Annotated in this window: 101 protein-coding genes and 5 tRNA genes (1 of these 106 running past the window's edge); 53 read left to right on the top strand and 53 right to left on the bottom strand. The window is 65.7% G+C overall.

All coding sequences use genetic code 11. From position 1 onward, the window contains the following. Positions 1-879, top strand: the end of a protein-coding gene (locus tag VF716_RS03545; protein WP_049339502.1) for a TonB-dependent copper receptor. It extends 1,305 nt beyond the left edge of the window; the window shows 879 of its 2,184 coding nt (coding positions 1,306-2,184); the start codon falls outside the window, past its left edge; the stop codon is at positions 877-879. Positions 880-1,046: 167 nt separating this feature from the next. Here VF716_RS03545 and VF716_RS03540 read toward each other — a convergent pair whose 3' ends face one another. The 4 genes from VF716_RS03540 to xseA all read right to left on the bottom strand — a co-directional run bounded on the left by VF716_RS03540 (position 1,047) and on the right by xseA (position 5,284). Next, complete coding sequence (locus tag VF716_RS03540; RefSeq protein WP_440551799.1) at positions 1,047-2,348, bottom strand: mechanosensitive ion channel family protein; 1,302 nt, start codon at positions 2,346-2,348, stop codon at positions 1,047-1,049. Positions 2,349-2,427: 79 nt separating this feature from the next. Further along, positions 2,428-2,970, bottom strand: coding sequence for a hydrolase (locus tag VF716_RS03535; protein ID WP_014597381.1), 543 nt, complete (start codon positions 2,968-2,970; stop codon positions 2,428-2,430). A 19-nt stretch (positions 2,971-2,989) separates the two neighbouring features. Next, positions 2,990-3,814 (bottom strand): M23 family metallopeptidase, encoded by an 825-nt coding sequence (locus VF716_RS03530; RefSeq protein WP_125856588.1) that lies wholly within the window; start codon positions 3,812-3,814, stop codon positions 2,990-2,992. A gap of 93 nt (positions 3,815-3,907) precedes the next feature. After that, the gene (gene xseA / locus VF716_RS03525) at positions 3,908-5,284 is read right to left on the bottom strand and encodes an exodeoxyribonuclease VII large subunit (protein ID WP_011914105.1); all 1,377 of its coding nucleotides are present in this window, start codon (positions 5,282-5,284) and stop codon (positions 3,908-3,910) included. Positions 5,285-5,414: 130 nt separating this feature from the next. Between xseA and VF716_RS03520 the strand changes: the two genes are divergently transcribed. The 5 genes from VF716_RS03520 (at position 5,415) to tadA (ending at position 11,242) form a co-directional block, all read left to right on the top strand. Further along, the gene (locus VF716_RS03520; RefSeq protein ID WP_106442164.1) at positions 5,415-5,966 is read left to right on the top strand and encodes a sugar ABC transporter ATPase; all 552 of its coding nucleotides are present in this window, start codon (positions 5,415-5,417) and stop codon (positions 5,964-5,966) included. Between the two features lie 126 nt (positions 5,967-6,092). Continuing rightward, positions 6,093-7,562, top strand: a complete 1,470-nt coding sequence (gene guaB, locus VF716_RS03515; RefSeq protein ID WP_013983621.1) for an IMP dehydrogenase — start codon at positions 6,093-6,095, stop codon at positions 7,560-7,562. A gap of 116 nt (positions 7,563-7,678) precedes the next feature. Continuing rightward, entirely contained in the window at positions 7,679-9,259 is a 1,581-nt protein-coding gene (gene guaA / locus VF716_RS03510; RefSeq protein WP_011914102.1) for a glutamine-hydrolyzing GMP synthase, read from the top strand. Positions 9,260-9,369: 110 nt separating this feature from the next. Further along, entirely contained in the window at positions 9,370-10,740 is a 1,371-nt protein-coding gene (locus VF716_RS03505; protein WP_011914101.1) for a multicopper oxidase family protein, read from the top strand. 19 nt (positions 10,741-10,759) lie between these two features. After that, positions 10,760-11,242 carry a tRNA adenosine(34) deaminase TadA gene (tadA, locus tag VF716_RS03500; protein WP_049325165.1) on the top strand — a complete coding sequence of 161 codons (483 nt, stop codon included), beginning with the start codon at positions 10,760-10,762 and terminating at the stop codon, positions 11,240-11,242. Here tadA and VF716_RS03495 read toward each other — a convergent pair. Continuing rightward, a complete protein-coding gene (locus VF716_RS03495) occupies positions 11,239-12,336 on the bottom strand; it encodes an ABC transporter ATP-binding protein (protein ID WP_041755634.1) in 1,098 nt (365 codons plus the stop codon). The two genes, tadA and VF716_RS03495, sit on opposite strands and share 4 nt — an antisense overlap. After that, complete coding sequence (argF, locus tag VF716_RS03490) at positions 12,333-13,253, bottom strand: ornithine carbamoyltransferase (RefSeq protein WP_013983610.1); 921 nt, start codon at positions 13,251-13,253, stop codon at positions 12,333-12,335. Before argF ends, VF716_RS03495 begins: the two co-directional genes overlap by 4 nt. Positions 13,254-13,527: 274 nt before the next feature. Here argF and grxD point away from each other — a divergent pair, with 274 nt between their 5' ends. Next, positions 13,528-13,854 (top strand): Grx4 family monothiol glutaredoxin, encoded by a 327-nt coding sequence (gene grxD, locus VF716_RS03485; RefSeq protein WP_011914097.1) that lies wholly within the window; start codon positions 13,528-13,530, stop codon positions 13,852-13,854. Positions 13,855-14,046: 192 nt separating this feature from the next. Continuing rightward, entirely contained in the window at positions 14,047-14,409 is a 363-nt protein-coding gene (locus tag VF716_RS03480; RefSeq protein ID WP_020306992.1) for a VanZ family protein, read from the top strand. Between the two features lie 107 nt (positions 14,410-14,516). On the opposite strand, the gene VF716_RS03475 is transcribed toward VF716_RS03480, so the two are convergent. Both VF716_RS03475 and VF716_RS03470 read right to left on the bottom strand, forming a co-directional pair. After that, positions 14,517-14,592: transfer RNA gene (locus VF716_RS03475), tRNA-Asn, on the bottom strand. Between the two features lie 99 nt (positions 14,593-14,691). Beyond that, the gene (locus VF716_RS03470) at positions 14,692-15,888 is read right to left on the bottom strand and encodes an amino acid aminotransferase (protein ID WP_019406720.1); all 1,197 of its coding nucleotides are present in this window, start codon (positions 15,886-15,888) and stop codon (positions 14,692-14,694) included. A gap of 297 nt (positions 15,889-16,185) precedes the next feature. Here VF716_RS03470 and uvrB point away from each other — a divergent pair, with 297 nt between their 5' ends. From uvrB to VF716_RS03435, 7 genes are all read left to right on the top strand, one after another. Then, positions 16,186-18,201 (top strand): excinuclease ABC subunit UvrB, encoded by a 2,016-nt coding sequence (gene uvrB / locus VF716_RS03465; protein WP_045158941.1) that lies wholly within the window; start codon positions 16,186-16,188, stop codon positions 18,199-18,201. 158 nt (positions 18,202-18,359) lie between these two features. Then, complete coding sequence (gltX, locus tag VF716_RS03460) at positions 18,360-19,841, top strand: glutamate--tRNA ligase (RefSeq protein ID WP_020306989.1); 1,482 nt, start codon at positions 18,360-18,362, stop codon at positions 19,839-19,841. 167 nt (positions 19,842-20,008) lie between these two features. Next, positions 20,009-20,084: transfer RNA gene (locus VF716_RS03455), tRNA-Ala, on the top strand. Between the two features lie 65 nt (positions 20,085-20,149). Next, a tRNA-Glu gene (locus tag VF716_RS03450) sits at positions 20,150-20,225 on the top strand. 43 nt (positions 20,226-20,268) lie between these two features. Then, positions 20,269-20,344 (top strand) — tRNA-Ala (locus VF716_RS03445). Positions 20,345-20,386: 42 nt separating this feature from the next. After that, positions 20,387-20,462, top strand: a tRNA-Glu gene (locus VF716_RS03440). A gap of 192 nt (positions 20,463-20,654) precedes the next feature. Continuing rightward, positions 20,655-21,104, top strand: coding sequence for an acyl-CoA thioesterase (locus tag VF716_RS03435; protein ID WP_106442160.1), 450 nt, complete (start codon positions 20,655-20,657; stop codon positions 21,102-21,104). A gap of 10 nt (positions 21,105-21,114) precedes the next feature. On the opposite strand, the gene VF716_RS03430 is transcribed toward VF716_RS03435, so the two are convergent. Beyond that, on the bottom strand, positions 21,115-21,366 hold the full coding sequence (locus VF716_RS03430; protein ID WP_013983603.1) for a hypothetical protein: 252 nt from the start codon (positions 21,364-21,366) through the stop codon (positions 21,115-21,117). Positions 21,367-21,463: 97 nt separating this feature from the next. Between VF716_RS03430 and dinB the strand changes: the two genes are divergently transcribed. Further along, on the top strand, positions 21,464-22,528 hold the full coding sequence (dinB, locus tag VF716_RS03425) for a DNA polymerase IV (protein ID WP_440551785.1): 1,065 nt from the start codon (positions 21,464-21,466) through the stop codon (positions 22,526-22,528). Positions 22,529-22,854: 326 nt separating this feature from the next. Here dinB and VF716_RS03420 read toward each other — a convergent pair whose 3' ends face one another. The 8 genes from VF716_RS03420 to VF716_RS03385 all read right to left on the bottom strand — a co-directional run bounded on the left by VF716_RS03420 (position 22,855) and on the right by VF716_RS03385 (position 29,779). Next, positions 22,855-23,256: an META domain-containing protein gene (locus tag VF716_RS03420; RefSeq protein ID WP_013983601.1), complete on the bottom strand. Its 402-nt coding sequence runs from the start codon at positions 23,254-23,256 to the stop codon at positions 22,855-22,857. Beyond that, positions 23,253-23,693, bottom strand: a complete 441-nt coding sequence (locus tag VF716_RS03415) for a hypothetical protein (protein WP_017246314.1) — start codon at positions 23,691-23,693, stop codon at positions 23,253-23,255. Before VF716_RS03415 ends, VF716_RS03420 begins: the two co-directional genes overlap by 4 nt. A 96-nt stretch (positions 23,694-23,789) precedes the next feature. After that, positions 23,790-24,596: a dienelactone hydrolase family protein gene (locus tag VF716_RS03410; protein WP_434757789.1), complete on the bottom strand. Its 807-nt coding sequence runs from the start codon at positions 24,594-24,596 to the stop codon at positions 23,790-23,792. A gap of 164 nt (positions 24,597-24,760) precedes the next feature. Further along, on the bottom strand, positions 24,761-25,462 hold the full coding sequence (locus VF716_RS03405) for an ABC transporter ATP-binding protein (RefSeq protein WP_013983598.1): 702 nt from the start codon (positions 25,460-25,462) through the stop codon (positions 24,761-24,763). Positions 25,463-25,464: 2 nt separating this feature from the next. Beyond that, positions 25,465-26,232 carry a high-affinity branched-chain amino acid ABC transporter ATP-binding protein LivG gene (gene livG / locus VF716_RS03400; protein ID WP_011914086.1) on the bottom strand — a complete coding sequence of 256 codons (768 nt, stop codon included), beginning with the start codon at positions 26,230-26,232 and terminating at the stop codon, positions 25,465-25,467. Further along, complete coding sequence (locus VF716_RS03395; protein ID WP_011914085.1) at positions 26,229-27,485, bottom strand: high-affinity branched-chain amino acid ABC transporter permease LivM; 1,257 nt, start codon at positions 27,483-27,485, stop codon at positions 26,229-26,231. Before VF716_RS03395 ends, livG begins: the two co-directional genes overlap by 4 nt. Beyond that, positions 27,482-28,405, bottom strand: a complete 924-nt coding sequence (gene livH / locus VF716_RS03390) for a high-affinity branched-chain amino acid ABC transporter permease LivH (protein WP_011914084.1) — start codon at positions 28,403-28,405, stop codon at positions 27,482-27,484. The genes VF716_RS03395 and livH overlap by 4 nt, the downstream gene beginning before the upstream one ends. A 255-nt stretch (positions 28,406-28,660) precedes the next feature. Next, positions 28,661-29,779 carry a branched-chain amino acid ABC transporter substrate-binding protein gene (locus VF716_RS03385; protein ID WP_011914083.1) on the bottom strand — a complete coding sequence of 373 codons (1,119 nt, stop codon included), beginning with the start codon at positions 29,777-29,779 and terminating at the stop codon, positions 28,661-28,663. Between the two features lie 199 nt (positions 29,780-29,978). Here VF716_RS03385 and VF716_RS03380 point away from each other — a divergent pair, with 199 nt between their 5' ends. After that, positions 29,979-30,296 carry a DUF2288 domain-containing protein gene (locus VF716_RS03380; RefSeq protein WP_013983597.1) on the top strand — a complete coding sequence of 106 codons (318 nt, stop codon included), beginning with the start codon at positions 29,979-29,981 and terminating at the stop codon, positions 30,294-30,296. A gap of 30 nt (positions 30,297-30,326) precedes the next feature. Here the strand turns inward: VF716_RS03380 and phnE are convergent, their stop codons facing one another. The 4 genes from phnE to VF716_RS03360 are packed head-to-tail and all read right to left on the bottom strand — an operon-like array spanning position 30,327 to position 33,643. Next, a complete protein-coding gene (gene phnE, locus VF716_RS03375; RefSeq protein WP_011914081.1) occupies positions 30,327-31,094 on the bottom strand; it encodes a phosphonate ABC transporter, permease protein PhnE in 768 nt (255 codons plus the stop codon). Continuing rightward, complete coding sequence (locus tag VF716_RS03370; protein WP_013983595.1) at positions 31,091-31,924, bottom strand: PhnE/PtxC family ABC transporter permease; 834 nt, start codon at positions 31,922-31,924, stop codon at positions 31,091-31,093. Before VF716_RS03370 ends, phnE begins: the two co-directional genes overlap by 4 nt. Beyond that, positions 31,918-32,772, bottom strand: a complete 855-nt coding sequence (locus VF716_RS03365) for a phosphonate ABC transporter ATP-binding protein (RefSeq protein ID WP_053527498.1) — start codon at positions 32,770-32,772, stop codon at positions 31,918-31,920. Before VF716_RS03365 ends, VF716_RS03370 begins: the two co-directional genes overlap by 7 nt. 19 nt (positions 32,773-32,791) lie before the next feature. Then, complete coding sequence (locus tag VF716_RS03360; protein WP_013983593.1) at positions 32,792-33,643, bottom strand: putative selenate ABC transporter substrate-binding protein; 852 nt, start codon at positions 33,641-33,643, stop codon at positions 32,792-32,794. A 230-nt stretch (positions 33,644-33,873) separates the two neighbouring features. On the opposite strand from VF716_RS03360, the gene VF716_RS03355 reads away from it, so the two are divergent. Beyond that, on the top strand, positions 33,874-34,068 hold the full coding sequence (locus tag VF716_RS03355) for a hypothetical protein (protein ID WP_013983592.1): 195 nt from the start codon (positions 33,874-33,876) through the stop codon (positions 34,066-34,068). Positions 34,069-34,133: 65 nt separating this feature from the next. Here the strand turns inward: VF716_RS03355 and VF716_RS03350 are convergent, their stop codons facing one another. Then, positions 34,134-34,946, bottom strand: coding sequence for an undecaprenyl-diphosphate phosphatase (locus tag VF716_RS03350; protein ID WP_011914076.1), 813 nt, complete (start codon positions 34,944-34,946; stop codon positions 34,134-34,136). 261 nt (positions 34,947-35,207) lie between these two features. On the opposite strand from VF716_RS03350, the gene VF716_RS03345 reads away from it, so the two are divergent. The 5 genes from VF716_RS03345 to VF716_RS03325 all read left to right on the top strand — a co-directional run bounded on the left by VF716_RS03345 (position 35,208) and on the right by VF716_RS03325 (position 40,792). Continuing rightward, positions 35,208-36,095, top strand: coding sequence for an NAD(P)-dependent oxidoreductase (locus VF716_RS03345; RefSeq protein WP_053527497.1), 888 nt, complete (start codon positions 35,208-35,210; stop codon positions 36,093-36,095). After that, on the top strand, positions 36,092-36,874 hold the full coding sequence (locus VF716_RS03340; protein ID WP_053527496.1) for a hydroxypyruvate isomerase family protein: 783 nt from the start codon (positions 36,092-36,094) through the stop codon (positions 36,872-36,874). Before VF716_RS03345 ends, VF716_RS03340 begins: the two co-directional genes overlap by 4 nt. A gap of 120 nt (positions 36,875-36,994) precedes the next feature. Further along, positions 36,995-38,341, top strand: coding sequence for a spinster family MFS transporter (locus tag VF716_RS03335; RefSeq protein WP_049326167.1), 1,347 nt, complete (start codon positions 36,995-36,997; stop codon positions 38,339-38,341). A gap of 157 nt (positions 38,342-38,498) precedes the next feature. Beyond that, entirely contained in the window at positions 38,499-39,764 is a 1,266-nt protein-coding gene (locus tag VF716_RS03330) for an Hsp70 family protein (protein ID WP_213918123.1), read from the top strand. 104 nt (positions 39,765-39,868) lie between these two features. Beyond that, entirely contained in the window at positions 39,869-40,792 is a 924-nt protein-coding gene (locus VF716_RS03325; RefSeq protein ID WP_081002380.1) for a CHAD domain-containing protein, read from the top strand. 60 nt (positions 40,793-40,852) lie between these two features. Here the strand turns inward: VF716_RS03325 and rapA are convergent, their stop codons facing one another. Then, positions 40,853-43,702 carry an RNA polymerase-associated protein RapA gene (gene rapA, locus VF716_RS03320; protein WP_011914070.1) on the bottom strand — a complete coding sequence of 950 codons (2,850 nt, stop codon included), beginning with the start codon at positions 43,700-43,702 and terminating at the stop codon, positions 40,853-40,855. A gap of 149 nt (positions 43,703-43,851) precedes the next feature. Here rapA and VF716_RS03315 point away from each other — a divergent pair, with 149 nt between their 5' ends. From VF716_RS03315 to ccoM, 4 genes are all read left to right on the top strand, one after another. Then, positions 43,852-44,148 (top strand): hypothetical protein, encoded by a 297-nt coding sequence (locus VF716_RS03315; protein ID WP_011914069.1) that lies wholly within the window; start codon positions 43,852-43,854, stop codon positions 44,146-44,148. A 1-nt stretch (position 44,149) separates the two neighbouring features. After that, on the top strand, positions 44,150-44,773 hold the full coding sequence (locus VF716_RS03310) for an alpha-ketoglutarate-dependent dioxygenase AlkB family protein (protein WP_013983584.1): 624 nt from the start codon (positions 44,150-44,152) through the stop codon (positions 44,771-44,773). After that, positions 44,763-44,924 carry a hypothetical protein gene (locus tag VF716_RS03305; protein WP_011914067.1) on the top strand — a complete coding sequence of 54 codons (162 nt, stop codon included), beginning with the start codon at positions 44,763-44,765 and terminating at the stop codon, positions 44,922-44,924. The genes VF716_RS03310 and VF716_RS03305 overlap by 11 nt, the downstream gene beginning before the upstream one ends. A 257-nt stretch (positions 44,925-45,181) precedes the next feature. Then, positions 45,182-45,292, top strand: coding sequence for a cytochrome c oxidase subunit CcoM (gene ccoM / locus VF716_RS03300; protein WP_011914065.1), 111 nt, complete (start codon positions 45,182-45,184; stop codon positions 45,290-45,292). 69 nt (positions 45,293-45,361) lie between these two features. On the opposite strand, the gene pulA is transcribed toward ccoM, so the two are convergent. Together pulA and VF716_RS03290 are read right to left on the bottom strand one after the other, a co-directional pair. Continuing rightward, positions 45,362-48,481 (bottom strand): pullulanase-type alpha-1,6-glucosidase, encoded by a 3,120-nt coding sequence (pulA, locus tag VF716_RS03295; protein WP_041755632.1) that lies wholly within the window; start codon positions 48,479-48,481, stop codon positions 45,362-45,364. Positions 48,482-48,717: 236 nt separating this feature from the next. Then, complete coding sequence (locus tag VF716_RS03290; RefSeq protein ID WP_011914063.1) at positions 48,718-49,188, bottom strand: MaoC family dehydratase; 471 nt, start codon at positions 49,186-49,188, stop codon at positions 48,718-48,720. Between the two features lie 273 nt (positions 49,189-49,461). Here VF716_RS03290 and fadD2 point away from each other — a divergent pair, with 273 nt between their 5' ends. The 7 genes from fadD2 to rarD all read left to right on the top strand — a co-directional run bounded on the left by fadD2 (position 49,462) and on the right by rarD (position 63,757). After that, on the top strand, positions 49,462-51,150 hold the full coding sequence (gene fadD2 / locus VF716_RS03285) for a long-chain-fatty-acid--CoA ligase FadD2 (protein ID WP_011914062.1): 1,689 nt from the start codon (positions 49,462-49,464) through the stop codon (positions 51,148-51,150). A gap of 223 nt (positions 51,151-51,373) precedes the next feature. Continuing rightward, on the top strand, positions 51,374-53,065 hold the full coding sequence (gene fadD1 / locus VF716_RS03280) for a long-chain-fatty-acid--CoA ligase FadD1 (RefSeq protein ID WP_011914061.1): 1,692 nt from the start codon (positions 51,374-51,376) through the stop codon (positions 53,063-53,065). A gap of 176 nt (positions 53,066-53,241) precedes the next feature. Continuing rightward, the gene (locus VF716_RS03275; RefSeq protein ID WP_434757793.1) at positions 53,242-54,927 is read left to right on the top strand and encodes a methyl-accepting chemotaxis protein; all 1,686 of its coding nucleotides are present in this window, start codon (positions 53,242-53,244) and stop codon (positions 54,925-54,927) included. Between the two features lie 187 nt (positions 54,928-55,114). Then, complete coding sequence (locus VF716_RS03270; protein ID WP_106442147.1) at positions 55,115-56,800, top strand: methyl-accepting chemotaxis protein; 1,686 nt, start codon at positions 55,115-55,117, stop codon at positions 56,798-56,800. Between the two features lie 244 nt (positions 56,801-57,044). Then, a complete protein-coding gene (locus tag VF716_RS03265) occupies positions 57,045-58,649 on the top strand; it encodes a M28 family metallopeptidase (RefSeq protein WP_014597352.1) in 1,605 nt (534 codons plus the stop codon). Between the two features lie 106 nt (positions 58,650-58,755). Next, positions 58,756-62,832 carry an ATP-dependent RNA helicase HrpA gene (gene hrpA, locus VF716_RS03260; RefSeq protein ID WP_440551765.1) on the top strand — a complete coding sequence of 1,359 codons (4,077 nt, stop codon included), beginning with the start codon at positions 58,756-58,758 and terminating at the stop codon, positions 62,830-62,832. 31 nt (positions 62,833-62,863) lie between these two features. Beyond that, on the top strand, positions 62,864-63,757 hold the full coding sequence (rarD, locus tag VF716_RS03255) for an EamA family transporter RarD (RefSeq protein WP_045158603.1): 894 nt from the start codon (positions 62,864-62,866) through the stop codon (positions 63,755-63,757). Between the two features lie 105 nt (positions 63,758-63,862). Here rarD and VF716_RS03250 read toward each other — a convergent pair whose 3' ends face one another. From VF716_RS03250 to VF716_RS03230, 5 genes are all read right to left on the bottom strand, one after another. Beyond that, on the bottom strand, positions 63,863-64,702 hold the full coding sequence (locus VF716_RS03250; RefSeq protein WP_256043805.1) for an FHA domain-containing protein: 840 nt from the start codon (positions 64,700-64,702) through the stop codon (positions 63,863-63,865). Positions 64,703-64,759: 57 nt separating this feature from the next. Continuing rightward, positions 64,760-66,316, bottom strand: a complete 1,557-nt coding sequence (locus VF716_RS03245; RefSeq protein WP_279641224.1) for a serine/threonine-protein kinase — start codon at positions 66,314-66,316, stop codon at positions 64,760-64,762. Between the two features lie 18 nt (positions 66,317-66,334). Further along, positions 66,335-67,111 (bottom strand): PP2C family protein-serine/threonine phosphatase, encoded by a 777-nt coding sequence (locus tag VF716_RS03240; protein WP_014597348.1) that lies wholly within the window; start codon positions 67,109-67,111, stop codon positions 66,335-66,337. Between the two features lie 205 nt (positions 67,112-67,316). Further along, positions 67,317-68,042, bottom strand: coding sequence for a TrmH family RNA methyltransferase (locus VF716_RS03235; protein WP_151321100.1), 726 nt, complete (start codon positions 68,040-68,042; stop codon positions 67,317-67,319). Positions 68,043-68,053: 11 nt separating this feature from the next. Next, complete coding sequence (locus VF716_RS03230; protein ID WP_440551759.1) at positions 68,054-69,691, bottom strand: NAD(P)/FAD-dependent oxidoreductase; 1,638 nt, start codon at positions 69,689-69,691, stop codon at positions 68,054-68,056. Positions 69,692-69,936: 245 nt separating this feature from the next. Between VF716_RS03230 and rlmE the strand changes: the two genes are divergently transcribed. Both rlmE and VF716_RS03220 read left to right on the top strand, forming a co-directional pair. Next, entirely contained in the window at positions 69,937-70,557 is a 621-nt protein-coding gene (gene rlmE, locus VF716_RS03225; protein WP_013983571.1) for a 23S rRNA (uridine(2552)-2'-O)-methyltransferase RlmE, read from the top strand. 431 nt (positions 70,558-70,988) lie between these two features. Further along, the gene (locus tag VF716_RS03220; protein WP_013983570.1) at positions 70,989-71,828 is read left to right on the top strand and encodes a bifunctional allantoicase/(S)-ureidoglycine aminohydrolase; all 840 of its coding nucleotides are present in this window, start codon (positions 70,989-70,991) and stop codon (positions 71,826-71,828) included. A gap of 83 nt (positions 71,829-71,911) precedes the next feature. Here the strand turns inward: VF716_RS03220 and VF716_RS03215 are convergent, their stop codons facing one another. The 4 genes from VF716_RS03215 to VF716_RS03200 all read right to left on the bottom strand — a co-directional run bounded on the left by VF716_RS03215 (position 71,912) and on the right by VF716_RS03200 (position 76,499). Next, complete coding sequence (locus tag VF716_RS03215) at positions 71,912-72,727, bottom strand: alpha/beta fold hydrolase (protein WP_440551754.1); 816 nt, start codon at positions 72,725-72,727, stop codon at positions 71,912-71,914. A gap of 147 nt (positions 72,728-72,874) precedes the next feature. Continuing rightward, positions 72,875-73,762 carry a YghX family hydrolase gene (gene yghX / locus VF716_RS03210; protein WP_440551751.1) on the bottom strand — a complete coding sequence of 296 codons (888 nt, stop codon included), beginning with the start codon at positions 73,760-73,762 and terminating at the stop codon, positions 72,875-72,877. A 109-nt stretch (positions 73,763-73,871) separates the two neighbouring features. Next, positions 73,872-74,879 (bottom strand): ribonuclease Z, encoded by a 1,008-nt coding sequence (locus VF716_RS03205; RefSeq protein WP_185745009.1) that lies wholly within the window; start codon positions 74,877-74,879, stop codon positions 73,872-73,874. 69 nt (positions 74,880-74,948) lie between these two features. After that, entirely contained in the window at positions 74,949-76,499 is a 1,551-nt protein-coding gene (locus VF716_RS03200) for a type IV pilus assembly protein FimV (protein ID WP_440551748.1), read from the bottom strand. Positions 76,500-76,803: 304 nt separating this feature from the next. On the opposite strand from VF716_RS03200, the gene VF716_RS03195 reads away from it, so the two are divergent. After that, positions 76,804-78,117 (top strand): CitMHS family transporter, encoded by a 1,314-nt coding sequence (locus tag VF716_RS03195; protein WP_095460536.1) that lies wholly within the window; start codon positions 76,804-76,806, stop codon positions 78,115-78,117. Positions 78,118-78,199: 82 nt separating this feature from the next. On the opposite strand, the gene VF716_RS03190 is transcribed toward VF716_RS03195, so the two are convergent. From VF716_RS03190 to VF716_RS03160, 7 genes are all read right to left on the bottom strand, one after another. Then, positions 78,200-79,363: a DUF1624 domain-containing protein gene (locus VF716_RS03190; protein WP_020306961.1), complete on the bottom strand. Its 1,164-nt coding sequence runs from the start codon at positions 79,361-79,363 to the stop codon at positions 78,200-78,202. A gap of 194 nt (positions 79,364-79,557) precedes the next feature. Continuing rightward, positions 79,558-79,974, bottom strand: a complete 417-nt coding sequence (locus VF716_RS03185; RefSeq protein WP_011914041.1) for a VOC family protein — start codon at positions 79,972-79,974, stop codon at positions 79,558-79,560. A gap of 17 nt (positions 79,975-79,991) precedes the next feature. Next, a complete protein-coding gene (locus VF716_RS03180; RefSeq protein ID WP_061374244.1) occupies positions 79,992-80,411 on the bottom strand; it encodes a YciI family protein in 420 nt (139 codons plus the stop codon). A 120-nt stretch (positions 80,412-80,531) separates the two neighbouring features. Next, complete coding sequence (locus tag VF716_RS03175; protein ID WP_045633814.1) at positions 80,532-81,311, bottom strand: CPBP family intramembrane glutamic endopeptidase; 780 nt, start codon at positions 81,309-81,311, stop codon at positions 80,532-80,534. Beyond that, on the bottom strand, positions 81,283-81,837 hold the full coding sequence (locus VF716_RS03170; protein ID WP_048329652.1) for a periplasmic-like protein: 555 nt from the start codon (positions 81,835-81,837) through the stop codon (positions 81,283-81,285). The genes VF716_RS03175 and VF716_RS03170 overlap by 29 nt, the downstream gene beginning before the upstream one ends. 77 nt (positions 81,838-81,914) lie before the next feature. Continuing rightward, positions 81,915-82,622 carry an MOSC domain-containing protein gene (locus tag VF716_RS03165; RefSeq protein WP_125850199.1) on the bottom strand — a complete coding sequence of 236 codons (708 nt, stop codon included), beginning with the start codon at positions 82,620-82,622 and terminating at the stop codon, positions 81,915-81,917. A gap of 118 nt (positions 82,623-82,740) precedes the next feature. Beyond that, positions 82,741-83,985, bottom strand: coding sequence for a M20/M25/M40 family metallo-hydrolase (locus tag VF716_RS03160; protein ID WP_013983561.1), 1,245 nt, complete (start codon positions 83,983-83,985; stop codon positions 82,741-82,743). 124 nt (positions 83,986-84,109) lie between these two features. Between VF716_RS03160 and VF716_RS03155 the strand changes: the two genes are divergently transcribed. From VF716_RS03155 to VF716_RS03140, 4 genes are all read left to right on the top strand, one after another. Then, positions 84,110-84,553 (top strand): HIT family protein, encoded by a 444-nt coding sequence (locus VF716_RS03155; RefSeq protein ID WP_013983560.1) that lies wholly within the window; start codon positions 84,110-84,112, stop codon positions 84,551-84,553. 108 nt (positions 84,554-84,661) lie between these two features. Further along, entirely contained in the window at positions 84,662-85,669 is a 1,008-nt protein-coding gene (locus VF716_RS03150; protein ID WP_172399886.1) for an ABC transporter substrate-binding protein, read from the top strand. Further along, positions 85,666-86,427, top strand: a complete 762-nt coding sequence (locus VF716_RS03145; protein WP_011914033.1) for an ABC transporter permease — start codon at positions 85,666-85,668, stop codon at positions 86,425-86,427. The genes VF716_RS03150 and VF716_RS03145 overlap by 4 nt, the downstream gene beginning before the upstream one ends. Beyond that, positions 86,420-87,064 (top strand): ABC transporter ATP-binding protein, encoded by a 645-nt coding sequence (locus VF716_RS03140; RefSeq protein ID WP_011914032.1) that lies wholly within the window; start codon positions 86,420-86,422, stop codon positions 87,062-87,064. The genes VF716_RS03145 and VF716_RS03140 overlap by 8 nt, the downstream gene beginning before the upstream one ends. A gap of 5 nt (positions 87,065-87,069) precedes the next feature. On the opposite strand, the gene VF716_RS03135 is transcribed toward VF716_RS03140, so the two are convergent. The 3 genes from VF716_RS03135 to VF716_RS03125 form a co-directional block, all read right to left on the bottom strand. Continuing rightward, the gene (locus VF716_RS03135) at positions 87,070-88,335 is read right to left on the bottom strand and encodes a DUF445 domain-containing protein (RefSeq protein ID WP_011914031.1); all 1,266 of its coding nucleotides are present in this window, start codon (positions 88,333-88,335) and stop codon (positions 87,070-87,072) included. A 170-nt stretch (positions 88,336-88,505) separates the two neighbouring features. Next, entirely contained in the window at positions 88,506-88,904 is a 399-nt protein-coding gene (locus VF716_RS03130; protein WP_011914030.1) for a hypothetical protein, read from the bottom strand. 127 nt (positions 88,905-89,031) lie between these two features. Beyond that, complete coding sequence (locus VF716_RS03125) at positions 89,032-91,047, bottom strand: methyl-accepting chemotaxis protein (protein ID WP_394391216.1); 2,016 nt, start codon at positions 91,045-91,047, stop codon at positions 89,032-89,034. 171 nt (positions 91,048-91,218) lie between these two features. On the opposite strand from VF716_RS03125, the gene VF716_RS03120 reads away from it, so the two are divergent. The 3 genes from VF716_RS03120 (at position 91,219) to VF716_RS03110 (ending at position 92,340) form a co-directional block, all read left to right on the top strand. Further along, positions 91,219-91,407 (top strand): hypothetical protein, encoded by a 189-nt coding sequence (locus VF716_RS03120; protein WP_017246272.1) that lies wholly within the window; start codon positions 91,219-91,221, stop codon positions 91,405-91,407. 50 nt (positions 91,408-91,457) lie between these two features. After that, on the top strand, positions 91,458-91,667 hold the full coding sequence (locus VF716_RS03115) for a hypothetical protein (RefSeq protein WP_014597330.1): 210 nt from the start codon (positions 91,458-91,460) through the stop codon (positions 91,665-91,667). A gap of 85 nt (positions 91,668-91,752) precedes the next feature. Next, complete coding sequence (locus VF716_RS03110; protein WP_014597329.1) at positions 91,753-92,340, top strand: LysE family translocator; 588 nt, start codon at positions 91,753-91,755, stop codon at positions 92,338-92,340. Here the strand turns inward: VF716_RS03110 and VF716_RS03105 are convergent. Next, on the bottom strand, positions 92,337-93,185 hold the full coding sequence (locus VF716_RS03105; protein ID WP_011914026.1) for an AraC family transcriptional regulator: 849 nt from the start codon (positions 93,183-93,185) through the stop codon (positions 92,337-92,339). The two genes, VF716_RS03110 and VF716_RS03105, sit on opposite strands and share 4 nt — an antisense overlap. Positions 93,186-93,298: 113 nt before the next feature. Between VF716_RS03105 and VF716_RS03100 the strand changes: the two genes are divergently transcribed. Next, positions 93,299-93,724 carry a hypothetical protein gene (locus tag VF716_RS03100; protein WP_011914025.1) on the top strand — a complete coding sequence of 142 codons (426 nt, stop codon included), beginning with the start codon at positions 93,299-93,301 and terminating at the stop codon, positions 93,722-93,724. A 9-nt stretch (positions 93,725-93,733) separates the two neighbouring features. Here the strand turns inward: VF716_RS03100 and VF716_RS03095 are convergent, their stop codons facing one another. After that, positions 93,734-94,084 carry a DUF6746 family protein gene (locus VF716_RS03095; RefSeq protein WP_013983550.1) on the bottom strand — a complete coding sequence of 117 codons (351 nt, stop codon included), beginning with the start codon at positions 94,082-94,084 and terminating at the stop codon, positions 93,734-93,736. A 450-nt stretch (positions 94,085-94,534) separates the two neighbouring features. On the opposite strand from VF716_RS03095, the gene VF716_RS03090 reads away from it, so the two are divergent. After that, positions 94,535-96,154, top strand: coding sequence for a methyl-accepting chemotaxis protein (locus VF716_RS03090; protein WP_014597328.1), 1,620 nt, complete (start codon positions 94,535-94,537; stop codon positions 96,152-96,154). A gap of 115 nt (positions 96,155-96,269) precedes the next feature. Continuing rightward, positions 96,270-97,277 carry an alpha/beta fold hydrolase gene (locus VF716_RS03085; protein WP_041755627.1) on the top strand — a complete coding sequence of 336 codons (1,008 nt, stop codon included), beginning with the start codon at positions 96,270-96,272 and terminating at the stop codon, positions 97,275-97,277. A 26-nt stretch (positions 97,278-97,303) separates the two neighbouring features. On the opposite strand, the gene chrA is transcribed toward VF716_RS03085, so the two are convergent. From chrA to VF716_RS03065, 4 genes are all read right to left on the bottom strand, one after another. Next, complete coding sequence (chrA, locus tag VF716_RS03080; RefSeq protein WP_020306948.1) at positions 97,304-98,662, bottom strand: chromate efflux transporter; 1,359 nt, start codon at positions 98,660-98,662, stop codon at positions 97,304-97,306. After that, positions 98,655-99,599 carry a chromate resistance protein ChrB domain-containing protein gene (locus tag VF716_RS03075; protein ID WP_011914021.1) on the bottom strand — a complete coding sequence of 315 codons (945 nt, stop codon included), beginning with the start codon at positions 99,597-99,599 and terminating at the stop codon, positions 98,655-98,657. The genes chrA and VF716_RS03075 overlap by 8 nt, the downstream gene beginning before the upstream one ends. A gap of 73 nt (positions 99,600-99,672) precedes the next feature. Next, positions 99,673-100,599 carry an alpha/beta hydrolase gene (locus VF716_RS03070; RefSeq protein ID WP_011914020.1) on the bottom strand — a complete coding sequence of 309 codons (927 nt, stop codon included), beginning with the start codon at positions 100,597-100,599 and terminating at the stop codon, positions 99,673-99,675. A 135-nt stretch (positions 100,600-100,734) separates the two neighbouring features. Continuing rightward, positions 100,735-101,961 (bottom strand): MFS transporter, encoded by a 1,227-nt coding sequence (locus VF716_RS03065; RefSeq protein WP_048329641.1) that lies wholly within the window; start codon positions 101,959-101,961, stop codon positions 100,735-100,737. Between the two features lie 351 nt (positions 101,962-102,312). Between VF716_RS03065 and VF716_RS03060 the strand changes: the two genes are divergently transcribed. Further along, entirely contained in the window at positions 102,313-104,334 is a 2,022-nt protein-coding gene (locus VF716_RS03060) for a methyl-accepting chemotaxis protein (protein ID WP_440551697.1), read from the top strand. A gap of 42 nt (positions 104,335-104,376) precedes the next feature. On the opposite strand, the gene VF716_RS03055 is transcribed toward VF716_RS03060, so the two are convergent. Continuing rightward, complete coding sequence (locus tag VF716_RS03055; RefSeq protein WP_045632403.1) at positions 104,377-106,224, bottom strand: SLC13 family permease; 1,848 nt, start codon at positions 106,222-106,224, stop codon at positions 104,377-104,379. 235 nt (positions 106,225-106,459) lie between these two features. On the opposite strand from VF716_RS03055, the gene VF716_RS03050 reads away from it, so the two are divergent. Together VF716_RS03050 and VF716_RS03045 are read left to right on the top strand one after the other, a co-directional pair. After that, the gene (locus VF716_RS03050; RefSeq protein ID WP_041755625.1) at positions 106,460-107,416 is read left to right on the top strand and encodes an alpha/beta hydrolase family protein; all 957 of its coding nucleotides are present in this window, start codon (positions 106,460-106,462) and stop codon (positions 107,414-107,416) included. Next, positions 107,413-107,889 (top strand): GreA/GreB family elongation factor, encoded by a 477-nt coding sequence (locus VF716_RS03045; protein ID WP_011914015.1) that lies wholly within the window; start codon positions 107,413-107,415, stop codon positions 107,887-107,889. Before VF716_RS03050 ends, VF716_RS03045 begins: the two co-directional genes overlap by 4 nt. An 82-nt stretch (positions 107,890-107,971) precedes the next feature. On the opposite strand, the gene VF716_RS03040 is transcribed toward VF716_RS03045, so the two are convergent. Further along, positions 107,972-109,918, bottom strand: coding sequence for a DNA topoisomerase III (locus tag VF716_RS03040; protein ID WP_041755624.1), 1,947 nt, complete (start codon positions 109,916-109,918; stop codon positions 107,972-107,974). 187 nt (positions 109,919-110,105) lie between these two features. On the opposite strand from VF716_RS03040, the gene VF716_RS03035 reads away from it, so the two are divergent. Then, positions 110,106-110,318, top strand: coding sequence for a DUF3079 domain-containing protein (locus tag VF716_RS03035; RefSeq protein WP_026012414.1), 213 nt, complete (start codon positions 110,106-110,108; stop codon positions 110,316-110,318). A 31-nt stretch (positions 110,319-110,349) separates the two neighbouring features. Here the strand turns inward: VF716_RS03035 and VF716_RS03030 are convergent, their stop codons facing one another. After that, positions 110,350-111,579, bottom strand: a complete 1,230-nt coding sequence (locus tag VF716_RS03030) for a dicarboxylate/amino acid:cation symporter (RefSeq protein ID WP_011914013.1) — start codon at positions 111,577-111,579, stop codon at positions 110,350-110,352. A gap of 198 nt (positions 111,580-111,777) precedes the next feature. Between VF716_RS03030 and VF716_RS03025 the strand changes: the two genes are divergently transcribed. Next, entirely contained in the window at positions 111,778-112,101 is a 324-nt protein-coding gene (locus VF716_RS03025) for a hypothetical protein (protein WP_041755623.1), read from the top strand. 72 nt (positions 112,102-112,173) lie between these two features. Then, positions 112,174-112,899 carry an SIMPL domain-containing protein gene (locus VF716_RS03020; RefSeq protein ID WP_011914011.1) on the top strand — a complete coding sequence of 242 codons (726 nt, stop codon included), beginning with the start codon at positions 112,174-112,176 and terminating at the stop codon, positions 112,897-112,899. Positions 112,900-113,305 lie beyond the last annotated feature (406 nt).

The following is a 113,305-nucleotide window of genomic DNA, read 5'->3' as shown; positions in this document are numbered from 1 at the left end:
CGTTTGTTCAACAGCCACAACGCTTCCACTATGAAGAAGGAGGATTGGGACAACCCCACCGCCGGCGATACCCGCCGCGACACGCTCTATAGCGGCTTCGTACGCTACGAGGAAGAGTTGGTCAGCCTGCCGGCGACCTGGTATGCCGGCCTCGGTCATGCGCAGCGCTTCCCCGACTACTGGGAGCTGTTCGTCTCCAATCCCGGCCCGGTGGGCACGGTGCAGCCGTTCGACTCGGTGCGGCCGGAGAAGACCACGCAGCTGGACGTCGGCCTGCAGTACGCCAGGGGGTCGCTGGAGGCCTGGGTTTCCGCCTATGCCGGCGTGGTCGAAGACTACATCCTGTTCAGCTATGTGCCAGGCGTGATGCCCGGTATGCTCCGCGCCGAAGTCAGCAATATCGACGCCACCATCGCCGGTGCCGAGATGGGTGCGAGCTACCGTTTCACCAGCAACTGGAAGGGAGACGCGAGCCTGGCCTACGCCTGGGGCAAGAACCGCAGCGATGACCGCGCAATGCCGCAGATTCCGCCATTGGAAGGGCGTCTTGGCCTGACCTACGAGCGCGACAACTGGAGCACCAGCGGCCTCTGGCGAGTCGTCGCTGCACAGAACCGTGTTGCCGAGAACCAGGGCACCGTGGTCGGCAAGGACTTCGACGAGAGCGCTGGCTTTGGTGTACTGGCGGTCAATGGCGCCTACCGGCTGAACAAGAACTTCAAGCTCAGCGCCGGCGTCGACAACCTGCTGGACAAGGCCTACAGCGAGCACCTCAATCTCGCCGGTAGCGCGGGTTTTGCCGATTACGGACTCGAACCCACCAGTCGTGTCAACGAGCCGGGCCGCACCTATTGGGCGCGGGTCGACATGAGCTTCTGAAGGAACTGACGACGGTAAAGGAGCGGGGCGTTCCCTCGCTCCGGACGTAGGTTGGCGCTGAGGCGCGGGGTTTGAAGGCGTGGCCCGCGGCGCTGGCGTCAGGGAGGACGCAATGGGCAGTGCTCAAGGCTGCGCCATCTGCTTCGTGCCTCAGCGCCAACCTACGATTAGCCGGTTCGATCGGCACCTGCGTCGAACGAAGGCGTTTGTGCCTCGGGCAATGCCGGCGTGCCGCGTTGCGTCAGCGATTCGCCCCAATTGCGCATGTCCGCACCGCTCGGGTGCTGGAACACGCGCAGGCCGAATTCCGGCAGGATCGCCAGCAGGTGATCGAAGATGTCCGACTGGATCGCCTCGTACTGCGTCCATGCCACCGTATTGGTGAAGCAGTAGACCTCCAGCGGCAGTCCGTCCGCGGTCGGGCTCAGCTGCCGCACGATCAGCGTCATGTTCTGATGGATCCCGCCGTGGCTGCGCAGGTAGCGTTCGACGTACGCGCGGAAGCTGCCGATATTGGTGATGCGGCGCGTGTTCACCGGCTCCTTGCCACGCTCGGCGAGCTTGGCGTTCCACTCCTCGATTTCCTTGGTCTTCTCGGTCAGGTACTCGTCCAGCAGGTTGAAGCGATGCAGGCGCTCGCATTCGTCGCGGCTGAGAAAATGCACGCTCTGCTGATCCAGATAGAGGCTGCGCTTGATGCGCCGTCCTCCGGATTCCTGCATGCCGCGCCAGTTCTTGAACGAGTCGGAAATGAAGCGCTTGGTGGGAATACTGGTGATGGTCTTGTCCCAGTTCTGCACCTTGACGGTGTGCAGGGCGATGTCGATCACGTCGCCGTCGGCATTGAGCTGCGGCATTTCCACCCAGTCGCCGACGCGGATCAGGTCGTTGGACGTGATCTGCACGCTGGCCACCAGCGACAGCAGGGTGTCCTGGAAGATCAGCATCAGCACCGCGGCCATGGCACCCAGACCGGAGAGCAGGATCAGCGGCGAGCGGTCGATCAGCGTGGCGATGATCAGGATCGTCGCGATGGCATAGACGACGATCTTTACCACCTGCAGGTAGCCCTTGATCGGGTGCAGGCGCGCATCCGGACGGCGCTGATAGATCAGGTTGATGATGTCCAGCACCGCGCCCAGGGCCAGTGCGATGGTCAGCACGATGAAGCCACCGCAGACGTTGCGCACCACGGTCACGGCGCCTTCCGGCAGGCCGGGGACCGTCGTGACGCCGATCGACAGCACCAGTGCCGGGACGATGTTCGACAGCCGTTTGATGACGCCGAAGTCCTGCAGCTTGTTCTCGCGGGTGTGCTGCAACAGGTGGTACAGGCCGCGGACGAGGATGCGCTTGACGATCCAGTTGGACAGCCAGGCGGCGAAGATCAGCGTGGCGCTGGCGAGCAGCGTCTGCAGTTCGGGGTGGGCTCTTAGCCAGTCCAGCCAGCCGGCCAGGTCGTGGGACATGGGGTTCTCCATCACAGAAGGTCGGGCGCGACCTCAGCAACGCACGGTGGTCGCGGCCCGTCGGTTCGCAGCGTCCGGCTCAGCGGATGAACTCGCGGCTGATGCTCTTGAACAGCTCGGTGCCGGCGCGTTCCATCCACTCGAAGGCGACCATCTCCCGCGAGACGATCTGCGCACCGGCCTGGCGCATGCGTTCCAGGGCCAGGGCCTTGTCGCTGGCGCGGCGTGAGCTGACGCCTTCTTCGACGACGAACACCTCGTTGCCGCGGGCACGCAGGTCGAGCACCGTCTGCAGCACGCAGACGTGGGTCTCGCAGCCGCAGACGACGAACTGGCGACGTTCACCACCGGGGCGCTTGAACAGCTCACCGTCGCCAGCGGCGGAGAAGTCCAGCTTCTCGAGGATCGCACTGTCTTCCACGCCGTCGCGCAGCGCGGCGATGGTCTGGCCGAGGCCCTTGCTGTACTGCTCGGTCAGCAGTACCGGTACGCCGACCCGCTTGGCCACCTGTTGCAGCCAGGCGGTGTGTTCGGCCATCGCGGCGGCGTCCAGGATCACCGGAAACAGGCGCTCCTGGATGTCGACGATCAACAGGGTGGAATCCGTTGCCTTGATGCGCATCGCTGTGCTTCCTCGTGGTTCAGGGTTTGTAGGCACCGATGAAGATCGCCGGATCGACACGGGCGTCGTTCAGGCTGACGTTCCAGTGCAGGTGCGGGCCGGTGGCACGGCCGGTCGCGCCGACCTTGCCTAGAACCTGGCCGCGCGCCAGCTGATCGCCGACCTTCACGCCGATTTCGGACAGGTGACAGAACATGCTGATCAGCCCCTGACCGTGGTCGACGAACACGGTCTTGCCGTTGAAGAAATAGTCGCCGGTGAGTATGACCTGGCCGGCCGCCGGCGCCTTGATCGGCGTGCCGGTCTTGGCGGCGAAATCCAGGCCCGAGTGCGGGTTGCGCTCCTCGCCGTTGAAGAAACGGCGCAGGCCGAACGGCGAGGACAGCGGGCCGTCCACCGGGCGGTCGAACAACAGATTGCTCGGCTGGCGGGTGCTGAACTGCCGGTAGGCGCGGTTCTGCTCATCCAGTTCACGCTCGATGCGCTTGAGGTCTGCGGGGTTCGGGTTGACCTGACGCTGGTTCTTCAGGGTGATGTGCTGCGCGCGATAGTCGCGGTTGCCAACCTGGAAGCTGGTGCTGCGGCCATCGATCTCCAGCTGCTGGGGGCCGGCCTTTGCCGACAGCGGGATGCCGACGATGGCGATCCAGCGCTCGCCATCCTCGCGCACCACCAGGGTCGGCTTGCCCTGATAGCGGGCCTGCGGTGCGCTGGGGCCGTTGCCGAGTTCGATCACGGCGACGCCGCCGGGCACCGGTTTGTTCAGCAGGCGGGTGATGAAGCCTTCGGCGTGGGCAGGCAATGCGAGGGAGAGGGCGAACAGCAGGGCGAAGACGCGAGACATGGATGGGTCCGTTGCAGGAAACGGCCCATCCTCGCGTAAACCTCCGGCAAGAGAAAGGGCCAAGAATGTCAGGAGATTGCCGGCTCGGCTTGCTTAGAGCAGCGGCAGGGTGACCGGTTGCAGATGATTGTCCTCCACGCGTACGTCGAGCTCGCCGTCGCCGAGCCTGGCCTTGAGGCGCTGGCCGGGTTGCGTCTGGCTGGCGCTGCGGATCGCTTGGCCGCGGTCGTCGAGCAGGATGCTGTAGCCGCGGCTGAGCGTGGCCAGCGGGCTGACCACGTTGAGCGTCTGGGCCAGGCCCTGCAGCTGCTGGCGGCGGCCTTTAATATTGGCCTGCATCGCCCGCGGCAGGCGCGAGGACAGATGGTCGAGGCGCTGGCGCAGCAGATTCAGCGTGCGCCCCGGATGCTGCGCGGCCAGGCGTGTTTCCAGTCGGGCCAGGCGCTCCTGGCCACTGCACAGGCGGCGGTCCAGGGCCCGCAGCAGGCGCTGCTCCAGGTCATCGATACGCTGGGCCTGCTGCTGCAGACGCTCGCCGGGATGGCGCAGGCGGCGGGTCAGGCCGTCCAGGCGCATGGCGTCGCGGTGCAGGCGATCACGCATGCGCAGTACCAGCCGTTGCTGCAGGCCGTTCAGCCGCTGCTGCAGATCGGCACTGCTAGGCGCCAGCAGCTCTGCCGCCGCGGACGGCGTCGGGGCGCGCACATCGGCGACGAAGTCGGCGATGGACACATCGGTCTCATGGCCAACCGCGCAGACGATCGGCGTGACGCAGGCATCCACCGCACGCGCCACGGCTTCCTCGTTGAAGCACCAGAGATCTTCCAGCGAGCCGCCGCCGCGGGCGAGGATCAGGGCGTCGAAGCCCTGGGCGTCCGCCAGCTGCAGCGCACGGACGATCTGCCCTGTGGCTTCGCGGCCCTGCACGGCGGTGGGGATCAGCGTCAGCTCCACCTGCGGTGCGCGGCGGCGGAACACCGAGATGATGTCGCGGATCACTGCGCCGGTCGGTGAGCTGACGATGCCGATGCGCCGCGGATGAGCGGGCAGGGCGGCCTTGCGCTCGGCGGAGAACAGGCCTTCGGCGGCGAGCTTTTCCTTCAGCGCTTCGAAGGCCAGGCGCAGTGCGCCGTCGCCGGCCGGCTCCAGCATGTCGAGGATCAGCTGATAGTCGCCACGGCCTTCGAACAGCGAGACCTTGCCACGCACCCGCACCGCCAGGCCGTCGCGCAGTGCCTGACGTACCCGCGCGGCATTCTGGCGGAACAGGGCGCAACGCACCTGGGCGTTCCTGTCCTTGAGGGTGAAATAGACGTGGCCGGAGGCGGGGCGGGCGAGGTTGGAAATCTCGCCTTCGACCCAGACCTGGGCGAACACGTCCTCGAGCAACAGGCGGGCGCGACCGTTGAGCTGACTGACGGTCAGCACTTCGCGATCGAGATTGAGGCGCTGGAAGGGATCTTTGAGCATGGCGGCGATGATAAGCCGCGCGCGGCCAAGCGGAAACCGAATCTGCTTGGCGTCCGTCCAGCGGGCCTTGACCAGCCAACGGGCGGCGCTAAGCTGCGCGGCCTTTCCCCATCTCCGGTTCCGAGCCGTCATGAGCCACAGTCAAGCCATCATCGTGCCGCGCATTTCCACGTTCCCAGCGCACGAAGCCAAGGCGCGGATGATCCTGCGCTGGCTGGCCGAGCGGCGCATCGTCGAGTCGCTGCCGACCACCTGTGGCCGCGGTGTTGGCGGCATGGGCTACGCCATCGCTTCCGGCGCGCGCAGCGTCGTGCAGCATCCGGAGCGCTTGCCCTTTGGCGAGGCCATCAACGGCCTTGAGGTGGTCACCAAGCGCTGCATTTATACCCCGACGCAGGGCTTCGCCGAGGAAGCCGGTTGCCCCGAGTGCCGGCGTGAAATCGGCGAGGCGCTGTTCGAAAGCCTGGACGAGTGGATGCCGCGGCAGACCGAAAATTTCACCTGCCCGGAATGCGGCCACGAGGACGACATCAACGGCTTCCTGTTCATCCCGGCGTGTGCCTTCTCCAACCTGGGCTTCATCTTCAATGGCTGGGGCGAGGCCGGTTTCACTCAGGCGTTTCTCGACGAGTTCGCCGAGCGCCTGGGGTTTGCCGTGGCGCTGGTGATCGATCGGCCGTGACCGGTCGGTCACTCCGGCGAGGCTGTGCCTGCCGCCGTTCGTGCCGTCGCTCACATCCGCATTGAGCGCAAGGGGGTGCGTGGGTATAATGCCGCGCTTCCTTTTTCCCGCCTGGGAGCCCCCGCCATGCTGCGTATCAGCCAAGAAGCCCTGACTTTCGATGATGTTCTCCTGATCCCGGGATATTCCGAGGTTCTGCCGAAGGATGTCAGCCTCAAGACCCGCCTGACCCGCGAAATCGAGCTGAACATTCCGCTGGTTTCCGCTGCCATGGACACCGTCACCGAAGCCCGCCTGGCCATCGCCATGGCGCAGGAAGGTGGCATTGGCATCATCCACAAGAACATGAGCATCGAGCAGCAGGCCGCCGAGGTGCGCAAGGTCAAGCGCCACGAGACTGCCATCGTCCACGACCCGGTCACCGTCACCCCGGAAACCAAGATCAGCGAGCTGCTGCGCAAGGCCCATGAACTGGGCTTCTCCGGCTTCCCGGTGGTATCCGGCAAAGAGCTGGTGGGCATCGTCACCGGTCGTGACCTGCGCTTCACGCCGAACGCCGGTGATTCCGTCGCGGCTATCATGACGCCCAAGGAAAAGCTGGTCACCGTGCTCGAAGGCACCGGCCTGGAAGAAATCAAGACCGAACTCTACAAGCACCGCATCGAAAAGATGCTGGTGGTCGACGCCAACTTCCACCTGCGCGGCCTCGTGACCTTCCGTGATATCGAGAAGGCCAAGACCTACCCGCTGGCCTCCAAGGACAGCCAGGGCCGCCTGCGCGTCGGCGCGGCGGTCGGTACCGGCGCCGACACTGGTGACCGCGTCGAGGCGCTGGCTGCGGCCGGCGTCGACGTGGTGGTGGTGGATACCGCCCATGGCCATTCCCGTGGCGTGATCGATCGCGTGCGCTGGGTGAAGGAGAACTTCCCGCAGGTGCAGGTGATCGGCGGCAACATCGCCACCGCCGAAGCCGCGCTGGACCTGGTCAAGGCTGGCGCCGACGCGGTCAAGGTCGGCATCGGTCCGGGCTCGATCTGCACCACCCGCATCGTCGCTGGCGTCGGCGTGCCGCAGATCTCCGCCATCGCCAACGTTTCCGCCGCGCTGGAAGGCACCGGCGTGCCGATGATCGCCGACGGCGGCATCCGCTTCTCCGGTGACCTGTCCAAGGCCATCGTCGCTGGTGCCAACGCAGTAATGATGGGTTCGATGTTCGCCGGTACCGAGGAAGCGCCGGGCGAGATCGAACTGTTCCAGGGCCGCTCCTACAAGGCCTACCGTGGGATGGGTTCGCTGGGAGCCATGTCCCAGGCCCAGGGCTCCTCGGACCGTTACTTCCAGGACTCGTCCGCCGGTGCCGAGAAACTGGTACCCGAAGGCATCGAAGGTCGTGTGCCGTACAAGGGTTCGCTGTCGGCCATCATCCATCAGCTGATGGGTGGCCTGCGCGCTTCCATGGGCTACACCGGCAGCGCCACCATCGACGAGATGCGCACCCGGCCGCAGTTTGTGCGTATCACCGGTGCCGGCATGGCCGAATCGCACGTGCACGACGTGCAGATCACCAAAGAGGCGCCGAACTACCGCGTCGGTTGATAAGCCTCGATTGACAGGCGCTGGAAGCTGGAAGGTGGAGACCGGACATTGCACGATCCGGTCTGCGCTTCCAGCTTTCGGCTTTCAGCTTCAAGCTCTTTCCGAAGGAAGGCTCCATGTCTCATCCTGACATCCACGCTCACCGCATTCTGATTCTCGACTTCGGTTCCCAGTACACCCAGCTGATCGCCCGCCGCGTGCGCGAGATCGGCGTGTACTGCGAGCTGCATCCGTGGGACATGAGCGAGGACGACATCCGTGCCTTCGCGCCACGCGGGATCATCCTCGCAGGCGGCCCTGAGTCCGTTCATGAAGCGGGCAGCCCGCGTGCACCGCAGGCGGTGTTCGACCTGGGCGTGCCGCTGTTCGGCATCTGCTACGGCATGCAGACCATGTCCGAGCAGCTCGGCGGCAAGGTGCAGGGCTCGGACGTGCGCGAGTTCGGCTATGCCCGCGTCGATCTGGTGGGCAAGTCCCGGCTGTTCGACGGCATCGAAGACCACATGGACGACGATGGCGTGTTCGGTCTCGACGTGTGGATGAGCCACGGTGACAAGGTCACCGAGATTCCGGCCGGCTTCCATATCCTGGCCAGCACCCCAAGCTGCCCGATCGCCGCCATGGGCGACGATGCCCGCGGCTATTACGGTGTGCAGTTCCACCCGGAAGTGACCCACACCCGCCAGGGCGGCCGCATCCTGTCGCGCTTCATCCTGGAAATCTGCGGCTGCGAAGCACTGTGGACCCCGTCGAACATCGTCGAGGACGCCATCGCCCAGGTGCGTGCCCAGGTCGGCGACGCCAACGTGCTGCTCGGCCTCTCCGGCGGTGTGGATTCGTCGGTGGTCGCGGCGCTGCTGCACAAGGCGATCGGCGACCAGCTGACCTGCGTATTCGTCGACAACGGCCTGCTGCGCCTGCACGAGGGTGACCAGGTGATGGCCATGTTCGCCGAGAACATGGGCGTCAAGGTGATCCGTGCCGATGCCGAGGCGCAGTTCCTAGGCAACCTCGAAGGCGAGGCGGACCCGGAGAAGAAGCGCAAGATCATCGGCCGCACCTTCATCGACGTGTTCGATGCCGAGGCCAGCAAACTGCCGAACATCCAGTTCCTCGCCCAGGGCACCATCTACCCCGACGTCATCGAGTCGGCAGGCGCCAAGAGCGGCAAGGCTCATGTGATCAAGTCGCACCACAACGTCGGTGGCCTGCCGGAAGAGATGAACCTCAAGCTGGTCGAGCCGCTGCGTGAGCTGTTCAAGGACGAAGTGCGCAAGATCGGCCTCGAACTCGGCCTGCCCTACGACATGGTCTACCGCCACCCCTTCCCGGGCCCGGGCCTGGGCGTGCGTATCCTTGGCGAGGTGAAGAAGGAATACGCCGACCTGCTGCGTCGCGCCGACGACATCTTCATCAGCGAACTGCGCAACGCCGACTGGTACCACAAGGTCAGCCAGGCCTTCGTAGTGTTCCAGCCGGTGAAGTCGGTCGGCGTGGTCGGCGACGGCCGCCGCTATGCCTGGGTCGTCGCGCTGCGCGCGGTGGAAACCATCGACTTCATGACCGCGCGCTGGGCGCACCTGCCATACGAGTTGCTGGAGAAGGTGTCCAACCGCATCATCAACGAAATCGAAGGCATTTCCCGCGTCACCTACGATGTGTCGAGCAAGCCGCCGGCCACCATCGAGTGGGAATGATCTGAAGCAATGAGGGCAGCCCAGGCTGCCCTCATGCTATTCGCAGCCTCCGCAGAGAGGCGCGTCGAGCCTGATGGGCCCATGAATTCGGACTGGCTGGAGCCCATGCAATGTCCTTTACCCGTAGACAGTTTCTCGCCGGCCTGGCCGGCCTCGGTGTCGTTGGCCTGGCCGGCAGTGGCGTGCGCTACTGGCTCGGTCGCCCGGTCGATGTCACCACCCATGATTACGAATTGATCGCCGCGCCGCTGGATGTCGAGCTGGTGCCCGGTCACGTTACGCCGGCGTGGGCCTATGGCGGGCAGGCGCCCGGCCTGGAGCTGCGCGGCCGCCAGGGCGACTGGTTGCGCGTGCGCTTCATCAATCAGCTGCCGGAGCCCACCACCATTCACTGGCACGGCATCCGTCTGCCACTGGAAATGGACGGCGTGCCCTATGTGTCGCAGCTGCCGGTCCTGCCCGGCGAATTCTTCGACTATCGCTTCCAGCTGCACGACGCCGGCAGCTTCTGGTATCACCCGCACACCACCAGCGCCGCGCAGCTGGGACGCGGGCTGGTCGGCCCGCTGATCGTCGAGGAGCGTGAGCCGAGCGGCTTCCATCACGAGCGCACGCTCAATCTGAAGAGCTGGCACATCGACAAGCAGGGCGCCTTCACCGAGTTCAGCGTGCCCCGCGAGGCGGCCCGCGGAGGCACACCCGGGGTGCTGTCGACGGTCAATGGCAGACATGCCCCGTTGCTGGATCTGCCGGCCGGGCAGGTTGTACGGCTGCGCGTGCTCAATCTCGACAATACGCTGACCTATCGACTGAACCTGCCGGACGGCGACGCGCGCGTCTATGCCCTCGACGGCCATCCGGTCGCGCCGCGTCCGCTGGGCAAGGAATACTGGCTCGGCCCGGGCATGCGCATCGACCTCGCGCTCAAGGTGCCACAGGCGGGCACCGAGCTGTCCTTGCGCAACGGCCCGTTGCGGCTGGCGACGCTGCGCGCGGTGGCCCATGACGAAACTGCTGGCGACTGGCCGCCGGCGCTGCCGGCCAACCCGGTCGCGGTGCCGGACCTGCAGCGGGCCGAGACGCTGCGCTTCAATTTCGAGTGGGCTGGCCATCTGTCGGCAGATGTCGAGCAGGGGGCGGCCTACACGTTCTGGCAGATCAACGGCCAGGCGTGGGACATCAACGACAAGAGCTGCGCCGAACGGCCGATCGCGACGCTGAAGAAGGATGGCCATTACATCTTCGAGCTGCGCAATCTCAGTCAGTATCAGCATCCGATCCACCTGCACGGCATGACCTTCCAGGTGATCTCGTCCAACCGACGCAAGATCGACCCCTGGTTCACCGACACCTACCTGCTGGGCAAGAACGAGACGGCACGCATCGCGCTGGTCGCCGATAATCCGGGCACCTGGATGTTCCACTGCCATGTCATCGACCATATGGAAACCGGACTGATGGCGGCAATCGAGGTGGTATGAAACAGGGTAGGGCGCAGTCGTGAGGAAACCGCTGATCATCGATCGCAGCCAGGACGAGCGGTTCATGCGCGAAGCACTGGCGCTGGCAGCGCAGGGTGCCGCATTGGGCGAAGTGCCGGTGGGGGCTGTGCTGGTGCATGAGGGGCAGATCGTCGGGCGCGGCTTCAATTGCCCGATTTCGCGCCACGACCCCAGTGCTCATGCAGAGATGGTCGCCATACGTGCTGCCGCGCAGGCGCTGCAGAACTATCGGCTACCCGATAGTACGCTCTACGTGACGCTCGAGCCGTGCAGCATGTGCGCCGGGCTGATCGTGCATTCGCGCGTTCAGCGAGTCGTCTATGGTGCCACCGAGCCGAAGGCCGGCGTGGTTGTCAGTCGTGGTCAGTTCTTCGATCAGGGCTTTCTCAACCACCGGGTACTGGTCGAAGGTGGCGTGCTGGCCGAGGAGTGCGGGACGGTGCTCAGCGAGTTCTTTCGCCAGCGCCGGCAGAAGGGCTAGCGCGCCGCCGTTGCCGGCTGCAGCGTTTCGTGGGCGGCAACGCTGCCCTGTGCCGGAAAGATGACGAGATGGTCGGCGGCGATGGCGATGCCGACTTCCTGTCCGGTGGGGTAGTCGGCATGGCTGGTGAAGATCGCCACCAGCTGGTTGCCGGTGGGCAGTTGCAGTCGGTACAGCGTGGACGCGCCGAGAAAGGTCTTGCCGACGATCAGTGCACGCAACGGGCTGTCCGGGCGGTAGACGATGTCATCCGGGCGCAGCAGTACGTCCACCGAGCTTCCGCTTGGCCAGTTGTAGGCACGGTTGCCGCGAATAGGACCGAGTTCGGTCTGCACGGTTTCCGGGTCGAGCAGTTGCCCGCGAATGAAATAACCCTGACCGATGAAGCTGGCGACGAAGGGCGTCAGCGGTTCGTGGTAGAGGTTGAACGGCGTGTCCCACTGCTCCAGTCGACCATCCTTGAACACGCCGACCTGATCGCTGACGGCGAACGCTTCTTCCTGGTCATGGGTGACCAGAATGGCGCTGGTCTTGCGCGCCTTGAGGATCTCGCGCACCTCGTGGCTGAGGCGCCGACGAAGCTCTACATCGAGGTTGGAGAAGGGCTCGTCGAGCAGCAGCAACGCCGGTTCCGGCGCCAGTGCCCGGGCCAGCGCCACACGCTGCTGTTGACCGCCGGAGAGCTCGTGGGGATAGCGCTTGCCGAGCGCGCTCAGGTGCACCAGCTCGAGCATTTCGTCGACGATGCGCGCGCAATCGGGCTGTTTGCGGATACCGAAAGCGATGTTCTCCGCCACGGTAAGGTGCGGAAACAGGGCGTAATCCTGAAACACCATGCCGATGCGGCGCTTCTCCGGCGCCAGGGTGAAGCCGGCACGGGAAATGACGGTGTCGGCTAGCTGGATCTCTCCCTGGTGCACGGGCTCGAAGCCGGCGATGGCGCGCAGCGTGGTGGTCTTGCCGCAGCCGGACGGGCCCAACAGGCAGCCGATGTCGCCGCGATTCAGGTGCAGGTTGAGATGCTGAACGATGCTCTGCTCACCATAGCCGCAGGCCAGGTCGCGCAGTTGTAGCAGCGGCAGTTCAGGTTTCATGCGTGGTGATAGGCCGGCTCGACAAGAAACTCCAGCAGTGCCTTCTGCACGTGCAGGCGGTTCTCGGCCTGATCCCAAGCGACCGAGCGGGGGTCATCGAGCAGATCGTGACTGATTTCCTCGCCACGGTGGGCCGGCAGGCAGTGCATGAACAGCACGTCCGCGGCGGCGCAGTCGAGCAGCGCGCGGTTTACCTGATAGGGGCGGAAGGTGGCCAGGCGCGCGGCCACTTCATCTTCCTGGCCCATGGATGCCCAGACGTCGGTGCTGATCAGGTTGGCGCCCGCCGCTGCCTCGCGTGGGTCGCGCAGCACCTGCACACGCTCGCCGGCGCGTGCCAGCAGCTCGGCGTCGGGTTCGTAGCCTTCGGGGCAGGCGACCTTCAGCCGGAAGTCGAACTGGATGGCCGCTTCTATATAGGTGTTGCACATGTTGTTACCGTCGCCGATCCAGGCCACCGTCTTGCCGGCAATGCTGCCGCGGTGTTCGTGGTAGGTCTGCATGTCGGCCATCAGCTGGCAGGGGTGCAGGTCATCGGACAGACCGTTGATCACCGGTACGCTGGAGTTGGCGGCGAAGTCGGTCAGGGTCGAATGGGCGAAGGTGCGGATCATCACCGCGTCGAGCATGCGCGACATGACGATGGCCGAGTCGCTGATCGGCTCGCCGCGGCCAAGCTGGGTGTCGCGCGGGGAAAGGAAGATCGCCTGGCCGCCGAGCTGGATCATGCCGGCTTCGAAGGACAGTCGGGTGCGGGTCGAGGCCTTCTCGAAGATCATGCCCAGCACGCGATTCTTCAAGGGCTCGAACAGGACGCCGCGCTTGCGCAGATCCTTCAACTCGATGCCGCGGCGGACCAGGCTGTTCAGCTCCTGGGGCGTGCAGTCCATCAGTGAGAGAAAATGCCTTGCGCTCATATCAACTACCTTTATTGCCGCAGCGCGCGATCCGAGGATTTTCGACAGAAAAGGGGACCGACGACTGGGGAGTCGCACGGGGAGCGACGAAACGGGAAAGGCGCGATCTTATCCAGAAAGCAAGCACAGGCGCAAATCCTCGGTCCAGGGGCCTGGCAGGGCTGAATGTCAGTAATGACGGCCTTTGCGCGGCAACATAGCCGAGTCTCGCACTCGGCTTTCCGAGAGGTTTTCCGGTACAATGCCCGGCAACCGTGTCTAGCCGAGGTAGTCCATGGATATCATCGAAACCATCAAAGAGCAGATCGCCAACAACCCGGTGCTGCTGTACATGAAGGGCTCGCCCAATGCGCCGCAGTGTGGCTTCTCCGCCCGCGCGACCCAGGCGGTAATGGGCTGTGGCGAGAAGTTCGCTTACGTCGACATCCTGCAGAACCCCGAAATCCGCGCCAACCTGCCCATCTATGCCAACTGGCCGACCTTCCCCCAGCTATGGGTCAACGGTGAGCTGGTCGGCGGCAGCGACATCATTCTCGAGATGTTCGAGAAGGGCGAATTGCAGACCCTGATCAAGTCCGCGGTAGGCAAGACCGAGGCTTGAGTTTCAGGCGCCGCAACAGCGCGCCAGTGAATGCCCGCATCCATGGATGCGGGCTTTTTTTTGGGAGGCAGAGATATCCGGTAAAAGGACAGCGAGCCGCTCCACTGACCTTTGTTGCCATTTGCCGGTCAGAGATCGCGGCAAGGGCCTCGCCCACCATCAATCAGTCTTCCGAGTGAGAAATTCCGCCGTATGCCCTATTTGCGAGTGTTGCCTTTTCTGATCGTGTTGGCGGTCGTTCTGTTTGCAGGTCTCAAACCCGAGCCCGTGCCCCAACTGTTCAGCCAGCAGGACAAGCTGCATCACATGATGGGGTTCGCAGCACTGGTCTTCACCCTGCGGCTGGCGTTTCCTCGGCTGCCGATCTTCTGGGGTGTCGGCCTAACGCTCGCGGCGGCCTTGGGCATCGAGATGGCACAGGGCATGCTGCCGCATCGCACCGCCTCGCGCTGGGATATGGTCGCGAACGTGCTTGGCGTGATTTCCGGCTGGTGCTGTTGGATGCTCGCGCAAGGCTGGTGGCGCCAGCGGATGGGTACTCCGGTGCCCGAGTGAGTCGGCTGCAAGCGCTGCGCTCCACTTCTGTATGAGAGGAGCCATAGTCCCTGGTGAGAGCCCAGCAGACAATAAAAAACCCAGCGCGCTGGCTGGGTTCTTGAATTTGGCTCCGCGACCTGGACTCGAACCAGGGACCCAATGATTAACAGTCATTTGCTCTACCGACTGAGCTATCGCGGAACAACGGTGCGTATCCTACTGTTTGGAAAGGAGAAGTCAACCCCTCCAGCAGTGCGCCGGGGCCGGACGCGAGGTGCGCCGTGGCCCCGGTGCGTCGGCTCAGAGCACCTGGACGATGGCGTCGGTGACGGTGCCCAGGTTGTTGCGGTTCAGCGCTGCGGCGCAAATGCGGCCGGTGCTGATGGCATAGACACCGAACTCGACCCGCAGGCGCTCGACCTGTTCGGCAGTGAGGCCCGAATAGGAGAACATGCCGCGTTGCGCCGCGACGAAGCTGAAGTCGACTTTCGCGCCCTTGGCTGCCAGTTGCTCGACCATACCCAGGCGCATCTCGCGGATTCGGCTGCGCATCTCGCCCAGCTCGGCTTCCCACATGGCGCGCAGTTCCGGGCTGTTGAGCACGGAGGCGACCACGGTGGCACCGTGGGTCGGCGGGTTGGAGTAGTTGGTGCGGATCACCCGCTTGACCTGCGACAGCACGCGCGCCGACTCGTCGCGGCTCTGGGTGACCATCGACAGGGCGCCGACCCGCTCGCCGTACAGAGAGAAGGATTTTGAGAACGAGCTGGATACGAAGAAGGTCATGCCCGACTCGGCGAACAGGCGCACGGCGGCGGCATCTTCCTCGATGCTGTCCCCGAAGCCCTGGTAGGCGATGTCGATGAACGGCACGTGATCCCGGGCGCGCAGCACCTCGAGGATCTGCTTCCAGTCGTTCAGGTTCAGGTCGACGCCGGTCGGGTTATGGCAGCAGGCATGCAGCACGACGATGGAGCGCGCTGGCAGCTCATTGAGGTCCTGCAGCAGGCCGGCGCGGTCGATGCCGTGGCTGGTGGCATCGTAGTAGCGGTAGTTCTGAACCGGGAAGCCGGCCGATTCGAACAGCGCGCGGTGGTTTTCCCAGCTCGGGTTGCTGATCGCGACAACGGCATCGGGCAGCAGACGCTTGAGGAAGTCGGCGCCGACCTTTAGAGCTCCGGTGCCACCCAGTGCCTGGGTCGTGACCACGCGGCCTTCGGCGATAAGGGCCGCGTCATTGCCGAACAGCAGCTTCTGCACCGCGTTGTCGTAGGCGGCGATCCCTTCGATCGGCAGGTAGCCGCGCGGCGCATGGGCAGCGATGCGTGCCTGCTCGGCCTCGGCCACGGCGCGCAGCAGCGGAATGCGACCTTCTTCGTTGTAGTAGACACCGACACCGAGGTTGACCTTGTTCGGCCGCGTGTCGGCGTTGAAGGCTTCATTGAGGCCGAGGATAGGATCGCGCGGCGCCATTTCGACAGCAGAGAACAAACTCATGGTGAGGGGGCTCGAAAGAGAAGGAGTGACAGATTTCACCACCCTCGCGTCGGCGCGCAGGGTGATGCGCAAACGGGGCGGTAGTATAGCGGTCATGCCTGGCGCCTGCGATATGCTACCGAGGTTTTCTGCGGCCTTTTGGTGCGTTTTGCCCGCCGGCGGATGGGCGGTTTGATTGCTCCGGCGGCATCGACTGGCAACCCAGTTTTGGCAAAGGCCGATGGGGCAGACAAAGGTGCTGAACTGACCTTTCACAGCTCCGACATCAAGGCCATGCACGTTTACTAGAGAGGCGAAATGTCCAAGTTCGAACTGGTCACGCGTTTCAAACCGGCCGGCGACCAGCCGGAGGCCATCCGGCAGATGATCGAGGGAATCGAGGCGGGGTTGTCGCACCAGACGTTGCTTGGTGTGACCGGCTCGGGCAAGACCTTCAGCATCGCCAATGTGATCGCTCACGTGCAGCGACCGACGCTGGTGCTGGCGCCGAACAAGACGCTCGCCGCGCAGCTGTACGGTGAGTTCAAGGCATTCTTCCCGAACAATGCGGTGGAGTACTTCGTTTCCTATTACGACTACTACCAGCCGGAGGCTTACGTACCGTCATCGGACACCTTCATCGAGAAGGATGCCTCGATCAACGACCACATCGAGCAGATGCGCCTTTCGGCGACCAAGGCGCTGCTGGAGCGGCCGGATGCGATCATCGTCACCACGGTCTCATGCATCTATGGCCTGGGCGATCCGCAGTCGTACCTGAAGATGGTGCTGCACGTCGATCGGGGTGACCGTCTCGATCAGCGCGAGCTGCTGCGGCGGCTGACCGGCCTGCAATACACCCGCAACGACATGGATTTCGCCCGTGCCACCTTTCGTGTGCGCGGCGACGTGATCGACATCTTCCCCGCGGAATCGGACCTCGAGGCGGTACGCATCGAACTGTTCGACGACGAGGTGGAAAGCCTGTCAGCCTTCGATCCGCTGACCGGCGAGGTGATCCGCAAGCTCCCGCGCTTCACCTTCTACCCCAAGAGTCACTACGTGACCCCTCGGGAGACGCTGCTCGACGCCATCGAGAAGATCAAGGACGAGCTGCGCGAGCGGCTCGATTACCTGCGCAGTCAGAACAAGCTGGTGGAGGCGCAGCGGCTCGAGCAGCGCACGCGTTTCGATCTGGAAATGATCATGGAGCTGGGCTACTGCAATGGCATCGAGAACTACTCGCGCTACCTGTCCGGGCGCGATGCCGGCGAGCCGCCACCGACGCTGTTCGACTACCTGCCGGCCGATGCGCTGCTGGTGATCGACGAGTCTCACGTTTCGGTGCCGCAGGTCGGTGCGATGTACAAGGGCGACCGCTCGCGCAAGGAAACCCTGGTGGAGTACGGCTTCCGTCTGCCGTCGGCGCTGGACAACCGGCCGATGCGCTTCGACGAATGGGAGGCGATCTGCCCGCAGACCATCTTCGTCTCCGCGACGCCCGGGCCATACGAGGCCGAACACGCTGGCCGCGTGGTGGAGCAGGTCGTGCGCCCGACCGGTCTGGTCGATCCGCAGATCGAAGTGCGCCCGGCGCTTACGCAGGTGGACGACTTGCTGTCGGAGATCCGCAAGTGCGTGGCCAAGGAGGAGCGGGTGCTGGTCACCACGCTGACCAAGCGCATGTCTGAAGACCTCACCGACTACCTTGGCGATCACGATGTGAAGGTGCGCTACCTGCACTCGGACATCGACACCGTCGAACGGGTGGAAATCATTCGCGATCTGCGCCTGGGCACCTTCGACGTGCTGGTAGGCATCAACCTGCTGCGCGAGGGGCTGGACATGCCCGAGGTCTCGCTGGTGGCAATTCTCGATGCGGACAAGGAGGGCTTCCTGCGCTCCGAGCGCTCGCTGATCCAGACCATCGGCCGCGCTGCGCGCAACCTCAACGGACGGGCGATTCTCTACGCAGACAACATCACCGGCTCCATGCAGCGGGCCATCGACGAGACCGAGCGTCGTCGAGCCAAGCAGATCGCCTTCAACGAAGCTCACGGCATCGTGCCCAAAGGCGTCAAGAAGGATGTGCAGGACATCCTCGAGGGTGCCACGGTGCCCGGCTCACGCAGCAAGAAGCGTCGGGGCGAGGCGAAGGCGGCAGAGGAGAGCGCGCGCTACGAGAGCGAGCTGCGCTCGCCGAGCGAGATCACCAAGCGCATCCGCCAGCTGGAGGAAAAGATGTTGCTGCTGGCGCGCGACCTGGAGTTCGAGGCGGCGGCCGAGGCGCGCGACGAGATTCACAAGTTGCGCGAGCTGTTGCTGCAGGTGTGACGCTTCCTCCCGAGTCCCCAGGCCCGCTCCTGCGAGCGGCCTGTATGAGGCATGCCATGGCGAGCGCTGCGCAGGCGTTCGGCTGGAGCCTGACGCGGCGTGCCTGCTAACATTCGCCCCTTCGATTTTCGTTTCTCCATTTTCGTCCGAGAGCTTCCATGACCACGGTTCGCACCCGCATCGCGCCATCTCCGACCGGTGATCCTCACGTCGGCACCGCCTATATCGCGCTGTTCAACCTGTGCTTCGCCCGTCAGCACGGCGGCCAGTTCATCCTGCGCATCGAGGATACCGATCAGCTGCGCTCGACCCGTGAGTCCGAACAGCAGATCTACGATGCGTTGCGCTGGCTGGGTATCGAGTGGGACGAGGGTCCGGACGTCGGTGGCCCGCATGGCCCATACCGGCAGAGCGAGCGCGGCGAGATCTACAAGAAGTATTCGGACGAGCTGGTCGCCAAGGGGCACGCCTTTCCCTGCTTCTGTAGCGCCGAGCGCCTGGACCAGGTCCGCGCCGAGCAGATGGCCAACAAGGAGACACCGCGCTACGACGGCCATTGCATGCACCTCGACCCGGCCGAGGCCGAGCGCCGCATCGCCGCCGGTGAGTCCCACGTGATCCGCATGAAGGTACCGAGCGAAGGCGTGTGCCAGGTGCAGGACATGCTGCGCGGCACCGTCGAGATCGGCTGGGATCGCATGGACATGCAGGTGCTGATGAAGGCTGACGGCCTGCCGACCTACTTCCTCGCCAACGTGGTCGACGACCACCTGATGGGCATCACCCATGTGCTGCGTGGCGAGGAGTGGCTGCCGTCGGCACCCAAGCTGATCAAGCTCTACGAATACTTCGGCTGGGAGCAGCCGCAGCTGTGCTACATGCCGCTGCTGCGAAATCCGGACAAGAGCAAGCTGTCCAAGCGCAAGAACCCGACCTCGGTGACCTTCTACGAACGCATGGGCTTCCTGCCGCAGGCGATGCTCAACTATCTCGGCCGCATGGGCTGGTCGATGCCGGATGAGCGCGAGAAGTTCACCCTCGAGGAAATGATCGAGCATTTCGACCTCCAGCGCGTGTCGCTCGGTGGGCCGATCTTCGATCTGGAGAAGCTGTCCTGGCTCAATGGCCAGTGGCTGCGCGAGTTGCCGGTCGAGCAGTTCGCTGCCGAGGTACGGAAGTGGGCGTTCAATCCCGAGTACATGATGAAGATCGCTCCGCATGTGCAGCAGCGAGTGGAGACCTTCAGTCAGATCGCGCCGCTGGCCGGTTTCTTCTTCTCCGGGCCGTTGCAACTCGATCCGGCGTTGTTCGCCCACAAGAAGCTCGATGCCACGCAGGTCCGTCAGGTCATGCAACTGATCCTGTGGAAGCTCGAGGCACTGCGCCAGTGGGAGAAGGAGCGCATCACCGCCTGCATCACGCAGGTGGCCGAACACCTCGGCTTCAAGCTGCGGGATGTGATGCCGCTGATGTTCGCCGCGATCACCGGACAGGCCAGTTCCGTCTCGGTGCTCGATGCGATGGAAATCCTCGGTCCCGACCTGACGCGCTTCCGTCTGCGCAACGCGCTGGAACTGCTTGGCGGCGCTTCGAAGAAGGAAGCCAAGGAGTGGGAGAAGTTGCTGGCCAGCCTCGGCTGAGCCAACGCAGCCAAGGCGGTGTCGACGTTCGGCGCCGCCGCGTTGCGGGGCAGGACCGTTGGTCGGCGGTAAGTAATTGTTCCTGCTGCCAAAAAACTTTAGTCGCGCGGAAATTTGTTGTTGACACTGCCCAGGGGCGCCCCTAATATGCGCCCCGTCCTCGAGATGGGGCTATAGCTCAGCTGGGAGAGCGCTTGCATGGCATGCAAGAGGTCGACGGTTCGATCCCGTCTAGCTCCACCAATCTCGAAGAGCAGAATTGCCACCAGCCTGTAGTTGTAGATGCAGGTTGCGCTTGAAGGGTTTGCGTCCCCTTCGTCTAGTGGCCTAGGACACCGCCCTTTCACGGCGGTAACAGGGGTTCGAGTCCCCTAGGGGACGCCACTATTCGCGATGTTTGCATCGCACGTCGAGAGACGCTAAATCCGGGGCTATAGCTCAGCTGGGAGAGCGCTTGCATGGCATGCAAGAGGTCGACGGTTCGATCCCGTCTAGCTCCACCAAATTGCCAGCGATTCCAAGATTTCGGGATCGTCGAAGGTTTCGTCCCCTTCGTCTAGTGGCCTAGGACACCGCCCTTTCACGGCGGTAACAGGGGTTCGAGTCCCCTAGGGGACGCCATTTTTATTGCCCGTTTTGGGCATCAAGGGGTCATCTTTCATGAGATGGCCCTTTTTGTTTTGAGCGCTGGAAAGTGCCGGGTCAATGACGGGTTGCTGAATGCTCCGTCATAGCGAGCCGCAAGGCGCGTGACTCGCCGGCCACGCTGCGCTTTCATAGGCCATCGCAATCGGCCATCGAGGCATCTGACGAATGAGCTGGGATCAGCCGCAGGCGTTCATCATCGACCTGCACGTGGCATCGGAACATATCGACGAACTGGGACACGCCAACAACGCGGTCTATGTGACGTGGCTCGAACGCTGTGCCTGGCAGCACTCCCAGAGCCTCGGCCTGGGTATCGAGGACTATCACCGCCTGGACCGCGCCATGGCCGTTCTGCGGCACGAGATCGACTACCTGGCAGCGGCCTACGAGGGTGATGCACTGCAGCTCGGCACCTGGATCTCGGAGTCCGATCAGCGTCTGAAGATGAAGCGAAACTTCCAGCTGATCAGGCCTGCAGATGGTGCGACGCTGCTGCGCGCGCAGACCACTTTCGTCTGCATCGAACTCTCCAGCGGGAAACCCAAGCGCATGCCGCTGGAATTCGTCGACGGCTATGGCAAGGCGCTCGTACAGCCGTACCCGCTGGAGCTGTGAAGCCTGACGCTTAGCCGCGCTGCTCGGGCTTCATCGCGTCGCTCTCGCGGCGCTTTTCCGCATCCTCGCGCCAGTCGTCCTGCACTTCTTCCTTCATTCGCTGCTTGGCGCCGTCCTCGTTGTCGCGCACATGGCTGTCGCCGTGCTTTTCCTGCTGAACATTGGTGCCTTGCGGTTGGGTATTCATCTGATCCTGATCGGCCATTGCGGCTGCCGAAAACAGGCCGCCAAGGACGATCACGCTCGCGTACAAGATTTTCATCTGAACCTCCGGCTATCGGGGCGGTAAAGGACTTACCATCTCAATAACCGACCCGTTGCGCTGAAGATTCGTTCACTCCTTGCCGGTGCCCCGTTTCGTGAGCCAGACCGCCCTTCGCAAGATCATCCATATCGATTGCGACTGCTTCTATGCCGCGATCGAGATGCGCGACGATCCCAGCCTGGCGCGCCGCCCGATTGCCGTCGGCGGCGCGGCGGATCGGCGCGGTGTCATCGCCACCTGCAACTACGAGGCGCGCGCCTACGGGGTGCGCTCGGCCATGGCGTCAGGGCATGCCCTGAAGCTGTGCCCCGACCTGCTGATCCTGCGCCCGCGTATGGAGGCCTACCGCGAAGCGTCGCGGGAAATCCATGAAATTTTCCGTACTTACACCGAGCAGATAGAGCCGCTATCGCTCGACGAGGCCTACCTGGATGTCTCCGCCTGTGAGCACTTCGCCGGCAGTGCGACGCGTATCGCCGAGGACATCCGCCGACGGGTCTGGCAGCATCTGCGTATCACGGTGTCGGCCGGCGTCGCGCCAAACAAGTTTCTCGCCAAAATCGCCAGCGAGTGGAACAAGCCGGACGGCCTGTTCGTCGTCACGCCCGCACAGGTCGAGGAGTTCGTGAAAGCGCTCGAGGTCAAGCGTTTGCACGGGGTTGGCCGGGTCACCGCGGAAAAACTGGGCCGCCTGGGCATTCGCACCTGCAGTGATCTGCGCGAGTGGGGGAGGTTGTCGCTCGTTCGGGAGTTCGGTGCCTTTGGCGAGCGGCTCTGGGGGCTGGCCTGGGGAATCGACGAGCGTCCCGTGCAGGTGGAAAGCCGGCGCCAGTCGGTGAGCGTCGAACAGACCTACGATCGCGATCTGCCTGATCTGGCGGCCTGCCTCGAGCGGCTTCCGGAACTGCTGCAGCAGCTGTCGACCCGCATGGCCCGGTTGGACAGCGGTTATCGCCCGGGCAAGCCATTCGTGAAACTCAAGTTTCATGACTTCACCCAGACCACCCTGGAACAGGCTGGCGCCGGCCTGGAGCTGGACGACTATGCCGACCTGCTGGCGACCGCTTTCTCACGCCGCGCCCGGCCCGTGCGCCTGATTGGCGTCGGCGTGCGGTTGATCGACCTGCGTGGCGGTTTCGAACAGCTGCGCCTGTTCTGAGACAGCGCCTCGTTCGTGCGCCGCTTGGGCGAAAAGCACGAGGCCGCTCTTTCGAGCGGCCTTGCAGGCATAAAAGAGGGGATTCTCGGCCTGCCTGTACCAAGGTCCCCGAAACTGGATACCTGGGTAATTGCATGGGCTGTGCCAGTTTCGCAGACCGGAGGGCGCCATCGTGCAGAAGAGGCCTCAGAGGCCAGCTGACGGTCGTGTGGGAGGCTTGTTCCGGGATTCAGCGGGGAAAAGCGCCGGGGCATGGCGTCGCGGAGTGGCTTTCGGTGCCTGAAAGCGGTGCGCAGACGCCTTCGTCTGCGCACATTTGGCGCGGCTTATTCGAGTTCCGGCCAGAGGCGCAGCGCGGCACCTTCGCCTGGCCAGAGGCGTAGCTGGTCGATGTTGGAGACATCCCAGCGTTCGACTCGGTTGAGCAGGTCGAGGAACTGGTGCTCCTGTTCCATGATCTCCTCGGCGCACATCTTTCGTGTGCTACCCAGATTGCTGAAGCGCAGCCGCTGGCCATCGAGCTCGTAGCTGCCGAACCAGTGATTGCAGCCGGCATTGCCGTAGGCACGCCCTTCGCTCAAGGTCAGCGAGACCGGTGTGCGGCCGATCACCGGTTCGTCGCCAATCCACTCGGCGATATAGGTTACGTCGCGTTGCAGTTCCAGTGGTTCTGTTGCGCAACCGATCAGGCCGAGCGCTGCAACCAGGGGCAAGACGCGCAATGTCATAGCTGTTCCTCCTTCCGGCAACTGGGGCAACGGTGCTGGCCATCCTGGCCGGACCAGCCCAGCTCGGCGATGCGTGCCTGGGCTGCCGGCTTGCGTGCGGCCTCGCCGAGCCTGGCGTCGACGGCGAACTCGAAGTCCAGCCGTTTGCCACAGCTGTCACAGGCAACCTGCCAGTTGAGGATCTCCAGTTCGTGAAACACCGGCCCGCTGGCCACGGCCATCCACTGTCCGGGCGGGTTGATCAGATGACGCACTTTCTCGACGGTGAGGCGCTGCGAAAGATCGCGGCTGCCCTTGAGGGTGACGATCAGTACGTCGCCGCTGCGAATCGAGCCGCCATTGCCGGTGACCTGGTAGCGGCCCGGCGCCAGTGCACGGCATTCGGTGAGGGTGTGGGCGGGGTTGAGCAGGGTGTAGCGGAAATCGTGTTCGGCCATGACTCGTGTTCGACGCTGAGTTGTGCGCGCAATGCTAGCACGAGCCCCGGCGGCAGGCGTGCCGCCGGGGCGAATCGAACGCGGCGGGTCGAACGGTCACTGCGCCCGGGCAGGCGTCGACGTGCCGAAGGTATCCTCGAAGAACCGCTGCATATCACGCCAGGAGCGCTCGTCGGCGGCTTTCTGATAGGCCACGTCGAGGCCGTTCTTCTGATGGGCATCGGCGCCCGGATTGGTGAAGCCGTGCTTGGCCCCCGGCAGGCTGACGAACTGGTAATCGGCGCCGGCCTTGACCATCTCGACGTTCAGGGCCGCGACATCGTCTGCGCTGATCATGCTGTCTTCGGCGCCGTGCTCGACCAGCACTCGCGCCTTGACGCTACCCGGCGCGGCGCGGGTTTCGGTGGCCAATGCGCCGTGGAAGCTGACCACGCCGTCCAGCGGCACGCCCTGGCGCGCCATGTCCAGGACTACCTTGCCGCCAAAGCAGTAGCCGACCGCGCCCAGCTTGTCGGTATCCGTCTGTGCCTGCTCCTTGAGCAGATCCAGGCCGGCGTTGAAGCGGCCCTTGGCTGCATCGGCGTCCTTCAGTGCGGCCTGCATGAAGCTCATGGCGTCCTTGGGGTGCTCGGTGTTCCTGCCCTCGCCATACATGTCGATGGCCAGGGCGCTGTAGCCCAGCTCGGCGAGGTCGCGGGCGCGTTGCTTGGCGTAGTCGTTAAGGCCCCACCATTCATGCACCACCACGATGCCGGGGCGCTTGCCCTCGATGGCATCGTCGTAGGCGTAGTAACCGATCATCTTGGTGTCGTCGGCAGCGGTGTAGGGGATTTCCTGCGTCTGTACCGCGGCATTGGCGGTGACGCTGGCAGCCATGAGCAGGCCGAGCAGGCAATGGCGCATCGTGAGGTCTCCTTGACTGGCATTAGTGGGATAGAGGCATTCGAGCAAGCATAGCGGCTGTTCGACCGTACGCGCAGCGTGTGGGTTCGTGTGGCGGCATGCCGGACCGGAAAACGAAAAAGCCCCGCCAGGACGGCAGGGCTTTTCGTCGACCATGGTTGGGGTCAGCCGCCCAGGTAGGCGTCGCGTACCTTCGGATCGGTCAGCAGGTCCTCACCACTTCCCTGCATGACGATATGGCCGTTCTCCAGCACATAGCCGCGATCGGCCAGCTTGAGCGCCTGGTTGGCGTTCTGCTCGACCAGGAACACGGTCACTCCGTCTTCGCGCAACTGCTCGATGATCTCGAAGATCTGCTGGATGATGATCGGCGCCAGGCCCAGCGACGGCTCGTCGAGCAGCAGCAGCTTGGGCTTGCTCATCAGTGCGCGGGCGATGGCGAGCATCTGCTGCTCACCACCGGACATGGTGCCGCCGCGCTGCTGATAGCGCTCCTTCAGCCGCGGGAACAGGCCGAGCACCTTGTCCAGCTGCTCCTGGAAGTCCGCCTTGCCGGTGAAGAAGCCCCCCATGGAGAGATTCTCCTCCACCGTCAGGCGCGAGAAGATCCGCCGACCCTCGGGCACCACGGCGATGGCCTTGCGCATGATGTCGCAGGTCTGCTGGCCGACCAGCTCTTCCCCCTGGAAGCGAATGCTGCCGCTGGCCGCCTGCGGTGTGCCGCAGAGGGTCATCAGCAGGGTCGATTTGCCGGCACCGTTGGCGCCGATCAGGGTGACGATTTCGCCCTGTTGTACCTGCACGTTGATGCCGTGCAGGGCCTGGATCTTGCCGTAGAAGGTCGAGACGTTTTCGAAAGTCAGCATGCTCACGCCTCCCCCAGATAGGCTTTGATCACGTCAGGGTTGTTGCGCACCTGCTCGGGCGAGCCGTTGGCCAGTGGGGTGCCCTGGTTGATCACGTAGATGTGGTCGGAAATGCTCATGACCAGCTTCATGTCGTGCTCGATCAGCAGCACGGTGACACCGTGTTCGTCACGCAGCAGGGCGATCAGCGCCTTTAGGTCCTCGGTCTCCTTCGGGTTCAGGCCGGCCGCCGGCTCGTCCAGCATGAGGATGCGCGGACGCGTCATCATGCAGCGGGCGATTTCCAGGCGACGCTGCTGACCGTAGGCGAGGGTGCCCGCCGGGCGGTTGGCGATGTCGGTGAGGTTCACCTGTTCCAGCCAGTGGGCGGCGAAGTCCATGGCCTCGCGTTCGCTCTGACGGAACGCCGGCGTCTTCAGCAGACCGGCGAGAAAGTTGGTGTTCAGGTGTCGGTGTTGCGCTACCAGCAGGTTCTCCACCGCCGTCATGTCCTTGAACAGGCGGACATTCTGGAAAGTGCGTACCACGCCCTGACGGGCAATCTTGTGGCCGGGCAGGCCGTGGATCGGCGTGCCGTCGAGCAGGATTTCACCGGCGGTCGGCTGGTAGAAGCCGGTCAGGCAGTTGAATACGGTGGTCTTGCCGGCGCCGTTGGGGCCGATCATCGAAACCACCTGCTTGTCGTGTACGGTCAGCGCCACCTCGTTGACGGCCAGCAGGCCGCCGAAGCGCATGGTCAGGCCGCGTACTTCCAGGATCGGGCGGCTCATTGCTTCAGCTCCAGGTGCGGGCGTTGCATCGGCAGCAGGCCTTGCGGACGCCAGATCATCATCAGCACCATCAGGGCGCCGAACATCAACATGCGGTATTCGCTGAACTCGCGCATCAGCTCGGGCAGCAGGATCATCACGATGGCTGCGAGAATCACGCCGAGCTGCGAGCCCATGCCACCCAGCACGACGATGGCGAGAATGATCGCCGACTCGATAAAGGTGAATGACTCCGGCGAGACCAGCCCCTGGCGTGCAGCGAAGAAGCTGCCGGCGAACCCGGCGAAGGTGGCGCCGAGGGTGAACGCGGAAAGCTTGATCACCGTGGGGTTCATGCCGAGTGCGCGGCAGGCGATCTCGTCTTCGCGAAGGGCTTCCCAGGCGCGGCCGATCGGCATGCGCAGCAGCCGGTTGATCACGAACAGGGTCAGCAGTACCAGCAGCAGGGCGATCAGGTAGAGGAAGATCACCTTGTTCACCGAGTTGTAGGCGATGCCGAAGTACTCGTGGAAGGTCTGCATGCCTTCGGCGGCGCGGCGGTCGAACGACAGGCCGAAGAAGGTTGGCTTGTCGATGCCGCTGATGCCGTTGGGGCCGCCGGTGATGCTGGTCATGTTACGCAGCAGGATGCGGATGATCTCGCCGAACCCCAGCGTCACGATGGCCAGGTAGTCACCGCGTAGACGCAGTACCGGGAAACCGAGCAGGAAGCCGAACAGTGCGGCCATCGCTCCGGCGATTGGCAGCGCGGTCCAGAAGCCGACCCCGTAGTAGTGCGACAGCAACGCGTAGGTGTAGGCGCCCACGGCGTAGAAGCCGACGTAACCCAGGTCCAGCAGGCCGGCCAGCCCGACCACGATGTTAAGGCCGAGGCCGAGCATCACGTAGATCAGGATCAGCGTGGCGATGTCCACGGCACCGCGCGAGCCGTAGAACGGCCAGACCAGCGCAACCAGCACCAGCGCCAGGATGATCCAGCGTTGGGTCGAGGGCAGGGTGAGGAAGTTGCCAGCACCGGCTGGCACGCTCGGCAGGCTCGGGCTGGCGGCCCAGCCGGCGGCCAGATGCGTGCGGAACAGTTGCCAGACGAACATGGCCACCGCGCAGGCGGCGATGATCCAGAATGTGCCGGCTTCGGCGCCATGCACCTCGACGCGGATACCGACGGTGGTGAGCTTCAGGCCGAACACCGGCACCGCCACGGCGATGACCAGCAGGGCGCTGAAGAAAGCGATACGCAGATTGCCGGTCATACCTTTTCCACCTCCGGGCGGCCGAGGATGCCGGTGGGGCGGAACAGCAGCACGAGCACGAGCAGGCTGAAGGCCACGACGTCCTTGTACTGATCACCGAAGATGTCGGCACCGAAGGCTTCGGCGACGCCCAGCACCAGGCCGCCGAGCATGGCGCCCGGAATGCTGCCGATGCCGCCGAGCACTGCGGCAGTAAATGCCTTGATGCCGGCGAGGAAGCCGATGTGCGGGTTGATCACGCCGTACTGCATGCTGATCAGCACCGCCGCGATGGCAGCCAGCGCCGCGCCGATGACGAAGGTCAGCGCGATGATGCCGTTGGTGTTGATGCCCAGCAGGTTGGCCATCTTCAGGTCCTCGGCGCAGGCGCGGCAGGCACGGCCCAGGCGGGAGCGGGAGATGAACAGCGTGAGGCCGTACATGGCGACGAAGGTGACCACGAAGATCAGGATCTGCATGTAGGAGATCACCACACCATTCATGGTGCTTTCACCGATGACCAGGTTGCCCGGCATCAGGTTGGGGATCGCCTTGTCCTTGGAGTCCTGGGCCAGCAGCACGACGTTCTGCAGGAAGATGGACATGCCGATGGCGGAGATCAGCGGGATCAGGCGGTTACTGCCACGTAGCGGGCGGTAGGCCACCCGTTCGATGCTGTAACCATAGGCGCTGGTGACGATCATGGCGGTGACGAAGGCGCCGATCATCAGGATAGGCAAGGCATCCAGGCCCATCATGGACAGGCCGACAATGGCGATGAAAGCGACATACGAGCCGATCATGTACACCTCGCCGTGGGCGAAGTTGATCATGCCGATGATGCCGTACACCATCGTGTAACCGATGGCGATCAGCGCGTAGGTGCTGCCAACGGTCAGCCCGTTGATCAGCTGTTGTAGGTAGTGGTAAAGCTCAGGCATCACTGCTCTCCCGAAGTCCCTGCAATTCCATCCGGTCTGGCTGCGCTGCCCACTTCGAACACACCGCACACCCTGGCGCGGCGCCACTGCGGTACGGCACCCTGCGGATCACGCATGGCGTCGGTTCGAGGCGGGCCTGCTGTTCAGGCCGCTCGTTGGATTACAGGTATGGCAAGGCGGCCCGGTGCTTGTGGCAGGGCCGCCCGCTAAAACAAAGCCCACAAGCGAGTGTGGGCTTTGCCAGGCTGATGAAAGTTACTTGGCTTCGGTCTTGGTGCCGTCCTGGTGCCATTCGTAGACGACGAAGTTGAAGTCCTTCAGGTCGCCCTTTTCATCGAACGCGAGGTTGCCGGTGGGAGTGTCGAAGGTGTTGCTGCGCAGCGCTTCGGCGACCTTGTCGGTGTCGGTGCTGCCAGCCTTCTCGATGCCTTCTGCGATGACCTGAACCGCGGCGTAGGCGGGGAACACGAACGGGCCGCTCGGATCCTGCTTCTTGGCCTTGAAGGCATCAACCAGTTCCTTGTTGCGTGGATCCTGGTCGAAGGACTTCGGCAGCGTCACGTACATGCCTTCGGAGGCCGGGCCGGCGATGGCGGAGATTTCCGAGTTGCCGACGCCTTCCGGACCCATGAAGCGCACGTTCAGACCTTTTTCCTTGGACTGACGCAGCAGCAGGCCCAGCTCCGGGTGGTAGCCGCCGTAGTAGACGAAGTCGACGCCTTCGCGCTTGAGCTTGGCGATCAGCGAGGAGAAGTCCTTGTCACCGGCATTGATGCCTTCGAACAGGCCGACCTTGATGTTCTTGCTTTCCAGGGTCTGCTTGACGGCCGTGGCGATGCCTTCGCCGTACTGCTGCTTGTCGTGGATGACGGCGACGTTCTTCGGCTTGACGTGATCGGCAATGAAGTTGCCGGCGGTCGGACCCTGCAGGCTGTCCAGGCCGATGGTGCGGAAGATCAGCTCGTAACCGCGGGAGGTGATGTCCGGGCTGGTGGACGCCGCGGTGATCATCAGGATGCCTTCGTCCTCGTAGATATCGGACGCCGGCTGAGTGGAGCTGGAGCAGAGGTGGCCAACGACGAACTTGACGTTGTCATTGACGATCTTGTTGGCCACCGCCACGGCCTGTTTCGGATCGCAGGCATCGTCGTAGCGAACGCCTTGCAGTTGCGCGCCGTTCACCCCGCCGGCCTTGTTGATCTGCTCGATGGCCATTTCGGCCCCGATGAACTGCATGTCCCCGTACTGCGCCACCGGCCCGGTTACCGGCCCTGCCAATCCGATGCGGATCGTGTCGGCGGCCAGGCTGTAGCTGGCTGCGCCGGTCAGTGCCATTGCCAGGAAAATTTTCGAAAGACGCTGGTTGGTCTTCATAAGTGCTCCACTTGCATCGTTATTGTTTGAATCCTGCGGGCCGGAGTGCCGTTAAGAGGCGAACATCCCGAAACGCTCCGGCAACTGTACCGGCACAGTGTAGAAGTGTCTCCTCCGTTTGCACAGCCGGCAGATTCAACCGTTTGATGGGAATCGGGGCGCGGGTATCATGGCGCCTTTTTCGTTACGGACGAGTCCCATGGCCGACGACGCAAGCACTCTTTATGCCAAGCTGTTGGGCGAAACCGCAGCGATCACCTGGCAGGAACTGCAGCCTTTCTTCGCCCGCGGCGCGTTGCTGCAGGTGGCTGGCGAGGCCGATCTGGTCGAGGTAGCGGTGGCGGTAGCCGAGGACGATCAGGCCAAGGTGGCCGCCTGGCTGACCGGCGGCCAGCTGGCGAAGATGCCTGCCGAGCAGGCTCAGGACTGGCTGGAGCGAGACCCCGACCTGTGGGCCGTGGTCGTGGCGCCCTGGGTGCTGGTGCAGGAACGCGTAGCGAAGCCGGCGCTGCACTGAAACGGGGCGGGCGTGACGCTGACGCCGCCCTCATCCTCTCACCCAGCGCTGCCGTGCCCAGGCGCTCAGGCTGTCCACCGCCAGCACCATCGCCAGCATGGCGAGGATCACCGTCGAGGCCTGAGCTTCCTGGAACAGGCTGAGACTCATGTAGAGCATCTGGCCGAGGCCACCGGCGCCGACGAAGCCGAGCACACTGGCCATGCGGATATTGTTCTCCCAGCGATACAGCGTGTAGGCCACCAGCTGCGGCCACAAAGTCGGCAGGGTGCCGTAGCAGAACGCGGCGACCCGGCCGCTGCCGGCCAGGCGCAGGGCGTCGGCGGGCTGCGGCGGGGTGTTCTCCAGCGCCTCGGCGAACAGGCGGCCCAGCACACCGGCAGTATGCAGCGCCAGCGCCAGGGTCCCGGCATTCGGGCCTAGGCCGGCGGCGAGCACCATCAGTGCCGCCCACACCAGTTCCGGAATTGCCCGCAGTGCATTGAGCAACAGGCGCGACGCCGCTTGCGCGAGCAAACCGAAGCGCCCCGCCGCCGGTAGCGCCAGCAGCAGGCCGAGCAGCGCGGCGAGCAGGGTGCCAATGGCCGACATGGCCAGGGTTTCCAGCGTGCCGTGAGCGATCGCCCGCAGATGATTGGCCGACAGGTCCGGGGTCATGAAGCCCGACGCGTAGGCAGCCATCTGGGTCAGGCCGTCGCGGCTGAGCAGCGCGGCGCTGTCCAGCTGCAGGAAGGCGAACGCCGCCATCACGGCGCCGAGCAGACCCAGCGGGATGAGCAGGCGCGACAGCAACCTCATGCGAACCTCCAGCGCAGCAGACGGCTGAGCAGGTCCGCCAGCAGCACCAGCGCCAGGAAGGTCAGCAGCATGCTCGCCACTTCGCCGCCGGCGAACATGCGCATCGACAGATCCATCTGCTGACCCAGCCCGCCAGCGCCAACGAAGCCCATCACCACCGATGCACGAATCGCGCATTCCCAGCGGTACACGCTGTAGGACAGCATTTCTCCGGTGGCCTGTGGCAGCACGCCGTAGAAAAACGCCTGCAACCGTGAGGCGCCGCTGCCGAGCAGGGCCCGGGCCGGCAACGGGTCGACCGATTCGAAGATCTCCGCATAGACCTTGCCCAGCATGCCGGCGTAAGTGATGGCGATGGCCAGCACGCCAGCGGTCGGGCCGAGGCCAACGGCGCGAACGAACAGCAGCGCCCAGACGATCTCCGGGATGCTGCGCAGCACGATCAGCAGGCCGCGTACCGGCCAGCGCAGGGCGTGGGTCCACCAGGCCGGGCGGCCGCCTCGGCTGAGTGCCGAAAGCGACAGCGCGCGAGTGGCGAGAAGGGCGCAGGGAATGGCGATGGCCAGCGCGAGGGTCATGCCGGCGGTGGCGATGGCCAGGGTTTCCAGCGTCGCCTGCCAGAGCAGGGCAAGGAAGTCTCCGCCATGCTCCGGCGGCCAGAAGGCGGAAACGAAGCTGCCCATGGTGTCGGCGTTGCTGCCGTCGAACAGCACGCCAATGTCCAGCTCGCTCAACCGCAGGCCCGGCCAGAGCAGCGCCACGGCCAGCAGCGTCAGCAGCAGGCGGGAGGTGGCGGCAGGGTCATGGCGAACGAGCGCGGGGTTCAGCATCGTGGAATGTTCAGCTGCACGCGAGGCGCTGGCGCCGATGCCGGCGTGTGTTCGAGCTGCTCGTTGGCGTACAGCGCAGCCAGCTCGCCCGGGCCGATTTCGGCGGACGGTTTGTCGAACAGGATGCGCCCGTCCCGCACACCGATGATGCGCGGGAAGTGCTCCAGCGCCAGCTCCACCGCGTGCAGGCTGGCCAGCAGGGTGGCGTTGCGCCGCTGTGCCTCGCGGTTGAGCAGGCCCAGCGTGTGGCTGGCCAGCACCGGGTCCATTGCCGAAACGGGTTCGTCGGCGAGGATCAGGTCCGCGCCCTGGTAGAGCATGCGGGCGATACCGACGCGCTGCAGCTGACCGCCGGAGAGCTGATCGCAGCGCATGTACAGCTTGTCCGTCAGGTCCAGGCGACCGAGTGCGTCGGCAGCGCCCTGGCGATCCAGTGGGTAGATCAGGCTGAGCAGGCTTTTCGCCAGCGACCACTGGCCGAGACGACCGGCCAGCACCGCGGTGATGACGCGTTGCCGAGGTGGCAGCGGCGGCGCCTGGTGGATCAGGCCGATGCGCGTGCGCAGGCGTTGGCGAGCTCCGGCGGAGAGCGACCAGGGACGTTGTCCGAGCAGCTCGACTTCGCCGCCGTCAGGCTTGAGCGCCGTGGCCAGCAATCGCAGCAGGGTGGTCTTGCCAGCACCGGACGGGCCGATGATGGCAACGCGCTCGCCGGGTGCTACCTGCAGGTCGATGCCCTGCAACGCCACCTGGCCGCCGGCGTGGGTATGGTCCACGCCGGCGAGCTTCAGCGCCGGGCCCTGCATGCCGACGTGGCCCGGTATCTGCTCGGTTTGCAGGCTGTTCATGGGCGACGCAGCGATGGCGTCACTTGAGCAGGCCGGCTGCGCGCGCGGCTTCCTCGATGCCAGCATAATTCTCCGGCTTGGTCTCGATGAAGCGGCTGGCGGCCTGCAGATCGAGGATCGCCTTGTGCTCCGGGTTAGCCGGATCGAGGGCGAGGAACGCTGCCTTGATCTTCTCGACCAGCGCCGGATCGAGGTTGCCACGCACCGTCCAGTTGTAGTCGTAGTAGGGCGGGGTGGTGGAGATCACTCGCACCTTGGCGGTATCGACCTTGCCGGCCGCGACCAGCTTGTCCCAGACCGAGGCGTTGAGCACGCCGGCGTCGGCCTTGCCGGCTTCGACCCAGGCCGCAGTGGCGTCATGGGCGCCGGAGTAGGCGATGCGCTTGAAGTACTGCTCCGGCTCGATGCCGTCCTTGAGCATGAAGTAGCGCGGCATCAGGCTGCCGGAGGTGGAGGACACCGAGCCGAACGCGAAGGTCTTGCCTTTCAGGTCGGCCAGCGACTTGACCTCAGGGTCGGCGGTGATGAACTTGCTGGTGAACTGCTCGTCCTGCTCGCGCTGCACCAGCGGGATCGCATCGCCGGTCTTCAGGCGCGTCTGCACGAAGGTAAAACCGCCGAGCCAGGCGAGATCGAGGCGGTCGGATGCCAGGGACTCGACGACCGCGGCGTAATCCGACACCGGGGTGAATTTCACCGGCATGCCCAGCTGCTGTTCCAGATATTCGCCCAGCGGCTTGAACTTGCGGATCAGCTCGGTCGGGGCTTCGTCAGGAATGGCAGAAACGCGCAGGGTTTCGGCGGCATGGGTAGTGGCAATGGACAAGGACAGGGCAAGGCCGGCGACGGCTGCCAGGGAGCGCTTCAGCATTGAGGGTTCTCCGGTTCAATAGCGGAAAAAGCGCGCGGATTATAGAGCCTGGCGGCCACCGGGAGCCAAGCGAAAAGCTGAACGACTTCAAAACCGGCCATCGCCCTGGCTGGACCGCTGGCGAAATATCCTGCAACACGACGAACTTTTTTCAGGCGCCAAACCTAAGGGTTCTGTAGTGGCCGAATATCAGCAATGTGCCACCCCGCAGGGCGAAGGAAACGAATGTGATGTGCGATGAGAAGCGTCAGTCGACCATGGTTTGGGCGGATGGCCACTCCTTCAGGGAGGTGGCCAGAATTCGGGAGCAGCCGGTCGAATCCAAGGACGATCCTGGCATGGCGTTTGGCGAAAAGATGTTCACCCAGGCGCGTCTGGCGGCGTTCGTGCTCGGCCCGCTGCTGATCGATCTGCCACAAGGCTAGGGCGTCGCAAGACGATCCGGCCAAACGCCGCGGCAAGCGCTCAGCGCGAGCCGCGGCGTGATCACTCAGACGCCGCTGAACAGTACCAGCAGCACGGCGCCGAGAATCAGGCGATAGATCACGAACGGCAACATGCCGACACGCTCCAGCAGTTTGAGGAAAAAGTGGATGCACAGGTAGGCGCTGATCGCCGACAGCACCACCCCCAGCCCCATTGCCGTCCAGTCCACGGCTACCTCGCCTTCCACCAGATCGAGCGTGCTCAAGCCGCTGGCAAGCACGATGATCGGGATCGACAGCAAAAACGAGAAGCGCGCCGCGCCGGAGCGCGACAGTCCCAGCAGCAGGCCGGCCGTCATGGTGACGCCTGAGCGCGAGGTGCCGGGAATCAGTGCCAGTGCTTGTGCACAGCCGATCAGCAGAATGTCTTTCCAGCTCAGGCTGTGCTCATCGCGCGGTTGCGGGGTACGCCGGCTGACCACGTCGGACCACCACAGCAGCAGGCCGAAGCCGATGGTTGCCCAGGCGATCACCAGCGGCGAACGCATCTGCTCCTCGATGAATCCCTTGAAAAGCAGCCCGGCGATGCCCGCCGGGATCGTGCCGAGAATGACGGCCCAGGCCAGCCGGCTGTCACCGACACGCTCGCGGCGGGCAAGGGATGCGAACCAGTCGCGGGTCATGCCGAACACTTCCTGGCGGAAGTACCAGACCACGGCGGCGAGCGTGCCCAGGTGCACGGCTACGTCGAATGCCAGCCCCTGGTCGTCCCAGCCCACCAGGTGCGGGAAGAGGATCAGGTGAGCGGAGCTCGATACCGGCAAGAACTCGGTAAGCCCCTGCACGATGGCCAGGACGATGATCTGAATTAAATCCATTGCGTGTTTCCTGCGATGTCTTCTGATGCACGATGAGCACGTGCGATGAGCGGATGGTCTGCGCGAGGCGATGCCTCGGGGCCTCCTTCAGAGGCGCTTGAAGGCGGATCGTTCCGGTTGGTCGGGCAAAATGCTGGATTGCGTTTGATGACATTGTGACATTGCGCCGTCGCATGGGGCGGCGCTGCTGCGCCTCGCGCCATGGCCGGATACGCCGGGGCGGGGCTAGAATCGGCCATTCGTTCACCAAGGAGCCGTCTCATGTCCGATCTGCCAACCATTGCCTTCGCCGGGATCGGCCTGATGGGCCTGCCGATGTGTCGACGCCTGCTGGCGGCCGGATATCGTCTGGTGGTGTGGAATCGCTCGTCGGAGAAGTGCCAGCCACTGGTCGATCTGGGCGCCAGGGCCGTGGCGACCCCCGCCGAGCTGTGCGCCGAGGCCGATGTCGTGCTGCTTTGCATGGCGGACACCGCCGCCGTGCGCGAGGTGCTGTTCGGCAAGGGGGGCGTCGCCGAGGGCGGCAAGGCCGGCAAGCTGCTGGTCGACCATTCCAGCCTGGAACCCACCGCGACCCGGGATATGGCGGCAGAGCTGGAGTTTCGCTGTGGCATGCGCTGGGTCGATGCACCGGTCTCCGGCGGCACTGCCGGCGCGGAAGCCGGCACGCTGGCGATCATGGCTGGCGGCCGTGCCGAGGATGTCGAGCGGGTGCGGCCGATTCTGATGAACCTCGGCCAGCGTCTGACCCACATGGGCGAGGTGGGCGCCGGGCAGGTGACCAAGGTCTGCAACCAGATGATCGTCGCCTGCAACGCCCTGGTGATCGCCGAGGTGGTGGCGCTGGCCGAGCGCGCCGGGGTCGATGCCAGCCTGCTGGCGCCGGCACTGGCGGGCGGTTTCGCTGACTCCAGACCGCTGCAGATCCTCGCTCCGCAGATGGCAGCGAGTGAGTTCGAGCCGGTGAAATGGCACGTGCGCACCTTGCTCAAGGATCTCGACACCGCAGTGAAACTGTCTCGTGAGCAGGGCTCGGCGACGCCCTTGAGCGGTTTGGCCGCGCAGTTGATGCGCCTGCACGGCAGCCAGGGCAACCTGGAACGCGATCCGGCAACTCTGGTGCAGATGTACCGGGAGGGCGACCAGTGAAGATCGCGGCCAATCTTTCGCTGCTGTTCACCGAACTGCCGCTGATCGAGCGCATCCTCGCCGCCCGCGTCGCCGGCTTCGATGGTGTGGAGATCCAGTTCCCCTACGAAGTCCCGGCCATCCGGCTGAAGGACCAGCTCGAGCGCGCCGGCCTGCCGCTGGTGCTGATCAACCTGCCGGCCGGCGACCTGATGCAGGGCGGCCCCGGGCTGGCGGCGGTACCGGAGCAGCAGGACGCCTTTGATGCCGCCCTGCAGGAGGCGCTGAACTACGCGCTCATGGTGCGCCCGGCCTGCGTCAACGTGCTGCCGGGGCGCCTGGCCGAGGGTGTCGAACGCGAACTGGCGCTGGAGACCCTGGAGCGCAACCTGTGGAAGACCGCCGATGCCTTCGAGCTGCTCGGCATCCGCGTGCTCTGCGAGGCGATCAACCCGCTGGACATGCCGGGATTTCTGATCAACAGCGCGGCCGACCTGCGTGCGCTGCTGGAGCGGGTCGAACACCCCAACTGCATGGCGCAGCTGGACTTCTACCATATGGCCCGTCAGGGGCTGGACCTGCCGGACTGCATCGCCCGGCTGGCCGGGCGCATCGGTAATGTGCAGTTTGCCGATAGCCCCGGGCGCGGCGCGCCCGGTACCGGCGAGGTGGACTTCCCGGCGGCGCTGCAGGCGCTGAAGGCCGGCGGCTACCAGGGCTGGCTGGGCGCCGAATACAAGCCGGGCGAGCAGGGCAGCGAGGCCAGCCTCGGCTGGCTCGCCGAATGGCGCGCCCGCTGAACCATCGCGCGGCATAAGCGAGGCTGATGTTCGGAGACAGGAGCAGGCACAGACTCTAGAGTCATGGTCGAGTCCCGGCTGGTCTGCGGCCGGAATATAAGAACAATCGAGACCGACGTCATGCAGCCTTCCACCCAAGCTTCCAACGCCTGGCGCGTGCTGTTTCTGCTGTTTCTGGCGAATCTGTTCAACTTCTTCGATCGCACCATCCCGGCCATCATCGCCGAGCCGATCCGGCTGGAGTGGAGCCTCAACGACTTCCAGCTCGGCCTGATCGGCACCGCCTTCACCATCGTCTACGCCATTGCCGGCCTGCCGCTGGGGCGCATGGCCGACCTCGGCTCGCGGCGCAAGATCATGGGCTGGGGGCTCACGGCCTGGAGCGGCCTGACGGCTATCAACGGGCTGGCCTGGAACTTCTGGAGCTTCCTGCTGATTCGCATGGGCATCGGTATCGGCGAGGCCAGCTACGCGCCGGCAGCCAACTCGCTGATCGGCGACCTGTTTCCGGCGCACAAGCGGGCCCGGGCCATGGGCATCTTCATGCTGGGCCTGCCGCTGGGGCTGCTGCTGGCCTTCTTCACCATCGGTTCCATGGTCGAGTTCTTCGGCAGCTGGCGTGCGCCCTTCTTCATCGCCGCGGTGCCCGGGCTGGTGCTGGCGGTGTTCATCTTCCTGATCCGCGAGCCCACGCGCGGCGCGGCCGAGACCGTCAAGGTCTCGCAGGAACCCGTGCAGCAGCCGATCCGCAAGGTGCTGTCGATCCGCACCTTCTGGTGGCTGGTAATGGCCGGGCTGGCATTCAACTTCGCCACCTACGCCTGCAACGCTTTCATGGTGCCGTTGCTGATGCGCTATCACGGGGTTTCGCTGGTCAATGCCTCGGTCGCCACCGGTGTGATCGTCGGCCTGACCGGCCTGATCGGCCTCACCCTGGGCGGCTGGGTCGCCGATCGCATCCATCAGCGCTTCGCCCGCGGCCGGCTGATGTTCGCCGCGGCGAGCATGCTGATCGCCACGCTCGCGACCGGCTACGCGCTGCTCGCCGGGCGGATCGACGTGGGCCTGTTCGTTGCGGTCTTCAGCATCGGCTGGCTGTTCTCCTACAACTTCTATACCTGCGTCTACACCGCGATCCAGGACGTGGTCGAGCCGCGCCTGCGGGCCACGGCCATGGCGCTGTTCTTCGCCGGCTTGTACCTGCTCGGTGGTGGCATGGGCACGGTGGTGGTGGGGCTGCTCTCGGACCATTTCGCCGAAGCGGCGATGCTGGCGGCAGGGGCTGGCGAAATGGCCGAGGCGTTCCGCGCCGAAGGGCTGCACGGCGCGATGTACCTGATTCCGGCGTCGCTGCTGCTGACCATGGTGTTCCTGTTCCAGGCCTCACGGACCTTCTGTGCCGATGCCAAGCGCATGACGGCCGGAATGACTGCCGGGGCGCCTGGTGCGGAGGCGGTGCCTGCCTGACAGGGCGTTGCGTCATGGGGTTTGTGCCCGGACCAGTGATGGCCGGGCATTTTTTTTGCGGGTAGAACGCTGGCTGCGGCAGCCGACGATAGGCCTGCAAGCGGGTGCTACCTCCATTACACTGCGCGGCCGTTTTTCTGTACCCGCGGACCACGCCATGTTCAACGCTTCACCTGCCCGCGCCTGCGGCATCGATTTCGGCACCTCCAATTCCACGGTCGGCTGGTGGCGGCCGGATGTCGATCCGCTGATCGCACTGGAAGGTGACCAGCCGACGCTGCCCTCGGTGGTGTTCTTCAATCTCGAAGAGCGCCGCCCGGTCTACGGTCGCCAGGCGCTGGACGAGTACCTCGAAGGCTACGAGGGCCGACTGATGCGCTCGCTCAAGAGCCTGCTTGGCTCCAAGCTGCTGAAGAGCGAAACCACCGTGTTGGGCAGCGCCATGCCGTTCAAGGATATCCTCGGGCTGTTTCTCGGCACCCTCAAACAGCGGGCAGAAGCCGCGGCGGGCCGACCTTTCGAGGAGGTCGTGCTGGGCCGGCCGGTGTTCTTCGTCGACGATGATCCGCAGGCCGACCGCGAGGCGTCCGAGACCCTGGCGGGGGCTGCGCGCAAGATCGGCTTCGGCGAGGTGTCCTTCCAGTACGAGCCGATCGCCGCGGCCTTCGACTACGAGTCGCGTATCGAGCGCGAGGAGCGCGTGCTGATCGTGGATATCGGCGGCGGTACCTCCGACTTCTCGCTGGTGCGCCTGTCGCCCGAGCGCCGTGCGGTGGACGACCGGCAGGCGGACATCCTCGCGACAGGCGGCGTGCATATCGGCGGCACCGACTTCGACAAGCAGCTCAGCCTGTACGGGGTGATGCCGCTGTTCGGCTATGGCAGCCGGATGAAAAGCGATGCGCCGATGCCCACCAGCACCCACCTCAACCTCGCCACCTGGCACACCATCAACGCGGTCTACGCCCCGGCGTCGCAGCGCGCGCTGCAGAGCATGCGCTACGACATCGTCGATCCCACCGGCATCGATCGGCTGTTCCGCCTGATCGAGCAGCGCGCCGGCCACTGGCTGGCGATGCAGGTGGAGCAGGGCAAGATCGAGCTCACCGAGCAGCAGCGCTTCGCCATCGATTTTCAGCGCATCGAGCCGGATCTGCGGGTCGAGCTGAGCCGGCAGGGCTTCGAGAGCGCCATCGCCGCGCTGCTCGAACGCATCGGTGCCAGCATCAAGCAGCTGCTGGCCGATGCCGGGGTGCGTGCCGAGGAGGTCGACACGGTGTTCTTCACCGGCGGTTCCAGCGCCATTCCCGCGTTGCGCGACAGCGTCGCCGGGTTGCTGCCGCGGGCGCGCCATGTCGAGGGCAACCGCTTCGGCAGCATCGGCAGCGGGTTGGCCATCGAGGCGCGCAAGCGCTACGGTTGAGCCGGGCCGCAACGTCATTCGCTGACACAAAAACTTCACACTGACGGGTCAACGTCGGGTGCAGGCTGCGGGTCCCATTAACGGTGCTCAAGCGGAGCGTCTTCATGGAGAGCAATTCGATGGCCTATCGCATCCGACCTACTCGCAACGCCGCCAAGGAAGTGCGCAAGGCCGCCCTGCAGCGCATCGACAAGGCGATCCAGGCGCTTACGGTCGAGGCGGATGAGTGCGCGGAAGGGGTGCATCAGGCGCGCAAGCGCTTCAAGGAACTGCGAGCCCTGTTGCGGCTGGTACGCGAGCCGCTCGGTGCACGTTTCAAGCTCGACAACCGGCGGCTGCGCGACGTGGGGCGGCGCCTGGCCGAGTCCCGCGATGCCGCGGCGATGCTGGAAAGCTGGGACGCCCTGGCACGGGCCAACCAGCCACTGTTCGTCAGCGACGCGTTCCGCCAGATTCGCCTGCAACTGCAGCAGCGCGCCGCGCCGGATGGCGAGGTGCACGCGGATTTCGACGCGGAGCTGGCCGAAGTGCTGGGTGAGCTGCGTGCGCTGACCCAGGAAATGCAGCACTGGAAGCTGTCCGGCAAGGGCTTCGGGCTGCTCGCCAACGGATTGCGCCGCACCTACAGCGACGGCGTGCGGGATCTGGCGCGGGCGGAACGGGATGCTTCGGACGAGCTGCTGCACGAGTGGCGCAAGCGGGTGAAGGATCATTGGTATCACTGCCAGCTGCTTTCGCCGTGCTGGCCGGACGCGCTGGAAAGCCGCGCCGATCAGCTCAAGCAGGTCGCCGATGCCCTGGGCGATGACCATGACCTGGCGATGATGGCCCAGCTGATGGAGCGCGAGCCCGATCTGTTCGGCGCGCCGGAGACTCGAGAGCAGTTGCAGCGTTGTATCCAGCAGCGCCGCGAGCAGCTGCAGCAACGAGCGCTGCGCCTTGGCCGGCGGCTCTACGCCGAGGGGCCGAAGGCGCTGGTCACCCGAATGGCGGCCTACTGGTGCATCGCCCGGGCGGAGCGCGGTTAGCTTCGCACGTGGCCCTGGGGGCGGGCCTCAGCCCGCCGGTCAGGGCCGGAACGCGCCAGCTTATCCGGCAACCAGTACGCGTATCGCTTCCAGGCGCAGGGCGGCCTTTTCCAGTGCCGCCAGACCGTCCTCGCGTTGCTGGCGCAGCGCTTCGATTTCGCTGTCACGCACGCTCGGGTTGACGGCCTGCAGGGCCACCAGTCGGGCAAGCTCTTCGTCCAGCCCGGCCTTGAGCTTGCGCTGGGCTTCGGCGACGCGTTCGACATGGCGCGGCTTGATCTTGGCCTCGGCGGCGGCGATCTGCGTGGCCAGCACGTCGCGCTGGGCCTGGACGAACTTGTTGGCGCTGGCGCGTGGCACGCTTTCCAGCTGATCGTTGAGCGTGTCGAAGGCCACCTTGGCCGCCAGGTCGTTGCCGTTGCCGTCGAGCAGGCAGCGCAGCGCCAGCGGCGGCAGGAAGCGGCTCAGCTGCAGGGCGCGCGGCGCCACCACCTCGCTGACGAACAACAGTTCGAGCAGCACGGTACCCGGCTTGAGCGCCTTGTTCTTGATCAGCGCCACCGCGGTGTTGCCCATGGAACCGGACAGCACCAGGTCCATGCCGCCCTGCACCATGGGATGTTCCCAGGTGAGGAATTGCATGTCCTCGCGGGCCAGCGCCTGCTCGCGGTCGTAGGTGATGGTCACGGCCTCGTCGTCGCCCAGCGGGAAGCTGGCGTCCAGCATCTTTTCGCTGGGGCGCAGCACCAGGGCATTTTCCGAGTGGTCTTCACTGTCGATGCCGAACGCATCGAACAGCTGCTCCATGTAGATCGGCAGCGCGAACTGGTCGTCCTGCTCCTCGATGGCGTCCACCAGCGCCGTGCCCTGCTCGCCACCGCCGGAGTTGAGTTCCAGCAAACGGTCACGGCCGGCATGCAGCTCGGCTTCCAGGCGCTCACGCTCGGCGCGGGCTTCGTCGATCAGGCCCTGGAAGGTGTCGTCATCGCCATCTTCCAGCAGCGGCAGCAGGCGCGGGCCGAACTGATGTTGCAGGGCATTGCCGGTCGGGCAGGTGGCCAGGAAGGCGTTCAGCGCTTCGTGGTACCACTTGAACAGGCGCTCCTGCGGGCTGGTTTCCAGATAGGGCACGTGCAGCTGGATAGTGTGCTGCTGGCCGATACGGTCGAGGCGGCCGATGCGCTGCTCGAGCAGGTCCGGATGAGCCGGCAGATCGAACAGCACCAGATGGTGGCTGAACTGGAAGTTGCGGCCTTCGCTGCCGATTTCCGAGCAGATCAGCACCTGCGCGCCGAACTCCTCGTCGGCGAAGTAGGCCGCGGCGCGGTCACGTTCGAGGATGCTCATGCCTTCGTGGAATACCGTGGCCGGGATGCCGGAGCGCACGCGCAGCGCGTCCTCCAGATCCAGCGCGGTCTCGGCGTGGGCGCAGATGACCAGCACCTTGTACTTCTTCAGCATCTTCAGGGTGTCGATCAGCCACTCGACACGCGGGTCGAACTGCCACCAGCGATTCTGCTCGTCGGCCGGTTCCTGCTGACTCTGGAAGGCGACTTCCGGATACAGCTCGGCGTGCTCGCCCAGCGGCAGCTCCATGTATTCGGCGGGGCAGGGCAGCGGGTAGGGGTGCAGCTGGCGCTCGGGAAAGCCCTGCACGGCGGCGCGCGTATTGCGGAACAGCAGGCGGCCGGTGCCGTGACGGTCGAGCAGCTCGCGGATCAGCCGACTGCTGGCCTCGATATCGCCATCGGTGGCGGCGGCGAGCAGGGCTTCGCCTTCGGCGCCGAGGAAATCATGGATGGTCTGATGAGCCTGCTGCGAGAGACGACCCTCGTCGAGCAGTTCCTGCACGGCTTCGGCCACTGGCTGGTAGCTGGAGCTCTCGGCGCGGAAGGCGTCGAGGTCGTGAAAGCGATTCGGGTCGAGCAGGCGCAGACGGGCGAAGTGGCTGTCCAGGCCCAGCTGTTCCGGGGTCGCGGTCAGCAGCAGCACGCCGGGGATCACTTCCGCCAGCTGTTCGACCAGCCGGTATTCGGCGCTGGCACTTTCCGGGTGCCAGACCAGATGGTGCGCCTCGTCCACCACCAGCAGGTCCCAGCCGGCGGCGAAGGCCGCATCCTGGGCGCGCTCGTCTTCCTTCAGCCACTCCAGCGACACCAGCGCCAGTTGGGTGTCTTCGAACGGGTTGCTGGCATCGCTCTCGATGAAGCGCTCGGCATCGAACAGCGCAACTTCCAGATTGAAGCGGCGGCGCATCTCCACCAGCCACTGGTGCTGGAGGTTCTCCGGTACCAGGATCAGCACCCGGCTGGCGCGGCCGGAGAGCAGCTGGCGATGGATAATCAGGCCGGCTTCGATGGTCTTGCCCAGACCCACCTCGTCTGCCAGCAGCACGCGGGGGGCGATGCGGTCGGCGACCTCCTTGGCAATGTGCAGCTGGTGCGCGATGGGCTGTGCACGCACGCCACCCAGGCCCCACAGCGAGGACTGCAGCTGGGCACTCTGGTGCTGCAGGGTGTGGTAGCGCAGGCTGAACCAGGCCAGCGGGTCGATCTGGCCGGCGAAGAGGCGGTCGCTGGCCAGGCGGAACTGGATGAAGTTCGACAGCTGGGTTTCCGGCAGGGTGCGGGCTTCGTTCTGCGCGGTCAGGCCGTGATAGACCAGCAGGCCATCGACGTCATCGACCTCGCGCACGGTCATCTTCCAACCTTCGAAGTGGGTGATCTCGTCTCCCGGGACGAAGCGTACGCGGGTCAGTGGCGCACTGCGCGTCGCATACTGGCGGGTCTCGCCGGTCGCCGGGTAAAGCACGGTGAGCATCCGTCCATCCTGAGTGAGGATGGTTCCGAGGCCGAGTTCCGCCTCGCTGTCGCTGATCCAGCGTTGCCCCGGTAGATACTGCTGCGCCATGCTGCCTCCCGCTGTGAAAAAGCCGGCTATGGTAACGGAACGTCGCCGGGAGAGCGACGCCGATGGCGACTGCTCGACGCATGAAGTGTAGCGGTCCTGTTAAAGTTGACCGGTGCCGCGCCGACTCACAGGTAAGGAGGGCCATCAGCATGCTGCCACCCATTCCAACCGGCGTGATTCCGGTTGCCGCCCAGCAGGACGTGGTCAAGCCACGCCCCGAGGTGGCGCCGGTGACACCCGTACAGGCGAGCTCCGACGAAAGCGCCGTCACGCTCGACCGCCGGCATCCGCAGGAGAGCGCGGAAATGCTGCGCGACGAGCAACGGCGGCGGCAGCGTCGCGGCTATACCCCGGAGGAGCTGGCCAAGGGCGAGACCGACGAGCAGGATCAGGCCGCGCTCGAAGAACTGCCGCGCCAAGGGCTCTGGGTCGATGTCGAGGTCTGATGTGCCTGCGAGCGGCCCGCGCCATGTTCCATCGATCGAGCTGCCCGATGCAGCGCTGGACTACTCGGCGGACTGGCTCGACAGCGATACCGCCGATGCCTGGCTGCAGGAGCTGATCCTCGCCACGCCCTGGACGCAGCCGGAGATACGCCTCTACGGCCGCCAGGTCGCGGTACCGCGCCTGGTGGCCTGGTACGGTGATTCGCAGGCAGCGTATCGCTATTCCGGCCTGCAGCATGAGCCGCTGGCCTGGACGCCGCTGTTGCAGGGGGTCCGTCAGCGTCTGGAGCGCGAAACGGGGCACCGCTTCAATGGCGTGTTGCTCAACCTGTATCGCGACGGCGGCGATGCCATGGGCTGGCACAGTGACGACGAAGTCGAGCTGGGCCGCAATCCTGTCGTGGCATCGTTGAGCCTGGGAGCCGAGCGGCGCTTCGACCTGCGGCGCAAGGGCAGTGGACGGATTCAGCATTCGCTGCTTCTGGGACATGGTTCGTTGCTGGTCATGAGTGGCGCCACGCAGCATCATTGGCAACATCAGATCGCGCGGACCAGCAAGGTATCGCAGCCGCGTCTCAACCTGACCTTTCGCCTGATCCACCGAGACCAACCACATGAGCAGTGACGAGAACCTGATCGATTTCAGCGCCGAACGTGCCCGCCGCATTCACGACCTGAACGACAAGCGACTCGAGGAGATGCGCAAGACCTTCGAGCAGGTGCTGCCACTTGGCAAGCCGAAGAAGAAGGGCAAGAAGCCCTCGAAGAAACGCTGAACGGCACCCGCTCCCACCTATCCCCGTTTCATACCGTTTTGTTATGAGTACCCAATGCCGCTATTCGCGCTTCATGCGCTCGGCGGCGGAATCGCCCCTGTTTCCTTCCTGATACCCCGTTTTCTTGACCTGGATCAGTCGTTGCGCGTGCCTGGGATCGGCATCTTGCGGCCATTGACGCGGGTCAATTTTTTCCCGGTCGCCCGGGTTTACCTTGAACCCATCGAACAGCGAATCAGGTTTCGGAGGTAGGTCTCATGTTTGTCGATAATGTGGTGCTCGCAGGGGTGGTCACGGTCGGCCTGATGGTCGCCTTCCTCGGAGGCTTCGGATATTTCATCTGGAAGGACGCGCACAAGAAGCGCTGAGTTCTTCCAGATTCAAAGAGCACGCAAGGCATTTAGGCGACCTATGGTCGCCTTTTTTTTGCGCGCGATTTATCGACGGGTCTGGGGCTGGACGAACACCGTCGTCGTGAATGCCGGAACCTCGAACATCCCATTGTTTACCGTTGCCTGACGGTTGATCGGGTCGACCGAGGCTTTGAGCACCGGATGCAACCGATAGCCATCGGCGGCCGGCAGGCGAACCCGCTTGTCCGATGCATTGATCACCACCATCAAAGCGCTGTAGCGGCGGTCCAGGTCGCGCCCCTCGCGTGGATTATCCGCCAGGCTGAAGGCGATCACTCCAGGCAGCTGTTCAGGCCCGGTATTGTGGAAATGCAGGCGCCGTTGCACCTCGCGGGCGCTCTCCAGCTGGAACAGCGGGCTGTCGCTGCGGATGCTCAGCAGCTCGAGAAAACGTCGTTTCGCCGCGACGATGTCGGCGCTGCCCGGTTTGGCCTGTGGATCGACGATGATCCTGCGAATCAGCGGCCAGTTGTCGCCGTCTTTGTCCGCGCGTGGCAAGCCCTTGTTCCAGTTGTTGTCCTGGTAGCTGAAATCCACCGCGTTGAACCAGTCCCCCGAGTCGTAGCTGTCGCGCTGCATGGACTTTGAACGCAGGATGTCGGAGCCGAGATGAATGAACGGCACGCCCTGACTGAACAGCGGCACCGACAGCGCCACCAGGTGTAGACGGACCCGGTCGGCAACCGACAGGCTGCTGGCGAACTTGTACTGGTTGTTGTCCCACAGCGTCTGGTTGTCGTGCTTGGAGACGTAGTTGACGGTTTCCTGCGGGTCCAGCGTATAGCCGGCGGGCTGGCCGTTGTAGTCGATCTCGCTGCCCTTGCGCGTGCTGCCGTCGGCGGTGACGAACTGGAAATCGCGCAGCCCGCCGGCGATGCCGACGCGGATCAGATCGGCGGCGTGCAGCAGTTGCGCTTTTTCCTGAGCCCCGGCGCCGCTCAGCTCGTTGGGTCGCAGGTAGAGCCCGTTGGCGAAGCCCTGGTTGCTACGGATGCTGTCGCCGCCATCGAAGGGGCTGCCGCCGCGTACCGCATCACGCTGTCGATCGTTGAATGTGCCGACACCGGTACCGGCCATGTTCAGCTGGTTGGCATTGATGCCGCGCGCATTGCCGGCGACCTCGCCGAATTCCCAGCCTTCGCCGTAGAAATAGGTCTCGCGATCGATGCGGCGGACCGCGCGATACGCATCGACGATCTGCTCGCGCATGTGGTGACCCATGAGATCGAAGCGAAAACCGGCGATCTTGTAGTCGCGGGCCCAGACCTTCAGCGAGTCGATCATCAGCTTGGCCATCATGCGGTGCTCGCTGGCGGTGTTCTCGCAGCAGGTCGAGGTTTCGACCGCGCCGGTGGTGGGGTTGCGGCGGTGGTAGTAACCGGGCACGACCTTGTCCAGAACCGATTTGTCAGCCAGGCCGGAGGCGTTGGTGTGGTTGTAGACCACGTCCATCACCGTGGCCAGGCCGTTACCGGCCAAGGCCTGCACCATCTGGCGGAACTCGATGATGCGCTGCACGCCTTCGGCATTGCTGGCGTAGCTGCCCTCGGGCGCGGTGAAGTGGAAGGGGTCGTAGCCCCAGTTGAAGTCATCCAGCCCGCGCAGGTCGTCGTACAGTGACTGCGCCTGGCCGCTGGCCGGGTCGAAGCCCTGCAGCACCTGGCGGATGCTTGCCGCGCTGCAGTATTGCGCCCAGCGCTGGCGGGCCTGGTCCGAGAGGTCGCAGAGCTTGGCGAAGGGATCGTCGAGGTTGATCCGCCGGGCGGGGTCTTCGTCGATGGTCGCGATGTCGAACACCGGCAGCAGCTGGACGTGGGTGAGCCCGGCCTTCTGCAGGTCGCGCAGGTGCCGCATGCCGTTGCTGTCAGGTCGGGTAAACGCGGCGTAGGTGCCGCGCAGCGCGGCCGGCAGGCTGGCGTCGCTGGCGCTGAAATCACGCAGGTGGGTTTCGTAGATCACGCTCGCTTCAGGGCGCTCTGGGCGTGGCGGACGCACCGCATCCCAGCCGGCGGGCTTGAGATCATCGGCATTCAGGTCGACCACCTGGGCGTACTGGCTGTTGCGTGACAGGCTCAGGGCGTAGGGGTCGCTGACCAGCGTCGTCTCGATCCTGCCGGTGCTGGGTCGGTAGGCGGTGACTTCGTACTGGTAGTACTGCCGATCCAGCGAACGCGGACCTTCCAGGCTCCAGACGCCGAGCCGCTCCCGCATAGGCTTGGGGTATCCCGGTAGCAGCCGTTTGGACGCATCGAACACATGCAGGCGAACCCGCTGTGCGGTCGGTGCCCAGAGCTTGAAGGACACACCTCTGCCATCGAGCGTTGAACCCAGCTCACCGTTGTAGGCGAACAGCATGTCGAGGATGCCGGCGGTCTGCACTTCGGTGGCATCGATAACCCGGTCGTCCGCGTCATAGGCGACCACCACCAGTTGGCTCATCACGGCGCGACGCAGGGCATGTGCGCCGGCCTTGATCCGGTACGCCGGGGCATCGGCCAGATGCGGGTGCTGGTGCCTGAGGCCATTGCGCAGGCTGGCCGGTTGCATCGCCAGGGCCTGTCCGCCGCTGACGGTACGCGCCTCGCTGTCGATGCGAATGCTGGCATCGTGGGCGTAACGCAGCTCGACGCGGCTGGCGCCCGGAGCGCCGCCCACCAGCGCAAGCGTGAAAGGATCGAGCCAGTGCGCACGGGCGCCCTTGATCACCACGGCGCTGCCGCTTATTGGCGTGCTGGACAATTGCGGGTTGCCGCTGACCGTGAAGACGCGACGGCCGAGTTCGTCGAAGCGCCAGACCAGGTCGGTACCGCCCAGATCCTTCTCGTCGCCCTTGTGCATGATCAGGTTCAGGCAGCTGGCGTCGGCGCTGAGTGGGATGCGGTAGAGCGCGCCATGCTCCGGGTCGGTCTCCGCCGCCGCGAGCGGTTGCGTCCAGCTGGTTTCGGTCGCACTGCCGTTGCAGTCGGCGGTGTTCCACAGGTGCGGGCCCCAGCCGTTGTAGTCGCCGTCGGCGCGTTGGTAGTAGAGCAGGGCCTCGTCCGGGCCTGGGTCGAGCGGAACAGCCGAAGCGGATGGCACGGCCAGCGGCAAGCCACCGAGGAGCAGCGCCGCCAGGCGCCAGTGAGCGATCGAGCGAATGAGCATGGGTGAGGGTCCCGTTGTTGTTCTTTTTGTACTGCTCGCTGGATGGTCGACGCGCGTGATCGGATCGGCATCCTTCCGGCGGGAAGTGCACGGGGCGTAGCCAAAGGCCGTAATAGCCTTGTGCCTGTCCCCCGTCCGGGGCCGGCTCCCTGCCGACAGGCGCGGTAGAAATGAAGAGGGCGCCGCTCGGGCGCCCTCCATTTGCCGTCGCCAACCGGTGGCGAACCCGGAAATACTCAGCCGATGGAAATCGGCGGCAGCTCCTTCAGTTCGACGGTTTCCTGCTTGCGCGGGGCGAGCACTTCGGCTTCGCCGTCGACCACCAATTCGTCGTTCTGGTTGAACACCCGGGTGGCGATGCGCACGCGGTTCTTTGGCAGCTTCTCGAGAATTTCCAGGCGCACGGTCAGCGTGTCGTTGATCTTCACCGGACGGGTGAACTTCATGGTCTGGCCCAGATAGATGGTGCCTGGGCCAGGCATGGTGCAGGCGACCGCGGCGCTGATCAGCGCGCCGCTGAACATGCCATGGGCGATGCGCTCCTTGAACAGGGTACCGGCGGCGAACTCGGCATCCAGGTGCACCGGGTTGCGATCACCGGACATCGCGGCGAACAGCTGGATGTCCTTTTCCTCGACGTGTTTTTCGTAGCTCGCCTGCTGACCGACCTCCAGGTCGGCGTAAGGCGTGTTGCTGATCGTGCTCATGAATTGTCCTCAGGCTGGTCGGCGCACCGGATGCTGCGCCCGATGGATCGAAGCGGCTCGCGCGATCCGAGCTGGCCGGTGCCGCGCGCTGGGGCTGCATTCTAGAGGCATGGGCTGCGCTTGTCCCGGCGCCGGACCGCGTGATGCCGTGATGAAAGATTCACAGCGGTGATTAATGCGGCTCGGGCTGTTGCGCCGCGACGCCGACCTGCTAAGTTCGCCAGAGCCCGCTGTGCGTGGGCCAGACACTCTCAGGTAAAGAGGCCAATAACAATGCAGCCTGAATTCTGGAATGACAAACGCCCTGCCGGCGTGCCCAACGACATCGATCTCGCTGCCTATCGCTCGGTCGTGGAAGTGTTCGAGCGCGCCTGCAAGGCGCACGCCGACCGCCCGGCGTTCAGCAACATGGGCGTGACCCTCAGCTATTCCGATCTGGAACGTTACTCCGCCGCGTTCGCCGCCTGGCTGCAGCATCACACCGATCTGCAGCCTGGTGATCGCATCGCCATCCAGATGCCCAACCTGCTGCAGTACCCGGTCGCGGTGTTCGGCGCGCTGCGTGCGGGGCTCATCGTGGTCAACACCAACCCGTTGTATACCGCGCGGGAGATGCGCCACCAGTTTCAGGATTCCGGCGCGCGGGCGCTGGTGTACCTCAATACGTTCGGCAACCACGTGCAGGAGGTGCTGGCCGACACCGTCATCGAGCACCTGATCGAGGTGCAGATCGGCGACATGCTGCCGACGTTGCGCGGGGCGCTGGTCAATGCGGCGGTCAAGCATCTGAAGAAGATGGTGCCCGACTACAGCCTGCCGCAGGCCGTCGCCTTCAAGAACCTGCTGCGCGACGGCGCGCGCCACAGCCTGAAGCCGACGCCGCTCAGCCTGGATGACATCGCTGTGCTGCAGTACACCGGCGGCACCACGGGTGTGGCCAAGGGCGCCATGCTGACCCACGGCAACCTGGTGGCCAACATGCAGCAGGTGCGGGCGAACATGCAGCAGCTCGACGCCCAGGGTCACCCGGTGATCCGCGAAGGCCAGGAGGTGATGATCGCCCCACTGCCGCTGTATCACATCTATGCCTTCACGGTTAACTGCATGTGCATGATGGTCACCGGGAACCACAACGTGCTGATCACCAACCCGCGAGATATCAATGGCTTCGTCAAGGAGCTGCAGCGCTGGCAGTTCTCCGCCTTCCTCGGCCTCAATACCTTGTTCGTCGCGCTGATGGCCCATCCGCAGTTCAAGAAGGTCGACTTCTCCCGCCTCAAGGGCACCAATTCGGGCGGCACCGCTCTGGTTTCGGCGGTGGCCGAGCGCTGGAAGAGCATGACCGGCTGCACCGTCGTCGAGGGCTACGGGCTGACCGAGACGTCGCCGGTGGTCTGCGCCAATCCTCACGGCGAGCATTCGCGGCTGGGTACTGTCGGCCTGCCGGTGCCCGGCACCACGCTGAAAGTCATCGACGACGAGGGCAATGCCCTGCCGCTGGGCGAGCGCGGCGAGTTGTGCGTGAAGGGACCGCAGGTGATGAAGGGCTACTGGCAGCGCCCCGAGGCGACGGCGGAAGTGCTCGACGAAGAGGGCTGGCTGCGAACCGGTGACATCGCCGTGATCGACCAGGACGGTTTCGTCAGCATCGTCGACCGCAAGAAGGACCTGATCATCGTCTCGGGCTTCAATGTCTATCCCAACGAGATCGAGGACGTGGTGATGGCTCATCCCAAGGTGGCAGCCTGCGCCGCCATCGGCGTGGCGGACGAGAAATCCGGCGAGGCGGTCAAGTTGTTCGTCGTGCCGAGCGACCCGACGCTGACCCAGGAAGAACTGCACGCTTACTGCCGGGAGAATTTCACCGGATACAAGATGCCGCGCCATTACGTGTTCCGCGATGCATTGCCCATGACACCGGTCGGCAAGATCCTGCGCCGGGAGCTGCGCGAAAGCGCCTGATGGCGCGAGCAGGGCGCCTGTCGCAGACAAGGAATGAAGTGACCGGGATATTTGTTCCGGTCACTTTATGTCGAAAGCCTCCTTCGCGGACTCTATTCGCTCCCCGGCAAAGCTGCTAACCTCGGGAACGCTTTTTGCCCGATCAGCGGTACAAAAGTTAACAAATCACAACAAAACAGCTGCCATCGCGCAGTGATAAAGCGGTTGCTTAGGAGTGGGGTTCATGACCGATAACTTCTGGAAGGATAAGTATCCTGTTGGGGTCGCCAGCGAGATCAATCCCGACGAGTACCAGAACATCCAGGCTGTGCTCAGACAGTCGTGCGAGCGCTTCGCGGACAAGCCGGCGTTCAGCAATCTCGGCAAGACCCTGACCTACGGTGAGCTGTACAAGCTGTCCGGCGATTTCGCCGCCTACCTGCAGCAGAACACCGATCTCCAGCCTGGCGACCGCATCGCGGTGCAGCTGCCGAACCTCATCCAGTATCCCATCGTGGTGTTCGGCGCCATGCGCGCCGGGCTCATCGTGGTCAACACCAACCCGCTGTACACCGCGCGGGAGATGGAACACCAGTTCAACGACGCCGGCGCCAAGGCGCTGGTCTGCCTGGCCAACATGGCGCACCTGGCCGAGGAAGTGCTGCCCAAGACCGGCATCAAGCACGTCGTCATCACCGAAGTCGCCGACATGCTGCCACCGCTCAAGCGCATGCTGATCAACGCGGTGGTCAAGCATGTGAAGAAGATGGTGCCGGCCTACAGCCTGCCGAAAGCGGTGAAGCTCAACGATGCCCTGGCGCTGGGCCGCGGCAAGGCGGTGCGCGAAGCGTCGCCCAAGAGCGAAGACGTGGCCGTGCTGCAGTACACCGGCGGCACCACCGGCGTGGCCAAGGGCGCCATGCTGACGCACCGCAACATCGTCGCCAACATGCTGCAGTGCAAGGCGCTGATGGGCGCGAACCTCAATGACGGCAGCGAAGTGCTGATCGCGCCGTTGCCGCTCTATCACATCTACGCCTTCACCTTTCACTGCATGGCGATGATGCTCAGCGGCAACCACAACATCCTGATCTCCAACCCGCGCGATCTGCCGGCGATGATCAAGGACCTGGGCAAGTACCGCTTCAGCGGCTTCGTCGGGCTCAACACCCTGTTCGTCGCGCTGTGCAACAGCGAAGACTTCCGCAAGCTCGATTTCTCGGCGCTCAAGGTCACCCTGTCGGGCGGGATGGCGCTGCAGCTGGCCACGGCCGAGCGCTGGAAGCAGGTCACCGGCTGTCCGATCTGCGAAGGCTACGGCCTCACCGAAACCAGTCCGGTGGCCTCGGTCAACCCAATCGAGCACATCCAGCTCGGCTCCATCGGCATTCCGGTGCCGTCCACGCAGTTCAAGGTCATCAACGATGACGGCCAGGAGCTGGCGCAGGGCGAGATCGGCGAGCTGTGCATCAAGGGGCCGCAGGTGATGAAGGGCTACTGGCAGCGGCCGGAGGCCACGGACGAGGTGATCGACGCGGACGGCTGGTTCAAGACCGGCGACATCGGCGTCATCCAGGAAGATGGCTACATCCGCATCGTCGACCGCAAGAAGGACATGATCCTGGTGTCCGGCTTCAACGTGTATCCCAACGAGCTGGAAGATGTGCTGGCCAGCCTGCCGGGCGTGTTGCAGTGCGCCGCCATCGGCGTGCCGGACGAGAAGTCCGGTGAGGCGATCAAGCTGTTCGTGGTGGTCAAGCCGGGCGAGAGCCTGACCAAGGAGCAGGTCATGCAGCACATGCACGACAACCTGACCGGCTACAAGCGGCCGCGCTATGTCGAGTTCCGCGAAAGCCTGCCGACCACCAACGTCGGCAAGATCCTGCGTCGCGAGCTGCGCGACGAGGAACTGCGCAAGCTGGGCCACAAGAAGTAAGCGCGCAGAGCCTACAAGAAACCCCGCCTCGGCGGGGTTTTTTTCGTTTATGCGAACGGCGTTCATCGGCAGCAGCGGCCGTTCCCTTGAATTGGCATTTAGTCGCGTTCTTCTAGGCATGTAGTCGGTGGCACAATGGCACTACTTAACCGTGCTTTTTATAGGGGTTTGCCGACATGCTGTCCTCCTTACGTCTGCGGGCGAAGCTGCTCCTGCTTGCGCTTGGCCCGATTCTGTTGCTGACCCTGATACTCAGCGGGGTCTCGGTGCTACAGCTGCAGGATCTGGCCGACCAGCAGGAAGCGCAGACCCGCGCCAATCTGATTCGCGACCGCCGTGCCGAGCTCAAGCACTACGTCGAGCTGGCGCGCAACGCCATCGGGCCGATCTACGAACGCTCTGCCGAGGGCGACCTGCAGGCGCGCGACCAGGCGGTCGCCGTGTTCGAGCGGCTGAGCTATGGCAGCGAAGGCTATTTCTGGGGCTACGATGGTCAGTCACGCCGAGTGTTCCAGGGGGCCACGCGCGAGCGCATCGGCGAAAGCTTCGCGGATTACCGTGACCCGAACGGCGTCTACGCCATTCGCGAGCTGGTCAAGGCCGGGCAGGACGGCAGCCATTTCGTCGACTATAGCTTCGCCGTGCCGGGCAGCGATGCGCTGGTGCCCAAGGTGGGCTATGCGGAGCATCTGCCCAAGTGGAACCTGGTGTTCGGTACCTCGCTGAACCTGGATGACGTCGAGCGTGACGTGGTCGAAGCCCGCGCTGTGTTTCAGGCGCGTATCGACGGCCTGACCATGATCATGCTCGTCGCAGCGGCGCTGCTGCTGATCCTGATGGCCGGCCTCGCCGTACTGATGAGCAACGCCATCCTGCGCCCGCTGCTGCAGATCAAGCAGAATCTGGACGACATGGCCCAGGGTGACGGCGATCTGACCCAGCGCCTGCCCGTGACCAGCCGCGACGAGCTGGGCGAACTGGCGACCTCCTTCAATCGCTTCGTCGAGAAGATTCATCTGCTGGTGCGCCAGGTTGCCGGTACCACCACGCAGCTGACCGGGCTGGTGAGCGCGGTGGCCAGCCAGGCGCAGCGTTCCGAGCAGGCCATGGCCAGCCAGCGACACGAAACCGACCAGGTCGCCACCGCGATCAACGAGATGTCCGCCGCCGCCCACGAAGTGGCGATGAGCGCCCAGCGTGCGGCCGAGGCGGCGCGCGAGACCGATCAGCAGGGCGTCGCCGCCAAGCAGGTGGTGGACCAGAGCATTCGCCAGATCCACGAGCTGGTGGGCGAGTTGCGCGGCAGTGGCGAGTCGCTGGAAGGTCTGCAGCAGGACGTCAAGGGCATCGTCGGCGTGCTCGACGTGATCCGCGCCATTGCCGAGCAGACCAACCTGCTGGCGCTCAACGCCGCCATCGAGGCAGCCCGTGCCGGCGAGGCCGGACGCGGTTTCGCCGTGGTCGCCGATGAAGTCCGGGCGCTGGCCAGTCGCACCCAGCAGAGTACCGGCGAGATCCAGAACATGATCGATCGCCTGCAGGGCGCAACGTCGCACACGGTCAGCACCATGCTGCGCGCTGGCGAGACGGGCGAGAGCACCCGCGATCATGCCAACCAGGCCGGCGAGTCGCTGGATGCGATTTCCGCCCTGATCGGCACCATCAATTCGATGAACGCGCAGATCGCCGCCGCAGCCGAAGAGCAGACCGCCGTGGCCGAGGAAATCAACCGCAGCGTGCACCACATCGCCGATGCGGTGGACGGCGTCGCCAGCGATGCCGCACAGGGCGCGCAGACGGCCCGCGAGCTCAACGGCCTGGCCGAGCAGCTGCAGCGATTGGTGGCCCAGTTCCGCATCTGATCGTAGCGCTGCGTCCGCTCTAGGACGGGCCTTAGCGAAACCCTGCCCGGCAGGGTTTCGTCTTTTCCGGGGTCAAGAAAGGCGCTTTCGGGCCGATAGCCAAGGCGTGCTGCGTCGTCGTCGCTTAAGCGACGCATGGATTCTGTCGCAGTCTTCTTGCTCAACCTTTCTACAGGGATCGATCAGAATGCTCTCGAATCTTCGTTTGCGAATGAAGCTGCTGCTGCTTGCGCTGGGCCCGATTCTCCTGCTGGCCATCCTGCTAAGCGGCATTGCCGTGTACGAGCTGCAGAGCCTCGCCGAGCAACAGGAAGAACACACCCGTAACAGCCTGATCCGGGACCGCCGCGCCGAGCTCAAGCACTACGTCGAGCTGGCGCGCAATGCCATCGGCCCCATCTACGAGCGTTCTGCCGAAGGCGACATGCAGGCGCGCGACCAGGCCGTGGCCATCCTCGAGAAGATGGCCTATGGCAAGGACGGCTATTTCTGGGGCTATGACACCCAGACCGTGCGCATCCTGCAGGGCAACACCAAGGACAAAATCGGCCAGAGCTTCTACGACTACCGCGACCCCAATGGCGTCTATGCCATCCGCGAGCTGGTTCGTGCCGGCCAGGACGGCAGCCATTACGTCGACTACAGCTTCGTGCTGGGCGACAGCAGTGTGCTGGTGCCCAAGGTCGGTTACGCCGAGTTCCTGCCGAAGTGGAAGATGGTCTTCGGTACCTCGCTCAACCTCGATGGTGTCGAGCGCGACGTCCAGGCCGCCCGCGCGGAATTCCAGCAGCGCATCGACGGCCTCGTCACCATCATGCTGGTCTCGGCACTGATCCTGCTGGGGCTGATCGCACTGGTCGCCGTGTTCATGAGCAACGCCCTGCTCAGCCCGCTGCTGCTGATCAAGCGCAACCTGGATGACATGGCCCAGGGTGACGGTGACCTGACCCAGCGCCTGCCGATCACCAGTCAGGACGAGCTGGGCGAGCTGGCCACCTCGTTCAATCGTTTCGTCGAGAAGATCCATTCGCTGGTACAGCAGGTCGCCGGCACCACCACCCAGCTGACCGGTCTGGTCGGTGCAGTGGCCAGCCAGGCGCAGCGCTCGGAGCAGGCCATGGCCGACCAGCGCAGCGAAACCGATCAGGTCGCCACGGCGATCAACGAGATGTCTGCCGCCGCCCACGAAGTGGCGATGAGCGCCCAGCGTGCGGCCGAGGCGGCGCGCGAGACCGATCAGCAGGGGGGCGCCGCCAAGCAGGTGGTGGACCAGAGCATTCGCCAGATCCACGAGCTGGTGGGCGAGCTGCGCGGCAGCGGCGAGTCCCTGGAAGGTCTTCAGCAGGACGTGAAAGGCATCGTCGGCGTGCTCGACGTGATCCGCGCCATTGCCGAGCAGACCAACCTGCTGGCGCTCAATGCGGCCATCGAGGCGGCCCGTGCAGGCGAGGCCGGGCGCGGCTTCGCCGTGGTCGCCGACGAAGTTCGCGCGCTGGCCAGCCGCACCCAGCAAAGCACCGGCGAGATCCAGGGCATGATCGACCGCCTGCAGAGCGCCACCTCCAACACCGTCGCCACCATGCTGCGGGCGGGCGAGAAGGGCGAGAGCACCCGTGATCAGGCCAACCAGGCCGGCGCGTCGCTGGATGCGATCTCCGCGCTGATCGGCACCATCAACTCGATGAACGCCCAGATTGCCGCCGCCGCCGAGGAGCAGACCGCGGTGGCCGAGGAGATCAACCGCAGCGTGCACCATATCGCCGATGCAGTGGACGGCGTCGCCAGCGATGCCGCGCAGGGCGCGCAGACCTCTCGCGAGCTCAACGGCCTGGCCGAGCGACTGCAACAACTGGTGGGTCAGTTCCGCATCTGATCACCCCCGCAGGCGGCAGGCGCAATGCCTGTCGCCAAGGCGCGGCATTCGTTGCCGAACGCCTTTGATCTTCAGCGAAGTTCCCTCATCCCGATCAACGGTAATACCGGTGGGCGGTTGCGCCAGAACGAGACGGTGGCCGTTCGGTCTAGCTCCCTATGGCCGCGTCCGCTGATTGCCGTAGGGGACGATGGCGCAAGCCAGGCGGCCTGCCCATCAATCTCGTTGCAAGGATGAGTTACCCATGCACAAGAAAAACAATGCTGTTCGGGTAGTTGCTTCTCTCGCATTGATCGCCAGCAGCGCGGCACTTGCCGCGCCAAAGGCCGATACCGCTCAATTCAACGACTTCTGGACGCCGGCCAAGCCGAATGCGGCGCTGTGTCGTTCGCCGCTGCTGGTCGGCACGCCTGTCGGCCTGCCGCGCTGCATGCAGGCGAGCAACGTCATGAAGCACCTGGAAGCGCTGCAGGATATCGCCACGCTCAATGGAGGCAATCGCGCCTCCGGCCAGCCGGGCTACCAGGCGTCTCTCGACTATGTGCGCAGCCGGCTACAGCGCGCTGGCTATCGCGTCGAGGTGCAGGCGTTTCCCTTCCTCGCCTTCTATCCGGTGAATCCCGGCACGCTGAGCGCCGTGGCGCCGCAGACGGTGCAATATGTCTGGGAAGAGGATTTCGCCTATGCCGACCAGACCGATCCGGGCAACGTCACCGCACCGGTGGTGCCGGTGGATCTGGCGCTCGGCGCCGGCAACACATCTACCAGCGGCTGCGAACCGGAAGACTTCGCCGGCTTCCCGGCCGGCGCCATCGCGCTGATGCAGCGCGGCACCTGTCCGTTCGGGCAGAAGGCGACGAATGCCGCGGCAGCCGGCGCGGCCGGAGCCATCATCTTCAATCAGGGCGACACCGAGGACCGCAAAGGCCTGCTGGTCGCCACGCTGGGCGAGGACTATGCGGGCGGCATTCCGGTGCTGTTCTCGACCTACGACAACGGCGTGGCCTGGTCGCAGACGGCCGGACTGCAGCTGAGCATGAACGTCGACGTGGTGCGCGAGCAGACCGAGACCTACAACCTGCTGGCCGAAACGCGGCGGGGTGATCCGAGCAACGTGGTGATGGTCGGCGCGCACCTGGATTCGGTGTTCGAAGGTGCGGGCATCAACGACAACGGTTCCGGCAGTGCGGCGCTGCTGGAGATGGCGCTCCTGATGAGCAAGGCGCGGCCGGAGAACAAGGTTCGCTTCGCCTGGTGGGGCGCGGAGGAGTCGGGGCTAGTGGGCTCGACCTACTACGTCAACCAGCTGCCGGACGAACAGAAGCAGCGCATCAAGGCCTACCTGAACGTCGACATGATCGGCTCGCCGAACTACGCCAACTTCATCTATGACGGCGACGGCTCGGATTTCGGCCTGCAGGGTCCGCCCGGCTCGGCTGCCATTGAGCGGCTGCTGCGCACCTACTTCAAGCTGCGCAACGCCCCGTCTGAAGGCACCGAGATCGACTTCCGCTCCGACTATGCGCAGTTCTTCGAGGACGGCATCGCCTTCGGCGGGCTGTTCACCGGTGCCGAGGACATCAAGACCGAGGAGCAGGCGCAGCGTTATGGCGGAACGGCCGGGCAGTCGTTCGATCAGTGCTACCACACGCCATGCGACAACCTCGGCAACATATCCATCGAGGCACTGGAGCTGCACGGCGATGCACTGGCCTTCGCCACCAGCTGGCTGTCGCTGTCCACCAAGATGATCGATGACGAGATCGCCGCGGCGGCCGAGCAGAGCATCGGCACCATGCGCATCCAGCAGGTGCAGGAGAAGTCGCGCTGGGGTCACTGGATCCGTTGATCGCCTGAATACCGCGCCGGTTCGCCGGCGCGGTCCCCCTTTTCCTACGGTCGGCCCGGCAAATCTGCGACAATCGCGCCCTTCACGAAATTGCCCACGGCTGTCCATGACCGACGCAACGCCCGCTATCGATACCCTGCTGAAGAACCTTGACCAAGCCCTGTACGCGGATCGCCACCGCCTGCGTCGTCAGCTGCACGAGCTGAGAAAGCAACCGGACGAAGCCAGGCTCGCCCAGTGGCTGGAGCGCTTCCAGGCGTCCGCCGCCAAGGTCGAGGCGCGCCGGCAAAGCGTGCCGCGCATCCGCTACGACGACAGCCTGCCGATCGCCGCCAAGCGCGACGAGATCAAGGCCGCGCTGGAAAAGCATCAGGTGCTGGTGATCGCCGGTGAGACCGGCTCGGGGAAGACCACCCAGCTGCCGAAGATCTGTCTGGAGATCGGCCGGGGCGTACACGGGCTGATCGGCCATACCCAACCGCGGCGCCTGGCCGCGCGCAGCGTCGCCACCCGCGTCGCCGAGGAGCTCGGCGCGCCGCTGGGCGAGTTGGTGGGCTATCAGGTGCGCTTCGAGGACCAGAGTACCGAGCGCACGCTGATCAAGCTGATGACCGACGGCATCCTGCTGGCGGAGACGCAGCACGATCGCTTTCTGGAGAAGTACGACACGATCATCGTCGACGAGGCCCATGAGCGTTCGCTGAATATCGACTTCCTGCTGGGCTTCCTCAAGACGCTGCTGCCGCGGCGGCCGGATCTGAAGGTGATCATCACCTCGGCGACCATCGACCTGGAGCGCTTTTCCGAGCACTTCGACGGTGCACCCATCGTCGAGGTGTCCGGGCGTACCTACCCGGTGGAAACCTGGTATCGCCCGCTGGCTGCCGAGATCGACGAGGACGGCAACCGCGTCGAGGACGACCTCACCGTCGACCAGGGCATCCTCGCTGCACTGGACGAGATTGCCGCTCACGAGCGCAGCGTTGGCCAGCGCCCCGGCGACGTGCTGGTTTTCCTGCCCGGCGAACGCGAGATTCGCGACGCCGCCGAGGTGTTGCGCAAGGCCAATCTGAAGTTCACCGAGGTGCTGCCGCTGTATGCGCGCCTGACGCCGGCCGAGCAGCAGAAAATCTTCCAGCCGCGTCCGGGGCGCAAGATCGTGCTGGCCACCAACGTCGCCGAGACTTCGCTGACCGTACCGGGCATTCGCTACGTGATCGATTCCGGCACCGCCCGCATCAGCCGCTACAGTTACCGCGCCAAGGTTCAGCGCCTGCCGATCGAGGCGGTGTCCCAGGCCAGCGCCAACCAGCGCAAGGGTCGCTGCGGACGGGTCGAGCCGGGTATCTGCATTCGCCTGTACAGCGAGGAGGATTTCCTCGGCCGCCCGGCATTCACCGACCCGGAGATCCTGCGCACCAACCTTGCCGCAGTGATCCTGCAGATGCTGCATCTGCGCCTGGGCGACATTCAGGATTTCCCCTTTATCGAGCCGCCGGATGGCAAGGCCATCAGCGACGGCTTCAACCTCCTGCAGGAGCTTTCGGCGGTCAACCGCGAGAACCAGCTGACACCGCTGGGACGTCAGCTGGCGCGGCTGCCGATCGACCCGCGCCTGGGCCGCATGCTGCTCGAAGCCGCGCAGCAGGGCAGTCTGGCCGAGGTGCTGATCGTGGCCAGCGCGCTGTCGGTGCAGGATGTGCGCGAGCGCCCGGCCGACCGCCAGCAGGCCGCCGACCAGGCCCATGCGCAATGGAAGGACCCGGACTCGGACTTCGCCGCGCTGATCAATCTCTGGCGCGGTTTCGAGGAGAAGCGCCAGGAGCTGGGCTCCAACCCATTGCGCAGCTGGTGCCGGAAGAACTTCCTCAACTATCTGCGTCTTCGCGAGTGGCGCGATGCCCATCGCCAGCTGACGCTGATCGCCCGCGAACTCAAGCTCGGTGCCCCGGCGGACAGTCGCGGCCAAGGTCGTCCCCAGAAGGGCGAACCCCGTGGCAGCGCTCTCGACCGCGGAAAGACCGCAGCAGCGCCATCGGCCGAGGCCCCCGCACCGACCAAGGACAACAAGGTCAACGCCATCGTCCGCCAGCAGGTCGAAGCCAGCGAGGCCGCGCAGAAGGCCAAGAGCTATGCCGCCGTGCACAAGGCCATCCTCGCCGGCCTGCTCAGCCAGATCGGCAACAAGACCGAGGAGGGTGACTTCCTCGGCGCGCGCCAGCGGCGCTTCTGGGTGCATCCCGGAAGCAGCATCGGACGCAAGAAGCCCAACTGGCTGATGGCCGCGGAACTCGTGGAAACCACCAAGCTGTTCGCGCGCATGGTCGCCAAGATCGAACCGGAGTGGATCGAGCCGCTGGCCGGCCACCTGGTCAAGAAGAACCACTTCGAGCCGCACTGGGAGAAGAAGCGCGGCCAGGTGGTGGCCTACGAACAGGTGACGCTCTACGGGCTGATCGTGGTCGGCCGCCGCCCGGTGCACTACGGGCCCATCGACCCTCCGGCGGCGCGCGAGCTGTTCATCCGCGAAGGCCTGGTGCGTGGCGAGATCAACAGCCGTGCCCGCGCGTTGACAGCCAACCGCGAGCTGCTCGAGCGCATGGACGAGCTGGAGGCCAAGGTGCGGCGCCGCGACATCCTCGCCGACGAGGAAACCCTGTTCGGTTACTACGATGCGCGCCTGCCAGCGGACATCTACCAGACCGCCAGCTTCGAGAACTGGTACAAGCGCGAGAGCCAGAAGAACCCACACCTCCTGATCATGCGCGAGGAGGACGTGCTCGCCCGGGAGGCCAGCGAGGTCACCGCCGCGCAGTATCCGGACCACCTGCGCATCGGCGAGCTGCAGTTGCCGCTGGAATACCACTTCGAACCCAACCACCCGCGCGACGGCGTAACCCTGCGCGTGCCGGCGCCGCTGTTGCCGCAATTGCGGCGCGAACGGCTCGATTGGCTCGTGCCCGGGCTGATCGAGGCGAAGGCGGTCGCACTGGTGCGCGGCCTGCCCAAGGCGATCCGCAAGAACTTCGTGCCGGTGCCGGACTTCGTCGGCGCGGCGCTGGCCAAGATCACCTTCGGCGAGGGGGCGCTATCCGAGGCGCTGGGTCGTGAACTCACCCGCATGACCGGCGCCCGAGTGCCGGATGAGGCATGGGCCGAGGCCGCCGCCGGGCTGGAGAACCACCTGAAGATGAACATCGAGGTGGTCGATGCGCGCGGCAAGTTTCTCGGTGAAGGACGTGACCTGGCTGAACTCACGGCACGCTTCGCCGAGGCCAGCCAGGCGGCCCTGGCGCCGCCCCAGCAGAAGGCCGAGCAGAAGCCGGTCGAGGCCAAGGGTTTTGCCCAGGTCGCGGAAAAGGCTCAGGCAAAGATGGCCGGCTTGTCGATGACGGTCTATCCGGCGCTGGTGGAAGAGGCTGGGGTGGTCAAGGAAGGGCGCTTCTCGATCCAGGCCGAGGCCGAGTGGCAGCACCGTCGCGCCCTGCAGCGCCTCTTGCTGCAGCAGCTGGCGGAGCCAGCCAAGTACCTGCGCAACAGGCTGCCGGGTCTTACCGAGCTCGGCCTGCTCTACCGTGACATGGGCAAGGTCGATGCGCTGGTCGAGGACATCCTGCTGGCCAGCCTGGACAGCTGCATTCTCGACGGCGAGGCCGCGCTGCCGCGTGACGGTGCGGCGCTGGCGTCACTGGCCGAGCGCAAGCGTGGCGACTGGACCGCCCACGCCGAGCGCCTGGCGCGGCTGACGCTGGAAATCCTCAAGCACTGGCACGGCCTGCAGAAGCGCTTCAAGGGCAAGATCGATCTGGCCCAGGCGGTGGCGCTCAACGACATCAAGGCGCAGCTCGCCCATCTGGTCTATCCGGGCTTCGTCCGTGAGACGCCGGCCGAGTGGCTGAAGGAGTACCCCCGTTACCTCAAGGCCGTCGAGCAGCGCTTCGACAAGATTGGCGCGCAGTTGCAGCGCGACCGGGTCTGGTCCGGCGAACTGGGCGGCTACTGGGAGCAATACCAGGCGCGGCTGAACAAGCACCAGCAGGAAGGCAAGCGCGATCCGCAGCTGGCGCTCTATCGCTGGATGCTCGAGGAATATCGCGTCTCGCTCTGGGCACAGCAGCTGGGCACGAAGGTGCCGGTATCCGACAAGCGCCTGAACAAGCAATGGAGCCAGGTCGAGCCCTGAGTTCAGGGTGGCCTTTCATCTGGATCGAGCCATGTACAGCCACAACAGCCTGCCGGGCGTGGCCAGTTCGCTCGGCGCCTCGGCGCTGTTCGCCACGCTGTACTACTACACCACGCTGCTCGAGCCGCTGGACGGCCAGCAGGTCTACGGTTGGCGGATCCTGCTGACCGCACCCTGTCTGGCACTGCTGCTGATCGCCATCGGCCGCTGGGGCGAGGTACGGCAGATTCTTGCGCGCTTGCCCGCCGAGCCGCGGCTGTGGCTGGCGCTGCCATTGTCTTCCGCGCTGGTCGGGCTGCAGCTGTGGCTGTTCATGTGGGCGCCGATCAACGGTCACGGGCTGGATGTCTCGCTGGGCTACTTCCTGCTACCGCTGACCCTGGTGCTCACCGGGCGGCTGCTGTTCGGCGAGGCCATCAGCCGGCTGCAGGGCCTGGCCTGCCTGCTCGCCGCGATCGGAGTCGGCAACGAAATGCTGGGCGCCGCGTCGCTGTCCTGGCCGGTACTGGCGGTTGCGCTCGGCTATCCGTGCTACTTCGCGCTGCGCCGCAGGATGGGCACCGCCAATCTTGGCGGTCTCTGGCTGGACCTGGTGATCAGCCTGCCCGTCGCCGCATTGTTCGCCGTCTCCGACCGCGACACCTTGCAGCTGCTGAGCGCCAGCCCGCGGCTGCTGGTGCTGATCGCCGGCCTCGGTGCGCTCAGCGCGTTGGCCCTGGCGCTGATGATCGTCGCCGGCAAACACCTGAACCTGACCCTGTTCGGCCTGCTCAGCTACGTCGAGCCGGTATTGCTGGTGGTGGTGGCCCTGCTGCTCGGAGAAAGCATCGCTGCGTCGCAATGGCTGACCTACGGCGCAATCTGGTCGGCCATCGCCGTGCTGGTGTTGGAGGGCGCGCGGGCACTGCGGCGTGCCCGGAGGTAGCGCCGGTGCGCTACGCCGAGCCGGGGGCAGTGGCTGCGAGCTGACCGGGCGCAGGGCGGAAAAGCTGCGTAGCGGTTTGCACCGGACCTGGCTCGCGGGCGGTCGTTAGACGAGCTGCTGCACCGCCAGCCCGGCGACCACCGCCAGCGCCAGCGCACCTACCAGCCAGATCAGGCGGTTCGATCTGCGAGGGCTTTCGGCGGCTGTGGTCGTGGTCGCCGCCGCGACATGCAGCGGGTTCGGCGTAGCCGGACGCGGGCGCGCGGGCTTGGGCTGAGGCGCGGGCAGATCGGCGGCGCGAACGAATACCGTGGCGTCCTCGTCGACGACTTCCGGCGCACTGACCTTGGGCCCGATCACCAGCAGGGTGGTGTTGCCCAGCTGAATCTGATCGCCCGGCTGCAGCACCGCGGTGCTGACCTTCTGCCGGTTGACCAGCACGCCGTTGGCCGAGGCGAGGTCCTTCACCTCCAGCACGTCGCCATTGAGAAAGAATTCGGCATGGCGGCGCGACAGCTCGGCATCGCTGAAGCAGAGCTCGCACTTCACCGAGCGGCCGAAGGTCATGGAGCCGGTGATGTGATACTTGTGCCCCTGGTTCTCGCCCTTCACCACCTGCAACAGCCAGCGCGGTGCCGCGGCCACCTTGGCGCCGACCTTGGCCGGATCGACGATCTGCAGCTCGAGCGTGCCCAGCCGGAGGCGGTCGCCGGAGCGGATCTGGTAGCGCTCGCCGACCTTCTCGTCGTTGACATAGGTGCCGCCGGCAGTTCCCAGGTCGGTGAGGTAGTAGAAGCGGTTTTCCAGCAGCAGTTCGGCATGGAACGGTTCTATCCCGGCATCGCTCACGACCAGTTTGTTGCTGCGGTCGGAGCCGAGGGTGAAACGTTCATCGGCCAGCCAGACGGGGCTCTGGCGATTGTCAACGAAATGAATCCTGAGCATGTCTGAACAACCCTGAGCAGAGTGGCGATCGGGCCCGGACCGGGCAATCGCCTGTGTTTATTGGTTGAAGATCCGGTTCCACAGGCGCTTGACCGGGTTGGCCGGCGCCTGGGACGTCTGGGTGGTGGCTGGCGTGGTGCGTGGCGCGCTGGCTGCGGTGCGCGCTACCGGACGCGGTGCGCGGGCCTTGGCGACCCGGCGCGCATGGGCGTCGTGCAGCGCGAGCAGCGGCGCGTATTGCGGCGCGGCCTCCAGACCCTGCTGGATGTATTCCAGTGCCAGGGCGTACTCGCGCCGGTCATAGGCCGCTTCGGCAAGCTCGACATAGCGTTCGCTGACGCGCGTCAGCCCGTCCAGCGCGGCCTGGTTGTCCGGCAGCCAGCCCAGCACGCGCTGGTAGTAATGCACGGCGCTGTCTTCGGCCGGCTCCAGCAGCTGATCGCTGGCCAGCCGCTGCGCCGCCAGCTCCAGGGCTTCGGCGATGCGTGCATCGAGCACGCGGCGCAGGCCATCGAGCGCTTCGGCGTTGTCGGCATCCAGGCGCAGGGCCTGACGGAAATAGAAGTCGGCGTTATCGAGCGCGGGCGTGGTCAGCTGACCGGCGGCCAGCCGCGACTCGGCGCGGCCGAGCAGGTCGCTGATACGGCTGTACTGCCACCACTGGTAACCGCCGAACCCCAGGACGGCCACCGTGGCCACCATGGCGGCGCCGATCGCCGCCCAGCGGCCGAGGCCGCGCCCGCGACGCCGGCGACGGCGGCCGGGCTTGGCCTCGAGGGTGATCGCCGGCGCGATGCGGGTCTGGTCCATGTCCGGCTCGGTGAGGGTGTCGATAGCGGCCAGCAGTTCGCGACAGCTGGCGAAGCGCTCGTCCGGTTGCTTGGCCAGCATGCGGTCGAGCAGGGGTTGGTAGGGCGCCAGCGCCGGTGGCAACTGCGGCAGTGGCATCTGCACGTGGTTGAGCACGGTTTGCGGATAGCTGCTGGCGCGAAACGGGTTGGTCCCGGTGAGCATCTCGGCAAGGATCACGCCGAGGCTGTAAATGTCGCTGCGGGCGTCCAGTGGCTGGCACTGGGCCTGTTCCGGGCTGCTGTAGGCCGGGCTGCCGACGGCGATACCGAAATGCGTGAGCTCGTTGTCCAGTTCCACTGCCTTGGCCACACCGAAGTCGGTGAGCACCACGCTGCCATCGTCGCGAAAGAGGATGTTGGCCGGCTTCACGTCGCGGTGGACCAGCCCGCCGTCATGCACCACCGCGAGGCCGCCGGCCAGCTGGCGAATGATGTCCAGAGCCCGCGACGGCGAGAAAACGATGCCGCGATGCTGCGCCAGGTCGCCGCCGCCGAGGTATTCCATGGCCAGGTAATGGCGGCCATCGGCGATCTGGCCGATGTCGTGGATGGTGATGATGGCCGGATGGCGCAGCGAGGCGACGATGTGGCCTTCCTGGATGAAGCGTTCGGTGAAGGCCGCATCCTCGGTGCGCAGCAGCACCTTGACTGCCACCTCACGATCCAGGGACAGCTGGGTGGCGAGGTAGACCTCCGCCATGCCGCCCTTGCCGAGTCGTTTGTGCAGGCGATAGCCGGGAATTTCTAGCATCCGATGCGTCATGGATAAGCTCGTGCCTGGTTACGACTTGAGGGGTTTCAACAGCATGTTGATGAAGCGGCGGCCGCGCGATTCGGTCGCCTGGGGTTGCGCGGTACGGCCGATCACGATGCAGGAAATGTTATCGCGACCGCCATGCGCATTGGCCTGCTCGATCAACTGTTCCACCAGGTTTTCGAGCGTGTCGGCAAAGGTGCAGCTGGCCTGGATCTGCGCATCGGTCAGCTCGTTGGTCAAACCGTCGCTGCACAGCAGCAGCAGCTCATCAGGCTTCAGGCTGCCAGCGGCGATGCCCACCTCCAACGGTGTCTCGCGGCCCAGGCAGCGCAGAATGATATTGCGCCAGGCGTGGCCCTGGGCAGCGGCGGGTTCGAGCTCGCCGGCGTCGATCATCATCTGCACCCAGCTGTGGTCGCGGGTGAGCTGTGCGATGCCGTCGGCGCTGACCAGATAGGCGCGGCTGTCACCGACCCAGGCCAGTTCGAAATCGCTGCCGTTGAAGTGCGCCGCCACCAGCGTGGTGCCCATGCCGTCATCGGTGGCGGCTTCCAGCACCGCCTGGTTGGCCAGATGGACCGCCGTTTCCAGCGGTTCGCCATCCTCCACGGCCTGACGCAAGGCCACCAGCGCCAGGCTGCTGGCCACCTCGCCGCACTGGTGCCCACCCATACCGTCGGCGATCGCCCAGAGTCCCAGCGTCGGCGCGCAGAGCAGCGCGTCTTCGTTATGGCTGCGCCTGCGCCCGGGCGAACTGTTTCCGGCGTAGTCCAGCAAGGAGTCGGAGAGGGTAGGTTGCATGCGTGGGCCCGCTGCGGCATGACATCGAGCAAGCATGATGCGTTGGGCCCGGGAGGCTGTCATCGGCTGGCAGCGGGGCAAGCGCAAAACTGTTAACTCGCGCAAAGGAGGGCAATGTCCCGCTGGCTGTGTTCCGGCTTTCGCGACCCGCTGATCGGGCGGCTTTGCCTGATCGACGGAACGCGAAGGAGGCGTTTCGAAAGCGCTATCGGCTGAGCTCGTACGCACACATGTTGACCGTGGCGGCCAGATTCAGCGATTCGATGGCGCCGCAACCGGGGATGGTGAATGGCCGGGCGCCGAGTGCATTCAGCTGGTCGCGGGGCACGCCGCGGGCTTCATTGCCGAACAGGTAGCATTCGAAGGTTGTGAAAGCCGTCGATTGCACAGGCTCACCCTGCATATCCAGGCAGGCGATGCGGGCAAAGCGCGTGCGCAACGAATCCAGTGCCACATCCAGTTCCATCGGCGCATGGAAGATGGCGCCCATGCTCGAGCGCACGACCTTGGGGTTGTACGGGTCGACGCTGCCGGGGCTGAGCAGGCAGCGGAAGTTGCCGAACCAGGCCAGCGTGCGCAGGATGGTGCCGAGGTTGCCCGGGTCCTGGATTTCATGCAGGTAGATGGCGCGTTCGCCTGCGACAGGTGCCGCGACAGGCGCATCCGGCATCGGCACCAGTGCCACGATGCCTTGCGGGGTCTTGGTATCGGCGATCTGCGCCATCTGGCGGTCACTGATCAGGTGGGTCTTGAACGGGCTCTGCCATTGTTCGTAGGCATTGGTCACATACAGCTCGCTGCGCTGCAGCAGCGGGTTGAGCAGGGCCGCTTTCTGCAGCTCCAGCACCAGATGCTCGCCCTCCACCAGAAAGCGCCCGAACTCGGCCCGGTACTTTTTCTGGTGCAGCTTTTTGATGTCGTCGAATTTCATCAAGGCGGCGCTCAGTGGCTCTGCACGGCGGTCTGCTCCGCTTCCGCCAGCATCGCCTTGGCCAGCGCCTCGGCGACCTTGATGCCGTCCACGCCCGCCGAGAGGATGCCGCCGGCGTAACCCGCGCCTTCGCCGGCCGGATACAGGCCGCGCAGGTTGAGGCTCTGTAGTGTTTCGCTGTCGCGGGTGATGCGTACCGGCGAGGAGGTGCGGGTCTCGATGCCGGTGAGCACCGCGTCAGCGCGATCGAACCCGCGGATCTGCTTGCCGAAGGCCGGCAGCGCTTCGCGGATCGCCTCGATGGCATATTCCGGCAGCGAGGGCGCCAGATCGCCCAGGCGCACGCCCGGTTTGTAGGACGGCTCGACCTCGCCGAACTCGGTCGACGGCACGCCGCGAATGAAGTCGCCCACCAGTTGCCCGGGCGCGCAGTAGTCGCTGCCGCCCAGCTCGTAGGCGCGCGATTCCAGACGCTCCTGCAGCTCCACGCCGGCCAGCGCATCACCGGGGAAATCCTGCTCTGGGTTGATGCCGACGACGATGCCGGCGTTGGCATTGCGCTCGTTGCGCGAGTACTGGCTCATGCCGTTGGTCACCACGCGTCCCGGCTCCGACGTGGCGGCCACCACGGTGCCGCCCGGGCACATGCAGAAGCTGTAGACCGCTCGGCCGTTCTTGGCGTGGTACACCAGTTTGTAGTCCGCGGCGCCCAGCTCCGGATGGCCGGCGTACTTGCCCAGACGGGCCTGGTCGATCATGCCCTGCGGATGCTCGATGCGGAAACCGATGGCAAACGGCTTGGCTTCGATATGCACGCCCTGGCGATGCAGCATACGGAAGGTGTCGCGGGAGCTGTGACCCAGGGCCAGCACCACATGCCGGCTGCGAAGTGTCTCGCCATTGGCCAGCACCACGCCTTCGAGCTGGCCATCCTCGATCACGAGATCGGTGACCCTGGTCTCGAAGCGTACCTCGCCGCCGAGGGCGATGATTTCCTCGCGCATCGCGGCAACCACGCCGGTGAGGCGGAAGGTGCCGATATGCGGCTTGCTGACGTACATGATCTCTTCCGGCGCGCCGGCGCGGACGAATTCGTGCATCACCTTGCGCGCGTAGAACTTCGGATCCTTGATCTGGCTGTAGAGCTTGCCGTCGGAGAACAGACCGGCACCGCCTTCGCCGAATTGCACGTTGGATTCCGGCGTCAGGGTCTTCTTGCGCCACAGCGCCCAGGTGTCCTTGGTGCGGCGGCGCACATCCTTGCCGCGCTCAAGCACGATGGGCCTGAAGCCCATCTGTGCCAGCAGCAGCGCGGCGAACAGCCCACAGGGGCCGAAGCCCACCACCAGCGGCCGCTCGGTCAGATCCGCTGGCGCCTGACCGACCGGGTAGTAGCGGGTATCCGGCGCCGGACGCACGTGGTTGTCGTCGGCGAAGCGCGCCAGGACTGCCGCCTCGTCACGAACCTCGACGTCGAGGATGTAGATGAACAGGATGACGCTGTTCTTCTTGCGCGCATCGTAGCTGCGCTTGAACACGCTGAAGTTCAGCAGGTCGGCGTCACTGATGTTCAGACGCTTGACGATGGCCTCGCGCAGCGCATCGGCGGAATGATCGAGGGGCAGGGACAGTTCGGTGATGCGAATCATGGCGGTAATCCTGGCCGGTGACTCCGGCAGAGGAAGCAACGAGAGGGAGCGTGAGGCGCGGATTGTACCGGCGGCAAGCACGCCTGTCAGGCGGCGCCTACGCGGTTCCCCCGGGGCAGGTGCTGCGCCCGGCGCCCGCGGCCCGGCATTATCGGCTTATAATCGCCGCCAATTTGCCCGACAGTTGCGCAGGGTCCTGCCTGTTGGCGCGCGTCTTACCTTGATTCTCCGTGGTTGGCTCTATCATGAAACGATCCAAAAGCAGCCGTCGTTGGCTGGATGAACACGTCAACGATCCCTTCGTCAAACGCGCGCAGAAGGATGGCTTGCGCTCGCGCTCCAGCTACAAGCTGATCGAGCTGAACGAGAAGGACAAACTGATACGCCCCGGCATGCTGGTCATGGATCTCGGTTCCGCGCCTGGCGGCTGGTCGCAGGTGGCCGGCGGAATCGTCGGCGAGAAGGGCAGGGTGCTGGCCACCGACATCCTGCCGATGGGCGGGCTGGATAACGTCGATTTCGTTCAGGGCGACTTCACCGAGGACGCCGTGTTCCAGCAGATTCTCGACATGCTCGACGGCCGGCAGCCCGACCTGATCGTGTCCGACATCGCGCCGAACATCAGCGGCGTCGCCGCTGCCGACCAGGCCGCCTCGATGTACCTGGTGGAACTCACCCTCGACATGGTTCGCCAGGTGCTCAAGCCCGGCGGCAATTACGTGGTCAAGGTGTTCCAGGGCGAAGGCTCCGACGAGTTCCTCAAGGACGTGCGCAGCTCGTTCGAGAAGGTGGTGATCCGCAAGCCGGAGGCGTCGCGCCCGCGTTCGCGGGAGGTCTATCTGGTGGCCAAAGGCTTCAAGGGCTAGCGATTCGGCGTCACGCAAAGGCGGGTCCGAAGGCCGGCTGCCGCTGTTGAGCGTTCTGGCGGTGCGGTCTTGAGGAATGCGGATGCGCTTGTCGATCCCTTCTCATCCATGATTTTTCAGTTCCTCGCGTCTCCGCGCCATAGTCGATGGCGTCGAGTCGCGTAGGTAGGCGGCGTAGCCCTTCTTCCCTGGCCATCGGCGGCAACTTCGAAGCTGCCCGGTTGGCCATTCCATCCAGCCAGATGACCTCCCCGCCAGCGCCGCGGCGAGCTCAGCGCGCCATATGCCATGCCGCGCTACTCGTGGGCATCGGGCGCAGAAAAGATTGTATACAATCTTTGACCATTCACATCTTCCTTGTATACAGTTGGCTTTCCATCCACCCGGCTTGCGGTTGAGTATCGGCAAGCCCTCCATGCACCTGGAGAACCATGGCAAGCACAACGTACTACGTCCCCAAGGGCGGACATCCCGAGCAGACTCAACTGCTGACCGATCGTGCAATGTTCACCGAAGCCTATGCAGTCATTCCCAAGGGCGTGCTGCGAGACATCGTCACCAGCCATCTGCCCTTCTGGGACAACATGCGCATGTGGGTGCTGTCCCGTCCGCTTTCCGGCTTCGCCGAAACCTTTTCCCAGTACATCGTGGAGCTTGGCGCCGGCGGCGGCAGTGACCGGCCGGAGCATGACCCGAACGCCGAGGGCGTGCTGTTCGTCGTGGACGGAGAGTTCTCTCTGACGATCGAGGGAACCCTCTACGACATGCGTCCCGGCAGCTATGCGTTCATACCGCCTGCTGCGAAATGGAGCGTGCGCAACACCGGAGCGGCGCCGGTACGTTTCCACTGGATCCGCAAGGGCTATCAGGCCGTCGAAGGCTTGCCCTACCCGGAGGCCTTCGTGACCAACGAGAACGATATCGAGCCGATCCCCATGCCGGGTACCGATGGCAAATGGGTGACCACGCGCTTCGTCGACATGAGCGACATGCGCCACGACATGCACGTCAACATCGTCACGTTCGAGCCGGGTGCGGTTATCCCCTTCGCTGAAACCCACGTGATGGAACATGGCCTCTACGTCCTGGAAGGCAAGGCGGTGTATCGCTTGAATCAGGATTGGGTCGAGGTCGAGGCGGGCGACTACATGTGGCTGCGCGCGTTCTGTCCGCAGGCCTGCTATTCCGGGGGGCCGGGCAAGTTCCGCTACCTGCTGTACAAGGATGTGAACCGACACATGGACCTGGGTCGTTTCAACCAGCGGGCCTGACCTCCAGTGCCTTCGCGAGCGGCGAAGGCACCCCTGCCTGCCCTCGCGCGCAAACGCTCTGCTGCGCCTATGCGCGCAGCGGGCTAGCCGATCCGCTGCAGGAACCGTTCGATCCGCTCCAGCACCTGTTCCGGTTGCTCTCGATGCGGAACATGGCCCACCCCCGAAAGCAGCGCCTGTTCGACCTGACCGCTGGCGTGGTCGGCGATCAGCTGCGGGTGGCGTTCGGAGCCGAACTCATCGTCATCGCCATGGATGGCAAGGCTCGGACAGCCGACTGCAGGCAGCGCGTGGGCCAGCGTCCATGTGGCGAAATCCGGCGCCAGCCAGGTATCGATCCAGGCGCTCAGGACCCAGTCACTGCGCTCGCCGTGATAGCGGCGCAGACGTTCGCGTTGCGCGGGGTCGGCGAACCAGGCCCTGGCCTGGCGGATGCCTGAGAGCGTGCGCTGTTCGACGAAGGTAACCGCCGACATCGTGATCATCGCCTGGCAGGCTTCGGGATACCGCGCGGCGCAATGCACGGCCATGCTGCCACCGACGCTGTGTCCGAGCACCACGAAGCGCTCGATACCCAGATGTTCCAGCACGCAGGCGAAGCCATGCGCGGCTTCATCTTCGACGAAAGTCGGCGCGGGTGGGGCAGTCAAGCGGTCGGAGCGGCCGAAGCCCAGCCGGTCATAGGCGACCACTGTTCGGCCGGTGGCATTGGCGAGGGCGGATGGGAAGTCTTTCCATTGTTCGATACAGCCGAGCGACTCGTGCAACAGCAGGATCGGGGCGTGGTTCGGGCGCAGCGCGTCGCGCTCCGGGAACCAGCTGCGGACGAACATCCGGCCGTGGCTGCCGTCGATCCACAGATCGGTCGGGCCGTCGCCGAGCAGGGTGCTGATGGTCATGGCGCTTTCCTGGAGCGGGGCGGAAGGCATAGCTGTACTGTTCTTTTACGTAAACGTCAACATGCGCGGATGAATGTATCGGCCATGACGCCTCGGCTCAAACGCACCGGGTGTGGCACAGACCGGAAAAAGAAACGGGCGTCGCGGTCAGTTCAGATGGCGCTGGAACCAGGCAATGGTGCGTTGCCACGCCAGCTCGGCTGCCGGCTCGTCGTAACGCGGCGTGCTGTCGTTGTGAAAGCCGTGGTGGGTGCCGGGGTAGATATAGGCCTCGTAGGGCTTGCCGGCGGCCTTGAGTGCGGCTTCGTAGGCGGGCCAGGTTTCGTTGACGCGCTCGTCCTGTTCGGCGAAGTGGAACAGCAGCGGCGCGCGGATCTTCTCCACATCCGCCGGGTCCGCCTGGCGGCCATAGAACGGCACGGCGGCGCCGAGTTCGGGGTAGGCCACCGATGCGGCGTTCGCCACCCCGCCGCCGTAGCAGAAGCCGGTGATGCCGACTTTGTCGCCGGTGGTCTCGTGGGCCATCAGCCATTCGATGGCGGCGAAGAAGTCGTTCATCAGCTTCTGCGGATCGACCTGAGCCTGCAGTTCGCGGCCCTTGTCGTCGTTGCCGGGGTAGCCGCCGACCGAACTCAGGCCGTCGGGCGCCAGGGCGACGAACCCGGCCTTGGCCACGCGCCGGGCCACGTCTTCGATATAGGGATTGAGGCCACGGTTCTCGTGCACGACGACGATGCCCGGCACCTTGCCCTCGGCCTTGGCCGGGCGCACCAGATAGGCACGGACCTCGCCGTGGCCTCTGGGCGAGGGATAGCGGACATACTCGGCGACGATGTCGGGGTCGGTAAAGGCGATCTGTTGCGCCAGCGCATAGTTGGGCGTGAGCGCGTCGAGCACGGCGACCGCCGTCATGCTGCACAGGGTGAAGGCGGCGGCGCGGTCGAGGAATTCGCGGCGGTTGAGTTTGCCGTGCACGTAGAAATCGTAGAGCTCGAGCAGTTCGGGGGCGAAGTCTCTGGCAGTCAGACGTTCCATCGGCGGCTCCTTCGGTGGGGCGAAAGATGGCAGGGCGGTTGCGCTGGGTGGCAGCAGCCAGTGTAGACAGCCATGTCAGCACCGGTGCGGTTGCTGACGATTTACCGGTTCAGGCCCTGGATTCGCCGTCGCGGCGCGGCGGGCGCGAAGTGGACGGCGGTTCGACGACCGTCAGCAGACCATCCTTGCCCAGATGCAGGCGCAGGTAATCCTCGGCGAGCAGCAGCTGGCCGGCGTAGAGCGCAGCGGCTTCGGCGCGCAGGTCCTCGATCGAATGGCCGCGGCCGACGTGCTTCTGATAGCGCGCGCTGAAGTGGGTCAGCACCAGGTTGGGCAAGCCGACCGCCTGGGCGAAGCGCGCCACGGTGGCGGCCGTGCTGTGGCCGAAGTCGTTGCGGGCGTCGTTGGCCACGGCCTCGGTGTAGGTCGCCTCGTGCACCAGCAGCTGGGCATCGCGGCAGGCTTCGGCCAGCAGGTCGGGACGGTCGTTGTCGCCCCCGACGACGATGCGCCGCGGGCTGCGGCTGAAGCTCAGGTAGTCGTGGCTGCGCAGCACGCGCCCCTCGTGTTCGATGTCGAAGCCGCGCGCCAGCTGGCCCCAGAGCGGGCCGCGCGGCACACCGTCATGTTCCAGACGATCGATGTCCAGCCGCGGATCGGGGCGCGCCTCGCTGAAGCTGTAGCCGTAGCAGGGCACGCGATGGGACAGCTCGGTCGCCTCGATGCGCATGTTCGGGCTGCGCCATTCGTCCAATGTCTCGACCGCATGGAAGTCCAGCTCGTAGCTCAGCCAGCTCTGACTCATGCTCAGGGTGGCGCGTACCCAGGTCTCGATGCCCTGCGGGGCGATGATCGTCAGCGGCGCCTTGCGCCCCATCATGCCTGCGCTGGCCAGCAGGCCGGGCAGGCCGTAACAGTGGTCGCCATGCACATGGGTGATGCAGATCGCGCGCAGGTCGTGCAGCGACAGCGGCGTGCGCAGCAGACGATGCTGGGTGCCCTCGCCGCAGTCGATCAGGTACCAGGCCTTGCCGGTCTCTTCCAGCAGTGCCAGCGCGCTGACGTTGCGCGCGCGGGTCGGGGTGCCGGACGAGGTACCGAGAAAGAGCAGGTCCACGGGCATGTTCTCCAGAGGGGGCTGGCTAGTATGCCGTACGACCGGGGGAGCGGTCCCGGGGTTGCGTCCTCAGGCGCTGCGGGCGAGCTGCTCGTCGATGAAGCGGTCATCGTCGGGGCGGTCCAGCAGGGCAGTCAGCAGACCGCTGGCGCGGTTGACCTCACCACGGTCGATGCAGCCGATGGCCTCGTTGAGCCGCTCGCGCCATTGGGCGTCGGTTGCCGGCGCCGGGGCCGGCGCGATGCCGATCAGCTCGTCCAGGTCCGTGGGCAGGCTGACGATCATGTCATCCAGCGACGGCATTGGTTGTACCGGTGCCGCAACGGGGGCCGGCATTTGGTCAGCACCGTGGCCAAGGTATTCGTCCATGGTCATTTCCGTCACGACTGGCACCTGGCGCTGGAACGGGTTGATGTCCGGGAAGGACGCTTCCGCCCGCTTCACGCCGGCCGGTCGGGCCTCGACCATGATTGCCGCCGTGGCGGCTGCGCTGGCGCGCCGGCGCTGTAGCAGCAGGCCGCCCAACAGGAGCAGCACGGGAAGGGCGAGCAGCCAGGGGCTGGCGAGGCTGTCCGGCTGGACCGTCATAGCGGGCGCGGCAGGCGCAGGAACCGGGGATGCGGGCGCCTGGCGCTCCACGCTGACTTCACGGGGCACCGGCGCCGTGACGACGGCAGATTCCGCAGCGAGCGGGCTGGTCTCGCGTTGCGCCAGGCTCCGCTGTGCTTCGGCAAGCAGGCGATTCTGCGCATCCATCTGCGCCTGCAGGCTCAGCACCTGGGCTTCGAGTTGGCTGAGCACATCCACCAGGCCGCGATCAGCTGTCACTGTCGTCTGCCGCGCGGTGTGCTCGGGAGGAGGTATCGCCGCGTCGGCTTCGCGAGGCGCGGCGGCCACCTGGGTCGTCGGCCTGGGCGTGGCATGTTGCAGTCCGTCCGGCAACAGCAGATCGGCGCCGACCCGCAGGCGGTTGCGGTCACCGCCGATGAAGGCGTCCGGGTTGAGTGCGTAGAGGTCGGCCATCAACGCTTCGTGCGAGCCGACAGCACGGCCTTCAAGCCGCTGGGTGATGGCCCAGAGGCTGTCGCCGGGCTGGATGCGATACCGCGTGCCCTGTTCGACCGCAGGCAGCACGCGAGCGTGCGGCGGTTCCACGGGTGGCGCGCTGACGATGGCCGGTGCTTGCGGCTGGGCACGCGGCAGCGCCGGCAGGTCGGGCTGGTACAGTGGCGGGTCGAGCAGCAGGGTGTACTCGCGCAGCAGCTGGCCGCCCGGCAGGCTGAGCTCGACGATGAAGTTCAGGTACGGCTCGTTCACCGGTGCGGTGGAGCTCACGCGGATACGCTGGCCGCTGCCGTCGAGCGCCGGCACGAAGCTCAGCTTGGCGAGGAAGTCGGGCCGCTCGACTCCGGCGCGGGCAAACACGTCGCTCGGTGCCAGGCGCACCTTGATGTCATCGGCACCCAGTCCGCGCGCGTCAATCAGCTCGATGTCAGCTGTGAGCGGCTCGGCCAGCGCCGAATGCAGACGGATCTCGCCCAGCCCGATGGCGCTGGCCAGGGGCGTGTAGCAGGCGGCGAGCAGGAGCAGGGGCCAAACGGCAAGACGAAAGGACGACATAAACATTCCGGGTGCCAGCAGGGCTGTGGCCGACGGTGCCGTGCAAGGCAGCCGGGCCGTGCGGGGGCTTATGGCAATTCGGCCGGCCCGCAGCGGGCGCTGCAATCATCATGGCTCGTATGATGGCATTTTGCTAGCCACTTCACAGTTTTCGGATCGGCGGCGGCTGATTCACGCGTGCGACACATCAGCTCACAGATGCCGAGGGCACCCCCGACACGGCTAAAGGTTGCTGAAAGCTTTGTTTCGTAGCCTCCAGCTCCCCCGCTGCTTCGGCCGGACAAGAATAAAGAGGAGGTAAGCTGTGTTGACCCTGATTGGTCTGTTGACCATCTGCAGCCTGGTGGTGCTGCTGCTCGTAGGACGGATGGCGCCCATTCTGCCGCTGATTCTCGTACCGCTGGCGGGCGCTTCGCTGGCCGGCTTCGGGCTGGAGGCCATTACCGGGTTCTTCACCGACGGCCTCGGCAAGGTGATCTCCATTGCCACGATGTTCGTCTTCGCCATCACCTTCTTCGGCGTGTTGCAGGACACCGGACTGTTCCGCCCGATCATCGGAACCATGGTGAGGCTGACCCGCGGTAATGTCATCGCCGTAACGGTGGCCACCGCGTTGATCGGCATGCTGGCGCACCTGGACGGCGCGGGCGCGACCACCTTCCTGCTGACCATTCCGGCACTGCTGCCGCTCTATCGCAAGTTGGGCATGAGCCCTTATCTGATGTTGCTGCTGCTGGCGCTCGGTGCAGGCATCTTCAACATGGTTCCCTGGGCCGGCCCGCTGGGGCGGGCCGCGGCGGTGACCGGTATCGAAGTCACCGAACTGTGGCGGCCGCTGATCGCCATTCAGGGCGTCGGCGTGGTTCTGCTGGTGGCGCTCGCTGTCCTGCTTGGTCGGCGGGAGCAGCGGCGTATCGCCTCAGGGGCTGGCGGTGCGGATGCCGGCGTACTGGTCGAAAGCCACCACAGCCTTCACGAACCCACCGAAGAAGAGCGCGCCCTGGAGCGGCCGGGCCGACTCTGGATCAACGGCGGGTTGTTCCTGCTGGTGCTGATCTCGCTGTTCGCCGGCGTGCTGCCGGCCGGCTACATCTTCATGATCGGTCTGTCGCTGGTGCTGCTGATCAACTACCCCGGTGGCAAGGCTCAGATGCAACGCATCGCGGCCCATGCGCCCGCCGCCCTGAGCATGGGCATGATCATTCTGGCAGCGGGCTCCATGCTGGGGATATTCACCGGTACGGGCATGCTGACCTCCATCGCTCAGGATCTGGTGCAGGTCCTGCCCGCCTCGGTTGTGCCCAGCCTGCACATCATCCTTGGCGTCTTCGGCCTGCCGATGGAGCTGATGCTGAGCACCGATGCCTATTACTTCGGCCTGCTGCCGGTGACGCTGGAAGTGGTGGCGAACCATGGCGTGGAGCCCGCCAGCGTGGTCTACGCGATGACCATCGGCAACATCATCGGCACCTTCATCAGCCCGTTCTCGCCCGCGCTCTGGCTTGCGCTTGGCCTGGCCGGTCTGGATCTTGGCCGGCACATCCGCTACTCGCTGTGGTGGATGTGGGGCTTCTCGCTGGTGCTGTTCGCCGTGGCCTGGGCGCTGGGGATGTTCTGAGCCCGTTCGCCGGCCGCGCACCGCACTGCAGCCGTCGACTTGCGTCTGAAGGCCGCCGATGCGGCGCGCATGGGACCCGAGCTTACAGGTACTTGAGCCAGGCGATGTCCCGGCGCCGGGCCTTGAGCTCGGCAAACCAGCGCACGGCCGGGTACAGCGCCACGGCCAGCACAACGGTCCACAACCACAGCGGCCAGACCGCCTCGAAGCCGAAGTGGCTGCCACGGTTCAGGCCCCAGATCGCCACCGCGGCGAGGTAGAGCAGCTTCAGCACGTAAAGGTGCAGCAGGTAGAAGAACATCGGCGCTGCGCCGAACACCGTCAGCGGGCGCAGCCAGGCGCGATCCTGGCGGCGCTCGAAGTGGCGCAGCACAAGCAGGCCGGTGCCCAGGGTCAGGCAGAGGAACAGCAGCGACGGCGGATATTTGGTGATGTTCAGCAGGCTCATCAGTGTCCGCAGTCCATCCTCGCCAACCACCCAGGGCTGCTCGCCGTAACCGTTGATCAGGCGTAGCAGAACGAACAGCAGCAGCGCGGCCCTGCCCCAGTTGGCGAGGTTGTGCTGACGGCGTCCGGCATCGGCGTTGCGTCCGAACCAGGGGCCTGCGGCGTAGCCCAGGGCGATCACGCCGATCCAGGGCAACAGCGGGTAGGAGGTGCGCAGCCGCAGGCTGTCCGAGACCTCGAGCCAGCCGCGATCATGCAGGATGGCCCACGGCAGGTGCATGGGTGATCCGACGGGGAAGTGCAGCGGATCGAGCAGGTTGTGCCCGCCGATGATCAGCAGTCCGAGCAGCACCAGCCACGGGCGTGGCAGCCAGAGCAGCGCCGAGAGGGCGAGCATGCTCAGGCCGATGGCCCAGATCACCTGGAGGTAGATGACCTGCGGCGGGAACTGGAAGGTCCAAGCGAAGTTGACCAGGGTGAACTCGAGCGCCACCAGAAACAGCCCGCGCTTGAGCAGAAAGCTCGACACCGCGTGGCGGCCCTGATGCTTTTCGCCATAGAGGAACGCTGATAACCCGGTCAGGAAGATGAATACCGGTGCGCACAGGTGCGCCAGGGTGCGGCTGAAGAACAGTGCCGGCTCGGTGACCGCCACGTCCATCGGATCCGGCACCTGCATGTGCAGCAGAAAGGTTTCGCGGACATGGTCCAGCAGCATGAACAGAATCACCAGGCCGCGCAGCGCGTCGATGGATTGAAGGCGCGCCGCAACGGGCGAGGTCAGGTCGGGGGCGGGCATGCACGGCTCATGGCAGAAGTTCGCGGACAACGGGCGCGGAGGCCATGAGGACGTGATGCCTCACGGCCAGACTACGGCGGCGCCCGACAAGGTGCGATACGTTATAACAAAAGTGCCGTGCATCCAAACGCCTGTCCGTCCCGCGCGCCGCTGTGCTGCTTCGGGGGGGACAGCGGCGCGGGGCGAGGCGGGCGTCACTCGCAGTTGACCATCCAGGACAGACCGAAGCGGTCGGTCAGCATGCCGAAACGCTCGGCCCAGAAGGTCTTCTCTAGCGGCATGATCACCGTACCGCCTTCGCCCAGGGCAGCGAACAGCTGCTCGGCCTCGGCCACGCGGGTCGGGTGCAGGGAAATCGAGCAGCCCTTGATGCCTTCGTACGGTCCTCCGCCACAGGTGTCTCCGGGCAGCGTGTCGGAGGCCATCAGCGTGCTGTCGCCGAGGTTGAGGCAGGCATGCATGATCCGCTCGCGGTACTCGGCGGGGAACTGCTCGGCATCCGGCGCCTGGGCGAAGGTCATCAGCTCCAGGGTGCCGCCCAGTACCTGCTGGTAGAAGGTGAAGGCCTCGCGGGCATTGCCGTCATAGGTGAGGTAGGTGGAAAGCTTCATCTTCGTGCTCCTTGCTGTCAGTGGTTGAGTTGCGCACGCAGGCGTTCTTCCTGCTCGCGCAGTTCGGGGGTGAACTCGGCGCCGAAGTCCTCCGCTTCGAAGACCTGGCGGATCTCGATCTCCGCCTCGCCGATGGCGGACGGCGGGCAGCGCCTGACCCAGTCGATCGCCTCCTGCAGCGAAGCGGTCTGGAACAGCCAGAAGCCGGCGATCAGCTCGCGGGTCTCGGCGAACGGGCCGTCGATGACGCTGCAGCGCTCGCCGTCGAAGCGCACGCGCGCGCCCTTGCTGCTGGGCTGCAGGCCCTCGCCGCCGAGCAGCACGCCAGCGTTGGCCAGTTCTTCGTTGTAGCGGCCCATGGCCGCAAGCACGTCCTCGCCGGGCATCTGGCCGGCTTCGGTTTGCGGCGTGGCCTTGATCATCACCATGAAACGCATCGGTCGACTCCTTCGTTGGATGGAAAGGAGCCTAGACGGGGATGTCGGGATTTCCGCTGGCTCCGATCATTGGTCGAACGGGCGCGGGACAAATCGACAGTGCAGTGGAAACTTTCCGAGTCAGCGCAGCGGATAGCTCAGCAGGAGCAGATGCAGGCAGTTGAGGAGGCCATGCAGCGACACCGCCACCCATAGCCGGTCGCCGGCACAGTGGAACGCCAGGCCGTAGCCCAAACCGGCCAGGCCGGCGAGCAGGGCGAAGCCGGTCCCGAAGGGCAGATGAGCCGCGCCGAACAGGATCGCTGCGAGGCCGATGCCACTGGCCGCGCCGAAGCGACGGACCAGTTCACGCTGCAGCAGAGCGCGAAAGATCAGCTCCTCTGCGAGACAGGTGACGGCCAGATTGACGGCCAGCCAGGCGAGGAACTGCTCCGGCCACTTCGGCTGCCAGGCGAGGACGCCGCCGGCCACCGCCAGCAGCGGCACGGATGCCAGGCACGCGCCCGAGACCAGCCATGTGCAGCGCTTCGAGCGCCAGGCTGCGCGCGGCTGGCCCAGCCACCAGGCGAGCAGCAGCGCGGCGACCATGGCCTTGTCCGGGCTGAGCCGCAGTTGCCAGGGCGCCGCACCGCCCAGGTCCTGGGGCGGCCCCAGCGGCAAGGGGTTGAAGCCGGGCAGCAGATGCGCGGCCAGCACAATGGCGCCGATCAAGGTGGTTGCCAGCCACGGTAGCCGTGGCAGGTACGGCTCGGCCAGCAGCCAGCCGGCGAACGCCAGCACGAGCAGCGCCCCGATCGGCTCGATCAGGCCGAGTGCCAGGCCGCTCAGCAGTGTGGCGAGAGGGACGCCCAAGGGCAGCGCGGCGCGCACGTCACTGCAGCCGGTAGCGCGCCAGTTCACGGGGCGTCAGCAGGCGCATGCGCCAGGGATCGATCTGCTGCATGTCATCGGCCAGTCGCGGGTTCACGCCCATGTCGCGCAGGTAGGCCTGCGGCGTGCGTCGCGGCCGCTGGCCGATGGACAGCGCCGACTCGCCGTTGGCGAGATAGGGCCGATGCAGGCCGACATAGCCACGTATGGTGCGTTGTCGGCCGGCCGCCAGCAGGTAGATGCAGCTGCCCTGGCAGACCGCGCTTGCCGGCACCAGCGCATCGAAGCCGGTTTCGCGCAGCAGGTAGCCCATGCGCATGGCCTCCGCCGTGCTGCCGCCGATGTTGTCGAGGATCAGCAGCTTGCGCGCGTATTTGCCGGGATGGGCCATGATGCCCTTGAGCAATGCCTCGTAGTCGCCCGGCGCGATCTGCTCGGTAACCCGAGCCACCAGTACCAGCCCCTGGTCCTCGTGCTCCAGCGGCAGTACCTCGACCTTGGCGTGGGCGGTGCAGGCGAACAGCGCCAGGGCGCAGAGGGTGGCGAGGCGGAGCATCGAGCAGGCGGTCCTGTTGTGGGAGGTGGCGAAGATACCTGCCGCGCCGGCTTTCGCCTACTGCCTTTGCATGTTGCTCAGCCGGCCGGCTGCTCGACGTTCGCCAGGCCGTCGAGGCGCTTGCTCCAGTCTTCCACCGCGTTGTTCTGCAGCCTGCGTTCGACGAGCGTGCGCCAGTTCGGCACCAACGGCAGTTCGGCCAGTTCGAGCAGGTCGGCGCGCTCCAGCGGTCGGCGGTAGAGCACGTCCATCACCCGCGTCAGAGGCCAGCGCGGGTAGGCGCGCTGCTCCAGCAGCAGTGCCTGGCCGACCTGCAGCTCGCCGGGCTCGAGCACCTGGTAATACCAACCGCACAGGCCGCTTCGCTGGACGCGCAGCGACATGTCCTTCACGCCGAAGCGGTCGTTGAGCTTCCAGCAGGGCTGGCGGGTCTGCGCCACCTGCAGCAGCACGTCGCCACAGCGCAGCACGTCGCCCAGGCAGAGGTCGGCCTCGCCGAGGCCGGTGGTGCTGATGTTCTCGCCGAAGGCTCCGGGCCGCTCGAGCAGCGGTGAATGGCCGAGCTGAGCACGCCAGTGGTGATAGTGCTCGAACGGGTAGTGATGCAGCGCCTTGTAGACGCCGCCATGCACACGGCGATCGCCCTGTTCGTCGCCGGCGAGCCCTTCGCTGCCGACCGCCACCGGCCCGGCAGTGGGTTGCTTGGCAATGGCGCTGTGGCTGCCGGGGCGGGTGAAGGGCACGGCTGTGCCGACGAGCAGCTGTTCGATCCTGGCCAGTTGCATGCGGGGCTCCTTGCTGAAGGCGGCTGGCGAAGCGCCGATTGTGCCGCAGCGCAGGCCGTCTGGCCCGCGCTTCGTGACGCCATCCCGGCAAGGGGAACCGCCAGCCGCTCGCCGGCTGCTAAGGCGCGTCGGTGGACAGCGCGCGGATCATCGCCGTGGTCAGGTAGAGCCGCGGCGCGATGCTGGCCAGTTCGATGTACTCGTCCTCCGAATGCAGCCCGGCACCGACCACGCCCATGGTTTCCAGCACGGCCGGCTTTTCGCTGCCGGGTACATAGGCATAGCCGGCATCGGTGCCGAATCGCATGGCGATGGGTTCGATGCGCTGGTCGATCTCGCTGTACAGGCGCTGGGCGGTCTCGGCCAGGCGCTTGGAAGCGGAATTCTCCGCCAGCGGCGGGCGACCCTTGTCGATGCGCAGTTCGACCTGGGTGTCATCGATCAGCCGGTTCTGAATGATGCGCTGGCCGTCGGCGAGCACCCGCTCGGTCTCGGTAAGGTCCGAGTAACGCATGTCCGCCTCGGCGCTGGCCTTGTTGGGGATGATGTTGCGCTTCTCGCCGCCGTCGATCATGGTCCAGCTGACCGTGGTGCCCTTGTCCGCATCCCCCAGATCCTTGAGCTGCACCAGCTGGTGCGCCAGCTCCAGGATGGCGTTGCGTCCATCTTCCGGTGCGGAGCCCGCGTGGGACGACTTGCCCTTGACCTCCAGCATCACGGCGTTGATGCCATTGGTTGCGGTGGTTACCGCGTCGCGATCCGGCGGTTCGTAGGAGAAAACGTAATCATGCTTGCGGGCGAGTTCGGCGATCAGTGCCTTCGAGCCCGCCGAGCCCATCTCCTCGTCCGGATTGAACAGCACGGTGATCGTGCCGTAGTCGTCGAACTGCTGGTCGCGCAGCAGCTTGAGCGCATGCAGGATCATCGCCACGCCGCCCTTGGCATCGGCGACACCCGGCCCGTAGGCGCGCTGCCCGTCCATGCGGAACGGGCGTTCGGCGGCGCTGCCTTCGGCGAACACGGTGTCGTAATGGATCATCAGCAGGAAGTTCTTGCTGCCCTTGCCCTGCAAGGTGGCGACGATATTGTCCCCTACCGAGGGCGTGGCCGGTCGGGTGCTCACCTCGGCCCCCAGTGCCTGCAGGCGCTCGACCAGCATCTGGCTGACCGTGGCCAGACCCTTTTCCTGGCCGGTGCCGGTATCCACGGCTACCAGCTGCTCGACGGTTTCGAGATAGGCCGGCTGTTCGGCTTTCGCCTGTTTCAACAGTTCGGCGGGTTCGATTTCGGCAGCCACGGCGGTCACAGACGACAGGCAGAGTGCGACTGCGGCGGCAAGCGGGGCGATGGCGCGGACGTGCATCGGGAAGACCTCGGATCGCGGGGGGTGTTCAAGCTCAGAGCCTCGCCGCTGGCACAACGTTCAGCGTTTCACCTCGCCTGGAGAGTGCTAAGGTCTGCTTTTTCCACTTGTCGGAGAACTCCCGGTGTCCCTGACCACGACCTACGATCCGCAGAACATCTTCGCCCAGATCATTCGCGGCGACGCCCCCTGCTACAAACTCTACGAGGACGACGACGTGCTCGCCTTTCTCGATCTGTTCCCGCAGTCCTTCGGCCACACGCTGGTGATCCCCAAGCGCTCGGCGGCCTGCAACATCCTCGACGTGGACAGCGAGGCGCTCGCGAAGGTGATCAAGGTGGTGCAGAAGCTGACCCGGGCCATCGTCGCCGAGCTCGAGCCCGACGGCGTGCAGGTCGCCCAGTTCAATGGCGCGCCGGCCGGGCAGACGGTGTTCCATATCCACATGCACATCGTGCCGCGCTACGCCGGTGAAGGGCTGGGCATCCACGCGGCGGGCAAGGCCGATCCGGCGGAGCTGGAGAAGCTGCAGGCGCGCCTGCTGCAACGCATCGCCACCCAGGCCTGATCACGGCGCCGGCCATGTCGGCGGCCGGCGCGCTTCGCGACCATCGCAGCAGCAAACAGGCACCAAAGTACAATTCGTGCCCGCCGGGGGGCTTCGTACCCTGCGGGCATGATGCCTCCCACGCTCGTCCTCGTTCGCCGTATACAGCATGCCTTCAGCGCCTGCAGCAGGTGGCTGCGGTTCGGCGTGCTGCTGAGCATCGCCGTGCTGCCCTGGTGCGCCCGCGCCGAGGCGTTGCCGGTGCTCACCCTGAGCGTGCTGCAGTTCGGCACGCCGCACTGGGAGCTGGAACACCTCAAACGACGTCAGCTGGACCACGCCAACGGCTTCGAACTGAAGGTGCGCCTGGCGGCCGACGTGCCGGCGTCGCGCCTGGCATTGTCCAGCGGCAGTGTCGATGGTGCGGTGAGCGACCTGCCCTGGGCGCAGACGCGGCATGCGGCGGGCAGCAGCTATCGCTACCTGCCGTTCTCCTCGCAGCTCGGTGAAGTGCTGGTGCCGGCCGGCAGCACGATCCGCACGCTGGCCGATCTGCGCGGCAAGCGCATCGGCGTCGCCGGTGGGCCGGACGGCCTCGGCTGGCTGCTGCTGCAACGCGCCGCGGCGGAGCAGGGCATCGATCTCGCCAGGGAGGCCCGCGTGCAGTACGCCGCGCCGCCGCTGCTGGGCCAGGCGCTGCGCCGCGGCCAGCTGGATGCGCTGCTGACGTTCTGGCATTTCTCCGCGCGCCTGCGTGGCGAGGGCGGGGTGCAGACTGCCTTCGGCCTGGCCGACCTGCTGGGCGATCTGCAGCTCGACGCGCAGTTGCCGGTACTCGGCTATCTGTTTCCCGAACCCTGGGCGCAGGCCAACGAAGCGTTGCTGCAACGCTTCGCCAGCGCACTGCGCCAGAGCAAGCACGAGCTCGCCAGCGAACCGGCGTACTGGCAGGCGATCCGTCCGCTCATGCGCGCCGAGGATGAGGCGGTGTTCGCCGCGCTGCGCGACAGCTTCGTCGCGGGCATTCCGCAGCCGCTGGATGCCGCACGAATCGCCGACCTGCAGCGGCTGCTGGTGCTGACCGGCAGCGATCCGGCTCGGCTGATGCCGGCCGCGCTGTTCCAGAGCGCACCATGAGCGGCTCGCGCTGGGCCTGCTGGGTGGCGCTGCCGTTGGCGCTGCTGCTCTGGGCCGGCATCGCACTGGTGGTGCAGACACCGTTGCTGCCCACGCCCGCCGCTGTGCTCGAGACCTTCTGGCAAGCGCTGCAGAGCGGCGAGCTGCCCGAGCACCTGCTGGTGACCTTGCGCCGGGTGCTGATCGCGTTCTCCCTGGCCATGGCGCTGGGCACGCTGCTCGGTGTGTGGATGGGCCGCTCGCGGCTGGCCAATGCGCTGCTCGATCCGCTGCTGGTGCTGTTTCTCAACCTGCCGGCGCTGGTCACCATCATCCTGCTCTACGTCTGGTTCGGCCTGGTGGAAGCGGCGGCGGTGCTGGCGGTGGTGGTCAACAAGGTGCCGAACGTCGCGGTGACGGTGCGCGAAGGCGCCCGCAGCCTCGACCCCAAGCTCGAGCAGATGGCGCGGGTCTACGGCTTCGGCCGCTGGCAGCGCATCGCCCACGTCTGGCTGCCGCAGCTGTTCCCCTACCTGATGGCGGCCACCCGCGGCGGGTTGGCGCTGATCTGGAAGATCGTGCTGGTGGTGGAGCTGCTCGGTCGCTCCGACGGCATCGGCTTCCAGCTGCACATGGCCTTCCAGGTGTTTGACGTGGCCAGCATCCTCGCCTACAGCCTGGCGTTCATCGCCGTGGTGCAGCTTATCGAGCTGGCCCTGCTGCAACCGCTCGAACGCCGCGCCTCCGCCTGGCGCGAAGCAGGCGTGCGCCATGCTTGAGCTGCGCCTGAATGGCCCCGCCGCCGGCCACCCGGTGCTCGGTGTGATCGAGGGCCGGGTGTGTGCCGGCGATCGCATCTGCCTGCTCGGGCCTTCCGGTGTCGGCAAGACTACGCTGCTCAACGCCATCGCCGGCCTCGAGCCGCGGTTGAGCCCAGGCGTGCAGCAGCGTGCCGGGTTGCGCATCGGCTATCTCTTCCAGGAACACCGGCTGCTGCCCTGGCGCACGGTGCGGCAGAACCTGGCACTGGTCGGCGCCAGCCCGGCCGACATCGAGCGGCTATTGGCCGAGGTGGGGCTGAGTGGCGCGGCCGACAGCCTGCCGGATCAGCTCTCGCTGGGCATGGCGCGCAGGGCGGCACTGGCGCGCTGTCTGGCGATCAAGCCGGATCTGTTGCTGCTCGACGAACCCTTCGCCTCGCTGGATGCCGAGCGCGCCGCCGAACTGCGCGACCTGATAGCGCGGCTGCTCGTTCGGCACCCCGGGATGGCGATGATCTGCGTGACCCATGACCCGCGCGATGCCGACTACCTGGCCAACCGCCTGTGGTACCTGGTCGGCCGCCCGGCAACGCTGCGCTGCGATGAGCCGCTGGCGGCTGGTAGCCAGAGCGGCGCGCCGCTGCGTCGGGCCTGAACCCTTCAGCCTGCCACCAGCTGCGTCAGCGCATGCAGCACCAGTCCGACCAGGCCACCGACCAGGGTGCCGTTGATGCGGATGTACTGCAGGTCCTTGCCGACGCTCTGTTCCAGCTGCTCGACCAGTTCGCGGCTTTCCCAGTTCTCCACGCGCTGAACGATATAGGCGCCGATCTGCCCGCGGTAGCGTTCCAACAGGCCGGGGGTGGCCGCCAGCAGTTGCTCGTTGATCCAGTTGCGCATGGACTCGTCCGCCGCCAGGCCGTCGCCGAGACCGCGGCAGAGCGCGACGATACGCCGACCGATGCGCGAATCGTCGCGGGCCAGGTCGCTTTCCAGCCAGGCTGTGAGTTCCTGCCAGAGGTTGCCGAAATAGGCGCTGGTGGCCGGGTGTTCCAGCAGTTGGGCGAGGATGCGCTCGACCTCCAGGGCGTAGTGCGGGTCCTGTTCCAGGCGTTCGATGTATTCGCCGACGTGCTCGTCGAAGCGCTGGCGGATCAGGTGTTCGGGGTCGGCAGCGATCTCGGCGATCAGCGCGGACAGGCCGTCGACGAACTTGTTGGCCGACCAGCCGCTCACCGGCCGGCTCAGGCCGAGATAGCGCAGGGTGCGGATCTCCCGGCTGATGGCGTCGGCGACCAGCGCGCGGGTCTGTTCGTCCTGCATGATCGAGTCGAGGCGCAGCAGCAGTTCGTCGAGCATCGCCTGATGGCGCCCCTGGCTGGTCAGCACGCGCAGTGCCTGGGCCAGCGGCGGGGCGAGGTCGAACTTGCGCAGGCGGCCGATCACCTTGGCTTCGACAAAGGCGCGCACGCGCTCGTCATGCAGCGCGGCGATGCCGAAATGCGCGACCCCGGTAAGCCGGCGGCCGACCGCTTCGGCATTGCGTGGATGGCGCAGCCAGCCGGCCAGGCGCGAGGCGAGGTCCAGCTCCTGCAGCTTGGCCAGTACCAGCGGCGTGGCGAGGAAGTGGGTGGTGATGAAGCTCGACAGGTTGCGGCCGATGCGCGCCTTGCTGCGCGGGATGATCGCCGTATGGGGGATCGGCAGGCCGAGCGGGTGGCGGAACAGGGCGGTGACGGCGAACCAGTCGGCGATCGCGCCGACCATGGCAGCCTCGGCGAAGGAGGCGACATAGCCCCAGGCCGGGTGAACGGTCTCGAAACGGGTCGCGACGATGTACAGCAGGGCGGCCAGCAACAGCAGCAGGCCGGCGACCAGCTTCATCCGCGAAACCGGTGACTGCCAGGCGCTGATCAGCGAACGCATGCGGTTCCTCGTGTCGATGGTGAGCGTGTGTGCAGTAGACAGCAAAGCAGGGATGGCGGTCGGTACGCGCTGCAGCTCTGCAGGGTAGGTTCAGCAGTTGGCTGCGATGCTTCGGTGGGCTGAGCCCACCTCTGGGGCATGAAGCCGTGAGGTGGGCGTCGCCTCGTGGATCAGACCTCGTCTTCTTCCTCGCGGATCAGCACGTACTGGCCTTCGGCGTCGTTCAGGCAGTCCCAGACGTAGAACATCGAGATCTTGCCCGGGCTTTCGGTGACCGCGGCATAGTCGCCGGGCACGGCGGTGAAATAGACCCCGGAATCGGGTGCCGCCTGACAGGCGATGCGGGCGACGACGAAGGCTTCCGGCGCGGTGCCGTCGAAGTAGTCGTCGCGATCCTTGGCATCCCATTCGGCCGGCGCCTGGAAGGGGCCGGTGATGACGATGCGTGCGTCTCCTAGGTCCTGCTCTTCCGCTTCCTCGTCATATTCGTCGGGGCGGTAGAGGGTGCATTCCAGAGCGTCCGGGTTTTCGAGAATGGCCGCGCGGGATTGTGGGGTGAGTGTCTGCATGGAATCTCCGACTGCGGTTGGGTGAGCTGGCAGTGTGGTGGAGCGCAGCGGGTAGCGCAATCGGTTGGATGGTCGCGCCTGCCTGCGACGCCGTCCCGCGCGGCGTCACAGGCGCTGCCTGCCAGGGCTAGGCGCGGAAGCGCTCGACCTGGGTGCGCAGTTCGGCTGCCAGCTTGTCCAGCTCGCCGGCGGTGCCGGCCAGGTTGGCGACCACCTCGCGCTGCTCCTGGTTGGTCAGTGCGATGCTCTGCAGGTTGCTGCTGAGCAGTGTGGCGGTGCTGCTCTGCTCCTGGGTGGCGGTGCTGATGGCGCTGAACTGCTCGTCGGCACTGCGGCTCTGGTCGTCGATCAGGGCGAGCACCTCGGCCACCTTGGCGTTGCGCTGCAGGCCGTCGTCCATCAACCGCTGGCCCCGTTCCATGGTGCTCATGGCGTTGCCGGTTTCGGCCTGGATCTGGCTGATCATGCCGGTGATGCGGTCGGTGGCTTCGCGGGTGCGCGAGGCCAGGCTGCGCACCTCGTCGGCGACCACGGCGAACCCGCGACCCTGTTCGCCCGCCCGTGCGGCTTCGATGGCCGCGTTCAGGGCGAGCAGGTTGGTCTGTTCGGCGATGGCGGTGATTACCCCGACGATGCTGCCGATCTCCTGCGAGCGCTTGTCGAGGCTCTCCACCACGCGGGCGGTACCGCTCAATGCCGTGGCGATCTGCGCCAGGGCCTCGGATGCCTCGTCCATGGCGGCACGGCCGACACGGGTCTGCTCGGCATTGGCGCGCGCCACGCGCTGGGTGTCGCGCATGTTGTCGGCGATGTTCAGCGAGGTGGCGCTGAATTCCTCCACCGCACCGGCCATGCTGGTGATCTCGCCGGACTGCTGCTCCATGCCTTCATTGGCGCCGCCGGAAAGCCCGGCCAGCAGTTGCGCACGCTGGCTGACCTCGCCCGAGGCGCCGCGGATACGCGACACCATGCCCGACAGCGCGTCACCCATGCGGTTGAAGCTGTCCGCCAGCTGGCCGATCTCGTCGCGGCTGCGCACGTCCAGGCGGACGCTGAGATCGCCCGCACCCAATGCCTGCGCCTGCTGCACCACGGCAGCCAGCGGCTTGAGCTTGTGCCGCAGCAGCCAGATGGTCGCGGCAACCGCGAGGATCATCGCCAGCAGGTTGCCAATGGCCAGCCGGGCGCCGATGCTCCAGGTCACGTCCTGTATCTCGGCCGCCGGCATGCTCGCCAGCACGGTCCAGGGGCCGCCTTCGAAGAGGGTCGCGACGCTGTAGATTTCCTGGTCGGCATCGCTCCAGTAGCCGCCCGTGCCGTTCTGGCTGATCAGCTCGGCTACCGTTGCAGCGGCCTGGTCGGCCTGCCGCAGATTGGCCGGCGCGACCAGCCATTGGCGTTTTTCGTCGAGCAGCGCGAGCGAGCCGGTTTCGCCGATGCGAAAGCGCGCCAGGTTGTCGAACTGGATTCGTTGTGCGTCGGTGTAGTCGAAGCCGACGAACAGCACGGCGATCACCTGGCCGGCAGGGTCCTTCACCGGCGTGTACTGGGTCATGTAGTGCCGGTCGAAGAGGAACGCGCGGCCGATGTACTGCTTTCCACTGAGTAGCAGCGGATACGCCGGGTGCTGTCGGTCCAACAGGGTGCCGATCGCGCGGCTGCCGTCCTGCTTGGTGACCGAGGTGCTGACCCGCACGAAGTCGTCGCCCGTGCGCGCGAACACGGTGGCGACACCGGCGGTCATTTCGCGGAAGTCGTCGACCACGCTGAAATCGTTGTTCAGTGGCGCGCCTTCATGCATGAGCGCTGGCGTCATGACGCCGCCGACGTCGATACGCTGGTCGGTGGCGAGCTGCAAGCCATCGCTGAAGCGCTTTTCGAACAGCCCGCTCAAGCGCTGAGTGTTCTCGCGCAGGGTGCCGTGGAAGGTCGCCAACTGATCGGCCAGCAGCCGTGCTTCGCTGGCCAGATGCTGCTCCCGGGTGTTGAGGTTGGATGCGCTCAGCGAGCGAAGCGCGAAGACGGTGCTGCCGGTGATGACCACGGCAAGAATGAGCGCAAGCGCCAAGCCGAGTTGCGAGGCGATTCGAGCACGAGGCTGCTGCAAGGGATCTCCTGACCGAGCAGAAAGGATGGAAGGCATATGCTCGATACATTCGACGCTATCGGCTTGGCGACATCGATCTTTAGACGCTGCGACGGGCGTGTTGTGTGGCCTGCACCGGCTTCGGACCACCGGTAGGCCGTGCCGCGAACGTCACGGCTTTTGCCGCCTCCAATCGATACCGAGCCACCACTGACAAGCGAGGCAGGCGTGAAAACAGACGAGCTGCAGGCGGGCGAGGAGCCCGACGTGACCATGACCGACTCCGGCGAGAAGAACCCCGGCGAGGATCCGGATTTCGACGACAAGCCGACCCGACTGGACGACCCGGACGAGCCCGAGGTGCTGTCGGACGATCCGGACATCCAGGGCATCGACGGCTCCAACCAGCCGAGCTAACGCCCCAACGACCCGCCTGTGGCGGGCCGTCCCTACGCGAGGACATATGCATGGACATCTATCAAGTCAGACCCACCACGGTGGGCTGGGAGCTGGAAGACCAGCAATCCCATGAAACCGTGCTGCGCACCCTTACCAAGGACGAGATGTACAGTGCCCTGGACGCCTTCATGGACGGCCGCACGGCGTCGGTGGAGGTCATCGGTCGCGACGGTGAGGTGGAGGAAGAGCGGCCCTATCCGGGCAGCCATCACCTGTGATGCGGCAGGGCAATTTCCTTCAATAATGCGATCTCCCGCGCCGGGTAGCCTGCGGCCTTCCTAATCCAGGCAGGCACCGCTTCTCATGGAACTCTATCTCTCGATGGCCGCCTTCGCCCTGGCGTCCTCCATCACGCCCGGGCCAGTCAATCTGGTAGCGCTGAACTGCGGTGCGCGGTTCGGCTTGCGTGCCAGCGGCCGACACATCGCCGGCGCCACCCTCGGTTTCACCCTGCTGTTGCTGCTGATCGGACTCGGCCTGTACGAGTTGCTGGAACGCGCCCCGGTATTGCTGCGCGGCATTCAGTGGGGCGGTGTGGCCTTTCTGCTCTACATGGCCTGGCGCCTGGCCGCCGATGACGGTCGACTGCACCCTCAGAGTGCCACAAGTGGCCCCTCGCTCTGGCAGGGTGCGCTGATGCAATGGCTCAATCCCAAGGCCTGGCTGGCGTCGGTGGCTGGCATGGGGCTTTTCGCGGCGAACGGTGATGTGCTGCGGATCTGGCTGTTCGCCGGCCTCTACTTCCTGATCTGCTACGCCTCCATTGCCTGCTGGGCCGGCGCCGGCGCCTTGCTTGGTCGCTATCTGCAGGAACCGGCGCGGGTTCGCTGGTTGAATCGCAGCATGGCATTGCTGCTGGTCGCCAGCGCGCTCTATCTGCTGCTGGGCTAGTGCCGTGCGGCCCTGGCGACACGGTCGCGGTACTGCCCGGGAGTCGCCGCCAGCTGGCGCTTGAAGGTGCGCTGGAAGTGCGCCTGATCGGCGAAACCCGCGGCCAGGGCCACCTCCGCCAGCTCACGCCCCTGGCGCAGCCAGTGCTGGCTGCGCTGGATGCGGCGGTTGAGCAGATAGGCGTGCGGGGTCATGCCGTAGTGCTGCTTGAAGGCGCGGATCAGGTAGGACGGCGACAATCCGGCGGCCTGGCAGATGTCCTCCAGGCGCAGGGCCTGGGTGCAATGCTCGGCGATATAGTCGGCGGCGCGCCGCAGCTGTCGCAGCGGCTCGCTGGTCGCCCCGCGCGGAGCCGGGGCCAGCGTCTGTTGCAGCTGGGTGAAGAACTCGACCGCGAGACTCTGCTTGTGCAGCGTCTCGCCCTGCGGATCGGTCAGGCAGGCATGAAGCTGCGTCAGTGCACCGAACAGCCGCGGGTCGGCGCTTTGGATGGCGGCATAGGGCACGAAGCGGCCATCGCTGCTGGCCCCCAGCTCGTGTTGCAGCGCCCCCAGCCAGTGCGCATCGACATAGAACATCAGGTACGACCAGGGCTGGCCGTCGATGGGGTTGCAGGCATGCACGGTCTGCGGATTGATCAGCACCAGGGTGCCGCGGCTGATCCGTGCGCGGGCGTCACCGTTGAAGTAGGTGCTGGCGCCGGCAGTGATCGCGCCGATGGAAAAGGTCTCGTGACAGTGCGCGGCATAGCAGACCTTGCGGCCATCGGCGACGGCGCGCGCTTCCAGGAAGGGCAGGGCGTCGTCGCGCCAGAAGCGGGGTTGGTCGTCGTCCGGGTTGTTCACGTTGTGCCTGCCGTCATCGATACGAAACTGAGGTCTGACTCTAGCAATCATCCGCCGCTCTGGCATGCTCGATCGTCCGGCTCGCCGCTTCGTCTTCCGCACAAGGAGTTCCCATGCGCCCGTTGCTTGTCTTCACCGCACTGCTTTCGCTGGCCGGCTGCTCGTCGTGGCAGCCCGATGCCGAGGACATCGAGCCGGTGCCGGCCGAGCGGGTACTGGCCTATCAGCAGCCGCTGGAAAACGGCGGCGAGGTGGTGGTGACGCGGGATTTCGGCCTGCGCGGCGGCGGCTGCTACATCGCCGTGCTGATCGATCGCCAGCTGGCGGCACGCATCCATGTCGGCGAGGTGGTGCGTTTCCAGGTGCCGGCTGGCGCGCGGATCGTCAGCATCGGCACCGATCCGCTGGATGACACCCTGTGCGGCAAGCTCAGCCTGCGCCGCGAGAAGCTGGCGCAGGTGCAGGCGGGCCAGACGCTGGAGTATCGCGTCATCAGTGACAACCGCATCGGCTTCGACATCATTGCGGTCGAGCCGTAGCCCGCAGGGTTACTTGATCACCTTGCGCGCGGTCTCGAGGTATTCGTTGCCGTAGCGCTTAACCTCGGCGGCGTTCTGTGCCTCGGAGGCGATATGGATTTCCTCGAGGGTGTCGGTCAGGCCATCCATCTCCTCGTTGATCTTCTCCAGCGCGTCCTTGAGCGTGTAGGTCAGCTCGTGGATCTGCGCGAGGCTCTCCGGCGTCAGGCCCTGGGCCATGGCCTGTTCCAGCCGGCTGTTGTACTCGGAGAAGTTCTTCACCGCCTCGGCCAGGTTGCGTGACGGTTGCGCGTCGGCGATGGCGTGGCTGGCGATCAGGCTGGACAGCGCCAGCACGGCAGTCTGGATGAGTGTTTTCACGACAGGTCCCATGGGTCGAAAGATGGGGCGCGAAGGTATCACTTGGCCATCCGCGCGACGTGCAGCAGCGCACAGTCTGCGCTGCGCCATTAGTCGCATGCCGGTGATGCGCCGGGCCCGTCCTGACCACGCCGAAGCGTTCGGAGGGTGATGCTGCCGAGTTCCCGTCAGGTCTCTGCAGCGGCTCTGGCACGCCCGTTGCGAGAGGTTTTTCGCTAAAGCGCAGAGGCGATCGGCCGATAGCGATTTGCTGCTGGCTGTTCGCCGCTATCGGTGCCAGCGCTCGGGGATTCAACAACAACTACCTCGTCCCGTCTCCAGGATTGCATGGTTCCGCAAGGGAACCGCAGGCCGGCACTGCCTCGTGTCGGCATGAACCAGTCGAACCTGTTGCCTTACTTGCCAATTTGCCACGCCTTCGGCGCCGGCATGCCATATGGAAAAGAACGAATGATGCAGCAACTGACTATCCGAGCCCGCCTGCTGATCCTGATCGGGGCAATGCTGAGCGCCTGTCTGGTCATCGGCCTGACCGGGCTGAACGCGCAGCAGCGCAGCGTTGCCGGCCTCAACACCGTTTATCTCGACCGCGTGGTGCCATTGCGCGACCTCAAGCTGATCGCCGACCTCTATGCGGTGAAGATCGTCGACGCCACGCACAAGACGCGCAGCGGGATGCTCAGCTACCAGCAGGCGCGTGATGACGTACGGACCGCGCGGGCCGAGATCCGGCGGCTCTGGGGCGAGTACATGAACACCAGCCTGATCGACGCCGAGCGGCAGGCGTCCGCCCGCATCGAAGTGCTGATGCAGAAGGCCGACGCACCGCTGGACGACCTTGAACGCATTCTCGACCGCCACAGCGAAAAGCGCCTGGCCGCATTCGTCATCAACGATCTGTACCCGCTGATCGACCCGATTTCCGAGGGCTTCAGCGAGCTGATCGGCTTGCAACTGGGCGAAGCCAAGGGCGAGTACGAGCGCGCTCTGGCGCTCTATCAGCGCAATCGGGTGCTGAACATCGGTTTGCTGCTGGTCATGCTGATCGGCGGCGGGATTTTCGCCATGGTCCTGCTGCGCAGCATCAGCCGGCCGCTGGAAGCGCTGAAGCAGGCGGCAGCCTCGGTCGCCGCAGGTGACCTGAGTCGTACCATCGAGTGCCGCGGGCGTGACGAGATCACCCAGGTGCAGCAGTCGATCCGGCAGATGCAGCAGACCCTGCGCGACACCCTGCAGGACATCCAGGGCTCGGCCACGCAACTGGCGTCCGCCGCCGAAGAGCTGCATGCGGTCACCCAGCACACTGCCCAGGGCATCCACCAGCAGAACGAGGAAGTGCAGATGGCCGCCACTGCGGTCACCGAGATGTCGGCGGCGGTGGACGAGGTGGCCGGCAACGCCAACCGCACCTCCGATGCCTCGCGTAATGCCGAGACGGTCGCCGATGCGGGCCGCCGGCAGGTCACGGCGACGCGCCAGACCATTCACCAGCTCAGCGATCGGCTGCAGGAAAGCGTCGGCACCGTGACGCGGCTGGCCGAGGAAGCGGCGAGCATTGGCAAGGTCGTCGACGTGATCCGTTCCATCGCCGAGCAGACCAACCTGCTGGCACTCAACGCGGCCATCGAGGCGGCGCGCGCCGGTGAGGCCGGGCGAGGTTTCGCGGTGGTGGCTGACGAGGTGCGCAACCTGGCGCAGCGCACTCAGAGTTCGACCCAGGAAATCGAGCGCATGATCGGCGCGATCCAGAGCGCCACCGAGCAGTCGGTGCACGATATGCAGCAAAGCAGCGAATTCGCCGCGCGCAGCCAGGCCATGGCCGACGAGGCGGATCAGGCGCTGGGGCTGATCGCCGAGCGGGTCGGGCAGATCAACGAGATGAACCTGGTCATCGCCAGTGCCGCCGAGGAACAGGCACAGGTGGCCCGAGAGGTGGACCGCAACCTGGTAGCCATTCGCGACATTTCCGAGCAGAGCGCCACCGGCGCGCAGCAGACTTCGGTGGCCAGCGACGAGCTGGCGCGGCTGGCCACGCAGCTCAACCGGCTGGTGGGGCGCTTCCGCCTCTGAAGCAACTCGCCGCGGACGCGGCCGGGACATGCGCTGTCGCAATCCGGTCGCGAACCCGGCAGCACGAATGCATTCCTATGTACGGAGCTGTCTCACCGAACAGAGGAGTCGCCCCGTGAAAACTGCCGTGTCCGCTCTGGCGCTTGCCGCCGGCCTAACCCTGAGCCTGCCAGTACTGGCCGAAAGCCGGACCAGCTATGGCCCGCAGCTGGAAGGATTCAGCTATCCGCATCCGCTCAAGCACTATCGTTTCGAGTCCCAGGGCAAGCCGATGCAGATGGCCTACATGGACGTTGCGCCGACCGGCCAGGCGAACGGCCGCACGGCGCTCCTGCTGCATGGCAAGAATTTCTGTGGCGCGACCTGGGAGCGCACCATCGAGGTGCTCAACGAGGCCGGCTACCGCGTAATCGCCCCTGATCAGGTCGGTTTCTGCAGTTCGAGCAAGCCCGAGGGCTACCAGTTCAGCTTCGCCCAGCTGGCGCACAACACCCAGGCCCTGTTGCAGCAGGAGGGCATCGACCAGGTCAGCGTCATCGGTCATTCCATGGGCGGCATGCTGGCCGCGCGGCTGGCGCTGAGCTATCCGCAGCTGGCCGAGCAGCTGGTGCTGGTGAACCCCATCGGACTGGAGGACTGGCAGGCCGAAGGCGTGCCCTATGCACCCATCGATCAGCTTTACCAGGCCGAGCTGAAGACCGATTTCGACAGCATCAAGGCCTACCAGCAGAAGTTCTACTACAACGGCAACTGGAAGCCGGAGTACGACCGCTGGGTCGCCATGTTGGCCGGCATGTACGCCGGCGAGGGCAAGGAGCGGGTGGCCTGGAACCAGGCGCAGACTTCGGAAATGGTCTTCACCCAGCCGGTGATCCACGAGTTTCCCCGCATCAGCACACCGACACTGCTGCTGATCGGCGGCCTGGACCGCACCGCGCCTGGCGCCAACCGGGCGCCGGACGAGGTCGCCAAACGCCTGGGTAACTACCCGGAACTGGGCCGCCAGGCCGCCGCCATGATTCCCCAGGCCAGGCTGGTGGCCTTCCCGGACCTGGGGCATTCACCCCAAGTCGAGGCGCCGGAAGAATTTCACCGTGCCTTGCTCGAAGGACTGCAGCGTTGAGCGATTCAGCTGAGTCGCCGGATGGCTTATCTCAGCAGATGCACCGCCAGGCCGGCCACAGCGCAGGCCAGCAACACCTGGATCACGCCACGCTTGTAGCGGAACAGCGCCACGGCTGCACCTAGCGCGATCATCGCCGAGGGCCAGTCGAATCTGCCGGCGAAGCCCTCTGGCCAGAGCACGTGGTAGCCGAAGAACAGCGCCAGGTTGACGATCACGCCGACCACCGCGGCCGTGATTGCGGTGAGTGGGGCGGTGAACTTGAGCTGGCCGTGAGTCGACTCCACCACGGGGCCTCCGGCCAGAATTAACAGGAACGACGGCAGAAAGGTGAACCAGGTGACCAGACACGCTGCGAGGGCGCCGGCGGCAAATGCCTGGTCGGCAGCGAAGACCGGCTGCACGTAGGCGCCGACGAAGCCGACGAAGGCCACCACCATGATCAGCGGGCCGGGCGTGGTTTCGCCCAGCGCCAAGCCATCGATCATCTGAGTCGGGGTCAGCCAGGCGTAGTGCCCGACTGCACCCTGGTAGACATAGGGCAGCACCGCATAGGCGCCACCGAAGGTCAGCAGCGCGGCCTTGGTGAAGAACCAGCTCATCTGGGTGAGTGTGCCGCCCCAGCCGAACAGCGCCATCAGCAGAGCCATCGGCAGTATCCAGAGCACGGCGCCGATGCCGAGCAGCGCGATCAGGCGAGGCCAACGAAAGCGCGCATGGGCAGGTGGTGGGGTGTCGTCATCGATCACCGCCGGGCCATAGGATTTGTCCGCCGCCGCATGGCCACCGCCAAGGTTGAACTGACCGGGCGCGAAGCGTCCGCCCAGGTAGCCGACCAGGGCAGCCCCCAGCACGATGAGCGGGAAGGGCACGTTGAGCGCGAAGATCGCCACGAACGAGGCGCCGGCGATAGCCCACAGCCAGCCGTTCTTCAGTGCGCGCGAGCCGATGCGGTGGGCTGCATGCAGCACGATGGCGGTCACGGCCGGTTTGATGCCGTAGAAGATCCCGGCGACCAGCGACACCTCACCGTAGACAAGGTAGATCCAGGACAGCAGGATGAGGATCAGCAGCGACGGCAATACGAACAGCGCACCGGCGACGATTCCGCCCCAGCTGCGGTGTAGCAGCCAACCGATATAGGTCGCCAGTTGCTGCGCCTCCGGGCCGGGCAGCAGCATGCAGTAGTTGAGTGCGTGGAGAAAGCGCCGTTCGGAGATCCAGCGACGCCGCTCCACCAACTCCTGATGCATGATCGCGATCTGCCCGGCCGGGCCGCCGAAACTGATGAAGCCGAGCTTGAGCCAGAACAGCAGCGCCTGCCTGAAACTCACGGGCTCGCTACGCGGTTGTGCCGAGTCGGGTTGCATGCTGTTGTCATTCATCGGTCTGCGTTTCCACGGCAAAGGCCGCCAGCAATCCATCGAAGATGGCGCAGGCGGCGTCCAGTAATTCGTCGTCGCTTTCCAGGCTGGCGCGCAGGCCGGCCAGCACTCGCTCCACGCCCGCGGCTTCGGCAGGCTGGGTGCCGCCGATGTCCAGGTAGTGCACAACAGCGGCCACTCGGTCGAGCCCGGGCGCCGCCAGGGAGAAGCTGGCCTGAATGGTTTCGAAAGTGACGCGGTCGCCGACATGGCTGAAGCGCGCGCCATCGAAATCAAAGCCCAGTGCCTCGCTCGGGCAGGCTTCGGGCGTCGGTAACCAGAGGATGCGTGCCGCGGGGTCGATAAAGCGCCTGATCAACCAGGCGCTGGCCAGGCGGTCGACCCAGGGTCGGCAGCGGGTGGCCCATGTGCGTCCCTTGAACTCGTGCAACGACAGCCGCTCCAGCGCCTGTTCCTGGCTGCTCGGCTCGTCGCGTGAAAGCGCCCGGCTGATGGCCAGTTCCAGCTCGCGCAGTTTGGCGTCGGCCTGCTGCTGCGCCGCATCCGGGAAAAAGTCGATCTCCGTGAGTTGGGCGTAGGCCTTGCGCAACTTGCGCGCTTGGCGCGTCAGCGACAGCGCGGTCTCCGGCGTGACCTGGATGAGCTGAGTGTCGGCCTCGGCACGCAGACTGGCGTACTCCGACGCTCTGGAAAACAGTGAGACGAAGCGCTCGCCCTGGGGATCGCACACCGGCAGAACGCAGGCATAACCCTCGCCGCCGAGGATGTCGCGCTCGACACGGGACATGCTTTCGCGACAGGCCGGCTGATCCGGTAGTAGGTAGACGCCGTCGCGCAATACCGCAGCGCCGGCTGCCTTCAGTGCTCGCCAGGCGCGCATGCGTTCGGCGGCATTCGATGTCGGCAAAGCCAATATCAAACAGAGCCAATGAGCCACTGTAGAGCTCTCACGTAAATGTGTGCGAACTCTACATCACTTATCGATAGTCAGCAGCGTATTGCTGCCGAATCTAATCGCGGCTGGAGATCTCCACCGACGGCTGACTGGCGGACTTGAGCAACGCCTGCAGTGCCCTGGCGTAGGCGCTGGGTGCTACGCGCAGGCTGTTGTTGTGCGTGGCGCCCTCCACCAGCAGCAGCTCCTTGGGCGGGCGTGCGGCTTGGTAGAGCTGTTCGCTGAAGCGTGCCGGCACGTAGCGGTCATCGGTGCCGTGTACCACCAGCAGCGGCATGCCGATGCGGTCGATCTTGTCGATCGAGTCGAATTTCTGCGACAGCAGCCAGCGCACCGGCAGCGTGGTGTCGGAAACCACCGTCGCCACGTCGGCCAGCGAGGTGAAGGTCGATTCGATGATCAGCGCCCGCGCTTGCGGCGGGCTGTCGCCGCGCTCGGCCTGTTCGCCAAGCTCGGCAGCGAGGTCCACGGCCACCGCGCCGCCAAGGGAGTGGCCGTAGATGAAGCGTTTGTCCGGGTCCGGTTGCAGCGCCTTCAGACGTTCCCAGCCGACCCGTGCGTCGGCGTAGACACTGCGTTCGGATGGCAGCTCGCCCAGGCTCTGGCCGAAGCCGCGGTAGTCGATGGCCAGCACCGAGAACCCCAGGTTGCGCAGCTGCTCGAGACGGAACAGATGGCCGGTGAGGTTCCAGCGCACACCGTGCAGGTAGAGCAGCGCGGGAGCATCGGCATCGGCCGCCGGCCACCACCAGGCGTGGATGTTCTGCTGGTTGCCGAAGGTCGAGTGCGTCAGCTGCAGTTCTTCGACGCCGCGGGGCAGGCCGCTGAACCAGGACGCGTTGCCCGGCTCGATGCGAAATACCAGTTCGCGTTCCTTCTGCGCGAGCACCGAACAGCCGACCGGCAGGCCAACGGCGATCATGGCAACCAGCAACAGGCAGAGCCGGCGGGCCTTGCTGCGGAACAGGAAGAAACGCTGCAAGGGCGTTCACCTCGACGATCAGAAAGCCATAGATGGGACCCGCTTGCCGGACGATCTGCAAGACGGGTCGTCGCAGCACTGATTACTGCATGTTGCGCGCCAGGCTGGAGGCCGCTCGCCAGGCGAAATTCGGCATCAGGAACAGCAGGCGGCGCTGCGGGCGTCGGCCTCCTGCTCGCTGCGTTGCACCTTCCAGGCCCAGGCGAACACCAGCAGGCCGCCTACGGCCGTCGCGGCGCCGATATAACCGGTGGAGGTCCAGCCGAGTCCGGCGGTGATCGCCAGACCGCCGAGCCAGGGTCCCAAGGCGTTGGCGATGTTGAAGGCGGCATGGTTGGAGGCTGCCGCCAGAGTCTGGGCATCCGCCGCGACGTCCATCAGATGGGTCTGCAGGGCCGGTGACAGCGAGACCATGGTGCCCACGGCGAATACCGCCGGAAAGATGGTCCACACCGAGTGCGCGGCCAGCGGAAACACCAGCAGCACCAGGGCGCTCCACAGCAGGAGCCAGGCGACCGCCTGGAAACGCAGGCGATCGAACAGCCAGCCGCCGAACACGTTGCCGACGATGCCGCCGAGGCCGAAGGCGGCCAGGGCGAAGGGAATCCATCCGGCATTGACGCCGGTGACTTCCAGCAGGGTCGGCGCCATGTAGCTGAACACGCAGAACATGCCGGCGAAGCCGATGGAGCTGATCGCCAGGGCCAGCCAGACCTGCGGCCGATTGAAGGCGCGGATCTCGTGCAGCGGGCTGTTTCGCGGCTCGTCGCGGTTGAGCGGCAGGAACAGCGCCACCAGCAGCACCGTCAGCAGGGCGATGGCGCCGACCAGGGCGAATGCGTAGCGCCAGCTCAGCCACTGCCCGAGCCAGGTGGCCAGCGGGTTGCCGATCAGGATCGCCACTGTCAGGCCCATCAGCACCCGCGCCACGGCCTGGGCGCGCTTGTCCGGCGGCACCATGGAGGCGGCCACCAGCATTGCCACACCGAAATAGGCACCGTGGGGCAGGCCGGTGACGAAGCGGGCGATCATCAGGGTCGGGTAGTCGGGCGCCAGGGCACTGGCGAAGTTGCCTAGGGCGAAGAAGCCCATCAGCAACAGCAGCAGGTGCAGGCGGTACAGCCGCGAGCCGAGGATCGCCAGCAGCGGCGCACCCACCACCACGCCCAGCGCGTAGGTACTGATCACGTTGCCCACCTGGGGTTCGCTGATGCCAAGGCCCTCGGCCACATTGGGCATCAGGCCCATGATGGCGAACTCGCCGGTGCCGATGGCAAAACCGCCCATGGCCAGGGCCAGTTCGATCAGCAGCACGGCTCGGGCGGAAAGGGGCGGAGTCGCTGCGGTGGCTGGCGCCGTCATGGATACCTCGTCACGTCGAAAGGGGCGGCATTATTCACGCTTGCGGGCTCAGGTAAAGCCCGACTGCCAAAGAAGGAGATCACAGGGTGGTGGGATTGCATCGGCGCGCCGGAGTTCGACCCTGGGGAGGGCGGCGTGCGGGTCCGAGGCGCGGAATCGGATAATTGGATGGACGGTTGGCTGGCGCCGGTTTTTTAACCCTCGATCTTGACTTTGGTCAGGGTGACCGAGAGGTCGCCTCCGTATTTTGCGCGCCAAGTCTCATCTCGTTCCGATCATCCAGTTAGCCCTGCCTCGAGCGGGCGACTCGGCCGGCTTCGAGAGGCATCTCGTATCGACCAAGACAACCCCATGAAACTCGTGTTTTCCCTTGCCGAACTGCTGATGAACCGGCTCAATTATCCGAGCAAGTTCGCCCTGATCGGGCTCTTGGTGTTCCTCGCCTTTGCCAGCCTGATGTGGACCATCGCCAGCCAGCTCAACCGCACCATCGAGCGCGCCGAGAACGAACTGGTGGCTTCCGCTCTGGCGCGACCATTGTCCAAACTGGTGGAACTGACCCAGCAGCACCGCGGCGTGTCGGCGATGCTGCTGGGCGGTAACCTGGCCATGGCCGATCGCCGAAGCGCGCTGCAGGCCAATGTCGATGGCGCGACGGCGGAGCTGAACCGTGTGCTGGCCGACGACAAGCGCAGCATGCGCGAATGGCAGGACATCGGTCGCGGCTGGAACGAGATCAAGCGCGACGTACAGGGCTGGTCGCAGGCACAGAGCTACCAGGCGCACACCGCGCTGATCGGCCAGTTGCTGAACTTCCAGACGCTGCTGTCGGACGCCTACGGCCTGACCTTCGACCCCGAGCCGCAGTCCTACTACCTGATGACCACGGCGGTCAGCCGACTGCCGTTTCTGATCGAGCGGCTCGGCCGCCTGCGCGGCAGTGCCTCGGCGATGCTGGCCAAGGGCGCGATCAGCGACGAGCAGCGTACCGCGCTGATCGTCATCACCGAGGAAATCCGCTCGGCCACGGTGGAGATGGAACGCAGCATGGATAAGGTCATCGCTCAGCGTCCGGAGCTGCAAGTACAGCTCCAGCGGGCAATGGCGACGCTGCGCGAGCGTGGCGAGGCGGTCGACCGGGTGGTGCAGGGCATGGTGCTGCGCGGCGATTTCACCAGCACCTCATCCGCGCAGTTCTTCGACATGACCACCGAGGCGATCGGCATTGCCTACACGCAGATGTACGACGTGCTGCTGCCGAACCTTGATCAGCTGCTGCAACAGCGCATCGATGACGCCCGGCAGATGCTGCACGGCAACCTCGCCGTGCTGCTGGTGGTGCTGGCGGTGATCGGCTACCTGTCGGTGGGCGCCTACCTGTCGGTAATGACCAGCATCCGTAGCCTGCGCGAGGGCAGCGAACGCCTCGCCGCCGGCGACCTCACCGCCACAATCGAGCTGGCGGCACGGGACGAGCTGCGTTACGTGGCCGGCAGTTTCAACGACATGGCCGGCGCCATGCGCGCGCTGATCGGCAGCATCAAGAGCAACTCCGACCATGTGGCCGATTCCGCGCGCAGCCTGGCGACCGCCTCGGGGCAGATTCATGTGGCATCCCAGTGCCAGAGCGATGCGGCATCGAGCATGGCCGCGGCGGTGGAGCAGATGACGGTCGGCATCGAGAGTATCGCGCGCAATGCTGGCGAGGCCGACGCGCTGGCCCATCGTTCCGGCGAACTGTCGCGCCAGGGCGGCGAGATCGTTGCCGCAGTGGTCGAGGAGATCAGCCAGATCGCCGTCTCGGTGAGTGATTCGGCGCGTACCGTCGCCGAGCTGGGCGAGCGCTCCGGGCAGATTTCCGCCATCGTCGGGGTGATCGGCGACATCGCCGCGCAGACCAACCTGCTGGCGCTCAATGCGGCGATCGAAGCTGCCCGTGCCGGCGACCAGGGCCGAGGTTTCGCCGTGGTGGCCGATGAGGTGCGCAAGCTGGCCGAACGCACCGCCAACTCCACCAAGGAGATCGCACAGATGGTCGCGGCCATTCAGGAAGGCACCGAAGGGGCGGTGCAGGGCATGGAGCAGGGCGTGGCCAAGGTCAACGAGGGCGTCGCCCGGGCCCAGCGCGCCGGCGAAGCCATGGGCGGCATCCGCGAGGCGGCCAATCAGGTGCTGTTCACCGTGGCAGAGATTTCCAACGCGTTGCGCGAGCAGAGCGCGGCATCCGCCGAGATCGCCCAGAAGGTGACCACCATCGCCCGCATGGCCGAGGAAAACGGCGAGGCGGTGGGCAGCAACCACCACACCGCCAGCCGCCTGAGCGAACTGGCCGGCACCCTGCTGGACAACGTCAGCCGCTTCAAGGCCGGCTGACCGGCGAGCTGCAACGGCACCGTCCGGTGCCGTCATTGCGGTTCAGAGTGGCCAGATCCAGAGAATCGCCGGCACCGCGCAAAGCACCACCAGAATCGACAATGGCAGTCCCAGCCGCCAGTAGTCGCCGAAACGGTAGCCGCCGGGCGCCATCACCAGGGTGTTGGACTGGTGGCCGATGGGGGTCAGGAAGGCGCAGGAGGCACCGATCGCCACCGCCATCAGGAAGGGGTCGACCGAGGCGTCCATGCCGCGCGCCAGGCTGATCGCCACCGGCGCCGCGAGCACCGCAGCGGCGGCATTATTGACCACGTTGGAGATCAGCATCACCGCCACCATCAGCAGCGCCAGGGTCGCCGCCGCCGGCAACGACTGCCCCAGCTCCAGCAGGGCATCGGCGATCAGTTGCGAGCCGCCCGTGGTTTCCAGCGCCTGGCCCACTGGCAGCATCGCTGCCACCAGCACGATCACCGGCATGTCGATGCTCTCGTAGATGCGCCCCAGCGGAATCAGCCCGACCAGGATCATCACCAGCGCGCCGGTAACCAGTGCGGTGGCGGCCGGCAGCAGGCCGAAGGCGATGCTGGCCAGGGTGATGGCGAAGATGGCGCTGGCCAGCATCACGTTGCGCGGGGTGGTGATGCTCAGTCCGCGCGACGCCAGCGGCAGGCAGCCCAGGCTGTTCAGGCTCGACTGCAGGGCATCCTCGCGGGCCTGCAGCAGGAGGATGTCGCCGGCGGCGAAGCGAATCTCGCCCAGGCGCTGGCGCAAGCGCTGCCCCTGGCGGGCCACGGCCAGCACGTTGACGCCGTGGCGCTCGCGCAGGTCCAGGCCGCTGGCGCTGGTGCCCACCAGCATGGAACCCGGCGAGACGATGGCCTCGGCCAGGGTCAGTTCGCCGTGCCGGCTCTTGTGGTTCTTCTCGGCCTTCTCTTGCTCGACGGCCTGCTCGGCGGCCTCCTGCTCGTCGCGGGCCTTGTTCTCCTGCTCCTCGACATCGGCCGCCAGCTCGACGCCGGTGACATCCAGCAGCGCCTTCAGACTGTCGGAGTCGGCCTCCACCAGCAGGATGTCGCCTTCGCGCAGCACCTCGTAGGTCGACGGCATGCGCTGGCGCTCGTCGCCGCGAATGAGCGCGATGACCTGCACATCGGCTTCATCCTGCACCGCGCCGATCAGCGCGTGCAGCGTGCGCCCGGCGTACTTGCAGTCTTCCGGCACGCGCACTTCGGTGAGGTAGGCGCTGATCTCGAACAGATCACCGTTGCCTTCCTGCTCCTGGCGCCGGGGTACCAGTCGCCAGCCGAGCAGGGCGATGAACAGCACGCCGGCCACCGTCACCGCCGCGCCCACCGGCAAAAAGGCGAACATGCCGAACGGCGCCTCGCCGGCTTCGGCGCGATAGCCGGCGATGATCAGGTTGGGCGGCGTGCCGATCAGCGTCAGGGTGCCGCCGAGCAGCGAGCCGAACGCCAGCGGCATCAGCAGGTAGGATGGCGAACGGCCGCTCTGACGCGACATCCAGATCGCCACCGGCATGAACAGCGCCAGCGCGCCGACGTTGTTCATGAAGCCCGAGCTCAGCGCGACGATCCCGGTGAGCGCCGCCACCTGCGCCCAGGGCCGCTCGCCGACCTGCATCAGCCGGCGCGCCACGCTGTCCACCACGCCGGCATTGAGCAGGCCGCGGCTGAGCACCAGCACCGCGGCCACCGAAATCACCGCCGGATGCCCCAGGCCGGCGAATACCTCCTCGGCCGGCACCACGCCGGTCAGCGCGCAGGCCAGCAATGCCGCGAGGGCGACCAGGTCGTAGCGCCAGCGATTCCAGACAAACAGCACCAGCGTCGCCGCCAGCACACCAAAGACGATCAGCTGTTCGCCGGTCATGTACTTCTTCTCCGATCCGCCAGGACGCCACGGCGCATCGGCGCCGGCGTCGGGGCAGCAAAAATCATGGGAACAGTCATCGCGAGTGCCCGTGCGAGGCGGGCGGCCGTGCCGTCACAGGGGGGCTGCGGCCGTAATAACAGACTGCCAGCCCGGTGCAAGGTGCCGGCAGGTTATGGCAAAAATCCGCGGCGCCGGGCAAGGTGGCTGCACAACAATTCGAAAGGTCCTTGCCATGCCTGAATCCGTTGCCCTGCACTGCACGGACGGTTTCACCCTCGCGGCACAGCTCTGGCGGCCTGCCGGTGCCGAGCGCGGCGCGGTGATCATCAGTTGCGCCACCGGTGTGCTGTCGCGCTATTACGCACGCTACGCGAACTTTCTTACCGAGCACGGTTTTGCCGCACTGACCTACGACTTTCGCGGCATCGGCGGGTCGAGGCCGCAGCGCCTGCGCAGCATGAAGATGCGCTGGCGCGACTGGGGCGAGTACGACTTCGATGCTGCGGTGCGCTTCATGCGTGAGCGCGAGCCGCACGGACTGCTGGTGGCCGTGGGGCACAGCGCCGGCGGCTTCATGCCGGGCTTCGCCGAGGCCGCCGGCGAGGTGGACCGCTACCTCAACGTCGCCGGGCAGTATGCCTACTGGCGCGACTACGCCGCCGAGCGGCGCCTGCAGATGTACGCGAAGTGGCACCTGTTGATGCCGGCGATGACCCGCCTGGTCGGCTACTTTCCGGGTCGCCGCCTTGGCTGGCTGGAAGACCTGCCGGCCGGTGTCGCGCTGGAGTGGTCCCAGCGCGGTGCGCGACTGGAAGACAGCTATCCCCGTGAAGAACATCCGCTTCTGTTCAGCCGTTTCGGTGCGGTTCGAGCGCCAATTCTGGCGGTAAGCACCAGCGACGATGAATTCGCGACCCCGGCGGCCATGCGCCGCGGGCTCGGCTATTTCCGCAACAGCCCGCGCCAGCTGGTGCAGCTCAATCCTCGCGCGATGAGCTTCGAGCGCATCGGCCATTTCGGTCTGTTCCACGACCGGCATCGCAATGGCTTCTGGCGCGAGTCGCTGGAATGGATCGCCGAGGGCCGCAATCCCTGGCTCGCCGACGAAGTGATCGAGCCCGGCGCGGTTCCTGAGGGCGACGGTGCCATTCCCTTCGGCGCGTCGGCGGGCTATAAGCCTCGCCCATGAACAAGCGCGCCCTTCAGCAGCAGATCATCGCCACCCTCGAAGCCGACCGCGAGGTGGCCAAGGCCGTACTGGCCGCGACCCACGAGGCTGCCACCCATGCCGAGAGCAAGGCCGAGAACAAGTACGACACCCGCGGCCTGGAGGCGGCCTATCTTGCCGACGGCCAGCGCCGCCGCCTGCATGAGATCGAGACGGCGCTCGCCGCCTATCGCAACCTGCAGGCAGGCGTCAGCTCCGATGGCAGGGTGCGGGTCGGTGCGCTGCTCTGCCTGGATCACGACGGCGCCGAGCGCTGGTTCTTTCTCGGTCCGGATGCGGCGGGGTTGAAGCTGCAGCATGACGGGCGGGAGATCCTGGTCATCACGGCGCGTTCGCCTCTGGGTCAGGGGCTGCTCGGCCGCGAGCTAAGGGACGAGGTGGAACTACGCGTCCATGGCCAGCTGCAGCGCTACGAAGTGCTGCAGATCGCATAGTGCCGGCTATTAGGGGCTAATGCCCGCCCAACGGGTGCAAATGGGTTTCAACGGCGCTGTGGGGCATGGCGCAAAGGCCCGCTCAATCGGCCGCGCGCGGTTTTCTCGTCCGAGCGCCGCTCCCTCTGCGTGGCGTGGCGCTGCGTTTCTTCTTCCACGGTTTGCCGTTGCGGCCGGCGGCCACCGGCGGGCCGCTGATGGTCATGCGCAGTCCGGCGCAGCGTTCGACCAGCTTGCTCATCCACGCCGATTGCTTGGCGACGAATTCCTCCAACGGCATTTCGCCGCTCTGCACCATGTCCAGCGCCTGCTCCCAGATCGCCGTGGTACCCGGGTCGGCGATCGGCCGCGGCACGGCGTCGATCAGGCTGAACGCCGCCGGTGTCGCCGCCAGCGCCTTGCCCTGGCGAACCAGATAGCCGCGGTCGAGCAGGCCCTGAATTATCCCGGCGCGGGTCGCCTCGGTGCCGATGCCGGTGGTGTCCTTGAGTTTCTGCTTCAGCCGCGGGTCGTCCACGAGCTTGGCGACGTTCTTCATTGCCTTGATCAGGTCGCCTTCGGTGAAGGGCTTCGGCGGTTGTGTCTGCTGGTCCTTGAGTGTGATCTCGCCCACGGCATAGTCCTGGCCCTGCTGCAGCGCCGGCAGGCTTTGCGGCGCATGTGCCTCGCGATTGCCCCGTGCCGGCGCCAGTGCTTCGGGCATGGCGCGTTTCCAGCCCGGTTCGACGACGCGCTTGCCCACCGCGCGCAGCGCCTGGCCGGCGCAGTCGAAGTCAGCCTGGGTGCGGTCGTACTCGTGGTTGGGCAGGAACTGTGCCAGGTAGCGCGCGCGGATCAGCTCATACACCGCACGCGGGCGCCCGGCCAGGCGTTCCAGACCACGCGCGGCGGCGGTTGGGACGATGCCGTGGTGGGCGCCGACCTTGGCGTCATTCCACGCCCGCGAGCGGCGCGACAGGTCCAGATGCGGCTGCAGCGCCGCGAGCGTCGGGTCGGCTTGAGTCAGCGCCGCGACGATGGCCCGCGCTTCGCCGAGCTGGCTCAGTGGCAGGTAGCCGCAATCGCTGCGCGGATAGGTGATCAGTTTGTGGGTTTCGTACAGCGCCTGGGCGATGTCGAGGGTTTCCTGGGCGCCGAGGCCGAGCTTCTTCGAGCAGACTTCCTGCAGCGTGCCGAGATCGAACGGCAAGGGTGCCGCCTCGCGCTGCCGCTCGGTCTTGAGCTTCAGCAGGCGAGCGCTGGCGGCGTTGCGCATGGCGTCCGCAGCCTGCTGCGCACGAGCCTGATCGAGGCAGCGGCCCTGGTCATCGCAAAGGTCGTCCGGCGCCTGCCACTGCGCGGTGAACGCGGCGCCATCGGCGAGCAGCTGCACGTCGATGGCCCAGAACGGCACCGGGATGAAATCGGCGATGCTGCGGTCGCGGTCCACCACCAGACGCAGCGTCGGCGTCTGCACGCGGCCCACCGGCAGCACGCCGCGGTAGCCGGACTGGCGGCCGAGCAGGGTGAACAGCCGGCTCATGTTCATGCCGATCAGCCAGTCAGCACGCGAGCGGCCGAGGGCGGCGTGGTAGAGGTTGAAGGTCTCGGCGCCGGGCTTGAGCGCAGCCAGCGCCTTGCGGATCGAGGCATCGTCCAGCGCCGACAGCCACAGCCGGCGGATGGGCCCGCGGTAGCGGCAGTGCTCAACCAGCTCGCGGGCGATCATCTCGCCTTCGCGGTCGGCGTCGGTGGCGATCACCAGTTCCCTGCATTCACCGAGCAGACGCTTGACCGCCTTGAACTGGCTGGCGGTCTTCGGCTTGACCAGCATCTTCCAGCGCTCCGGCACGATCGGCAGGTCGGCCAGCACCCAGCGCTTGTAGCGCGGGTCATAGGCGTCCGGCGGGGCGGTCTCCAGCAGATGGCCGATGCACCAGGTCACCGTCACCCCGGCGCCCTGCAGGCAGCCGTCGCCGGGCCGGTTGGCGCCGAGCACCTTGGCGATGTCGCGGGCCTGGGAAGGCTTTTCGCAGAGATAGAGTTGCATGGAGGCTGTGACGGCAGCGGTCGATGGCGCGAAGCATGTGCATAAAAGGCGCTTCAGGCAATCATTATCTGTATGGACATACAGTTGTTGTGCGCCGATACCGGTCGTTCTTGAGCATGATCAAGTCTGGCGGCGGCGAGGAGGCTTAGCCTGTGGCCACTGCAACAACGCCCGAAAGGCACGCGCAATGGCCAAGAAATTTCCCCTCGAACCATCCCACCCCGAACGTGTGTGCTGGGGCTGCGACCGCTATTGCCCGGCAACTTCGATGGCCTGTGGCAACGGCGCGGGCCGCACCCAGCATCCGGCGGAAATGTTCGGTGAGGACTGGTATCTGGACGAATGCTGGGGCATCGACCCGGAGCTGATCGCCAAGACCCGCAAGGAATCGTCGAACTGATGCTGCGCCGGGGGCCTACCTTGGCCGCTGGCTAGCCGCGGTCGGCGAAACGCTGCACCACCACGCTGCCAATGATGTCGCCCTCGACGTTGACCGCCGTGCGCACGGTATCCAGCAAGCGGTCGATCGGCAGCAGGATCGCCACCGCCTCGGCCGGCAGGCCGACCGCCTGCAACACCATCACCATGGTCACCATGCCGGCGCTGGGAATGCCCGGTGCGCCGGTGGACGCGATCATCGCGGTGAAGAACACCACCGCCTGTTGCGCCAGGCTCAGCTCGATGCCCATCAGATTGGCGACGAACAGCGCAGCCGCCGCTTCGTAGAGTGCGGTGCCGTCCATGTTCATGGTCGCGCCCAGCGGCAGCACGAAGCCGGCGATGCCGGGTCGCACCTTGAGGTTGTCCTCCGCGCAGCGCAGGGAGATCGGCAACGTCGCCGCGCTGGAGCTGGTGGCGAACGCCGTGATCAGCGCCTCGCGGGTGCCGCGGAAGAACCACAGCGGCGATCTGCCGGTCGTGAGAAAGAGAATGCCTGGCAGCACCACGATGCCGTGGAACAGCGTGGTGGCGAACACCAGCACGATAAAGCCGCCCACCGCACTGAGCAGCGCCACATCCTGCTCGGCCACCAGCTTGATCAGCAGGGCGAGGATGCCCAGCGGCGCCAGGCGCATGATCCAGCCAATGATGCGCATCATCAGCTCGAGAAATTCCTGCAGCACAACGAGGATATTGCGGTAGCGGTCGCCCCCGGCCACCAGAGCGATGCCGATGAACATGGCGAACACCACGACGGCCAGGATGCTGCCGTTGGCCAGCGCGGCGAAGGGATTCTGGAACAGGTTGGCGAAGAAGTGCAGGAAGAACTCGGGTAGCGTCAGCTGGCGCGCCTCGAAGTCGTTCATCGCCTCGGCGAACAGGTCCAGCGACAGCCCCGCGCCCGGCTTGAACAGGTTCGCCGCGATCAGCGCCACCAGCATCGCCACACTGGTGGTGAGGGTGAAGTAGACCAGCGCGCCGCCCCACACCCGATGCACCTGGTGATGCGCCTGCAGGTTGGCCACACCGACCACGATGGAGGTGAAGATCAGCGGAATCAGCACCATTTTCAGCAGGCCGATGAAGATGCTGCCAAGCAGGGTGCTGGCGTAGAGCACGCCTTCGCGCACGGGCGCATCGGCCGGCAGCGTACCGGTCAGCCAGCCGATGGCCACACCCAGGCAGGCCGCGATGAGAATCTGCAGGTTCAGGCTGGGCAAGGCGGGCGGCTCCTCGGGTCGATGGCGGTGACGTCAAGCAAGAGAATAGAAAGGTGTGGCGAAAGTTCGCAGCAGCACGGCAGCATCATACAGGCCGAGCCGCCCGGCAGAAGCCGTCTCCTGGCGCTGGCCGGTAGCAGACAAACGCCGGCCGGCGGGTTTTCATGGCCGGGGCTGGGACAAGAGAGGCAAGCGAACATGAGCGATCAGGACATCGAGCGGCGCATCGCCCGCGACATCGCCAAATGGCAGCGCGGTGTGCGCGACAAGGGCGAGCCGCTGCAGATCGACGAGGGCTGGCTGCATACCCCGCAGGGGTTGCGGTTGCCGTTCAGCGTGCTGAAGAGTGCCGGCGTGCCGCCGCGCGAGGTGGAACTGCTGGCCCGGCGCGCCGCCGTGCGTGAGCAGCTCGAGGCCTGCAGCGATGCGCAGCAGCGCGAGCGCCTGACGCGCGAGCTGAGCGAGCTGGAGCAGAACATCGCCTTTCGCCTGGAGGCGCTGCAGCGCCTGGGGCGGGCTTGAGCAGTCGGTCGCTGGCGTTCGCGCGGCGCTGGAGTAGCATGGGCGTCCGGTGTTTTCTACAGGGAGAAGCGTGTGGCTACAGCACGAATCGGGTTTCTGCCGGCGGCGTTGATCGCCGCGGCGGTGGCCTTCGCCGGCTGGTCGGTGGGGCAGGGCGTGGAGCGTTTCCGCATGGCCGACCGCACGGTGACGGTCAAGGGCCTGGCGGAGATGGACGTGAAGAGCGACTTCGCGGTGTGGACGCTGGGCTTTCGCCGTGGTGGCGATCGGTTCGCCGAGGTGCAACAGGGGCTCAGCGAGGACCGCCAGCGGGTGCTGGACTTCCTCCGCGAGCAGGGCTTCAGCGACGAGGAGCTGGAAGTGCGGCCGTTGCAGGTGCAGGACCTGCTGGCCCGCGAATGGGCGTCGCGCGATGTGGCGCTGCGCTTCAACGGCCAGGGGCAGGTGCTGGTCAAGTCCGAGCGCGTCGATGCCGTGGCCAAGGCGGCCAATGCAGTCGATCCGCTGATCCAGGCCGGCGTGCAGCTGGATACCGAGGTCAATGGCTTCGCCGGGCCCCGCTATCAGCTGCGTGGGTTCAACGAGCTCAAGCCACAGCTGCTCGAGGCCGCCACCGGCAACGCCCGTGAGCAGGCGACGCGCTTTGCCGAGGATGCCGGCGCCACGCTGGGGCGGTTGAAGAATGCCAACCAGGGGGTGATTCGGGCGATCGATGACGATGGCAGCGATATGGACAGTGGCCGGACCATCGGGAAGCGGTTGCGGGTGGTGAGTACGTTTGAGTACACCCTGGATTGATATAGGGCGTTTAAGCGTCCTGTGTGTCTGGCGGCGGAGGGTTTCGCGTGATGGCGGTTGGCGATTTCCGAGTCGCTTGAAGGCTTGGTTTCGCCCTGCTGGGCGAGTCACTTTTTCCAGGCGCTGAAAAAGTAACCAAAAACGCTTTGCCCCTGCATCCGGCCCCGGCTTTGCCGGGGTTCGTTCTCTCCGCCGCCGCTCCGAGGGTCGCCGTACAAGGGCCATCCATGGCCCTTTACGGCTCTCGCCGCATCCCTGCGGCTCGCCCCTCTCCGCGACGGCTCCGCTCACCCTCCTGAAGGGGCGTTTGGAGTTGCCTGAGGGTTCTTTAGTCAATTACAGACACAAACCAGGTTCTCCTCGATCTGTCAGGCAACTCGGACTCGTTCCCCCGTCAGGAGGCCGA

This window comes from Stutzerimonas sp. Brlt_14, assembly GCF_051948915.1.
Taxonomy (GTDB): domain Bacteria; phylum Pseudomonadota; class Gammaproteobacteria; order Pseudomonadales; family Pseudomonadaceae; genus Stutzerimonas; species Stutzerimonas stutzeri.
The sequence above is the reverse complement of the archived record's forward strand: the minus strand, read 5'-3'. Positions and strand labels throughout refer to the sequence as shown.

What these genes read in the sequence shown, in the direction of transcription:
- VF716_RS03540 (WP_440551799.1), bottom strand. Translation starts at nt 2,348, where the DNA reads ATGTCCCACGACCTGGCCGGCTGGCTGGACTGGCTAAGAGCCCACCCC.
- VF716_RS03535 (WP_014597381.1), bottom strand. Translation starts at nt 2,970, where the DNA reads ATGCGCATCAAGGCAACGGATTCCACCCTGTTGATCGTCGACATCCAG.
- VF716_RS03530 (WP_125856588.1), bottom strand. Translation starts at nt 3,814, where the DNA reads ATGTCTCGCGTCTTCGCCCTGCTGTTCGCCCTCTCCCTCGCATTGCCT.
- xseA (WP_011914105.1), bottom strand. Translation starts at nt 5,284, where the DNA reads ATGCTCAAAGATCCCTTCCAGCGCCTCAATCTCGATCGCGAAGTGCTG.
- VF716_RS03520 (WP_106442164.1), top strand. Translation starts at nt 5,415, where the DNA reads ATGAGCCACAGTCAAGCCATCATCGTGCCGCGCATTTCCACGTTCCCA.
- guaB (WP_013983621.1), top strand. Translation starts at nt 6,093, where the DNA reads ATGCTGCGTATCAGCCAAGAAGCCCTGACTTTCGATGATGTTCTCCTG.
- guaA (WP_011914102.1), top strand. Translation starts at nt 7,679, where the DNA reads ATGTCTCATCCTGACATCCACGCTCACCGCATTCTGATTCTCGACTTC.
- VF716_RS03505 (WP_011914101.1), top strand. Translation starts at nt 9,370, where the DNA reads ATGTCCTTTACCCGTAGACAGTTTCTCGCCGGCCTGGCCGGCCTCGGT.
- VF716_RS03495 (WP_041755634.1), bottom strand. Translation starts at nt 12,336, where the DNA reads ATGAAACCTGAACTGCCGCTGCTACAACTGCGCGACCTGGCCTGCGGC.
- argF (WP_013983610.1), bottom strand. Translation starts at nt 13,253, where the DNA reads ATGAGCGCAAGGCATTTTCTCTCACTGATGGACTGCACGCCCCAGGAG.
- grxD (WP_011914097.1), top strand. Translation starts at nt 13,528, where the DNA reads ATGGATATCATCGAAACCATCAAAGAGCAGATCGCCAACAACCCGGTG.
- VF716_RS03480 (WP_020306992.1), top strand. Translation starts at nt 14,047, where the DNA reads ATGCCCTATTTGCGAGTGTTGCCTTTTCTGATCGTGTTGGCGGTCGTT.
- VF716_RS03470 (WP_019406720.1), bottom strand. Translation starts at nt 15,888, where the DNA reads ATGAGTTTGTTCTCTGCTGTCGAAATGGCGCCGCGCGATCCTATCCTC.
- uvrB (WP_045158941.1), top strand. Translation starts at nt 16,186, where the DNA reads ATGTCCAAGTTCGAACTGGTCACGCGTTTCAAACCGGCCGGCGACCAG.
- gltX (WP_020306989.1), top strand. Translation starts at nt 18,360, where the DNA reads ATGACCACGGTTCGCACCCGCATCGCGCCATCTCCGACCGGTGATCCT.
- VF716_RS03435 (WP_106442160.1), top strand. Translation starts at nt 20,655, where the DNA reads ATGAGCTGGGATCAGCCGCAGGCGTTCATCATCGACCTGCACGTGGCA.
- VF716_RS03430 (WP_013983603.1), bottom strand. Translation starts at nt 21,366, where the DNA reads ATGAAAATCTTGTACGCGAGCGTGATCGTCCTTGGCGGCCTGTTTTCG.
- VF716_RS03420 (WP_013983601.1), bottom strand. Translation starts at nt 23,256, where the DNA reads ATGACATTGCGCGTCTTGCCCCTGGTTGCAGCGCTCGGCCTGATCGGT.
- VF716_RS03415 (WP_017246314.1), bottom strand. Translation starts at nt 23,693, where the DNA reads ATGGCCGAACACGATTTCCGCTACACCCTGCTCAACCCCGCCCACACC.
- VF716_RS03410 (WP_434757789.1), bottom strand. Translation starts at nt 24,596, where the DNA reads ATGCGCCATTGCCTGCTCGGCCTGCTCATGGCTGCCAGCGTCACCGCC.
- VF716_RS03405 (WP_013983598.1), bottom strand. Translation starts at nt 25,462, where the DNA reads ATGCTGACTTTCGAAAACGTCTCGACCTTCTACGGCAAGATCCAGGCC.
- livG (WP_011914086.1), bottom strand. Translation starts at nt 26,232, where the DNA reads ATGAGCCGCCCGATCCTGGAAGTACGCGGCCTGACCATGCGCTTCGGC.
- VF716_RS03395 (WP_011914085.1), bottom strand. Translation starts at nt 27,485, where the DNA reads ATGACCGGCAATCTGCGTATCGCTTTCTTCAGCGCCCTGCTGGTCATC.
- livH (WP_011914084.1), bottom strand. Translation starts at nt 28,405, where the DNA reads ATGCCTGAGCTTTACCACTACCTACAACAGCTGATCAACGGGCTGACC.
- VF716_RS03385 (WP_011914083.1), bottom strand. Translation starts at nt 29,779, where the DNA reads ATGAAGACCAACCAGCGTCTTTCGAAAATTTTCCTGGCAATGGCACTG.
- VF716_RS03380 (WP_013983597.1), top strand. Translation starts at nt 29,979, where the DNA reads ATGGCCGACGACGCAAGCACTCTTTATGCCAAGCTGTTGGGCGAAACC.
- phnE (WP_011914081.1), bottom strand. Translation starts at nt 31,094, where the DNA reads ATGAGGTTGCTGTCGCGCCTGCTCATCCCGCTGGGTCTGCTCGGCGCC.
- VF716_RS03370 (WP_013983595.1), bottom strand. Translation starts at nt 31,924, where the DNA reads ATGCTGAACCCCGCGCTCGTTCGCCATGACCCTGCCGCCACCTCCCGC.
- VF716_RS03365 (WP_053527498.1), bottom strand. Translation starts at nt 32,772, where the DNA reads ATGAACAGCCTGCAAACCGAGCAGATACCGGGCCACGTCGGCATGCAG.
- VF716_RS03360 (WP_013983593.1), bottom strand. Translation starts at nt 33,643, where the DNA reads ATGCTGAAGCGCTCCCTGGCAGCCGTCGCCGGCCTTGCCCTGTCCTTG.
- VF716_RS03355 (WP_013983592.1), top strand. Translation starts at nt 33,874, where the DNA reads ATGTGCGATGAGAAGCGTCAGTCGACCATGGTTTGGGCGGATGGCCAC.
- VF716_RS03350 (WP_011914076.1), bottom strand. Translation starts at nt 34,946, where the DNA reads ATGGATTTAATTCAGATCATCGTCCTGGCCATCGTGCAGGGGCTTACC.
- VF716_RS03345 (WP_053527497.1), top strand. Translation starts at nt 35,208, where the DNA reads ATGTCCGATCTGCCAACCATTGCCTTCGCCGGGATCGGCCTGATGGGC.
- VF716_RS03335 (WP_049326167.1), top strand. Translation starts at nt 36,995, where the DNA reads ATGCAGCCTTCCACCCAAGCTTCCAACGCCTGGCGCGTGCTGTTTCTG.
- VF716_RS03330 (WP_213918123.1), top strand. Translation starts at nt 38,499, where the DNA reads ATGTTCAACGCTTCACCTGCCCGCGCCTGCGGCATCGATTTCGGCACC.
- VF716_RS03325 (WP_081002380.1), top strand. Translation starts at nt 39,869, where the DNA reads ATGGAGAGCAATTCGATGGCCTATCGCATCCGACCTACTCGCAACGCC.
- rapA (WP_011914070.1), bottom strand. Translation starts at nt 43,702, where the DNA reads ATGGCGCAGCAGTATCTACCGGGGCAACGCTGGATCAGCGACAGCGAG.
- VF716_RS03315 (WP_011914069.1), top strand. Translation starts at nt 43,852, where the DNA reads ATGCTGCCACCCATTCCAACCGGCGTGATTCCGGTTGCCGCCCAGCAG.
- VF716_RS03305 (WP_011914067.1), top strand. Translation starts at nt 44,763, where the DNA reads ATGAGCAGTGACGAGAACCTGATCGATTTCAGCGCCGAACGTGCCCGC.
- ccoM (WP_011914065.1), top strand. Translation starts at nt 45,182, where the DNA reads ATGTTTGTCGATAATGTGGTGCTCGCAGGGGTGGTCACGGTCGGCCTG.
- pulA (WP_041755632.1), bottom strand. Translation starts at nt 48,481, where the DNA reads ATGCTCATTCGCTCGATCGCTCACTGGCGCCTGGCGGCGCTGCTCCTC.
- VF716_RS03290 (WP_011914063.1), bottom strand. Translation starts at nt 49,188, where the DNA reads ATGAGCACGATCAGCAACACGCCTTACGCCGACCTGGAGGTCGGTCAG.
- fadD2 (WP_011914062.1), top strand. Translation starts at nt 49,462, where the DNA reads ATGCAGCCTGAATTCTGGAATGACAAACGCCCTGCCGGCGTGCCCAAC.
- fadD1 (WP_011914061.1), top strand. Translation starts at nt 51,374, where the DNA reads ATGACCGATAACTTCTGGAAGGATAAGTATCCTGTTGGGGTCGCCAGC.
- VF716_RS03275 (WP_434757793.1), top strand. Translation starts at nt 53,242, where the DNA reads ATGCTGTCCTCCTTACGTCTGCGGGCGAAGCTGCTCCTGCTTGCGCTT.
- VF716_RS03270 (WP_106442147.1), top strand. Translation starts at nt 55,115, where the DNA reads ATGCTCTCGAATCTTCGTTTGCGAATGAAGCTGCTGCTGCTTGCGCTG.
- VF716_RS03265 (WP_014597352.1), top strand. Translation starts at nt 57,045, where the DNA reads ATGCACAAGAAAAACAATGCTGTTCGGGTAGTTGCTTCTCTCGCATTG.
- hrpA (WP_440551765.1), top strand. Translation starts at nt 58,756, where the DNA reads ATGACCGACGCAACGCCCGCTATCGATACCCTGCTGAAGAACCTTGAC.
- rarD (WP_045158603.1), top strand. Translation starts at nt 62,864, where the DNA reads ATGTACAGCCACAACAGCCTGCCGGGCGTGGCCAGTTCGCTCGGCGCC.
- VF716_RS03250 (WP_256043805.1), bottom strand. Translation starts at nt 64,702, where the DNA reads ATGCTCAGGATTCATTTCGTTGACAATCGCCAGAGCCCCGTCTGGCTG.
- VF716_RS03245 (WP_279641224.1), bottom strand. Translation starts at nt 66,316, where the DNA reads ATGACGCATCGGATGCTAGAAATTCCCGGCTATCGCCTGCACAAACGA.
- VF716_RS03240 (WP_014597348.1), bottom strand. Translation starts at nt 67,111, where the DNA reads ATGCAACCTACCCTCTCCGACTCCTTGCTGGACTACGCCGGAAACAGT.
- VF716_RS03235 (WP_151321100.1), bottom strand. Translation starts at nt 68,042, where the DNA reads ATGAAATTCGACGACATCAAAAAGCTGCACCAGAAAAAGTACCGGGCC.
- VF716_RS03230 (WP_440551759.1), bottom strand. Translation starts at nt 69,691, where the DNA reads ATGATTCGCATCACCGAACTGTCCCTGCCCCTCGATCATTCCGCCGAT.
- rlmE (WP_013983571.1), top strand. Translation starts at nt 69,937, where the DNA reads ATGAAACGATCCAAAAGCAGCCGTCGTTGGCTGGATGAACACGTCAAC.
- VF716_RS03220 (WP_013983570.1), top strand. Translation starts at nt 70,989, where the DNA reads ATGGCAAGCACAACGTACTACGTCCCCAAGGGCGGACATCCCGAGCAG.
- VF716_RS03215 (WP_440551754.1), bottom strand. Translation starts at nt 72,727, where the DNA reads ATGACCATCAGCACCCTGCTCGGCGACGGCCCGACCGATCTGTGGATC.
- yghX (WP_440551751.1), bottom strand. Translation starts at nt 73,762, where the DNA reads ATGGAACGTCTGACTGCCAGAGACTTCGCCCCCGAACTGCTCGAGCTC.
- VF716_RS03200 (WP_440551748.1), bottom strand. Translation starts at nt 76,499, where the DNA reads ATGTCGTCCTTTCGTCTTGCCGTTTGGCCCCTGCTCCTGCTCGCCGCC.
- VF716_RS03190 (WP_020306961.1), bottom strand. Translation starts at nt 79,363, where the DNA reads ATGCCCGCCCCCGACCTGACCTCGCCCGTTGCGGCGCGCCTTCAATCC.
- VF716_RS03185 (WP_011914041.1), bottom strand. Translation starts at nt 79,974, where the DNA reads ATGAAGCTTTCCACCTACCTCACCTATGACGGCAATGCCCGCGAGGCC.
- VF716_RS03180 (WP_061374244.1), bottom strand. Translation starts at nt 80,411, where the DNA reads ATGCGTTTCATGGTGATGATCAAGGCCACGCCGCAAACCGAAGCCGGC.
- VF716_RS03170 (WP_048329652.1), bottom strand. Translation starts at nt 81,837, where the DNA reads ATGCTCCGCCTCGCCACCCTCTGCGCCCTGGCGCTGTTCGCCTGCACC.
- VF716_RS03165 (WP_125850199.1), bottom strand. Translation starts at nt 82,622, where the DNA reads ATGCAACTGGCCAGGATCGAACAGCTGCTCGTCGGCACAGCCGTGCCC.
- VF716_RS03160 (WP_013983561.1), bottom strand. Translation starts at nt 83,985, where the DNA reads ATGCACGTCCGCGCCATCGCCCCGCTTGCCGCCGCAGTCGCACTCTGC.
- VF716_RS03150 (WP_172399886.1), top strand. Translation starts at nt 84,662, where the DNA reads ATGATGCCTCCCACGCTCGTCCTCGTTCGCCGTATACAGCATGCCTTC.
- VF716_RS03145 (WP_011914033.1), top strand. Translation starts at nt 85,666, where the DNA reads ATGAGCGGCTCGCGCTGGGCCTGCTGGGTGGCGCTGCCGTTGGCGCTG.
- VF716_RS03140 (WP_011914032.1), top strand. Translation starts at nt 86,420, where the DNA reads ATGCTTGAGCTGCGCCTGAATGGCCCCGCCGCCGGCCACCCGGTGCTC.
- VF716_RS03135 (WP_011914031.1), bottom strand. Translation starts at nt 88,335, where the DNA reads ATGCGTTCGCTGATCAGCGCCTGGCAGTCACCGGTTTCGCGGATGAAG.
- VF716_RS03130 (WP_011914030.1), bottom strand. Translation starts at nt 88,904, where the DNA reads ATGCAGACACTCACCCCACAATCCCGCGCGGCCATTCTCGAAAACCCG.
- VF716_RS03125 (WP_394391216.1), bottom strand. Translation starts at nt 91,047, where the DNA reads ATGCCTTCCATCCTTTCTGCTCGGTCAGGAGATCCCTTGCAGCAGCCT.
- VF716_RS03115 (WP_014597330.1), top strand. Translation starts at nt 91,458, where the DNA reads ATGGACATCTATCAAGTCAGACCCACCACGGTGGGCTGGGAGCTGGAA.
- VF716_RS03110 (WP_014597329.1), top strand. Translation starts at nt 91,753, where the DNA reads ATGGAACTCTATCTCTCGATGGCCGCCTTCGCCCTGGCGTCCTCCATC.
- VF716_RS03100 (WP_011914025.1), top strand. Translation starts at nt 93,299, where the DNA reads ATGCGCCCGTTGCTTGTCTTCACCGCACTGCTTTCGCTGGCCGGCTGC.
- VF716_RS03090 (WP_014597328.1), top strand. Translation starts at nt 94,535, where the DNA reads ATGATGCAGCAACTGACTATCCGAGCCCGCCTGCTGATCCTGATCGGG.
- chrA (WP_020306948.1), bottom strand. Translation starts at nt 98,662, where the DNA reads ATGAATGACAACAGCATGCAACCCGACTCGGCACAACCGCGTAGCGAG.
- VF716_RS03065 (WP_048329641.1), bottom strand. Translation starts at nt 101,961, where the DNA reads ATGACGGCGCCAGCCACCGCAGCGACTCCGCCCCTTTCCGCCCGAGCC.
- VF716_RS03060 (WP_440551697.1), top strand. Translation starts at nt 102,313, where the DNA reads ATGAAACTCGTGTTTTCCCTTGCCGAACTGCTGATGAACCGGCTCAAT.
- VF716_RS03055 (WP_045632403.1), bottom strand. Translation starts at nt 106,224, where the DNA reads ATGACCGGCGAACAGCTGATCGTCTTTGGTGTGCTGGCGGCGACGCTG.
- VF716_RS03050 (WP_041755625.1), top strand. Translation starts at nt 106,460, where the DNA reads ATGCCTGAATCCGTTGCCCTGCACTGCACGGACGGTTTCACCCTCGCG.
- VF716_RS03045 (WP_011914015.1), top strand. Translation starts at nt 107,413, where the DNA reads ATGAACAAGCGCGCCCTTCAGCAGCAGATCATCGCCACCCTCGAAGCC.
- VF716_RS03040 (WP_041755624.1), bottom strand. Translation starts at nt 109,918, where the DNA reads ATGCAACTCTATCTCTGCGAAAAGCCTTCCCAGGCCCGCGACATCGCC.
- VF716_RS03035 (WP_026012414.1), top strand. Translation starts at nt 110,106, where the DNA reads ATGGCCAAGAAATTTCCCCTCGAACCATCCCACCCCGAACGTGTGTGC.
- VF716_RS03025 (WP_041755623.1), top strand. Translation starts at nt 111,778, where the DNA reads ATGAGCGATCAGGACATCGAGCGGCGCATCGCCCGCGACATCGCCAAA.